The organism is Nocardia sp. NPDC050718, from assembly GCF_040654235.1.
Taxonomy (GTDB): Bacteria; Actinomycetota; Actinomycetes; order Mycobacteriales; family Mycobacteriaceae; genus Nocardia.
Genome location: NZ_JBFAHQ010000010.1, coordinates 78,246 through 185,794, shown reverse-complemented (window position 1 = coordinate 185,794; position 107,549 = coordinate 78,246). Strand labels below are relative to the sequence as shown.

Annotated in this window: 101 protein-coding genes and 1 pseudogene; 53 read left to right on the top strand and 49 right to left on the bottom strand. The window is 71.3% G+C overall.

Annotated features, from left to right (window positions below; all coding sequences use genetic code 11):
- Nucleotides 1–129: 129 nt before the first annotated feature.
- Complete coding sequence (locus AB0H54_RS31315; RefSeq protein WP_357350338.1) at nucleotides 130–1,077, bottom strand: iron-siderophore ABC transporter substrate-binding protein; 948 nt, start codon at nucleotides 1,075–1,077, stop codon at nucleotides 130–132.
- Between the two features lie 55 nt (nucleotides 1,078–1,132).
- On the opposite strand from AB0H54_RS31315, the gene AB0H54_RS31310 reads away from it, so the two are divergent.
- The 3 genes from AB0H54_RS31310 to AB0H54_RS31300 are packed head-to-tail and all read left to right on the top strand — an operon-like array spanning nucleotide 1,133 to nucleotide 4,090.
- Nucleotides 1,133–2,179 carry an iron chelate uptake ABC transporter family permease subunit gene (locus AB0H54_RS31310; protein ID WP_357350336.1) on the top strand — a complete coding sequence of 349 codons (1,047 nt, stop codon included), beginning with the start codon at nucleotides 1,133–1,135 and terminating at the stop codon, nucleotides 2,177–2,179.
- Nucleotides 2,176–3,261: an iron chelate uptake ABC transporter family permease subunit gene (locus tag AB0H54_RS31305; protein ID WP_357350334.1), complete on the top strand. Its 1,086-nt coding sequence runs from the start codon at nucleotides 2,176–2,178 to the stop codon at nucleotides 3,259–3,261. Before AB0H54_RS31310 ends, AB0H54_RS31305 begins: the two co-directional genes overlap by 4 nt.
- Nucleotides 3,254–4,090 carry an ABC transporter ATP-binding protein gene (locus tag AB0H54_RS31300; protein ID WP_357350333.1) on the top strand — a complete coding sequence of 279 codons (837 nt, stop codon included), beginning with the start codon at nucleotides 3,254–3,256 and terminating at the stop codon, nucleotides 4,088–4,090. The genes AB0H54_RS31305 and AB0H54_RS31300 overlap by 8 nt, the downstream gene beginning before the upstream one ends.
- Here AB0H54_RS31300 and AB0H54_RS31295 read toward each other — a convergent pair.
- Nucleotides 4,087–5,055, bottom strand: coding sequence for an alpha/beta hydrolase (locus AB0H54_RS31295; protein ID WP_357350331.1), 969 nt, complete (start codon nucleotides 5,053–5,055; stop codon nucleotides 4,087–4,089). The two genes, AB0H54_RS31300 and AB0H54_RS31295, sit on opposite strands and share 4 nt — an antisense overlap.
- A 149-nt stretch (nucleotides 5,056–5,204) precedes the next feature.
- On the opposite strand from AB0H54_RS31295, the gene AB0H54_RS31290 reads away from it, so the two are divergent.
- Together AB0H54_RS31290 and AB0H54_RS31285 are read left to right on the top strand one after the other, a co-directional pair.
- The gene (locus tag AB0H54_RS31290) at nucleotides 5,205–5,552 is read left to right on the top strand and encodes a hypothetical protein (RefSeq protein WP_357350329.1); all 348 of its coding nucleotides are present in this window, start codon (nucleotides 5,205–5,207) and stop codon (nucleotides 5,550–5,552) included.
- The gene (locus AB0H54_RS31285) at nucleotides 5,545–6,174 is read left to right on the top strand and encodes a Dabb family protein (protein WP_357350327.1); all 630 of its coding nucleotides are present in this window, start codon (nucleotides 5,545–5,547) and stop codon (nucleotides 6,172–6,174) included. Before AB0H54_RS31290 ends, AB0H54_RS31285 begins: the two co-directional genes overlap by 8 nt.
- A 42-nt stretch (nucleotides 6,175–6,216) precedes the next feature.
- Here AB0H54_RS31285 and AB0H54_RS31280 read toward each other — a convergent pair whose 3' ends face one another.
- The 4 genes from AB0H54_RS31280 to AB0H54_RS31265 form a co-directional block, all read right to left on the bottom strand.
- The gene (locus tag AB0H54_RS31280; RefSeq protein WP_355280210.1) at nucleotides 6,217–7,074 is read right to left on the bottom strand and encodes an IclR family transcriptional regulator; all 858 of its coding nucleotides are present in this window, start codon (nucleotides 7,072–7,074) and stop codon (nucleotides 6,217–6,219) included.
- Nucleotides 7,075–7,254: 180 nt separating this feature from the next.
- Nucleotides 7,255–8,160, bottom strand: coding sequence for a biphenyl-2,3-diol 1,2-dioxygenase (gene bphC, locus AB0H54_RS31275; RefSeq protein WP_357350325.1), 906 nt, complete (start codon nucleotides 8,158–8,160; stop codon nucleotides 7,255–7,257).
- Between the two features lie 28 nt (nucleotides 8,161–8,188).
- Complete coding sequence (locus AB0H54_RS31270) at nucleotides 8,189–9,367, bottom strand: acyl-CoA dehydrogenase family protein (RefSeq protein ID WP_357350323.1); 1,179 nt, start codon at nucleotides 9,365–9,367, stop codon at nucleotides 8,189–8,191.
- A 34-nt stretch (nucleotides 9,368–9,401) separates the two neighbouring features.
- Nucleotides 9,402–10,583: a Rieske 2Fe-2S domain-containing protein gene (locus tag AB0H54_RS31265; protein WP_355280215.1), complete on the bottom strand. Its 1,182-nt coding sequence runs from the start codon at nucleotides 10,581–10,583 to the stop codon at nucleotides 9,402–9,404.
- Nucleotides 10,584–10,772: 189 nt separating this feature from the next.
- Here AB0H54_RS31265 and AB0H54_RS31260 point away from each other — a divergent pair, with 189 nt between their 5' ends.
- The 4 genes from AB0H54_RS31260 (at nucleotide 10,773) to map (ending at nucleotide 13,585) form a co-directional block, all read left to right on the top strand.
- Entirely contained in the window at nucleotides 10,773–11,357 is a 585-nt protein-coding gene (locus AB0H54_RS31260) for a hypothetical protein (protein ID WP_357350321.1), read from the top strand.
- A gap of 20 nt (nucleotides 11,358–11,377) precedes the next feature.
- Nucleotides 11,378–11,869 carry a nuclear transport factor 2 family protein gene (locus AB0H54_RS31255; RefSeq protein ID WP_357350319.1) on the top strand — a complete coding sequence of 164 codons (492 nt, stop codon included), beginning with the start codon at nucleotides 11,378–11,380 and terminating at the stop codon, nucleotides 11,867–11,869.
- Nucleotides 11,870–11,937: 68 nt separating this feature from the next.
- Entirely contained in the window at nucleotides 11,938–12,747 is an 810-nt protein-coding gene (locus tag AB0H54_RS31250) for a mycofactocin-coupled SDR family oxidoreductase (protein WP_357350317.1), read from the top strand.
- Nucleotides 12,748–12,817: 70 nt separating this feature from the next.
- On the top strand, nucleotides 12,818–13,585 hold the full coding sequence (map, locus tag AB0H54_RS31245; protein WP_357350315.1) for a type I methionyl aminopeptidase: 768 nt from the start codon (nucleotides 12,818–12,820) through the stop codon (nucleotides 13,583–13,585).
- A gap of 64 nt (nucleotides 13,586–13,649) precedes the next feature.
- Here map and AB0H54_RS31240 read toward each other — a convergent pair whose 3' ends face one another.
- The 3 genes from AB0H54_RS31240 to AB0H54_RS31230 all read right to left on the bottom strand — a co-directional run bounded on the left by AB0H54_RS31240 (nucleotide 13,650) and on the right by AB0H54_RS31230 (nucleotide 16,374).
- Nucleotides 13,650–13,913 (bottom strand): helix-turn-helix transcriptional regulator, encoded by a 264-nt coding sequence (locus tag AB0H54_RS31240; protein WP_357350313.1) that lies wholly within the window; start codon nucleotides 13,911–13,913, stop codon nucleotides 13,650–13,652.
- 90 nt (nucleotides 13,914–14,003) lie between these two features.
- Entirely contained in the window at nucleotides 14,004–15,635 is a 1,632-nt protein-coding gene (locus tag AB0H54_RS31235) for an MFS transporter (protein WP_357350311.1), read from the bottom strand.
- A gap of 136 nt (nucleotides 15,636–15,771) precedes the next feature.
- A complete protein-coding gene (locus tag AB0H54_RS31230; RefSeq protein ID WP_357350309.1) occupies nucleotides 15,772–16,374 on the bottom strand; it encodes a TetR/AcrR family transcriptional regulator in 603 nt (200 codons plus the stop codon).
- 213 nt (nucleotides 16,375–16,587) lie between these two features.
- Between AB0H54_RS31230 and AB0H54_RS31225 the strand changes: the two genes are divergently transcribed.
- The gene (locus AB0H54_RS31225; protein ID WP_357350307.1) at nucleotides 16,588–17,112 is read left to right on the top strand and encodes a hypothetical protein; all 525 of its coding nucleotides are present in this window, start codon (nucleotides 16,588–16,590) and stop codon (nucleotides 17,110–17,112) included.
- Between the two features lie 174 nt (nucleotides 17,113–17,286).
- Here AB0H54_RS31225 and AB0H54_RS31220 read toward each other — a convergent pair whose 3' ends face one another.
- Complete coding sequence (locus AB0H54_RS31220) at nucleotides 17,287–17,946, bottom strand: 2-phosphosulfolactate phosphatase (RefSeq protein WP_357350305.1); 660 nt, start codon at nucleotides 17,944–17,946, stop codon at nucleotides 17,287–17,289.
- On the opposite strand from AB0H54_RS31220, the gene AB0H54_RS31215 reads away from it, so the two are divergent.
- Nucleotides 17,933–18,232: a hypothetical protein gene (locus AB0H54_RS31215; RefSeq protein WP_357350303.1), complete on the top strand. Its 300-nt coding sequence runs from the start codon at nucleotides 17,933–17,935 to the stop codon at nucleotides 18,230–18,232. The two genes, AB0H54_RS31220 and AB0H54_RS31215, sit on opposite strands and share 14 nt — an antisense overlap.
- Before the next feature lie 225 nt (nucleotides 18,233–18,457).
- Here the strand turns inward: AB0H54_RS31215 and AB0H54_RS31210 are convergent, their stop codons facing one another.
- Genes AB0H54_RS31210 through AB0H54_RS31200 form a run of 3 tightly spaced genes read right to left on the bottom strand, consistent with a single transcriptional unit; the run spans nucleotide 18,458 to nucleotide 21,441 of the window.
- A complete protein-coding gene (locus tag AB0H54_RS31210) occupies nucleotides 18,458–19,435 on the bottom strand; it encodes a hypothetical protein (protein ID WP_357350301.1) in 978 nt (325 codons plus the stop codon).
- Between the two features lie 40 nt (nucleotides 19,436–19,475).
- Nucleotides 19,476–20,201 carry a glyoxalase gene (locus AB0H54_RS31205; protein ID WP_357350299.1) on the bottom strand — a complete coding sequence of 242 codons (726 nt, stop codon included), beginning with the start codon at nucleotides 20,199–20,201 and terminating at the stop codon, nucleotides 19,476–19,478.
- A gap of 40 nt (nucleotides 20,202–20,241) precedes the next feature.
- A complete protein-coding gene (locus AB0H54_RS31200; protein WP_357350297.1) occupies nucleotides 20,242–21,441 on the bottom strand; it encodes a glycosyltransferase in 1,200 nt (399 codons plus the stop codon).
- A gap of 157 nt (nucleotides 21,442–21,598) precedes the next feature.
- Between AB0H54_RS31200 and AB0H54_RS31195 the strand changes: the two genes are divergently transcribed.
- Nucleotides 21,599–21,979 carry a PPOX class F420-dependent oxidoreductase gene (locus tag AB0H54_RS31195; protein ID WP_357350295.1) on the top strand — a complete coding sequence of 127 codons (381 nt, stop codon included), beginning with the start codon at nucleotides 21,599–21,601 and terminating at the stop codon, nucleotides 21,977–21,979.
- A gap of 76 nt (nucleotides 21,980–22,055) precedes the next feature.
- Nucleotides 22,056–23,345, top strand: coding sequence for an acetyl-CoA C-acyltransferase (locus tag AB0H54_RS31190; RefSeq protein WP_357350293.1), 1,290 nt, complete (start codon nucleotides 22,056–22,058; stop codon nucleotides 23,343–23,345).
- A 44-nt stretch (nucleotides 23,346–23,389) separates the two neighbouring features.
- Here AB0H54_RS31190 and AB0H54_RS31185 read toward each other — a convergent pair whose 3' ends face one another.
- Together AB0H54_RS31185 and AB0H54_RS31180 are read right to left on the bottom strand one after the other, a co-directional pair.
- Nucleotides 23,390–24,769 carry a TldD/PmbA family protein gene (locus AB0H54_RS31185; protein WP_355280434.1) on the bottom strand — a complete coding sequence of 460 codons (1,380 nt, stop codon included), beginning with the start codon at nucleotides 24,767–24,769 and terminating at the stop codon, nucleotides 23,390–23,392.
- Between the two features lie 11 nt (nucleotides 24,770–24,780).
- The gene (locus AB0H54_RS31180; RefSeq protein ID WP_355280240.1) at nucleotides 24,781–26,310 is read right to left on the bottom strand and encodes a TldD/PmbA family protein; all 1,530 of its coding nucleotides are present in this window, start codon (nucleotides 26,308–26,310) and stop codon (nucleotides 24,781–24,783) included.
- Nucleotides 26,311–26,509: 199 nt separating this feature from the next.
- Here AB0H54_RS31180 and AB0H54_RS31175 point away from each other — a divergent pair, with 199 nt between their 5' ends.
- Nucleotides 26,510–27,103, top strand: a complete 594-nt coding sequence (locus AB0H54_RS31175; RefSeq protein WP_355280242.1) for a helix-turn-helix domain-containing protein — start codon at nucleotides 26,510–26,512, stop codon at nucleotides 27,101–27,103.
- On the opposite strand, the gene AB0H54_RS31170 is transcribed toward AB0H54_RS31175, so the two are convergent.
- On the bottom strand, nucleotides 27,100–27,867 hold the full coding sequence (locus AB0H54_RS31170; protein ID WP_357350290.1) for a TSUP family transporter: 768 nt from the start codon (nucleotides 27,865–27,867) through the stop codon (nucleotides 27,100–27,102). The genes AB0H54_RS31175 and AB0H54_RS31170 overlap by 4 nt on opposite strands.
- Nucleotides 27,868–27,939: 72 nt before the next feature.
- On the opposite strand from AB0H54_RS31170, the gene AB0H54_RS31165 reads away from it, so the two are divergent.
- The 9 genes from AB0H54_RS31165 to AB0H54_RS31125 all read left to right on the top strand — a co-directional run bounded on the left by AB0H54_RS31165 (nucleotide 27,940) and on the right by AB0H54_RS31125 (nucleotide 49,685).
- Entirely contained in the window at nucleotides 27,940–29,112 is a 1,173-nt protein-coding gene (locus AB0H54_RS31165; RefSeq protein ID WP_357350288.1) for a histidine kinase, read from the top strand.
- 21 nt (nucleotides 29,113–29,133) lie between these two features.
- Nucleotides 29,134–29,793, top strand: a complete 660-nt coding sequence (locus tag AB0H54_RS31160; protein ID WP_357350286.1) for a response regulator transcription factor — start codon at nucleotides 29,134–29,136, stop codon at nucleotides 29,791–29,793.
- 63 nt (nucleotides 29,794–29,856) lie between these two features.
- Nucleotides 29,857–30,351, top strand: a complete 495-nt coding sequence (locus tag AB0H54_RS31155) for an FxsA family protein (RefSeq protein WP_357350284.1) — start codon at nucleotides 29,857–29,859, stop codon at nucleotides 30,349–30,351.
- 43 nt (nucleotides 30,352–30,394) lie between these two features.
- A complete protein-coding gene (locus tag AB0H54_RS31150) occupies nucleotides 30,395–30,598 on the top strand; it encodes a hypothetical protein (RefSeq protein WP_355280249.1) in 204 nt (67 codons plus the stop codon).
- Between the two features lie 30 nt (nucleotides 30,599–30,628).
- On the top strand, nucleotides 30,629–32,221 hold the full coding sequence (locus AB0H54_RS31145) for an amidohydrolase family protein (protein WP_357350282.1): 1,593 nt from the start codon (nucleotides 30,629–30,631) through the stop codon (nucleotides 32,219–32,221).
- Between the two features lie 40 nt (nucleotides 32,222–32,261).
- Nucleotides 32,262–33,944, top strand: a complete 1,683-nt coding sequence (lnt, locus tag AB0H54_RS31140; protein WP_357350280.1) for an apolipoprotein N-acyltransferase — start codon at nucleotides 32,262–32,264, stop codon at nucleotides 33,942–33,944.
- A 203-nt stretch (nucleotides 33,945–34,147) separates the two neighbouring features.
- On the top strand, nucleotides 34,148–47,815 hold the full coding sequence (locus AB0H54_RS31135; protein WP_357350278.1) for an amino acid adenylation domain-containing protein: 13,668 nt from the start codon (nucleotides 34,148–34,150) through the stop codon (nucleotides 47,813–47,815).
- Nucleotides 47,812–48,801, top strand: a complete 990-nt coding sequence (locus AB0H54_RS31130) for an ATP-binding cassette domain-containing protein (protein WP_355280254.1) — start codon at nucleotides 47,812–47,814, stop codon at nucleotides 48,799–48,801. The genes AB0H54_RS31135 and AB0H54_RS31130 overlap by 4 nt, the downstream gene beginning before the upstream one ends.
- A gap of 104 nt (nucleotides 48,802–48,905) precedes the next feature.
- Nucleotides 48,906–49,685: an ABC transporter permease gene (locus tag AB0H54_RS31125; RefSeq protein WP_355280438.1), complete on the top strand. Its 780-nt coding sequence runs from the start codon at nucleotides 48,906–48,908 to the stop codon at nucleotides 49,683–49,685.
- A gap of 72 nt (nucleotides 49,686–49,757) precedes the next feature.
- Here the strand turns inward: AB0H54_RS31125 and AB0H54_RS31120 are convergent, their stop codons facing one another.
- Nucleotides 49,758–50,093, bottom strand: coding sequence for an RNA polymerase-binding protein RbpA (locus AB0H54_RS31120; RefSeq protein WP_110040609.1), 336 nt, complete (start codon nucleotides 50,091–50,093; stop codon nucleotides 49,758–49,760).
- 192 nt (nucleotides 50,094–50,285) lie between these two features.
- On the opposite strand from AB0H54_RS31120, the gene AB0H54_RS31115 reads away from it, so the two are divergent.
- Nucleotides 50,286–50,612, top strand: coding sequence for a hypothetical protein (locus AB0H54_RS31115; RefSeq protein ID WP_355280256.1), 327 nt, complete (start codon nucleotides 50,286–50,288; stop codon nucleotides 50,610–50,612).
- A 55-nt stretch (nucleotides 50,613–50,667) separates the two neighbouring features.
- Here AB0H54_RS31115 and AB0H54_RS31110 read toward each other — a convergent pair whose 3' ends face one another.
- Nucleotides 50,668–51,702, bottom strand: coding sequence for a hypothetical protein (locus AB0H54_RS31110; RefSeq protein WP_357350275.1), 1,035 nt, complete (start codon nucleotides 51,700–51,702; stop codon nucleotides 50,668–50,670).
- A 112-nt stretch (nucleotides 51,703–51,814) separates the two neighbouring features.
- On the bottom strand, nucleotides 51,815–52,666 hold the full coding sequence (locus AB0H54_RS31105) for an SDR family oxidoreductase (protein WP_357350273.1): 852 nt from the start codon (nucleotides 52,664–52,666) through the stop codon (nucleotides 51,815–51,817).
- A 104-nt stretch (nucleotides 52,667–52,770) separates the two neighbouring features.
- On the opposite strand from AB0H54_RS31105, the gene AB0H54_RS31100 reads away from it, so the two are divergent.
- Nucleotides 52,771–53,373 (top strand): TetR/AcrR family transcriptional regulator, encoded by a 603-nt coding sequence (locus AB0H54_RS31100; protein WP_357350271.1) that lies wholly within the window; start codon nucleotides 52,771–52,773, stop codon nucleotides 53,371–53,373.
- Here the strand turns inward: AB0H54_RS31100 and mqo are convergent.
- Nucleotides 53,357–54,799 carry a malate dehydrogenase (quinone) gene (mqo, locus tag AB0H54_RS31095; protein ID WP_357350269.1) on the bottom strand — a complete coding sequence of 481 codons (1,443 nt, stop codon included), beginning with the start codon at nucleotides 54,797–54,799 and terminating at the stop codon, nucleotides 53,357–53,359. The two genes, AB0H54_RS31100 and mqo, sit on opposite strands and share 17 nt — an antisense overlap.
- A gap of 91 nt (nucleotides 54,800–54,890) precedes the next feature.
- On the opposite strand from mqo, the gene AB0H54_RS31090 reads away from it, so the two are divergent.
- A complete protein-coding gene (locus AB0H54_RS31090) occupies nucleotides 54,891–55,793 on the top strand; it encodes a LysR family transcriptional regulator (protein WP_357350267.1) in 903 nt (300 codons plus the stop codon).
- Nucleotides 55,794–55,799: 6 nt separating this feature from the next.
- Here the strand turns inward: AB0H54_RS31090 and AB0H54_RS31085 are convergent, their stop codons facing one another.
- Nucleotides 55,800–56,477, bottom strand: coding sequence for a M23 family metallopeptidase (locus AB0H54_RS31085; protein ID WP_355280267.1), 678 nt, complete (start codon nucleotides 56,475–56,477; stop codon nucleotides 55,800–55,802).
- A gap of 268 nt (nucleotides 56,478–56,745) precedes the next feature.
- Between AB0H54_RS31085 and AB0H54_RS31080 the strand changes: the two genes are divergently transcribed.
- Nucleotides 56,746–57,078 (top strand): metalloregulator ArsR/SmtB family transcription factor, encoded by a 333-nt coding sequence (locus tag AB0H54_RS31080; RefSeq protein WP_357350265.1) that lies wholly within the window; start codon nucleotides 56,746–56,748, stop codon nucleotides 57,076–57,078.
- Here AB0H54_RS31080 and AB0H54_RS31075 read toward each other — a convergent pair.
- Nucleotides 57,060–58,034, bottom strand: coding sequence for a glycosyltransferase family 9 protein (locus AB0H54_RS31075; RefSeq protein ID WP_355280270.1), 975 nt, complete (start codon nucleotides 58,032–58,034; stop codon nucleotides 57,060–57,062). The two genes, AB0H54_RS31080 and AB0H54_RS31075, sit on opposite strands and share 19 nt — an antisense overlap.
- Nucleotides 58,035–58,206: 172 nt before the next feature.
- Here AB0H54_RS31075 and AB0H54_RS31070 point away from each other — a divergent pair, with 172 nt between their 5' ends.
- The 3 genes from AB0H54_RS31070 (at nucleotide 58,207) to AB0H54_RS31060 (ending at nucleotide 59,611) form a co-directional block, all read left to right on the top strand.
- On the top strand, nucleotides 58,207–58,791 hold the full coding sequence (locus AB0H54_RS31070; RefSeq protein WP_357350263.1) for an HdeD family acid-resistance protein: 585 nt from the start codon (nucleotides 58,207–58,209) through the stop codon (nucleotides 58,789–58,791).
- A gap of 80 nt (nucleotides 58,792–58,871) precedes the next feature.
- Nucleotides 58,872–59,222, top strand: a complete 351-nt coding sequence (locus tag AB0H54_RS31065) for a hypothetical protein (protein WP_357350261.1) — start codon at nucleotides 58,872–58,874, stop codon at nucleotides 59,220–59,222.
- 2 nt (nucleotides 59,223–59,224) lie between these two features.
- On the top strand, nucleotides 59,225–59,611 hold the full coding sequence (locus tag AB0H54_RS31060) for a VOC family protein (RefSeq protein WP_357350259.1): 387 nt from the start codon (nucleotides 59,225–59,227) through the stop codon (nucleotides 59,609–59,611).
- On the opposite strand, the gene AB0H54_RS31055 is transcribed toward AB0H54_RS31060, so the two are convergent.
- From AB0H54_RS31055 to AB0H54_RS31045, 3 genes are all read right to left on the bottom strand, one after another.
- A complete protein-coding gene (locus AB0H54_RS31055) occupies nucleotides 59,608–60,408 on the bottom strand; it encodes a DUF2470 domain-containing protein (RefSeq protein WP_357350257.1) in 801 nt (266 codons plus the stop codon). The genes AB0H54_RS31060 and AB0H54_RS31055 overlap by 4 nt on opposite strands.
- A complete protein-coding gene (locus AB0H54_RS31050) occupies nucleotides 60,405–61,661 on the bottom strand; it encodes an alpha/beta hydrolase (RefSeq protein WP_357350255.1) in 1,257 nt (418 codons plus the stop codon). The genes AB0H54_RS31055 and AB0H54_RS31050 overlap by 4 nt, the downstream gene beginning before the upstream one ends.
- Before the next feature lie 212 nt (nucleotides 61,662–61,873).
- Entirely contained in the window at nucleotides 61,874–62,590 is a 717-nt protein-coding gene (locus AB0H54_RS31045; RefSeq protein WP_355280280.1) for a metal-dependent hydrolase, read from the bottom strand.
- A gap of 111 nt (nucleotides 62,591–62,701) precedes the next feature.
- On the opposite strand from AB0H54_RS31045, the gene AB0H54_RS31040 reads away from it, so the two are divergent.
- On the top strand, nucleotides 62,702–63,112 hold the full coding sequence (locus AB0H54_RS31040) for a nitroreductase family deazaflavin-dependent oxidoreductase (RefSeq protein ID WP_355280281.1): 411 nt from the start codon (nucleotides 62,702–62,704) through the stop codon (nucleotides 63,110–63,112).
- Nucleotides 63,113–63,170: 58 nt separating this feature from the next.
- Nucleotides 63,171–63,629, top strand: coding sequence for an SRPBCC family protein (locus AB0H54_RS31035; RefSeq protein WP_355280283.1), 459 nt, complete (start codon nucleotides 63,171–63,173; stop codon nucleotides 63,627–63,629).
- Nucleotides 63,630–63,687: 58 nt separating this feature from the next.
- On the opposite strand, the gene katG is transcribed toward AB0H54_RS31035, so the two are convergent.
- From katG to AB0H54_RS30970, 13 genes are all read right to left on the bottom strand, one after another.
- Nucleotides 63,688–65,916 carry a catalase/peroxidase HPI gene (gene katG, locus AB0H54_RS31030; RefSeq protein WP_355280284.1) on the bottom strand — a complete coding sequence of 743 codons (2,229 nt, stop codon included), beginning with the start codon at nucleotides 65,914–65,916 and terminating at the stop codon, nucleotides 63,688–63,690.
- Between the two features lie 11 nt (nucleotides 65,917–65,927).
- Nucleotides 65,928–66,362, bottom strand: a complete 435-nt coding sequence (locus AB0H54_RS31025; RefSeq protein WP_355280285.1) for a Fur family transcriptional regulator — start codon at nucleotides 66,360–66,362, stop codon at nucleotides 65,928–65,930.
- Nucleotides 66,363–66,539: 177 nt separating this feature from the next.
- The gene (locus tag AB0H54_RS31020) at nucleotides 66,540–67,145 is read right to left on the bottom strand and encodes an ATP/GTP-binding protein (RefSeq protein WP_218722350.1); all 606 of its coding nucleotides are present in this window, start codon (nucleotides 67,143–67,145) and stop codon (nucleotides 66,540–66,542) included.
- Nucleotides 67,126–67,500, bottom strand: coding sequence for a DUF742 domain-containing protein (locus AB0H54_RS31015; RefSeq protein ID WP_357350251.1), 375 nt, complete (start codon nucleotides 67,498–67,500; stop codon nucleotides 67,126–67,128). Before AB0H54_RS31015 ends, AB0H54_RS31020 begins: the two co-directional genes overlap by 20 nt.
- Nucleotides 67,501–67,511: 11 nt before the next feature.
- A complete protein-coding gene (locus AB0H54_RS31010) occupies nucleotides 67,512–67,919 on the bottom strand; it encodes a roadblock/LC7 domain-containing protein (RefSeq protein WP_019047390.1) in 408 nt (135 codons plus the stop codon).
- A gap of 1 nt (nucleotide 67,920) precedes the next feature.
- Nucleotides 67,921–70,263: a nitrate- and nitrite sensing domain-containing protein gene (locus AB0H54_RS31005; protein WP_357350249.1), complete on the bottom strand. Its 2,343-nt coding sequence runs from the start codon at nucleotides 70,261–70,263 to the stop codon at nucleotides 67,921–67,923.
- A 217-nt stretch (nucleotides 70,264–70,480) separates the two neighbouring features.
- Entirely contained in the window at nucleotides 70,481–70,888 is a 408-nt protein-coding gene (locus tag AB0H54_RS31000) for a DUF779 domain-containing protein (RefSeq protein WP_355280293.1), read from the bottom strand.
- Nucleotides 70,888–72,405 (bottom strand): aldehyde dehydrogenase family protein, encoded by a 1,518-nt coding sequence (locus tag AB0H54_RS30995; RefSeq protein ID WP_357350247.1) that lies wholly within the window; start codon nucleotides 72,403–72,405, stop codon nucleotides 70,888–70,890. The genes AB0H54_RS31000 and AB0H54_RS30995 overlap by 1 nt, the downstream gene beginning before the upstream one ends.
- Nucleotides 72,406–72,492: 87 nt before the next feature.
- Nucleotides 72,493–73,740 carry a transcriptional regulator gene (locus AB0H54_RS30990; RefSeq protein ID WP_355280295.1) on the bottom strand — a complete coding sequence of 416 codons (1,248 nt, stop codon included), beginning with the start codon at nucleotides 73,738–73,740 and terminating at the stop codon, nucleotides 72,493–72,495.
- A gap of 131 nt (nucleotides 73,741–73,871) precedes the next feature.
- Nucleotides 73,872–74,186, bottom strand: a complete 315-nt coding sequence (locus tag AB0H54_RS30985; protein WP_355280297.1) for a hypothetical protein — start codon at nucleotides 74,184–74,186, stop codon at nucleotides 73,872–73,874.
- A gap of 65 nt (nucleotides 74,187–74,251) precedes the next feature.
- A complete protein-coding gene (locus tag AB0H54_RS30980) occupies nucleotides 74,252–75,406 on the bottom strand; it encodes an alkaline phosphatase family protein (RefSeq protein WP_357350244.1) in 1,155 nt (384 codons plus the stop codon).
- Entirely contained in the window at nucleotides 75,403–75,720 is a 318-nt protein-coding gene (locus tag AB0H54_RS30975; protein ID WP_357350242.1) for a nuclear transport factor 2 family protein, read from the bottom strand. Before AB0H54_RS30975 ends, AB0H54_RS30980 begins: the two co-directional genes overlap by 4 nt.
- A gap of 93 nt (nucleotides 75,721–75,813) precedes the next feature.
- Nucleotides 75,814–76,437, bottom strand: a complete 624-nt coding sequence (locus AB0H54_RS30970; protein ID WP_357350240.1) for a TetR/AcrR family transcriptional regulator — start codon at nucleotides 76,435–76,437, stop codon at nucleotides 75,814–75,816.
- Nucleotides 76,438–76,561: 124 nt separating this feature from the next.
- On the opposite strand from AB0H54_RS30970, the gene AB0H54_RS30965 reads away from it, so the two are divergent.
- Together AB0H54_RS30965 and AB0H54_RS30960 are read left to right on the top strand one after the other, a co-directional pair.
- Nucleotides 76,562–77,623, top strand: coding sequence for an NAD-dependent epimerase/dehydratase family protein (locus AB0H54_RS30965; RefSeq protein WP_357350238.1), 1,062 nt, complete (start codon nucleotides 76,562–76,564; stop codon nucleotides 77,621–77,623).
- Nucleotides 77,624–77,639: 16 nt separating this feature from the next.
- On the top strand, nucleotides 77,640–77,888 hold the full coding sequence (locus AB0H54_RS30960; protein ID WP_357350236.1) for a hypothetical protein: 249 nt from the start codon (nucleotides 77,640–77,642) through the stop codon (nucleotides 77,886–77,888).
- A 3-nt stretch (nucleotides 77,889–77,891) separates the two neighbouring features.
- On the opposite strand, the gene AB0H54_RS30955 is transcribed toward AB0H54_RS30960, so the two are convergent.
- The 4 genes from AB0H54_RS30955 to AB0H54_RS30940 form a co-directional block, all read right to left on the bottom strand.
- Nucleotides 77,892–79,421: a polyamine aminopropyltransferase gene (locus tag AB0H54_RS30955; RefSeq protein WP_357350234.1), complete on the bottom strand. Its 1,530-nt coding sequence runs from the start codon at nucleotides 79,419–79,421 to the stop codon at nucleotides 77,892–77,894.
- The gene (locus AB0H54_RS30950; protein WP_355280310.1) at nucleotides 79,421–79,846 is read right to left on the bottom strand and encodes a DUF350 domain-containing protein; all 426 of its coding nucleotides are present in this window, start codon (nucleotides 79,844–79,846) and stop codon (nucleotides 79,421–79,423) included. Before AB0H54_RS30950 ends, AB0H54_RS30955 begins: the two co-directional genes overlap by 1 nt.
- 30 nt (nucleotides 79,847–79,876) lie before the next feature.
- A complete protein-coding gene (locus tag AB0H54_RS30945; protein ID WP_357350232.1) occupies nucleotides 79,877–80,314 on the bottom strand; it encodes a DUF4247 domain-containing protein in 438 nt (145 codons plus the stop codon).
- A 96-nt stretch (nucleotides 80,315–80,410) separates the two neighbouring features.
- Nucleotides 80,411–81,334, bottom strand: coding sequence for a LysR family transcriptional regulator (locus tag AB0H54_RS30940; RefSeq protein ID WP_357350230.1), 924 nt, complete (start codon nucleotides 81,332–81,334; stop codon nucleotides 80,411–80,413).
- A gap of 111 nt (nucleotides 81,335–81,445) precedes the next feature.
- On the opposite strand from AB0H54_RS30940, the gene AB0H54_RS30935 reads away from it, so the two are divergent.
- From AB0H54_RS30935 to AB0H54_RS30925, 3 genes are read left to right on the top strand one after another with little or no spacing between them, the layout of a single operon-like run.
- Nucleotides 81,446–82,369, top strand: coding sequence for a zinc-binding dehydrogenase (locus tag AB0H54_RS30935; RefSeq protein WP_357350228.1), 924 nt, complete (start codon nucleotides 81,446–81,448; stop codon nucleotides 82,367–82,369).
- Complete coding sequence (locus tag AB0H54_RS30930; RefSeq protein ID WP_357350227.1) at nucleotides 82,366–83,331, top strand: alpha/beta fold hydrolase; 966 nt, start codon at nucleotides 82,366–82,368, stop codon at nucleotides 83,329–83,331. The genes AB0H54_RS30935 and AB0H54_RS30930 overlap by 4 nt, the downstream gene beginning before the upstream one ends.
- The gene (locus tag AB0H54_RS30925; RefSeq protein ID WP_357350225.1) at nucleotides 83,328–84,071 is read left to right on the top strand and encodes an SDR family oxidoreductase; all 744 of its coding nucleotides are present in this window, start codon (nucleotides 83,328–83,330) and stop codon (nucleotides 84,069–84,071) included. Before AB0H54_RS30930 ends, AB0H54_RS30925 begins: the two co-directional genes overlap by 4 nt.
- Here the strand turns inward: AB0H54_RS30925 and AB0H54_RS30920 are convergent.
- A complete protein-coding gene (locus AB0H54_RS30920; RefSeq protein WP_357350223.1) occupies nucleotides 84,059–84,649 on the bottom strand; it encodes a class I SAM-dependent methyltransferase in 591 nt (196 codons plus the stop codon). The genes AB0H54_RS30925 and AB0H54_RS30920 overlap by 13 nt on opposite strands.
- A gap of 73 nt (nucleotides 84,650–84,722) precedes the next feature.
- Nucleotides 84,723–85,337 (bottom strand): HAD hydrolase-like protein, encoded by a 615-nt coding sequence (locus AB0H54_RS30915; protein ID WP_357350221.1) that lies wholly within the window; start codon nucleotides 85,335–85,337, stop codon nucleotides 84,723–84,725.
- Between the two features lie 471 nt (nucleotides 85,338–85,808).
- Between AB0H54_RS30915 and rox the strand changes: the two genes are divergently transcribed.
- Nucleotides 85,809–87,233, top strand: coding sequence for a rifampin monooxygenase (rox, locus tag AB0H54_RS30910; protein ID WP_357350344.1), 1,425 nt, complete (start codon nucleotides 85,809–85,811; stop codon nucleotides 87,231–87,233).
- 10 nt (nucleotides 87,234–87,243) lie between these two features.
- Here rox and AB0H54_RS30905 read toward each other — a convergent pair whose 3' ends face one another.
- Nucleotides 87,244–88,398: an LLM class flavin-dependent oxidoreductase gene (locus tag AB0H54_RS30905; protein WP_357350219.1), complete on the bottom strand. Its 1,155-nt coding sequence runs from the start codon at nucleotides 88,396–88,398 to the stop codon at nucleotides 87,244–87,246.
- Nucleotides 88,399–88,611: 213 nt separating this feature from the next.
- On the opposite strand from AB0H54_RS30905, the gene AB0H54_RS30900 reads away from it, so the two are divergent.
- From AB0H54_RS30900 to AB0H54_RS30885, 4 genes are all read left to right on the top strand, one after another.
- Nucleotides 88,612–90,111 carry an NAD(P)/FAD-dependent oxidoreductase gene (locus tag AB0H54_RS30900; protein WP_355280326.1) on the top strand — a complete coding sequence of 500 codons (1,500 nt, stop codon included), beginning with the start codon at nucleotides 88,612–88,614 and terminating at the stop codon, nucleotides 90,109–90,111.
- 185 nt (nucleotides 90,112–90,296) lie between these two features.
- Entirely contained in the window at nucleotides 90,297–91,568 is a 1,272-nt protein-coding gene (locus tag AB0H54_RS30895; protein WP_357350217.1) for a hypothetical protein, read from the top strand.
- Nucleotides 91,565–92,539, top strand: coding sequence for a glutamate ABC transporter substrate-binding protein (locus AB0H54_RS30890; protein WP_357350215.1), 975 nt, complete (start codon nucleotides 91,565–91,567; stop codon nucleotides 92,537–92,539). Before AB0H54_RS30895 ends, AB0H54_RS30890 begins: the two co-directional genes overlap by 4 nt.
- A complete protein-coding gene (locus AB0H54_RS30885; protein WP_357350213.1) occupies nucleotides 92,536–93,708 on the top strand; it encodes a hypothetical protein in 1,173 nt (390 codons plus the stop codon). The genes AB0H54_RS30890 and AB0H54_RS30885 overlap by 4 nt, the downstream gene beginning before the upstream one ends.
- A 40-nt stretch (nucleotides 93,709–93,748) precedes the next feature.
- Here AB0H54_RS30885 and AB0H54_RS30880 read toward each other — a convergent pair whose 3' ends face one another.
- Nucleotides 93,749–94,033 (bottom strand): hypothetical protein, encoded by a 285-nt coding sequence (locus AB0H54_RS30880; protein WP_357350211.1) that lies wholly within the window; start codon nucleotides 94,031–94,033, stop codon nucleotides 93,749–93,751.
- On the opposite strand from AB0H54_RS30880, the gene AB0H54_RS30875 reads away from it, so the two are divergent.
- Genes AB0H54_RS30875 through AB0H54_RS30855 form a run of 5 tightly spaced genes read left to right on the top strand, consistent with a single transcriptional unit; the run spans nucleotide 94,026 to nucleotide 99,971 of the window.
- Entirely contained in the window at nucleotides 94,026–96,113 is a 2,088-nt protein-coding gene (locus AB0H54_RS30875; protein ID WP_357350209.1) for a tetratricopeptide repeat protein, read from the top strand. The two genes, AB0H54_RS30880 and AB0H54_RS30875, sit on opposite strands and share 8 nt — an antisense overlap.
- Entirely contained in the window at nucleotides 96,110–97,126 is a 1,017-nt protein-coding gene (locus tag AB0H54_RS30870; RefSeq protein WP_355280334.1) for a phosphatase, read from the top strand. Before AB0H54_RS30875 ends, AB0H54_RS30870 begins: the two co-directional genes overlap by 4 nt.
- A complete protein-coding gene (locus AB0H54_RS30865) occupies nucleotides 97,123–98,412 on the top strand; it encodes a VWA domain-containing protein (protein WP_357350207.1) in 1,290 nt (429 codons plus the stop codon). Before AB0H54_RS30870 ends, AB0H54_RS30865 begins: the two co-directional genes overlap by 4 nt.
- A 1-nt stretch (nucleotide 98,413) precedes the next feature.
- Nucleotides 98,414–99,082 (top strand): FHA domain-containing protein, encoded by a 669-nt coding sequence (locus AB0H54_RS30860; RefSeq protein WP_357350205.1) that lies wholly within the window; start codon nucleotides 98,414–98,416, stop codon nucleotides 99,080–99,082.
- A 34-nt stretch (nucleotides 99,083–99,116) separates the two neighbouring features.
- Nucleotides 99,117–99,971 (top strand): SDR family oxidoreductase, encoded by an 855-nt coding sequence (locus AB0H54_RS30855; protein WP_355280338.1) that lies wholly within the window; start codon nucleotides 99,117–99,119, stop codon nucleotides 99,969–99,971.
- Between the two features lie 43 nt (nucleotides 99,972–100,014).
- On the opposite strand, the gene AB0H54_RS30850 is transcribed toward AB0H54_RS30855, so the two are convergent.
- A complete protein-coding gene (locus AB0H54_RS30850) occupies nucleotides 100,015–100,500 on the bottom strand; it encodes a carboxymuconolactone decarboxylase family protein (RefSeq protein WP_357350203.1) in 486 nt (161 codons plus the stop codon).
- Nucleotides 100,501–100,632: 132 nt separating this feature from the next.
- On the opposite strand from AB0H54_RS30850, the gene AB0H54_RS30845 reads away from it, so the two are divergent.
- Nucleotides 100,633–101,541, top strand: coding sequence for an RNA polymerase sigma-70 factor (locus AB0H54_RS30845; RefSeq protein WP_357350201.1), 909 nt, complete (start codon nucleotides 100,633–100,635; stop codon nucleotides 101,539–101,541).
- Between the two features lie 6 nt (nucleotides 101,542–101,547).
- Here AB0H54_RS30845 and AB0H54_RS30840 read toward each other — a convergent pair whose 3' ends face one another.
- Nucleotides 101,548–102,495: a threonine/serine dehydratase gene (locus AB0H54_RS30840; RefSeq protein ID WP_357350199.1), complete on the bottom strand. Its 948-nt coding sequence runs from the start codon at nucleotides 102,493–102,495 to the stop codon at nucleotides 101,548–101,550.
- Between the two features lie 291 nt (nucleotides 102,496–102,786).
- Here AB0H54_RS30840 and AB0H54_RS30835 point away from each other — a divergent pair, with 291 nt between their 5' ends.
- The 5 genes from AB0H54_RS30835 to thpD all read left to right on the top strand — a co-directional run bounded on the left by AB0H54_RS30835 (nucleotide 102,787) and on the right by thpD (nucleotide 106,696).
- Nucleotides 102,787–103,497 (top strand): response regulator transcription factor, encoded by a 711-nt coding sequence (locus AB0H54_RS30835; protein ID WP_355280342.1) that lies wholly within the window; start codon nucleotides 102,787–102,789, stop codon nucleotides 103,495–103,497.
- A gap of 71 nt (nucleotides 103,498–103,568) precedes the next feature.
- Nucleotides 103,569–104,120, top strand: a complete 552-nt coding sequence (gene ectA, locus AB0H54_RS30830; protein WP_355280344.1) for a diaminobutyrate acetyltransferase — start codon at nucleotides 103,569–103,571, stop codon at nucleotides 104,118–104,120.
- The gene (ectB, locus tag AB0H54_RS30825; RefSeq protein ID WP_357350342.1) at nucleotides 104,120–105,388 is read left to right on the top strand and encodes a diaminobutyrate--2-oxoglutarate transaminase; all 1,269 of its coding nucleotides are present in this window, start codon (nucleotides 104,120–104,122) and stop codon (nucleotides 105,386–105,388) included. Before ectA ends, ectB begins: the two co-directional genes overlap by 1 nt.
- Nucleotides 105,385–105,786, top strand: a complete 402-nt coding sequence (locus AB0H54_RS30820; protein ID WP_357350196.1) for an ectoine synthase — start codon at nucleotides 105,385–105,387, stop codon at nucleotides 105,784–105,786. The genes ectB and AB0H54_RS30820 overlap by 4 nt, the downstream gene beginning before the upstream one ends.
- The gene (gene thpD / locus AB0H54_RS30815) at nucleotides 105,773–106,696 is read left to right on the top strand and encodes an ectoine hydroxylase (protein ID WP_355280350.1); all 924 of its coding nucleotides are present in this window, start codon (nucleotides 105,773–105,775) and stop codon (nucleotides 106,694–106,696) included. The genes AB0H54_RS30820 and thpD overlap by 14 nt, the downstream gene beginning before the upstream one ends.
- On the opposite strand, the pseudogene AB0H54_RS30810 reads toward thpD, so the two are convergent.
- Nucleotides 106,693–107,549 (bottom strand): annotated as a pseudogene (locus tag AB0H54_RS30810) (hypothetical protein); the annotation flags it as partial. The gene thpD and the pseudogene AB0H54_RS30810 overlap by 4 nt on opposite strands.

Here is a 107,549-nt window from a genome sequence, read left to right as displayed (position 1 = left end):
TCGCGGCCTCCCTCCCCCCCCCCGCCGGGGCGCGGGTGGCGCTTTACGACTGGGGGGGGGGGGCTGATCGTCCCCCCCCCGGGGGGGGGGGGGGGGGGGGGGGCCCCCCCCCCCCCCCCCCACGACCGGTCACTTCGCGCTCAGCCGCGCGATGTCGTCGATGATCTTGTTGGCGCCGATCACGCCGATGCCGAGCATCCAGGTGTCGTCGGCGACCTCGTAGGCGTGGTTGCCCGCGACCGCGGGCAGCGCGCCCCACAGCGCGGTGACCCGGCTCTTGGTCGTGCCCTTCGAGCCACCGGTGTAGTCGGCGTGGAACACCACGTCACCGTTGATCTGCTCGTACTGCTCGGGATCGAGCTCGGCCATCGAGTAGGTGTTCCATGTGCGGGCCGGGTGGGTGAAACCGACCTGGGCCAGGATGAAACCGGAGAAGGTCTCGGGCCCGTAGAGCCGGAAGCGGTCCTCGGTGAAGCGCACCATCGACACGGTCTTGCCCGCGGCGCCGATCTCCTTGCCGACCGCCTTGGCGCGGCCGTCGAGCTGGGTGAGCAGCTGTTCCATCTCGGCCGACTTGCCGACGGCCGACGCGGTCAGCCGCGCCTGCTCGTGCCAGTTGGTCCCCGAACTGGTCGAGAACACGGTCGGGGCGATGCCGCTGAGCTGGGTGTAGAGCGCCTCGTGGCGCACCTTGGTGCCGATGATCAGATCGGGCTCCAGGGTGGCGATCGCGTCGAGGTCGGGCTCCTGGATGGTGCCGACGGTCTTCACCCCGGTGAGCTTGTCCGCCAGGTACTTCGGCGCGCCGTAGCCCATCGCCCGCTCGGTGATCGCGGCGGGCGTGATGCCCAGCGACACGAGCGCGTCGAGGTGCGGGGAATCGAGGACGACGATGCGCTGCGGCTGCGCGGGCACGGTCGTCTCACCCATCGCGTGGGCGATGACGCGGCCGTTCTCGACCTCGGCATCGGTCGAACTGCACCCGGTCAGGACCAGGCCCACGGTGGCGACCAGCGCGCCGAAGGCGGTGGTCAGCCGGTGTCTACTACTTCTCACGGTCTGCACGAGCAGCGACATTAGCCTAACCTAACCAAGGTTGTCCTACCCTAATTAGTCCGGGTAAGGTTCGCCGGTGCCTTCGAGTCGTGACGCCGTGACCGCACGCCACGGCTCTGCCCCGCTCGCCCGCGGCGGCGTGGTCCTGCTGCTCGCCGCGGTCGTGCTGTTCGGTGTGTGCGTGGCCAGTCTGGCCATCGGCGCCAAGTCGATTCCGATGGGTGACGTGGTGGCCGCGCTGTTCGGGCGGGGCGAGGACAGCGTGCGGGTGATCATCGGTGACTGGCGGCTGAGCCGGACCGTGGTCGGGCTGGTCTGCGGGGTCGCGCTGGGCGCGGCGGGCGTGGTCATCGGCGCGCTGACCCGCAATCCGATCGCCGATCCGGGACTGCTGGGGGTGAACGCGGGTGCGGCGCTCGGCGTCGTCGTCGGGCTCACCGTCACCGGCGGGATGGGCGTCACGGGCTACACCTGGTTCGCCTTCGCCGGCGCGGGCATCGCCGCGGTGGTCGTGTACCTGCTCTCGATGGTCGGCCGGGCGACCGCGTCGCCGCTGCGGCTGGCGCTGTCGGGGGTGGCGCTGGCCGCGGTGCTGTCCGGGGTCACCCAGCTGCTGGTGTTCCTGGACGAGGACGTGCTCGATTCCTATCGCTTCTGGCGGATCGGCTCCCTGGCCACCCGCGACCTGCACGACACCCTGCTGCTGGTGCCGTACGTGCTCGGCGCCGCCGTCCTGGCGCTGGCGCTGTGCCGGTCGCTGAACGCACTGAGCCTGGGTGACCGGACGGCCACGGCGCTCGGGGTGAACCTGGGTCGGGTCCGGCTGCTCGGCTTCGTCGTCGTCACGGTCCTGTGCGGGGCGGCCACCGCGCTCGCGGGGCCGATCGCCTTCGTCGGGCTGCTGGTCTACCACATCGCGCAGTACCTGGTCGGCTCCGATTTCCGGGTGCTCGTTCCGGTGTCGATGGTGCTCGCGCCGGTGCTGCTGCTGGCCGCCGACGTGCTGGGCCGGGTGATCGCCGGTGGCGAACCGGTGCCGGTCGGGGTGCTCACCGCGTTCCTCGGCGGGCCCGCGCTGATCGCGCTCATCGTGTGGAGTCCCCGGATGGGGGCGGAGTCGTGAGCATCCTGTCGGGGCCGGGCGCCGGACTCGTCACGCGCACCGGGATCACGCCGGGCGACGTGGTGGTGCGCGCGGGCCGGTCCACCCTGCGGTTCGACCGCCGCGCCGTCGTGACCACCGCGATCCTGGTGGTCCTGGTGCTGGCGATGATCGCGGTCTCGCTCATGGTCGGCGAATACCGGGTCGGTCCCGGTGCGCTGTGGGACACGCTCACGGGGCATCCGCGGCGCAGGCTCGACCGGTTCTTCGTCCTGGACCGGCGGCTGCCCCGGGTCCTGGTGGCCGTCGGGGTCGGCGCGGGCCTGGCCGCCGCGGGCGCGATCTTCCAGCGGCTCTACCACAATCCGCTGGCCAGCCCGGATGTCATCGGCTTCACCAACGGCGCCTCGCTGGGCGCGGTCTTCGTGTTGCTCACCCTCGGCGGCACCCTGTCGACGGCCGCGCTCGGCGCCGCGGTGGGCGCGCTCGGCACCTTCGCGATCATCGGCGTGCTCACGGTGCTGGGCGGGCTGCGGGGTGCGCGGCTGGTGCTGGTCGGGATCGCCCTGGAGGCGATCTTCACCGCGGCGACCTACTACGTGCTCAGCCAGGCGTACCTGCCGTCGGCGGCGGTCGCCAACGCGTGGCTGATCGGTTCGCTCAGCGGGCGCGGGTGGGGTCAGGTGGCGATCGTCGCCGTCGGGCTCGCGCTCGTCGGCCCGCTGATCGCGGTGCTGAATCGGTCGTTCCACGCCCTCGATCTCGGGGACACCGTGGCGACGACGCTGGGCGTGCGCAGCGGGCGGGCCCGGCTGGGGCTGATGCTCGGCGCGACGATCCTCGTCGGCCTGTCGGTGTCGGCGGCGGGCCCGATCGCGTTCATCGCCCTCGCCGCGCCGCACCTCGCCCGTGGCATCACCCGAGCGCCCGGCGCCGGGATCTTCGCGGCCGCGTGCACCGGCGCGCTCCTGCTCGGCGTCAGCGACCTGGTGGCCGAACACGCCTTTCCCGCACCGGTTCCCGTCGGCGTCGTCACGGTGAGCATCGGTGGGGTCTTCCTGCTCTGGCTGCTGGTACGAGAGGGTCTGCGTCACCGTGTCTGAAACATCCACCGGGACCGCCGCATCCACCGAAGGGGAGCATCCCGGCTCCCGGCTGCGGGGTGAGTCGGTCCGCGTGGCCTACGGCGAGCGGGCCGTGCTGCACGGCGTCGACCTCGCGGTGCCCGACGGCCGGTTCACCGTCATCATCGGGCCCAATGCCTGCGGGAAATCGACCCTGCTCGCCGCGCTCGGCCGGATCCTGCGCCCGGCCGACGGCTCGGTGGTGCTGGACGGCAAGGCGATTCACCGCTACTCCACCAAGGAGACCGCGCGCAGGCTGAGCCTGCTGCCGCAGACGCCGGGCACCCCCGACGGCATCGTCGTCGGCGATCTCGTCGCCCGCGGCCGCTACCCGCACCAGGGCCTGCTGCGGCAGTGGTCCGACGACGACGCCGCGGCCGTCACCGAGGCACTCGCGGCCACCGGCACCACCGACCTGCGGCACCGGCGCGTCGACGAACTGTCCGGCGGTCAGCGCCAACGGGTCTGGATCGCCATGGTGCTCGCCCAGGCCACCTCCATCGTGCTGCTCGACGAGCCGACCACCTATCTCGACATCAGCCACCAGCTCGATGTCCTCGACCTGTGCGAGCGCCTGTACCGCGAGCACGGCCGCACCGTCGTCGCCGTCCTGCACGATCTGAACCTGGCCTGCCGCTACGCCACCGACCTTGTCGCCATGCGCGACGGCCGGATCATCGGGCAGGGGAGTCCGGGGGAGCTGATCACCCCGGATCTCGTCCGGGCGGTGTTCGATCTGGACTGCGTGGTCATCGACGACCCGCTGACCGGGTCGCCGATGATCGTGCCGCAGCGGCACCGGTCCTAGCGATCGGGCGTGCCGAGCACCGCGCGCACCATGGCCCAGATCTCGGTGCGCGCCGCGGTGGTCGCCGCCAGCGACGGAATGGTGAGGAAGCCGTGGAACAGTCCGTCGTAGCGGCGGTGCCGTACGGCGACGCCGTCGTCGGCGAGGCGGCGCGCGTAGGCGTCGCCCGCCGCGCACGGCGGATCGAGCTCGGCGGTGATCACCACCGCGGGCGGCAGCCCGGCCAGCGACTCGGCCCTGGTCGGCACCAGGCGGACGTCGTCGGTGCCGTGCGGGGCGTACTGCTGCCAGTACCAGCGCATGGCGCTGGTCGTGTTGTAGTGGCCGGTGCCGAACCGCCGGTAGGACTCGGTCTCGAAGTCGTCGTCGATCACCGGATAGAACAGGATCTGCGCCGCGACCTCGGGGCCGCCGCCGTCGCGGACCGCGATGGCCACGGTGGCGGCGAGATTGCCGCCCGCGCTGTCGCCGGCCAGCGCGATCCGCGCCGGATCGCCGCCGAACTCACCCGCGTGCTCGGCGGCCCAGCGCAGCGCGGTGAGCACATCCTCGTGCGCGGCGGGCGCCCGGTGCTCGGGCGCGAGCCGGTAGTCGACGGCGACCACGACCGCGCCGACCCCCTCGGCCATCGACCGGCAGAACTCGTCGTGACTGTCGAGATCGCAGAACACGAAGCCGCCGCCGTGCGCGAACACGATCACCGGCAGCGTCGCCCCGTCGCGGTGCGGCCGGTAGACGCGCAGGGTCAGGTCACCGCCCGGCCCCGCGACGACGACATCGCGCGCCTCGCGCATCTCGGGCAGATACTTCAGTGGCGCCCGCCTGCCGAGGATCGCGGCCCGCACGTCGGCCGCGCGCATCGTGGCGATATCGGGGAACCCGGCGTCGAGCGTGGCGAGCATCGCCGCGACCTCGGGGTCCGGCACCGCACCCGGTCCGGTGGTGGGATAGACGCGGACAGTCACTGACCCTCCTGGAATTCTCGCGACGGGGTTCGACGGTCGAACCGGTCGTCGGCCCACCGTAGGGCCGGTCCGGTACGGTTCGGACCCCGTTCTCCCGCTGGGCGGAAACCCCTGGTCGACGCGACGCGCGCGGTGCCTACCGTCGGCACATGAACACCGCGAAGGTCTACGTGACCGACACCGTTGTGACTAAACCCGGGCGGGCCAGGGACTTCGTCGACGCGTATCTGCGTGAGTACGCGCCGGGGGCCCGCGAGCGGGGGATGACGCTGGAGCGGATCGTGGTGAGTCCGCCGATCTGGTTTCCCGACGAGTCCAACACCGTCACCGCGACCTGGGTGCTCGACGGGGCCGAGGGGTGGTGGGCGATGACCTGGCAGGGCCGCTCCGATCCGGCGGTGCGGCGCTGGTGGGCCGCCGTCGACGACCTGGTCGCCGAGCGCACGCGCTCGACCGGGGCCGAGGCGTCCGAGATCGAGAGGCTCGCCGATGTTTGATGTCGTTCGGCTGGTGCATCTGTCGGCGGCGGGCGGTCCGGCCGCCGACCAGCTCATGACCGACCTGACCGCGGCGGTGACCGGGGTGGCGCGCCGGGTGCTGGTCCAGCCCACGCTGCCGGGGGTGCGCAACGGCGGCGACGTGCTCGCGCACCTGCGCTTCGCCGAGGCCGCCGACTGGCACGCCTGCGCGGCCGCGGTCGGCGCGGTGCTCGCCGGCCCGGGCGTGACGCATGTCGACGGTGCCGAATACGACGGCGGCACCGGTGGTTTCGCGGAACCCCGGGCGCCCGGTTCGGTGTACCGGGTGCTGCTGCTGCGAGTCGCGCCGCAGACGCCGGACGCGACCGTGGACCGCTTCGAGGCAGACCTGCTGCGCATGCCGCGCTACATCCCGACCATGCTGTCCTGGCGGCTGAGCCGGGTGCGCCGCGGCATCGGATCCGTGCCGTGGACGCACGTCTGGGAGCAGGAGTTCACCGATCTCGACGGGCTCGACGGCCCGTACCTGATGCACCCGGTGCACTGGGCGCACGTCGACCGGTGGTTCGATCCGGAATGCCCGGACGTGATCGTGCACGATCGCATCTGCCACAGCTTCTGCGAGAACGATCCCGTCTGATCCCGGCCGCCGCCCGCTCCCGCCGGGCGGCGCACCGCCGGATCACGCGTAGCGGGGCGCGCGGTGTTCGGTGGCGACCCGGGACGCGGGGCCGACGCCCAGCGGCCGCGGATGCTGCTGCAGGGTGGGGCGCACCCGCACCCGGCCGTCGTCGACGTGACGCCAGATGTTGAGCGCCGTCGTGCGCACCGGCGCGCTGAGCCGGTGGTCGAAGACCATCCGGTCGACCGGCCCGCACACCGACACCGCGGCCACGGCGGACTCGCCGAGATCGCCGATCGGCGCGGCGATGCAGCCGAAGCCGGCCAGCGACTCCTCGCGCTCGACCGCGATGCCGTGCGCGCGCACCTTGTGCAGTTCGTTGTCGAGCTGGGCCCGGGTGGTCAGCGAGTACTTGGTGCGGGCGGTGGCCTGCCCGGTGACGACCTCGGCGAGGCGGCGCTCGTCGGAGTAGGCCAGGATCGCCTTGCCGACCGCCGTACAGTGCGCGGGCCGCCTGCCGCCGACCCGGGTCGGGACCGCGGCGGCCAGATCGCCGCCCACCTTGTCCAGGTACACGACGTCGGGACCGTCGAGGACGGCCAGGTGCACGACGAACCCGGTGACCCGGTGCAGCTCGTGCAGGAACGGCATCGCGGCGCGATGCAGGCGGTCCTGGTGCACGGCTAGCGAGCCGAGCTCCATCAACCGGATCCCGAGCTCGTAGTCGCGCCCTTCGCGGCGCAGCCAGCGCAATTGCACCAGCCGTTCCAGCATGCGGTGCGCCGAGGACCGGGGTAGCCCGGTGCGCCGGACGATCTGGGCGAGCGTGAGCCTGCCCGGACCGTCGAAGGCGTCGAGCAGCAGGGACGCGCGATCGAGGATCGCACTGGGGGTGGTGGCCTCGGCTTGGATGACCATGGAGCGCTCCATTTCGGATCTACGTGCTGATGCCCAGTCGCATATTTCGATTAGGCATATACCTATTCATACCATCCTCTGTGGCCGTTGTCACATGAATCCCCGAATCGCGTGCGACGACGACGGCCCCCGTACCGAGCGGAGTGCTCGGTACGGGGGCCGTCGAAGGGCTGTGCGCGGTTACATGGCCGCCAGCGGCTCGCTGCCGGACCAGTCGTGGCCCCAGTAGCTGTCGGCGGTGATTTCCTCAGCGGTGTAATAGGTCTCGTCGACCCGCATGCCCTCGGTGCCGAACTCGACATCCCAGCCGCCGGGCGCGCGCACGTAGAACGACACCATCTTGTCGTTGGTGTGCCTGCCCAGCGTCGAGGACACCGAGAAACCGTCCTTGGTGACACGGTCCAGCGCCTGGCCGACGGCGTCGAGCGAGTCGACCTCCACCATGATGTGCACCAGGCCCGGCGCGCCACCGTGCGGCGCGGGGCACAGCGCGAGGCTGTGGTGCCGCTCGTTGACACCCATGAAACGCACCCGCATCGGCCCGAACTCCGGCGGCGCCGGGATCCGGAACGCGCCGCGCGGCAGGAAGCCGAGCACCTCGGTGTAGAAGTCGAACGCCCCGTTCGGGTCCATCGTCGGCAGCACGACGTGGCCCAGGCCCTGGGCGCCGGTGACGAACTTCGCGCCGAACGGCGTCACGACGGGGCTGTGGTCGAGCACCGCGCCGTGGAAGATCTCCAGCGTCGCGCCGGTCGGATCCTGGAAGGTGATGACCTCCTCGACCCGGCGCGCGTCGGCCTCCTCGACCGAGAGCGGCTTGACGGCGATGCCGGCCGCGGTGACGGCTTCCTGCACCCGGACCAGGGCCGCGTGGTCACGGACCTCCCAGCCGATGGTCACGACGGCGTCGCTGTCGCCCGGCACGACGGTGATGCGCGCCGCGCGCTCGTCCATCCGCAGGTACAGCGCGTTCTCGTCCGGGCCGCTGCCCTGAGCGAAGCCGAGCACGTCGAACGCGAAGGTGCGCCAGCGGTCCATGTCGGCCGTCTGGATCTTGACGTAGCCGAGGCCTTTGATGTCGGTCATGTTCTCGTTGTCCTTCGTGGTTTTCGGGTCAGATCATCGAGCGGAGGTTGTCCGCGGGCTCGAGACCGAGCGAGCTGACGGCCGAGGCGTGGTACACCGTGCTCGGCACGTGGATGGCGTGGGCGAGGCCGACGTGCGCGTCGCGCCAGTAGCGCTGCAGCGGCTTGTCGGTCCGCATGGCGTTGCCGCCGGACCGGGCGAAGATCTGGTCCACGGCCGAGACCGCGCGCCAGGCCGCGCGGACCTGGGTGCGCCGCACGGCGGCCCGCTCGGCGAAGCTGATCTCCCTGCCCGCGTCGACCGCGTCGAAGATCTTGTCGGCGTTGGCCAGCAGTTCCTGGCGGGCGGCGTTGATGTCGGCGGCGGCCTCGCCGATGGCGAACAGCACGTACGGATCGTCCTTGACCGCGGTGCCCTGCGCGCCGACCCGGTCGCGCTGGTAGTCCAGGTGCGCGGCCAGCGCGCCCTCGGCGATGCCGACCACCGCGGAGCTGATGCCCAGCGGGAACATCGTCGACCACGGCATCTTGTAGAGGGTCTCGGTGACCCCGTACTCCTTCTGCGCGGTGCCGTCGATGACGTGGTCGCCGTTCATCACCCGGTAGTCGGGCACGAACGCGTCCTTGACGATGATGTCCTTGGAACCGGTGCCCTTGAGGCCGACCACATTCCAGGAATCCTCGACGATGGTGTAGTCCTCGCGGGGCAGGATCATGTGCAGCATCGTCGGCGGCAGCGCCATCGAGCCGTCGGGGTTGCCGAGCATGGCGCCCAGGAAGATCCAGTCACAGTGGTCGGTGCCGGAGCTGAACTGCCAGCGGCCGTTGAAGATGTAGCCGCCGTCGACCGGGCGGGCGATGCCGGTGGGCGCGTACGGCGAGGCCATCCAGGTGTCGTGGTCGTCGGCCCACACCTCGTCCTGGACCTTCGGATCGGCGAAGGCCAGCTGCCACGGGTGCACGCCGACGATGCCGGTGATCCAGCCGCTGGCCGGATCGAGCGCGGCGGTGGCCATCACCGTCTCGGCGAACTCGCGCGGATGCGCCTCGAAGCCGCTGTACTTCTTGGGCTGCAGCAGGCGGATCGGGCCCGCCGTCTTGAGCAGCTGGGCCGTGGCATCGGGCAGCTGCCCGAGCCGCTCCGCCTCCGGGGCCTGATCGCGCAGCTGGTCGGCGATCGCGGCGATGTTGTCGAGAACCTTGGTCATCGCAGGTGGTGCTTTCTGTTCGGGGTGGGAGAGGTCAGGACATGGTGTCGACGATGGCGCCGCGGGCGATGTTGTCGGCCACCTCGGCTTCCCAGCTCGTCACCGCGCGGTCGGTATCGATCTCGAATTCGAAGCGTTTGGTCATGTCTTCGGTGACGTCCTCGACGTCGACGTAGAACTGCTTGTACCAGCGGCGCAGCTGGTAGACCGGCCCGTCTTCCTCCGAGAGCAGCGGGTTGTCGATCGGCGCCTTGTTCTTCCAGATCGCCACGTCCTGCTCGAAGCCGACCTGCACGCCCGCGGCGAACTGCTCGGCCATCGCGGTGGCGTCGGCGTCGGACATGCCCTCGGGCTTCTTCACCATCGCGCCGTACTGCAGTACGAAGGAGTTCTCGTCGACCGGGTAGTGGCAGTTGATCAGGACGGTCTCGATCGTCATGCCCTGCGCCTCGCTCCAGAGCCAGTCGATCATGTAGGACGGGCCGAAGTACGAGGCGTCCGAACGCAGGGTGGAGTTCGGATCGTCGTAGCTGGTGCCGACGGAGATGTCGTGGCGCGGGGTCGAGCGCATGTACTGGGTCGCGACGTGGCCGTCGAAGACGTTCTTGAAGTAGCGCGGGAACGAGTAGTGCACGTAGAAGAAGTGCGCCATATCGACGACGTTGTCGACGATCTCCCGGCAGTGCGAGCCCTCGATGAGGATCGAGTTCCAGGTGAAGTCGGTCCACTCCGGGGTGCCGTAGCCCTCGATCTCGGGGATGGTCACCTCGTCGGTGGGCTTGCTGCCCTGCGGATCGTTCCAGACGAACAGCTGGCCGTTGCGCTCGAGGGTCGGCCACGAGCGGGTCTTGGCCAGCGGGGGCACCCGGCGCGCGTAGGGGATCGCCGTGCACTTGCCGTTGCCGCCCCAGCGCCAGTCGTGGAACGGGCAGGCGATCGAGTCGCCCTTGACGGTGCCGTGCGCCAGGTTGCCGCCCATGTGGCGGCAGAATCCGTCGAGCACGTGCAGCGCGCCGTCGGATTCCGACTGGAACACCACCAGCGTGGTGCCGAACGCCTTCACCTCGTGCGGCTTGCCGTCGCGGAACGACGAGAGCAGGCCGAGGCAGTGCCAGCCGCGCGCGAAGCGGGTCGGCGCGGCGGCGGCCTCGATCTGACGGTAGTCGGCGTCCTGTGATCGGCCGTTCGGCGAGTTCTCCGGCATCGAAACCTCCATGTATCGGACGGAGTGGGATGAGCTGTGTCGATGGTCACGCTGCCGGTGGTGGTCCGGGCGGGTCGGTTCCCGGTCAGCGGACATGTTTTCGCCGTGCCGCGTCGGCGTCCCGATCAGCGGGAGAGGAACCGATCACAAGCGCGCGGGCCGCCCTACCGTGACCGCATCCGCCGGACGAGAGGAATGACCATGGGTACCGTCGCGATGGTTCTGGAGACCGCCGCCATCCGGATGTTCGCCGAGGCGGCGCACTCGCACAATCCGGCCTATCGCCTCGCCGACCGGCCCGTGGTCCCGCCGACCTTCCTGCCCGCCGACGGTTTCGGCGCCGCGGGCGGCCGGGCGGAGACCGATCACCGGTTCTTCGGCCCGCCGCCGCGCGCGGGCGACCAGCTGACCGCGATCCGGGCCGGCAGTCCCGGCGCGCCGGCGGTGAGTGCCGCCGAGTCGCTGACCCGCTACTTCGACCGCACCGGCGGACTCGTCGCCGAGTCCTGGGCCGCCGCCGAACCCGCACTGGGCGAACCGGTCTCACCACAGGCCACCGCGCTGCTGGCCACCTACGCCACCGATTGGCTGGGCGCGGAGAACATCCGGCGCTTCCGCACCAGGGTCGTGCGCGCGTTGCCGTCGGGCGAAGTCATGACCTGCGCGGGCCACATCACGCAGAGTTACACGCAGGACGGCGAAGCGCGCGTCGACGTCACCCTGTCCGGGACCGACGCCGCGGGCGAGGTCGTCGTCCGCGCGTGGGCGACCTTCGCCCGCGACTGACCCCGCCGAGCAGGAGCACCATGACCGACACCGCCCCCGACCTCGCCGCCCGGATCGCCCGGCTGGAGACGATCGAGGCGATCATCGCCCTCAAACACCGCTACTTCCGCGCCTGTGACGCCAAGGACGCGGTCGGCTTCCGCGAGTGCTTCCTCGCGGCGGGGGCCGAGCTCGACTACGGCAGCCTGGGCACCCACGACGCCGACGGGATGGCCGCGGTGTTCACCTCGATCGCGCTGCGCCGGGTCGACGGCAAGCCGGTCGTGCTCGACATGCACCACGGCGTGCATCCCGACATCACCGTGCACGACGACACCACCGCGAGCGGCCGGTGGACGCTGCGCTTCCGGCAGCTGAACCTGCTGGCGCGCACCGAGACCGTGGCGACCGGCGAATACGCCGACGAGTACCGGGTCGAGGACGGCCGCTGGAAGATCGCGCGCTGCACGTTCACCCAGCTGTGGTCGCTGACCCGTCCACTGGGTGCGGACGCTCAGGTGGAAAACCTCTGATTCCGCACCGCGCGGGGGCGCGCGATGGTGAGGTGTTCATAGTGCACATCGACGTTCGGAGGTAGGACATGGCGCGACGATACGAGGGCAAGGTCGTCTTCATCACCGGGGCGGCCCGCGGTCAGGGCCGGGCCGAGGCGGTTCGCTTCGCCGAGGAGGGCGCCGACATCATCGCGATCGACGCGTGCGTGGATTTCGCCAGCACCAGCTATCCGGGTGCCACCGAGGACGACCTGGCCGAGACCGTCCGGCTGGTCGAGGCAGCGGGCGGCAAGATCGCCGCGAGCAAGGCCGACGTCCGCGATTTCGCGGGCCTGTCGGCGGCGCTGGCGGCGGGGATCGAGCAGTTCGGCCGGCTCGACGTCGTCGTCGCCAATGCCGGAATCTGTTCGGCGGCGATGTCCTGGGAGATCACCGCCGAGCAGTGGCAGGAGACGGTCGATGTGAATCTGACCGGCGTCTTCCATACCGCCAAGGCCGCGATTCCGTACCTGATCGAGCAGGGTGAGGGTGGCGCGATGGTGTTCACCAGCTCGGTCGCCGGTCTCAAGGGCATCCCGTTCACGGCCCACTACGTGGCCACCAAGCACGCCATCACCGGATTGGCCAAGACGATGGCCAACGAGCTGGGCCAGCACAAGATCCGGGTCAACACCGTGCATCCGGCGGGGGTGGCGACCGGCATGCAGATGGCGGAGATGGGCCCGCTGTTCGAACAGCACGCGGCCACGCTCGCGCCCATCTTCATGAACGCCCTGCCGACCTACATCACCGAGGCCTCCGATATCGCCGCCGCCGTCGCGTGGCTGTGCTCGGACGAGGCGGGCCAGGTCACCGGCGCGCAGATCCCGGTGGACATGGGCAACCTCAACCGCTGAGCGGACCGCCGAATTGGTATTTTTATACCGACGCCGCTAGGGTCGGTATGAAAATACCAATGGAGGCGTGATGGTGGAGTTGAAGACGCCCGCGGAGATCGAGCGGATGCGGGTGACCGGTGCGTTCGTCGCCGACGTGCTGGCCGGTGTCCACGCGAAGGCTGCCGTCGGGGTGAACCTGCTCGAGCTCGAAGAGTATGTGCGGGAACGGATTCGCGAGCGGGGCGCGGTGTCGTGCTACTGGGACTACGCGCCCTCGTTCGGTCGCGGGCCGTTCCGCAACACCGTCTGCCTGGCGGTCAACGACGCTGTGCTGCACGGGCTTCCACACGACTACGTGCTGTGTGACGGTGACGTGCTCACCGCCGATCTGGCCGTCACCATCGACGGCTGGGCCGCCGACTCCGCGGTGACCACCATCGTCGGCACCCCGGCCCCGGCCGACCAGCGCCTGGTGCGGGCCACCGAGGAGGCCCTCGCGGCCGGTATCGCCGCCGCGCAGCCGGGCAACCACATCGGCGACATCTCCGCGGCCATCGCGACGGTCGCCCGCGCGTACAGCTACCCGGTCAACACCGAGTTCGGTGGACACGGCATCGGCCGGACCATGCACGAGGACCCGCACGTGTCCAATACCGGCCGCGCCGGGCGGGGGTTCCGGCTGCGTCCCGGGCTCACGATCGCCATCGAACCCTGGTTCGCCGCGAGCACCGCGACAGTGGTCACCGACGCCGACGGGTGGACGATCCGCTCCGCCGACGGCTCCCGGTGCGCGCACAGTGAGCACACGGTCGCGGTCACGGCCGACGGGCCGAGTGTCCTCACGCTGCGCGGCTGAGCATCGTCATACTGCGTCACCGGGCAGGCTCATGGTGCGCGGTGGAGTGGAGATCCCGTGCCGGTCAGGCGGATTCGGCGATCTGCTCGGTGCGGTAGACCTCGGCGAGGTCGGTCAGCGGGATCGCCAGCGCCTCGGCCAGGCCGACGACGGTGCCGAAGGCTGGGGAGGGCAGGCGGCCGGATTCGATCTTGCGCAAGGTCTCGGGGGAGATGCCCGCCGCGCGCGCCACCTCGGCCAGATCCCGGTCGCCGCGCGCCGTGCGCAGGCAGCGGCCGAGGCGACGACCTGCTTCGACTTGGGCCGGGCTGAGGGGGAGGCGCACCATGGCTCCGAGGGTAGGTGGGGTATTTAAATACCGCAAGCCGCGGACGGGCCGGTGATCGTCCGACGATCACCGGCCCGTCCGCGGCGGGGCTCAGTGCGCGGTGCCGCCGGTGGCGGGCGTGCGCCCGTGCCGCATGATCACGGCCAGCACCAGGGCCACGGCCGCCGCGGCGCCGCAGACCCAGAAGCCCAGCTCGTATCCGCGATCACCGAACACATCCGGGATCGGGGCCGGGGGCTGCGCCTGGCCACCCACGCTGACCAGCGCGGTCATCCCGTTGGCGTGCAGGAAGGCCGTGACGATGGCCAGGCCGACGGCGACACCCATCGACTGCATGACGCCGAGCATGCCCAGGCTGATGCCCTGCTGCTCCTGCGGCACCGCCTCCACCATGAGAATCGGCATGGCCGCGTAGTAGAACCCGAAGCCGACGCTGAACACCGCGTTCACCAGCAGGAACACCGTGCTGGTATGCGGCAGGACGGCGAAGGCCGCGGCCGAGCAGACGAAGATCGCCAGCGCGATGACCAGCGGGATCCGGGCGCCCATCCGTCGCGCGATGACGCCGGCGAGCGCACCGCAGACCATGGTGACCACCGCGCCGAGCAGGGCGATCCGCACCGCGAACTCCAGCAGGGTGTACCCGCTGCCGTAGGTGTAGCCCGGATCGAGCGTCACCTGGACGGCCTCGGGCGGCAGCGGCTGACCCGTCATGGCCTGCACCTTGGCGAGAATGCCCTGCTGTGCGCCCGCGGTGACGGTCGCCTCGTCGGGCGTCTGGGACATGTAGGCGATCGCGTAGGAGACGACGCCGATCTGCAGCGAGGCGAACAGCGCCCCGGCCAGCACCAGCGCGACGCGCGGGTGGAACAGCAGCTTCATGTCCATGATCGGCTGTGCGACCCGGGTTTCCACCAGGACGAACAGCAGCAGCAACACGACGCCGGTGATCACCCAGGCCAGCGTGGTCGGCTTCGCCCAGCCCCAGTCGTGGCCCTTGTCGAGGTAGATCAGGATCAGCGCGGCACCACCGGCGAGCAGCAGCGCGCCGACATAGTCGATCCGTTCCCGCACGCGCAGCTTGGATTCCGGGACGACGAAGTACACCAGCGGCAGCATCACCAGGGTGAACGCGGCCAGGCACCAGAAGATCGCGCGCCAGCTGTAGTTGTCGACCAGGAAGCCGCCGAGCAGCGGTCCGGCGATGGCGGAGACGCCGAGGCCGGTCGCGGTGACGCCGAGGCCGAGCGGAACGTACTTGCGCGGCATCAGGTCCCGGATCAGGCCGTAGGCGATGACCGCCGTCGCGATGGCGGTGGCCTGCAGGCATCGGCCGAGCAGGAAGATGCCCCAGTTCGACGTGGTCGCGTCGAGCACGCAGCCGATCATGAACAGCACGCCGCAGATGAGGAACATCCGCTTCTTGCCCCAGACGTCGCTCATCTTGCCGATGAGCGGCGAGGCGGCGGCGCCGATCAGGCCGAAGACGATGATGGCCCAGTTGATGTTCGCGCCGACGCCGGGGAAGGTCGGCGCGATCTTCTGCAGCGCCGCCGACACGATCGTGTACTGCATCGGCGCGATCTCGGTGAACAGCACGATCACCGCGAGCACGGTGAAGATGCGGGCCCGTGACGCGCCGTCCAGCCGGCCGGTGTCGTTGGTGTCCGGGTCGGTCGTGACAGGACTCGACAGCTTCGGATCTTCAGGAATGGTGGACATGCCACGCTCCGTTTGTTCGGGAATTACTTCGAGAGGGAGTGGAGCGCCGCGCGATCGAGTGTGACGTAGATCGCACGACTTCCGCCTCGGAGTATGTGACCCTACCGAGCGCTAGGTTGGTGAAGTTATGTAAACGTTATGTTTGCTCCCGCTGAGTGGGTGAAAGCAGCGAAACGAAGTCCCGATAGGCGGCCGTCAGGTCGATATCGTCCCTGGCCAGCAGCCATTGGACCTGCAATCCGTCCATGACCGCGAGCAGTAGCGGCGCCGCCTGTTCGGGGGTGAGTCCACCGGGCAGCTGATCGCCGAATTCGGTGCTCAGCAGGGCGGCGAAGTCGGCGCGGGCCTTGGCGTAGCGCTCGGTGAAGAACTCCCGCGCCGGGTGCGCCTCGGTGATGGACTCCCCGGCCAGGACGGTGAACGCCTGGACCAGATCCGGGCGTTCGGCGTTGTACTCGACGATCTGCTCGAGGTGCGACAGTCGCGCGTCGGCCAGGCGGGCGACGAACGCCGCGAAATCCCAGCGGTCGCGCGCTTCGAGCACGCCGGTCAGCAGGGCGTCCTTGCTGGGGAAATAATGCAGAACGCCGGCCTGGGTGAGGCCGACGCGGTCGGCGACGGCGGCCAGGGAGGTGCCCTGGTATCCGCGCTCGGCGATGAGGGTGGTCGCGGCGTCGATGATGGCCGCACGCCGTGCTTGTGCCTGGGCCGCCCGGCCGCCTTGCTGTCCCCGAGTCACTCCGCGAGCGTATCGGTCCGGTGCGGGTCGGCGTGTCGGCGGGCGTGCCGGGGGCGACCGGTCGGTACGTCCAGATGGTGTGAATTCCGCTGGGGGACACCACTATCCGGATCTCTCGGAAGTGGTGTTATGCACTATAGCCATGGCGCATCATGAGTGGGTATCGCGCCGGGACCGGGGTTGGACGGGCTCGGCAAGTCGGAGGGAAAACCCATGAAGTTCAAGCAGTTGCTGGCTGCCGGTGTCCTCACCGTGGCGGCGACCGGTGTCGCCGCGGCCACCGCGTACGGCGCGCCGGTCACCGGCCCCTCGGTCGCCGGGGTCGACGGCGCCGTCGCGTACACCGCGGCGGTGGCGAAGGACGGTTCCGCGGCGACGGTGGAACTGGCGGCGGGCAGGTTCGAGCTCACGCCCGACGCCTCGGTCGCCGTATTCGCCCCGGACGGCAGCCGGATCGGCCTCATCCCGACGACGGTGCAGCCGGTCGCCGGGCCCGCGGTGCGGGTGATCCCCGAGGTCGACGCGGCGGCCACCACGCTGACGCTCACCCCGGTCGGCGCGCCCGCGCTGAACCCGGTGGCGCTGCAGCAGATCGATCAGACCGGCAATATCGTCGCCGGTATCGCGATCGGCTGTGTGGTGGGGGCGCTGATCGGGCTGATCTTCCTGGTCGTCTCCGCCATCCCTGGCTGTGTGATCGGGGCGGTGATCGGCGGCATCATCGGCGCGAACCAGTAGGGGAGGCGCGTGGCGGGTGGTCGGTCTGCCACCCGCCGCTGTGCTGTGTGGAGCATCGCTGCCCGGGCTCGGCGCGTGCCGCGATTCCGCGGGACGCGACCGCCCAGAGGCGGGCGCCGGGCCGCCCGGCGTCGCTGAGGTGCCGGAGGGGAGGCGGGCGCCCGCATCCGGCGCTCAGCTGCCGGAGCGGTCGGTGAACGCGCCGTCGGTGAGGACCGGCGCGGTGGTGTCGGCGTCGAGGTCGATCGCGATCGCGACGTCGTCGGCGAAGCCGATCGCAGCGAGTTCCCGGCCGGACGCGCTGGATGCGATCAGCGCGGGCACGTCGGGCGTGGCGGCGAAAGTGGTTGCCGCCGACTGTGCCTCGGGTGAGGCGGCGGTGGCGCCCCGGTCCAGGAGGGCGGCGGCGAGCGCGCCCGCGCCGAACCAGTCCTCCAGCGCGGGCCGGAGGGCTTCGCTGCCCGGCCACTGTTCGCCCGCGGCGACGATCGCGATCGGCTGTTCGGGCGTGCCCCACCCCTGGGCGATCAGCCAGTCGGCGACGGCACCGTAGTTGCGAAGACACCCGGCGGCGACCGTGCCGCCGTCGACGGTGGCCGCGATGGCGGACCCGTTCGGCGACGGCAGCACCAACCGCTCGGTGAACGGCGCCCGCCGGATCGCGGCGGGCGAGAGCGACCACGGACGCGCCGCCTCCGCTTCCCGCCGCCCGACCGCCAGTGCCGCCCCGTTGGCCTCGGCGAACTCGCGCGCCGACGCGTCCCGCCACCGATACGGGAACACGGCCGTCCCCGCAACGGTCGCGACCGATACCGAGGTCGTGAACGACAACACGTCCACCACCACGACGGCCGCGGCCCCCGGCCCGATCGCCGCCGCGCCCGACCTACCCCAGTCCACCCTGATCCCGAACCCGCGCTGCCGCGACCACTCCGGCGCCGAATGCACCCTGCCCCTCCTCGACTCGACCGGCGAATCCACCAGTGCACCATACGGATCCACGCGGCTCCAGTCTTCCGCTCCCGCCGCGCGCAATCGCTCGGGGACCCATGACCAGGCCGTCGCGGATGGTCAGCTGCTCGATCGGGCGGGTCCTGCTGCCGAAATACTCACCGGCTGATCACCACCGGACGAGGACGAACCGGACGGACCCTTCGGGTGGCTCGACGAATCGACCGACCACGATCGGATGTGCTCGGCGTGGAGCGCGATTCAGCTCGCATGACGGCGGTGGGGCGGCACGGCGTCACTCAGGCTGTGAGGAGAGCCGGGAGGGAGCATCATCGTGGTCCGGAGCATCGGAGCATCGGAGCGAACTGCGCGGCGGTGCGGGACCCGGGCTGAGTCAGCGGAGGAATGCCGGGGTCAGGTCGAGGTCGGTGGGTGGGCGCAGGCGGCGGAGGGTGCCGTCGATGCTGGTGACGTAGAGGGACCAGGCGGGACCGTCGGGGGCGAGGCGGGCGGAGGTGGGGCCGATCGGGGGTCGGGCGGGCAGTGGTCCGGTGGGCGGGGTGGTCCAGCCGGTGGCGAGGGTGCACCAGCGGCCGGTCGCGGTGTCGACCTGGTAGACGCTGCCGGAGTAGTCGCCCGCGACGAAGGCCAGTCCGCTCGCGGTGGTGTCGAGATCGTCCAGTCCGGGGAACAGGCCGTCGGGGATCGCGGCGACCGGGGTGGGGTGGTCGGGGGCGTCGAGGGGGACGCGCAGGATCTGGGAGGTGGCCACGTCCTCGGTGAGGACGGCCCGGTGGTCGGGGGTGAGGGCGAGGCCGTTGGGGCGGGGCACCGGCGACCAGCCGAGCGTGAATTCGCCGGTGGCGGGACGGTAGCGGCTGATGCCGACCGGCGGCCACGGAATCGACAGCTGGGTCAGCAGCAGGTCGCCGTCGGGGAGCAGGAGCAGGCCGTTGGGCTGCACCAGATCGGGTAGCAGCACGGTGACCTCGCCGGTCGGCAGGTGCAGCCGCCGGAGCGTGCCACCACCGTCGGGGGTGGTGCCGTCGCCGGTGAGGAAGTAGAGGTCGGCGCCCCAGCGGCGCAGCCCGGCGGGATTGTCGAGCCCGGTGAGCAGCGTGGTGACCCGGCCGTCGGCGGCGACGTGCCGCAACTCGCCGCGCACGATGCCGGAGACGTAGAAGCCTCCCGCGCCGTCGTATTCCAGGTTCTCCAGGCCACCGAGGTCGGCGGCCAGCACCTCGGCCTGCCACCCGCCGCCGCATCCCGCCTCGGCCCGCGCCGCCGCCACCGGCCCGAGCCCGGTGATCACCACCGCCGCGAGTGTCGTTGCGAGACAGCGGATATAGCGCGTGCCGGAGCGTCGATCCATGGCCGAAGCCTAGACCGCCGCCCGGCCGCGCCGCACCGCGTCAGCCGGGTGCGGTGGTGGTCAGCCAGGTGGCCAGCAGGTCGGAGGCGGCGGTGTCGGCGGCCAGAGCGGCGTGCTCCGCGGCGGTCAGTTCGACGGCGTCGAGCTCGGCCCGCCAGCGGGCGAGCCGTTCGGAATCCTCGGTCGCGACCGCGATCTCGGCCAGCGCGGCGTAGGCGCGGGCCCGGTCGGGGGCCGACGCGGCCGTGGCGAATCGTCGCAGCCCGGTTTCCAGGACGCGGGCCGCCGCCTTGTCGTCGTTCTTGAAATCGCGCAGGATGCGGGCATTGTCGAGGACCTTGGCCAGCCCGGTCAGCGCACGGGAGCCGCCGTATTCGAGCTCCATCGGCTCGTCGCGCTGGATCACCAGCAGGGTGTTGCCGACCGGATCCACGAGGGAGAACCGGGACTGTCCCGGCCGGAACCGGGTGATCCGCGGCAATCCCTTGGCGGGGACCCGGCCGTACGCCGCGCGCAGGGCCGCGGTGAATTCGGCGTGGCGGGCGGCGACGTCGTCGACCATCACCAGCGCGCCCACATGCTCGGTGGGCAGCGTGACCCCGGGCGGCGCGGCCGCGAAATGCAGTGCGCACCCGTGCCCTTCGACCGCGCCGTAGACATAGGGCCTGGTTTGCTCGTAGGTGACGGTGTAGCCGAGTGCCCGGTAGAAGGCCAGCGTGGTCGGCAGCTCGCCACTCCACAGCAGCGGCACGGCGGTATCGGTCATCGGTGTCCTTCCGGAGAACGGGGGTCGGTCGGATCCGAGGTTAGGAAGACTTTCGCGAAACCGCCCATAACTCGTCGGGCGAGCTCAGCAGCCGGTCGGCGGCGACCGCGGCACCGTCGCGGACGATCTGCTCGCCGACCGTGCGGGCCGTGGTCACGGCGTCGAGCGCGCCCTCCAGTGCCGCGTACGGGTCGTCGGTGGCGGTCAACGCGGTGCCGATGCCCAGCTCGGCGACCCGCCCGGCGTAATAGAACTGGTCGAACATCTGCGGCACGACCACCTGCGGCACCCCGGCCCGCGCCGCCGCGTGGGTCGTGCCCGCGCCACCGTGGTGGACCACCGCGGCGACACGAGGGAACAGCGCCTGATGCGCGACCTCGCCGACGGTGTGGCAATCCGGGCCGTCGTCGCGGGGCCGCAGATCCGCCCAGCCCCGGCCGACGACGACGCGACGGCCGAGCGTCCGTGCGGCCTCGATCATCCTGTGCGCCACCTCTTCCGGAGCACGGACGCTGCCGAACCCGAGGTAGACCGGGGGATCGCCGGCCTCGAGGAAGTCCGCCAGCGCGGGATCGAGCGGGCGGGTGTCGTCGAGCATCCACGCGCCCGTCTGGACGACGTCCAGATCCGGTGCCCCGGGCCAGGGCGCCAGGAGTGGGTCGGCGGCCAGCCACGGTCGCTCGGTGAACAGGTGCGCGCGCACGTCCTCGACCTCGGGCAATCCGAGCCGGGCGCGGGCGGCGTTCAACGGCGCCCGCCAGACGCCGTTCCACAGCTGCCGATCCTGTTTCCAGCGGGCGGCGATGTCGCCGGTGGGGGCCGTGCCGAAGACCGGCGGCGCCAGCCGCGGTGACGGCAGTGTCATCGGGGCGAACGCCGCGTACACGTACGGCACCGCCAGCGACTCCGCGATCGAACGCGCGGCGATCGCCAACCCGCCCCCGCCGACCACCGCGCCGCAGCCCGCCGACGCCGCACCGACCGCCGCGAACTGGGCCGCCACCGTGTCCTCGACCATCCGCTGCCGCTGCTCCGGCGTCGGCACGCCGTTCGGCTTCACCGTGCCGCGCACCTCCGGCCCCACCGGGACGTATTCGACACCCAATTCCCGCGCCCGGCCGGCGAAATCGGGCGGCGCGCACAACACCGCCGCGTGCCCCAGCGCGCGCAGCCGCACCGCGAGCGCGAACATCGGCTGCGCCTCCCCGCGTGACCCGATCGTCGACAAGAGAACCCGCATGTCACACCCCGTCCTGCGCCCGGATCTCGGCGCGCGAACAGCGATTCTGCACCCCCGCCCCGCCCTTGCGGCAAGCCCCGTTCGCCGGTAGACAATGAAAGGGGAAGCGCGATCGGCGGCCGCTGCCGCACGCGCCGGAGGGCATTAGGCTGCGAGCATGACCAACCGTCTCGGTGAGCTGCAGACCGCGAACTTCGTCCTCCTCACCACCTTCCGTAAAGACGGCACCCCGGTGGGTACCGCCGTGTGGGCTGTCGCCCGCGACGACAAGCTGTTCGTGTGGACCGTGACCGACAGCTGGAAGGTGAAGCGGATCCGCCGCAATCCCGAGGTGACGTTGCAGCCCTGTGACGCGCGCGGGAAGGCGCACGGTGCCGTCGTCACCGGCACCGCCCGACTCCTCGACGCTACCGAGACCGAACAGGTCCGCTCCTGGCTGCGGCGCAAGTACTGGCTGACCGGCCCGCTGGTGATCCTCGGCAGCAACCTGCGCCGGGGCAAGGCGGGCACCATCGGCATCGAGATCACCCCCGCCTGACGGATCACCCGAAGCAGTACCCAGTACCCGGGGTATCGGATAACGTGGGCTCAGCGGAACCTCCGAAGGGACTCACATGGCCGAGAAACGCACCCGCGCCGTCGTCGTCGCGGGCGCGCGCACGCCGTTCGTGCGCGCGTTCACCGATTTCACCCGCCTCGACAGCATCGCCCTGGCCGGCGCCGCCGTCCGCGGGCTGATCGAACGCACCGGGATAGCGCCGGGCGAGATCCAGTCGATCGTGTGGGGTGGCGTCATCCTGCCGAGTCACGCGCCGAACATCGCCCGCGAAGTGGCCCTCGATCTGAAGCTGGATTTCGGGTGTGAGGGCTACACCGTGACCAGGGCGTGCGCGTCCGGTCTGCAGGCGGTCACCTCGGCGGCCGCGGCCATCGAACGCGGTGAGTACGACATCATGATCGCCGGTGGCAGCGACTCCACCAGCAATGCCGAGATCAAGCTCCCGCAGAAGGTCGTGCACGCCGTCGCGCCGGTGGCGCTGGGCAAGCCGAAGCCGAAGGACTACCTCGACGTGGTCCGTCAGCTCGCGCCGTTCACCGATGTCCTGCCGCGGCAGCCCAAGATCTCCGAGCGCACCACCGGCGAGGTGATGGGCGAGTCCGCCGAGAAGATGGCCAGGATCAACGGCATTTCCCGCGCCGACCAAGACGAGTTCGCCGCCCGCTCGCACCATCGCGCCGCGGCCGCCATCGCCTCGGGTCGCTTCGACGACGAAGTGGTTCCGGTGACCACCCCGTCGGGCAAGCGGGTCGACACCGACGGCCTGGTCCGGGCGAACACCAGCGTCGACAAACTCGCCACCCTGCGGCCGGTGTTCGCCGAGGGCGGCACGGTCACCGCCGGCAATGCCAGCCCGCTCACCGACGGCGCGTCGGCCGTGCTGCTGATGAGCGAGGAGAAGGCCCGCGCCCTCGGCTTCACCCCGCTCGCGGCCGTGCGCTCGTGGAGTTTCGTGAGCGTCGACCCCGCCGATCAGGTCCTCATCGGCCCGGCCGTCTCCATGCCGCGCGCCCTCGACAAGGCGGGCATGACGCTGGCCGACATCGACCTCGTCGACATCCACGAGGCTTTCGCCGCCCAGACCCTCTCGGTCCTGCGCATGCTGGAAAGCCCCGACTGGGCCAAGTCGCGCCTGGACCGCGACGAGCCGGTCGGCACCGTGGACATCGACAAGCTCAATGTCCACGGCGGCTCGATCTCGCTGGGCCACCCCTTCGGCGCCACCGGCGCCCGGATGGTCACCACCATGGCCAACGAACTGGCCCGCACCGGCAAACAGACCGCCTTGCTCGGCATCTGCGCCGCCGGCGGCATCGGCGCCTCCGCCGTCCTCGAAGCCGTGTGAGCACGACGGGCAGGTGATCCAGACCGGACCACCTGCCCGGGCGGCTACGTCGCCTGGCTCACCGAGGACATGTGGAAGTCGGGGATGCGCAGCGGTGGCATGGCGGTGCGGGTGAACCAGTCCTTCCATTCGCGGGGCAGGGTGATCTCGGTGGCGCCGGCTTCGCTGATGCGGCGCAGGAGATCGAGGGGGCTCTCGTTGAAGCGGAAGTTGTTGACCGCGGCGGTGACCCGGCCGTCCTCGACGAGGTAGACGCCGTCGCGGGTGAGGCCGGTGAGCAACAGGGTGGCCGGGTCGACCTCGCGGATGTACCAGAGGCAGGTCAGCAGCAGACCGCGTTCGGTGCGGGCGATCATGTCGTCCAGTGACGCGTCGGAGCCGCCGGTGAGCAGCAGGTTCTCGCCGGGAACCGTGGCGGGAGCGGAGAATTCGGCGGCGGTGGCGCGCGGGTAGACCAGCGATTCGATGACGCCGGCGCCGATCCAGTCGACGCGCTGGGCGGGCAGGCCGTTGTCGAACACCGACAGCGATTCCGAGGACGACGGCGTCGCCACGAACGGCCGGTACTCCAGACCGCTCGCGTTCGGGTCGGAGTAGAGGGTCAGCGGAATGTCGCTGAGCCGCTCACCGATCCGGGTGCCGCCAGCGCGGGAGAAGGCGGTGTGGCCCTCGTGCGCGCCACGGCCCTCCATGGTCCAGGCCAGGTAGATCATCAGGTCGGCCACCGCCGAGGGCGGCAGCAGCGTCTCGTAGCGGCCCGCGGGCAGGTCGACGCGGGTGGCCGACCAGTCCAGCCGCCGGGACAGCTCGGCCAGCAGGCCCGGGGTGTCGACGTCGGTGAAGTCGGCGGTGCCGACACCCACCCAGGCGCTGGCGAGATCGGCGCCCTCGCCCCGCTTTCCGTTGATCTCGACCGACCCGGTGGGCTGGCTGAACCGGCGCCGGATCCCGGTGGAGGTGCCCAGCCAGGTGGTGTGCAGCTGGTGGTGGGCGAAACCGTAGAGCCGGTCGGTGCCGTCGAAACCGGTCGACAGATCGCGGGCCAGGCCTGCGAACACGTCGATCTCGGTGGCACCGGGCGCGTGGTCCCAGGTGGCGGTGTCGTCGACGGTGGGTTCGAGCAGCGGCATCGCGTCGCGCGCCGGGGTCGCCGTGCGGGCGGCCTCCTCGCTGGCGCGCACCACGGCCTCGATCTCGGCCGGGTCCACGCTGGTGGAGCTGATGCTGCCGACGCGGGCGGCGTTGGGGCCGTCCCGGAACACCGAGATCACCGCCCAGTCCCGCGACACCGACGACCCGTTGGTGGTCATCGAATTGCCCGCCCAGCGCAGCGACGCCTCGTGCGCGTCGGTGACGATCACGATCGCCTCGTCGGCCTTCGACGCCGCCAGCGCGCGCTCGACCACCGCACCCGCGGGGAACACACCCGATGCGCTCACTGGCCGCCCTCCGTCCGGGTATTGAGAATGTTGACCCCGCGCACCAGCACCGACGGGCAGCCGTGGCTCACCGCCGCCACCTGACCGGGCTGGGCCTTGCCGCAGTTGAACGCGCCGCCGAGCTGCCAGGTGCTCGGCCCGCCGACCGCTTCCATCGCACCCCAGAAGTCGGTGGTGGTGGCCTGGTAGGCCACATCGCGCAGTTGTCCGGCCAGTTCTCCGTTGCGGATCCGGAAGAACCGCTGACCGGTGAACTGGAAGTTGTAGCGCTGCATGTCGATCGACCACGACTTGTCGCCCACGATGTAGATGCCGTCGGAGACCCGCGAGATCAGCTCGGCGGTCGTGGTGTCGCGCTCCGGGTCCGGCTGCAGCGACACGTTCGCCATTCGCTGGATCGGCACGTGATGCGGTGAATCGGCGTAGGAGCAGCCGTTGGACCGCGCCAGCCCGAGGCGCGGGGCGAACACCCGGTCGAGCTGGTAGCCGACCAGCACGCCGTCGCGCACCAGATCCCACCGCTGGCCCGCCACGCCCTCGTCGTCGTAGCCGACCGTGGCCAGCCCGTTGACCTGGGTCCGGTCCCCGGTGACGTGCATGATCGGCGTGCCGTAGCGCAGCGTGCCCAGCTTGTCGGGGGTGGCGAACGAGGTACCCGCGTACGCGGATTCGTAGCCGATCGCCCGGTCGTACTCGGTGGCGTGGCCGATGGACTCGTGGATGGTCAGCCACAGATTGGTCGGGTCGATCACCAGGTCGGTCGGGCCGGCGACGACGCTGGGCGCCTTCACCTTCTCGGCCAGCCACTCCGGGATCCGCGCGAGTTCGCCCGCCCAGTCCCAGGTTCCGTCGGCGCCGGTGACGTACTCCCAGCCGCGGCCCGCGGGCGCGGCCAGGGTGCGCATGGTCTCGAAGACCCCGGAGGCCGCGTCGACGGTGATCGCCTCGAGCTGCGGATGCAGCCGCACCCGCTGCTGGGTGATCGCCGACCCGGCCGTGTCGGCGTAGAACACCTGCTCCTTGACCTGCAGCACCGACGCGGTCACGTGGTCGACGCCGTCGGCGGCGGAGAGCCGTTCCGAATAGTCCTGCAGCAGCGCCACTTTGTCGGCGGTCGGCACCGCGAACGGGTCGAGGTCGTAGGCCGACACCCAGGACACGTCCGCGTAGCGCGGCTCGTCGGCCAGCTCCACGCGCTCCCGATTGAGCGAGCGCAGGGCGGTCGCGACGGTGACCGCGCGCCGGGCCACCTCGGCGGCGGTGTCGGGGGTGAGCGCGGCGTGCGAGGCGAAACCCCAGGTGCCGTCGACGATCACGCGCACGGCCAGACCGAGCTCGGTCGAGTCGGTGACGGCCTCGACCCGCCCGTCGCGCAAGCGGATCGACTGGGTCACCAGCCGCTGCACCCGCAGATCGGCGTGCTCGGCCCCGGCCGCCCGCGCCGCCGACAGGGCGGCCTCGGCCAGCGCGCGCAAGCCGAGTGCGCGGAACTCCTCGTCCACTTCTCCGGAAGTCGCGGTAGTCACCCGGCCTACGCTAGCCGGTGGGACCGACACGCGGGAGCCGTGCCCGCGATTCCACGAAAACCCGGTTCCGGCAGTCACAACCGTGACGCGCTGACCCCGGTCCTCCCGCGGCGGTGGGCCCCGATGCCGTAGGGTGCCCGCCGTGCCGCCATCCGCCCTCCGCGATCGAAAAAGGGAACGAACCCGTCGTGCGATCCTCGTGGCCGCCGTCGGATTGTTCGAGGCCAGAGGCTATGAGGAAACGACCGTGGCCGAGATCGCGGCCGAGGCCGAGGTCGGCACGCGGACCTTCTTCAACTATTTCGCGAGCAAGGAAGAACTGCTCTTCCCCGAACCCGACGAACGGGTGCGCGCCGCCGTCGCGGCCATCGCCACCCGGCGGCCGGGGGAGCGTCCGGTGGAGGTGCTGCTGCGCGCGCTGCGCGCGGCGGGCGACAACCCCGGTGAGCATCTCGTCGACGATCTGAACTCCCGGGTGGCGGCGCTGCGCGCGCGGGTCTCGCGGACGGTGCCCGCGGTGAGCGGCCGGGCCGCGCACGCCCAGCTCGTCGCCCAGCGTGAGATCGCCCGGCAGCTGCACAGCGCGTTCCCGCACGAACTCGACGAGGTCGGCGCTGCCGCGCTGGTCGGCGCGGTCGTCGGCGCCGTCTCGGGCGCGCTGACGGTGCTGTTCCAGCAGCCCCAGCACGGCATCGACGACGGCGAGCGACTACACCGCAAGATCCACGAGACCACCTCGCGGGTGCTGCAGCCGTGGCTGGCCGCCTCGGCCCCGGTCGAACCGGCGCGCTAGCCGAACTGCTGCCAGCCCAGCCGGATCACCATCACCACGACCACCACCAGCAGCACGATCCGCACGAACCCCGCGCCCTTGGCCAGCGCCATCCGCGAACCGACCAGTGCGCCCGCCACATTCGCGACCGCCATGCCTGCGCCCAAACCCCACAGGATGTGGCCGGTCGCGCCGAGGTACAGCAGCGCGCCCAGATTCGAGCCGCAGTTGATCACCTTCGCCATGGCCGCGGCCCGCACGAACTCGGTGCCGAGCAGCGTCGCGAAGGTGATGATCAAGAACGTGCCGGTGCCCGGCCCGAGCAGGCCGTCGTAGAGGCCGATCAGACCGGCGGCCAGCTCCACCACCAGGATCACCTTGCGCCGGGTCGGCGGATGGGTGGCCATGGTCATGCCGATCGATGGCCGCAGCGTGACGAACAGCGCGACGCCGACCAGCACCACCATGACCAGCGGAATGAACAGGTCGCGGTCGATCAGCGAGACCGCCGCCGCGCCACAGGCCGCGGTGATCGCGGCGATCACGGCGCCCGGAATCAGCACCTTCCACTGCATCGGCACCCGGCGCGCGAAGGTGATCACCGCGGTCGAGGTGCCCGCGAACGCGGCCAGCTTGTTGGTGCCAAGCGCCGTCTGCGGGGCGATGCCCGGGGCGACCAGGAACAGCGTCGGCAGGATGATCAGGCCGCCGCCGCCGACCACCGCGTCGACCCACCCCGCCGCGGCCGCGGCCACCAGTAGGACCGTCCAGTCTCCTAGTTGCACCGGACCAGGCAATCAAGATCGCGCCCGGAAAGCCAACCTGGTCCGGCCGCGCCCGGCGACTAGGCTGGGCCGGTGCGCCGGTTCAGCTTGTGGCTCCGCGGCCGACCCGTCGTCGCCGATTCCGTCCTCGCGCTGTTCCTGATGGTGCTCGACGCGCTCGGCGTCGGCGACGAACACCACAAGGCCTCCTACCTGGTCTTCTCCCTGATCCTGCCGCTGCCGCTGATCCTGCGCCGGATCTATCCGCGGGCGATGGCCGCGGTGATGTTCGTGCTCTCGGTGCTGTGCACGCTGGTCGGGTATCTGGCGGGCGACGACACCTCGGGACACGTCGCGCTGATCGGGCTCGGCGTGATGCTCTACACCCTCGTCGCCTATGTCGGCAGGCGGGACGGGCTGATCTACCTGGGCTGCCTGGCGATCGATCTGACGCTGTCGATGCTGGTGCTGCGCGAACCCGCGGGCGGCGATCTGGCGCTGGTCGGCGTGATCTACGCGCTGTGCTGGACACTGGCCGAGTTCAACGGCGCCCGCCACGCCTACGACGCCGAGGTCGCGGCGCGGCTCGCGGTCGCCGACTACGACAAGGAACGCCGGGCCCACGAGGCCGTGGCCGCCGAACGCACCCGCATCGCCCGCGAACTGCACGATGTGGTCGCGCACGCGGTCAGCGTCATCATCGTGCAGGCCGACGGCGCCAAGTACGCCCTGCGCCACGACCCCGACACCGCCGAACGCGCGCTCGCGACCATCGCGGGCACCGGCCGGGAGGCGCTGCGCGAACTGCGCCGCACCGTGGCACTGCTGCGCACCGAGCACGCGCCGGAACTGCTGCCCCAGCACGGCAGCGCGGGCATCGCGACCGTGGCCGAGCTGATGCGCGACGCCGGTGTGGCCGTCGACCTCGAACTGACCGGGGAACTCGACGACATCACGCCCGAGGTCAGCCTCGGGGTGCACCGCATCGTCCAGGAATCGCTGACCAACACCCTGCGCCACGCCGGCGCGAGCCCGAAGGCGACCGTGCGCGTGCACCGCCGCGAGGACGACGTCCTGGTCGAGGTGACCGACAGCGGCGGGCTGCCCGAGCGGCCGCCTGCCACCGAGATCCCCGGCGCGGGCATGGGCCTGGTCGGTATGCGCGAACGGGTCGCTGTCCTCGGTGGCACCCTGTCCGCGGGCCGGACCGCCGACGGTCGCTGGCGGGTCCTTGCCACCCTCCCGCTGCGCGCCGAAGGCGACTGATCCGCCCGCTAAGGTTGGGAAATGCCGATCAGCGTGCTCGTGGTGGACGATCAGGAACTCATGCGGATGGGCTTGAAGATGGTCCTCGGGGCGCACCCGGACATCGAGGTCGTCGGCGAGGCGGGCAACGGGGACGAGGCCGTGCGGCGCGCCGGGGAGCTGCGGCCCGACGTGGTCCTGATGGACGTGCGGATGCCGGTCGTCGACGGGGTCACCGCCACCGGCCGGATCGTCGCGGCGGGCGACGGCGTCCGCGTGCTCGTGATGACCACCTTCGATCTCGACGAACACGCCCTCGGCGCGCTGCGCGCGGGCGCCAGCGGATTCCTGCTCAAGGACACCCCGCCCGAAGACCTCGTCTCCGCCATCCGCAGTGTCGCCGCGGGCGACGCGGTGGTCTCCCCGAAGGTCACCAAGCGCCTGCTCGACCGGCTCGTCGCCGAGGACCCGGCGGGCCTGCGCGACCCGGGCGTGCTCGACGTGCTCACCGCCCGCGAACGCGAGGTGCTCGAACAGATCGCCGCGGGCCGCTCCAACGCCGAGATCGCCGGGGCGCTGTTCCTGTCGGAGGCCACGGTGAAGACCCATGTCGGCCGCGTGCTCACCAAACTCGGGCTGCGCGACCGGGTGCAGGCGGTGGTGCTGGCCTATGAGACCGGTCTCGTCCGGCCGGGTGGCTGAGGCGGCCGGGAGAAAAATCGGGCTCCCGTGCGTTGACTCGGTAGATCGTCCGAAAGGATCGCCATGACCGCCGTGCTGTTCGTGCTCTACCTCGTCGTCGAGATCGCCGCGTTCATCGGCCTCGCCCAGCTGATCGGCGCGGGCTGGGCCCTGCTGACGCTGATCGCGGTGTCCGGGGTCGGCTTGCTGCTGCTGGGCGCCCAGGGCAGGCGCGTGTTCGACCGGTTCCGCCGGGCCGCGCGCGGCGAGGTCACCGCCGAGAGCGCGGTCGCCGACGGGCTGCTGGTGGCCACCGGCTCGGTGCTGCTGTTCGTGCCCGGCCTGGTCACCGGACTCGTCGGCCTGCTCGCGCTGTTCCCGCCCACCAGGGCGCTGATCCGGCCGGTGCTCGAGAAGCTCGGCACCCGGCGGTTCGGTCCGCTGCCCTCCTTCGCGCCGTCGCCGTACCGCGGCGTGGTGGTCGACGCCGACAGCGGTGACGTGGTCGACGGCGTCGTCGTCGGGCAGTGGTACGACGACGGGCACACCGCCGGGCCGCGTGCGCTCGGCTCCGCCTGAACCGAGGATTCCGCCCGGCGGCCGGAAGGTCTACAGTGTGCCGATGGCCACCGAGCAGATCACCGTCACGGTGAGCGCGGAACTGGCCGACGCGGTGCGTAGGGCGAGTGCCGCTGCCGGACAGTCCATGTCGGATTTCACGGTCGCCGCGTGGCGACTCGAACTCATCGCCGTCGAGGCGGGCGGACACACTCCAGCGGGGCTGTGCGACGCCGACGTCCGCGCGGTCCTGTCCCTGCCGACCTGACGATTCGCCGATACGGCAGACTGGGGGACCGTGAGTACCCAGTTGCTGATCGGCGGTCGTTTCTACAGTTCCAGCTCCCCGGACGCGACCGCGATGGCGGTCACCGACGGCACGGTGGTGTGGCTGGGGGCCGAAGCGCCCGGCCGGGCGATGCATCCCGACGCGGAGATCGTCGAACTCGACGGCGCCTTCGTCGCGCCCGCCTTCGTCGACCCGCACGTGCACGTCACCGCGCTGGGCCTGCAGCTGACCGGGCTCGACGTCAGCGGCACCGGGTCGCTGGCCGAGCTGCTCGCCGCCCTGCGCGCGTACGCGAGCGCGCAGCCCGACGGTGTGATCATCGGCGAGGGCTGGGACGACACCGCCTGGCCCGAGCAGCGCCCGCCCACGGTCGCCGAACTCGACGAGGCCGCCGGCGCGGGCAGGCTCGTATACCTGGCCCGGGTCGACGCGCACTCCGCCGTCGCCTCCTCGGCGCTGCTCGACGCGGCGGGCGAGCTCGGCGAGGGCTACCGTCGCGGGGAGCCGGTGCGCGCCGACGCCCATCACCGGGTGCGTGCCGTCGCCCTCGCGGAACTCGGTCGCGCGCACCGTGATCGGGCCCGCACCGCCGCCCTGGACGCCGCCGCCGCGCACGGCATCGTCGCCGTGCACGAGTGCGCCGGCCCCGATATCTCCAGCCGCGAGGACGTCCGCGAGCTGCTCGCCTTCGAGCACGGCGTCGAGGTGCGCGCCTACTGGGGCGAGGCCGTGCGCACCGCGGCCGAGGCGCGTGCCCTGATCGACGAGCTGGGTGTCGCCGCGCTCGGCGGCGATCTGTTCGTCGACGGTTCGCTCGGCTCGCACACCGCGTTGCTGCGCGCGCCCTACGCCGACGCGAGCGGCTGCGGCAAGAACTTCCTCGACGCCGAGACGGTCACCGCGCACATCCGCGCCTGCACCGAAGCCGGTGTGCAGGCCGGGTTCCACGCCATCGGCGACGCCGCCATGGATCTCGTGGTCGCCGGATTCGCCACGGTCGCCGCCGAACTCGGCGGTCCGGCGGTCGCCGCGCGCGGCCACCGGGTCGAGCACGCCGAGATGACCGACGCCGCCGCGATCGAGCAGCTCGCGGCGCTGGGCGTGATCCTGTCCGTGCAGCCGGGTTTCGACGCCGCGTGGGGTGGACCGGACCGCATGTACGCCACCCGCCTCGGCGCCGAGCGCGCCGCGACCCTGAACCCCTTCGCGGCGATGGCCGCGGCGGGCATCTCCCTGGCGATCGGCTCGGACGCGCCGGTGACCACGCTGAATCCGTGGGAGCAGGTGCGCGCGGCGGTCCAGCACCGCACGCCCGGTCACGGCCTGTCCCCGCGCGCCGCGTTCGCGGCCGCGACGCGGGGTGCCTGGCGGGCGGGCGGCGTGCGCGACGGCATGGCCGGCACCCTGGTGCCGGGTGCCCCGGCCTCCTACGCCGTGTGGGACGCGGGCGAGCTCGTCGTCGCCGCGGCCGCCGACACCGTGCAGCGCTGGTCGACCGACCCGCGCTCGCGCGTCCCCGGTCTGCCCCGGCTCGATCCCGGCGCCGACCTGCCGACCTGCCTGCGCACGGTGCACTACGGCACCACCATCTACCGCGCCTGACCACGACCGCGCCGGCACACGAATCACGGAGCAGGACACCATGATCCACCCCGCCACCGAACCAGGGCCCGACGCCACGACCGCCGACGCGGCCGGGGCGGGCCCGACCGACCCCGCGACACCGGCAGGCGCGGCGGGCGGTGACCGGTTCGGGGTCCTGGCCCGGCTGGCCACGGCCGTCGCGGGTGGCCTGCTGCTGTTCGGCAGCTTCCCGCCCCGGCCGTGGTGGTTCCTCGCCCCGATCGCGCTGGCCCTGCTCACCGTCGCGGTGCGCGGGCCGGGCAGGCTGCGCGGTGGTTTCGGCCTCGGATTCCTCGGCGGGCTCGCGTTCTTCGTCCCGCTGCTGCCGTGGACGGGCATCTACGTCGGACCGGTGCCCTGGCTCGCGCTGTCGACCGCGTGCGCGGTGTTCTTCGGCCTGTGGGGCGTGCTCGCCCGGTGGCTCGGCAGCCTGCCCGGCTGGCCGGTCTGGCTCGCCCTCGCCTGGACGGCCACCGAATGGGCGCGGTCGAGTTTCCCGTTCGGTGGATTCCCGTGGGGGCGGGTCGCTTTCGGCCAGGCCGACGGCTGGTACTTGCCGCTGGCCGCCTACGGCGGCGCGCCGCTGATCGGGTTCGCCGTCGCCCTGACCGGCACCGGCCTTGCCGCGCTCGAGCTGCGCGTGCTGGCCTGGGTGCGACAGCCTGCGCCGCGCGCGACCGGCAGGGCCACCCGGCTGGGATTTGCCACGGCCGCGGTCACCGTGGCTGTCATGCCCCTCGCCGGAGTGATCCTCCGGCCGACGCTGCCCGCCCCGGACGACGGTGACCGGACGATCACGGTCGCCGCGATCCAGGGCAGCGTGCCGCGGTTGGGCCTGGAGTTCAACGCCCAGCGGCGGGCCGTGCTGGACAACCACGTCCGGCGCACCGAGGAGCTCGCCGACGCCGTCGACCGCGGGCAGTCGCCCCGGCCCGACATCGTGATCTGGCCGGAGAACTCCTCCGATATCGACCCGCTGCGCAACGCCGACGCCGCCGCGGAGATCAGTAGGGCCGCCCAGCGGATCGGCGCGCCGATCCTGGTCGGCGCGGTCCTGGTGAACGGCGACCGCACGACCACCAACTCGGTGATGGTGTGGAACGGCGCGGACGGCCCGTCCGATCGGCACGACAAGAAAATCATCCAGCCGTTCGGTGAATACCTGCCGATGCGGAGTTTCTTCCGATTGTTCTCGTCGTATGCCGACCAAGCCGGACATTTCGTGCCGGGTGACGGTGACGGAACGGTCACGGCGGCCGGGGTGCGGGTCGGTGTCGCCACCTGTTACGAGGTGGCGTTCGACCGGGCCTTCCGGGAGTCGCTGGCCGCGGGTGCCGAACTGCTGACGGTGCCGACCAACAACGCGACCTTCGGCACGAGCGAGATGACCTACCAGCAGATGGCCATGTCGCGGGTGCGGGCGGTCGAGCACGGCCGGGCCCTGGTGATCGCAGCAACCACCGGGGTCAGCGCTATCATCACCGCGAACGGCGAGATCGCACAGCAGTCCGAACAAGTCGTCCCCGCCGCGCTGGTCGCCCAGCTACCATTGCGCGACACGACGACGATCGCGACACGGATCGGCGCGGCGCCGGAAGTGGCGTCCGTTATTCTGACCGCGATCGGCGTGGCGCTGGTATTTTTCCGGCGCCGGCGGGCAAATCAGACGCAGGTTTCGCGGAGCTCGCAGAATTCCGAATAAGCGGTTTGTTTCAACCCGGGGGAAGCAGCAGTAAGTAGCTGCTACAGGGGCGTAATACATAGAGCTCGAAACAAATCCACATCGGTAGCCATCCGGCTGCCGGAGTACTCCGAATCAATGGGCGTGGATAGCCACGCCCTGGGCCGTCGTGTGCCCGGGCGCTGCTCGGGGAGTTGTGACACAAAGGCAGAACGGAGTGCTTGATGAGTTCATTGGCCACCGACCGCGTCAGCTCATGCGTCACCGACGACGATCCGGGCCAACCGTTCGCTCTCTCGCCCGGTCAGACGGCCCTGTGGTACGCGCAACGGATCCGGCCCGATATCCCCCTCACCATCGCCCACTACGTCGAACTCCACGGTGATCTCGACGTCGGCAGGCTGCTGTACGCGGTCGAGCGCTTCGGCGCCGAATCCCAGGTGGGCCATGTCCGCCTACTCGAGGTCGACGGCGTGCCGCATCAGCGGGTCGACCTGGCCTGGCGGCCGGGCTGGGCCCGGATCGACCTGCGCGGCGAGCCCGACCCGCGCGCGGCCGCGCTGCGCTGGATGAACGACCACGCCAGCACCCCGATCGACATGGAGCGCGAGCCGCTCACCATCAATGTCGTGTTGCGAATCGGTGACCAGGACTGGTTCTGGTACGAACGCGGACACCACATCGTGATCGACGGTTACGGTGCGATGAACGCGCTGACCCGCACGGCCGAGATCTACACCGCCGTCGGCGAACAGCGCGAACCGTCGGTCTCGCGCGCCGCCGCGCTGATCGACCTCTACGCCGACGAGTCCCGCTACCGCGAGTCCAGCCGCTGCACCGCCGACCGCGAGTACTGGACCGCGCAGCTCTCCGGCGTCGGCGAGCCGATGACCCTGTCCGCGGTGACCGCCACCGGCGACACCCACGATCCGGGCCGTCATCGCGCCACCGCGGTCCTCGACCCCGATCTCGACGGCCTGCTCACCGACGCGATCACCACGCACGGCTCGGCCAACTCGGCGCTCATCGTCGCGGCGCTGGCCGCCTACGTGCGCTCGGTCACCGGCGACTCCGATGTCGTACTGAGCCTTCCGGTCTCGGCCCGCACCACCGTCGCGCTGCGCCGGTCGGCGGGCGTGGTGTCGAACGTGGTGCCGCTGCGGGTGCGCTTCGACGAGCACACCACCGTCGCCGACGTCGTGCGCCAGACCGAGCTGCAGATCACCGGCGCGCTGCGGCACCAGCGCTACCGCTCCGACGACATCCGCCGCGACTGCGGCTACTCCCGCGACGCCCGTGGCTTCTTCGGGCCGATGGTCAACATCATGCTGTTCCACGACGAGCTGAAGTTCGGCGACATCGCGGGCCAGCTGCACGTGCTCGCGACCGGCCCGGTCGAAGACCTCTCGATCAACATCTACAACGGTGACGGCGGCCGCATCCAGCTCGACTTCGAAGCCAACCCCAAGCTCTACGGTGAGGCCGAGGTGGCCGCCCACCACGGTCGCTACCTGGACTTCCTCGCCCGCTTCCTGGCCGCCGAGCCCGGCACCCCCACCCGCGCGCTGACCGCGATCACCGCCGACGAGCAGGCGAAGGTGCTGCGGGAGTGGAACGCCACCGAGATGCCGGTGCCGACCGCCACGTTGGTGTCGCTGTTCACCGACCAGGCGCAGCGCAGCCCGCACGCCGTCGCCCTCGAATTCGGTGACCGCGCCGTCGGTTACGCCGAACTCGGCGACCGGGTGAACCAGCTGGCCCGTGAGCTCATCGCGCGCGGGGCGGGGCCGGAGACCACGGTCGGGGTGTGCCTGCACCGCAGCATCGAGATGGTCGTCGGCATGTACGCGGTGCTCGCCACCGGCGCCGCCTATCTGCCGCTGGACCCGGAGCACCCGGCCGACCGCATCGACGCCGTGGTGACGCAGGCCAGGCCGGTGTGTGTGCTCACCGCCGCGCGCGACATGGTGCGGCTGCCCGAGGGCACGGCGCGGGTGGATCTGGACACCCTCGACGTCACCGGGCACCCGGTCGCGCCGATCACCGACGCCGATCGGCGCGCACCGCTGCGCCCCGAGCACCTCGCCTACGTCATCTTCACCTCCGGCTCGACCGGCAAGCCCAAGGGCGTCGGGGTGACGCACGCGGCGATCGTCAACCGGCTGCGCTGGATGCAGGCCGAATACCCGCTCGACCACACCGACGCCGTCCTGCAGAAGACGCCGGCCACCTTCGACGTGTCGGTGTGGGAGTTCTTCTGGCCGTTGCAGGTCGGTGCCCGCCTGGTGGTCGCCGCGCCGGACGGTCACCGGGATCCGGCCTACCTGGCCCGGATCATCACCGAGAAATCCATCACCACAGCGCATTTCGTGCCCTCGATGCTGTCGCTGTTCGTCACCGACCCGCGCGTGGCCGGCGGTGCCGGGCTGCGCCGGGTGTTCTGCAGTGGGGAGGCGCTGCCGGGCGCCACCGTCGCCGACTTCCACGCCGCGCTGCACGGCCCCACCGGCGGTCCCGAGCTGCACAACCTGTACGGGCCCACCGAGGCCGCGGTCGACGTCACCTACTGGCCGTGCCCGGCCGAGGCGACGACGGTGCCGATCGGCTCGCCGGTCTGGAACACCCAGACCTACGTGCTCGACCCGCAGCTGCGGCCGGTCCCGCCCGGGGTCGTCGGCGAACTGTATCTGGCGGGGACGCAGCTGGCGCGCGGCTACCTCGGCCGCCCCGATCTGTCCGCCGACCGGTTCGTCGCCAATCCGTTCACCCCCGGTCAGCGCATGTACCGCACCGGTGACCTGGCCCGCTGGCAGCTCGACCGGCCGGTCCTGGAATACCTGGGGCGCACCGACTTCCAGGTCAAGATCCGCGGCCTGCGCATCGAACTCGGCGAGATCGAATCGGCACTGCTCGCCCAGGACCACATCGCGCGCGCGGTCTGCGTGGCGCGGGCCGGGCGAACCGGCGACGACGAACTGGTCGCCTACGTGGTGGCCACACCGGGCAGCGCGGCGCCCGAGCCCGCCGTGCTGCTGTCGGGGCTGCGCCGCGGCCTGCCCTCCTACATGGTGCCCTCGGCGCTGGTCGTGCTCGACGAACTGCCGTTGAGCGCCAACGGCAAGGTCGACCGCAAGGCGCTGCCCGAGCCGACCGTCGGCGTGCGGGTCACCACCGGCGCCGCCGCACCGCAGACCGAGCTGGAATGCGCCCTCGCCGAGATCTTCACCGAGGTGCTCGCCCTCGACGGCACCGCGATCGGTGTCGAGGACAGCTTCTTCGACCTCGGCGGCAATTCGCTGGTCGCCGCCCGCGCGGTCGCCCGGATCAACACCACCCTCGACGCGAACCTCACCATCCGGGAACTGTTCGAGGCGTCGACCATCGCGGCCCTGGCCGGGTACATCAGCACCCACAAGCCCGAAACCTCCACGCCCAAGCTGGTTCCCGCGGTCCGGCCCGAGCGGGTGCCGCTCTCGCTGGCTCAGCAGCGACTGTGGATCCTCAACCGGTTCGCCGAGCACGCCGCCGCCTACAACATGCCGCTCGCGCTGCGGCTCACCGGGCACCTCGACCTCGACGCGCTGCGGGCGGGCCTGCGGGACGTGCTCGATCGGCACGAGAGCCTGCGGACCAGTTTCCCGGAGGGGCCGGACGGCGCCTACCAGCTGATCCATCCCGCGGCCGCGGTGGAACCGGACCTGGCGCCGGTCGACGTCATCGCCGCCGACCTCACCGCCCTCGTCGCCGAGGAGACCGCGCGCGGCTTCGATCTGCGCACCGAGACGCCGCTGCGGGTCGCGCTGTACCGGGTCGGCGCCGACGACCACGTCCTGCTGGTCGTGCTGCACCACATCAGCGGTGACGGCTGGTCGATCGCCCCGCTGGCCAGGGACCTGATGTCGGCCGTGGCCGCGCGGGCCGAGGGCCTCGCGCCGCAGTGGACCCCACTGCCCGTGCAGTACGCCGACTTCGCGCTGTGGCAGCGCGAACTGCTCGGCGACGAGACCGATCCCGAGGCGCCGCTGGGCAAGCAGCTCGGCCACTGGCGCGACGCGCTGGCGGGCCTGCCCGATCAGCTCGATCTGCCGCTGGACCGGCCGCGTCCGCTGCGCCGGGGCACCGGCGGCGACACGGTGGGCTTCACCATCGACGCCGCGATGCGCCGGGCGGTCGCCGAACTCGCGCACAGCCACGGCGTCAGCATGTTCATGGTGCTGCACGCGGTCCTGGCGACCCTGCTGGCCCGGATCTGCGCGAGCAACGACATCACCATCGGCACGCCCATCGCGGGCCGCTCCGATCCGGCGCTCGACGAGCTGGTCGGCATGTTCGTCAACACGCTGGTGCTGCGCACCGAGGTCGACCTGGGCGCCGGTTTCGACCGGATGCTCGACCAGGTCCGCGAGACCGACCTCGACGCCTTCGCCAACCCCGACGTGCCCTTCGAGCGGCTGGTCGACCTCGTCAATCCGGAACGCTCGACCGCCCGGCACCCGCTGTTCCAGGTCATGCTGTCCTATGACCGCACGCCGGAACTGCGCGTCGAACTGCCCGGCGTCAGTGCCGAACTCGTGCCGGTGGAGGCCGGGGTCGCCAAGTTCGATCTGCAGCTCGAGGTACGCGACAACCACGACGACGGTCCGCTGGACGCCGAATTCGGTTTCGCCACCGATGTCTTCGATCGCGCGACGGTCGAGGCCATCGCCCGCCGGTTCACCACCCTGCTGGCGACCGTGGTGGCCGACCCGACGCGCCCGATCGGCGATCTCGATCTGCTGGAACGTCGCGAGATCGCGCGGCTGGTGCCGGTGGCGGGCGCGCCGGCCGAGCCCGCGGGCACCCTGGCCCGGCTGCTCGGCGAGACCGCGCAGCGGCTGGCCGACGCCGTCGCCGTGCGCTACCTCGGCTTCGACACCACCTACCGCGAACTCGACGAGCGCTCGAACCGGTTGGCGCGCAGCCTGATCGCGCACGGTGCGGGGCCGGAGTCGGTGGTCGCGGTCGCGCTGCCGCGCAGCCTGGAATCGATCGTCGCCATCTGGGCGGTGGCCAAGTCCGGCGCCGCGTACGTGCCCGTCGATCCGGCCTACCCGGCCGAGCGGATCGCGCACATGATCGGCGACTCCGGCGCCGTGCTCGGGCTCACCCTGCCCGAGCATCTCGCCGGGCTGCCCACCACCACGGGCAAGCACCGGAAGGCGCCGGAGTGGCTGGTCTTCGGCACGGCCGACTTCGAGGCCGACTGCGCGCGCCGCTCGGCCACCCCGCTCACCGACGCCGACCGCAGGCATCCGATGCGCGCCGGTCAGCCCGCGTACCTGATCTACACCTCCGGGTCGACGGGCACGCCCAAGGCCGTCGTCGTCACCCACGCCGGTATCGCCTCGCTCGCCAGCGAGCAGACGCAGCTGTTCAAGGTGACCGACGCGGCGCGGACCATGCACTTCTCCTCGCCCAGCTTCGACGCCTCGGTGCTCGAGCTGCTGCTCGGCTTCGCCGCGGGGGCGACCATCGTCGTCGCGCCCGCCGACCTGTACGGCGGCGCGGAACTGGCGGGTTTCCTGCGCTCGGAGCGGATCACCCACGCGTTCATCACCCCCGCCGCGCTGGCCACGGTGCCCGCGGGCGACTTCCCCGACCTGGGCACGGTCATCGTCGGTGGCGAGGCCTGCTCGGACGAGCTGGTGCAGCGCTGGGCGAGCGACTACCGGATGCACAACATGTACGGCCCCTCGGAGGCGACCGTGGCGGTCACCGCGAGCGCGGCGATGGTGGCGGGGGAGCCGGTGCCGCTGGGCGCGCCGGTGCGCGGCATGCGGTTGTTCGTCCTCGACGGCCGCCTGCACCCGGTCCCGCCGGGGACGCCCGGTGAGCTCTACGTGTCCGGACCCGGTGTCGCGCGCGGCTATCTGGGCAAGCTCGGGCTGACCGCGCAGCGGTTCGTCGCCAACCCGCACGGCCGGGTCGGCGAACGCATGTACCGCACCGGCGATCTCGTCGTCTCCGACGCCGCCGGGCGGTTGCGCTTCCTCGGCCGCGCCGACGATCAGATCAAGATCCGCGGCTTCCGCATCGAACTGCGCGAGATCGACCACGTCCTGCGGGAACACCCGGGGGTGCGCTCGGCGCTGACCGTCGTGCACGTCGACGAGCAGGGCCAGCAGCGGCTCGCGTCCTACGTCACCGCCGACCGCCCGGTCGACCCGGCCGCGGTGCTCGACACCGCGCGCGGCAGACTGCCCGGCTACATGGTGCCCGCGGCACTGGCCGTGCTGGACCGGATGCCGGTGACCCCGGCGGGCAAACTCGACCGAAAGGCGCTGCCCGCACCGGAGTTCGCCGTCGCCACCGGGTCGCGCGCCCCGCGCACGCACCTGGAGATGCGGGTCGCCGCGGTGTTCACCGAGATCCTCGGCCGGCCGGTGCCGGGCGCCGAGGACAGCTTCTTCGAGATCGGCGGCAACTCGCTGCTGGCCACCCGGCTCGCGGCGGCCGTGCACGCGGATTTCAGTGTGGACCTGCCGGTCCGGCAGATCTTCGAGGCGCCGACCGTGGCGGGCATCGCCCGGCTGATCACGGAAGCGCCCCGGACGCAGCGGGTGGCGCTGGCGGTACACACCCCACGTCCGGGACGCATACCACTGTCGCTGCCGCAGCAGCGGCTGTGGTTCCTCAACAGATTGTCCCCCGAATCCAGCGCCTACAACATCGCATTCGTCTTGCGAATCGGCGGAGATCTGAACATCGGCGCTTTGCGATCCGCACTCACCGATCTGGTGGAGCGCCACGAGGTGCTGCGCACGATCTTCCCGGAGGACCTGTCCGGCGCCCAGCAGATCGTGCTGCCGGTCGTCGCGGCGGCGCCCGCGATCGAGGCCGTCGACACCGCTGCCGACCGGGCGCTCGAGGAGCTGACCGCGCTGGCGCGCCAGGGATTCGACCTGACGAGCCAGCCGCCGCTGCGCGCGCGGCTGCTGCGGGTCGGGCCGCAGGAGCACCTGCTCGGCGTCGTCGTGCACCACATCGCCGCCGACGGCTGGTCGCTCGGCCCGCTCACCCGGGACCTGGCGCTGTCGTATGTGGCCCGTGCGGGAGGCACCGAGGCGGTGCGCGCGCCGCTTCCGGTGCAGTACGCCGACTTCAGCCTGTGGCAGCGCGCGGTGCTCGGCGCCGAGGACGACCCGGACAGCATCGCCGCCACCCAGCTCGCGCACTGGCGGACGGTACTGGCCGAGCTGCCCGACGAACTGCCGCTGCCATTCGACCGGCCGCGTCCGGCCGAACCCACCGGGGTGGCGGGCAGCGTGCGGTGCGAGATCTCGCCGCCGCTGCAGCAGGCCATGCGGGAGCTGGCGGCCGAGGCGGGCGTCAGCCTGTTCATGGTGGTCCGCTCCGCGCTGGCGGTGCTGCTGCGCAGCGTCACCGGTGGCCGCGACATCCCGATCGGCACCCCGGTGGCGGGCCGCACCGACGTCCAGCTCGACGAGCTGGTCGGCATGTTCGTCAACACCCTGGTCCTGCGCTCCGACGTGGACCCGGGCCGCAGCTTCGTCGACCTGCTGCACGCCGACCGCGACGACGAACTGGCCGCGATCGCCAACTCCGACCTGCCGTTCGAACGCGTCGTCGACGCGCTCGGCCGCGACAGCAGGGCGAGCAACCGGCACCCGCTGTTCCAGGTCGCGCTGAGCATGCAGGACGACCGCACGCCCGAACTGGACCTGCCCGGCCTGCGGCTGGCCGCCGAGGAACTCGACATCGCCCGCGCCAAGTTCGATCTGGAACTGCGGGTGACGCCCGGCGACGGCGAGACCCGCTGGTACGACTTCGTCTACGCCGCCGAGATGTTCGACGCCGCGACGGTGGAGACCATGGCGACCCGGTTCGTCGAGATCCTCACCCAGGTGACGGCCGATCCGCGACAGCTGGTCTGCGAGGTCGACGCCCTCACGGTGCCCGAACGCCGCGCCCTGGTGCCTGCGCAGGGGCCGGCCCCGGTGACCCCGGTCGTGCTGGCCGACATCATCGAACGCGCGGCCACCACCTTCGCGCATCGCCCGGCGCTGCGCTGGTTCGCCGACGGCAGTGTCGCGGGCGCGGTGGGGGAGCTGGACTACGACGAGGTCGGTTTCCGGGCGCACCGGCTCGGGCGCGCGTTGATCGCCCGCGGGATCGGCACCGGTGACCGCGTCGCGGTCGGCCTGACCCGCGGATTGGACTGCGCGCTGGCCATTTTCGGCGTCGCGGCCAGCGGCGCGGCGTTCGTTCCGGTCGACCCGCGTTACCCGGCCGACCGGGTGCGGCACATGCTCACCGACTCCGGCGCGAGCGCGGTCATCACCACCACCGCCGACGCCGAGTCCCTGCGCGAGGCGGCCGGATCGCTCGACACCCAGTGGCTGCTGGTGGACGACGAGGAACTGCAGGCCGAACTGGCGGGCTACGACAGCGTGCCGATCACCGACCCCGAGCGGGTCCGCCCGGTGCGCCCGGCCGACCTGGCCTACCAGATCTACACCTCGGGCTCGACGGGCCTGCCCAAGGGCGTGACCGTCACCCACAGCGGTCTGGTGAGCCTGGCGGTGGACCTGCAGGAACGGATGGGCCTGGACCGGTTCGCCCGCACGTTCTTCTTCTCCACGCCGAGTTTCGACGTCTCCGTGCTCGACATGCTGCTGGCGGTCTGGTCCGGCGCCGAGATGGTGATCGGCCCGATCGACATCTACGGTGGCGACGAGCTCGGCGCGCTGCTCGAGCGCGAGGACATCACGCACACCTTCCTCACGCCCGCGGTGCTCGCCTCGATCGACGCGACCCGCTGGCCGCTGCCGCGGCTGCGCGGGCTCATGGCCGGTGGCGAGGCGGTGCCGCCGGACCTGGTGGAGAACTGGGCGCCGGGGCGGCGGTTCGTGAACGCCTACGGGCCCACCGAATTCACCGTCATCGCGGCGATGTCGCACCTGCGCGTCGGCGTTCCGGTGACCATCGGCACGCCGGTGCGTGGCGCGCAGGTCCTGGTGCTGGACGAGCGGTTGCGCCCGGTCGCCACCGGCGTGCCCGGCGAGCTGTACCTCGGCGGCGCGGGCATCGCGCGGGGGTATCACGAGCGATTCGGCCTCACCGCCGGGCGCTTCGTCGCGGACCCGGCCGGGCCCGCGGGCAGCCGGATGTACCGCACCGGTGACGTCGTGCGCTGGACCGCCGACGGCGAACTGGACTACCTCGGCCGCAGCGACCACCAGGTCAAGGTGCGTGGCTTCCGGATCGAGCTCGGCGAGATCAGCGCCGTGCTCGGCAGCCACCCCGAGGTCCGCTTCGCGCACACCGAGGTCAGGCGGATCGCCGGCGACGACCGCATCGTCGCCTGGGTGCAGCTCGCCGAGGGCACCGACCCGGCCGAGCTGGCTCGCGTCCGCAACCACGCGGCGGCCCGGCTGGCCGGGCACATGGTGCCCGCGTCGCTGACCCTGCTCGACCGCGTGCCGCTCACCCCGGTCGGCAAGCTGGACCGGGGCGCGCTGCCGGAACCGGAGTTCACCGCCACCGCGGGCCGCGCGCCGCAGACCGCGTCCGAGCGGCTCGTCGCGCGGGTCTTCCACGAGCTGGTCGGCGGCACCGAGGTCTCCGCCACCGACAGCTTCTTCGACATCGGCGGCAACTCGCTGCTGGCCACCCAGCTGGTGGCGCGGCTGGCCGCGGCCAGCAATGTGCGGCTGGAGGTGCGGACCGTGTTCGCCGCGCCGACCGTCGAGGAGCTGGCCGCGCTCATCGAGTCCGGGCCGTCCGGCGACGAAGGCCGCCCCGACCTGGTGAAACAGGAACGCCCGGAGCGGATTCCGCTGTCCGCTGCCCAGCGCAGGCTGTGGTTCCTGAACCGGTTCAACGCGGGTACCGAGGGCGAGAGCCAGTCGGCGGGCGCCTACAACATCCCGGTCGTGCTGCGCCTGCACGGCCCGATCGACCTGGACGCGCTGATCGCGTCCTTGCACACGGTGCAACGTCGGCACGAGACGCTGCGCACGGTGTTCCCGGAGAGCGCGGGCGAGCCCGAGCAGCTCGTGCTCGATCCGGAGGTCGCCGCCGTCACCCTGTTCCACGCGACGGCGACTCCCGACGAGGTGGGCGCCGCGGTGACCCGCTTCGTCACGCCGGGCTTCGACCTGTCGTCCTCGGTGCCGATGCGGGCCGCGCTGATCACCGTCGACCACTCCGGTCTGCCGGTACCCACCCAGGCCAAGCTGGCCGTCGCGGGGTCGAAGGAGCATGTGCTGGTGCTCGTCGTGCACCACATCGCGATGGACGGCTGGTCGCTGGAACCGCTGGCCGGGGAGGTGGCCGCCGCCTACCGCGGCATCCGCGAGGGCGCGCCGTTCGGTGACCTGATCCCGGAGATCCAGTACACCGACTACACGCTGTGGCAGCAGGAACTCCTCGGCACCGAGGACGACCCCGACTCGCTGATCAGCAAGCAGCTCGCCCACTGGCGCGGCGCGCTCGACGGCCTGCCCGAACTGCTCACCGTCCCGGCCGACCGGTCCCGCCCGCCGGTGCCCTCCTACCGGGGCGGCACCGTCGACTGCGAGGTCGACGCGGCCACCCACCGGGCGCTGCGCAGCATCGCCACCGCCAACAACGTCAGCATGTTCATGGTGCTGCACGCGGCGCTGGCCGTGCTGCTGCACCGGGTCACCGGCGACGACGACATCGCCGTCGGCACCGCGACGGCGGGCCGCGGGCACCCGGCCCTGGACGCGATGATCGGCATGTTCGTCAACACCCTGGTGCTGCGCACCGAGGTGACCGACGATCGGGCGTTCGTCGACCTGCTGCGTTCGGTGCGCGACCGGGACCTCGACGCGTTCGCCAACGCCGACATGCCGTTCGAGCGGCTCGTCGAGGTGCTCAATCCGGCCCGCTCGCAGGCCCATCACCCGCTGTTCCAGGTGATGCTGTCGGTGCGCAACACCCCGGTGCGGATGCTGGAACTGCCCGGACTGCGGATCGAGGCGGTCGACGCCGACGCCGGCATCGCCAAGTTCGACCTGCAGTTCACCTTCACTGAGACCGAGACCGCCGAGCGCGTCGGCGACGGTGTCACGCTGGCGGTGAACTACGCGGCGGATCTGTTCGACGAGGTCACCGCGCGCAGGCTGGGCGACCGGCTGGTGCGGCTGCTCACCGCCGTCGCCGCCGACCCGCACACGGCCGTGGGCGATCTCGCGCTGCTCGACGCCGTGGAGTGGACCGCGCTCGCGCCGGTGCACGGCACCCGCGCGGACACCCCGGTCAGCTTCGCCGCGGTGTTCGGTGCCGCCGTCGCCCGGTCCAGGGACGCGGTGGCGCTGTGCGCGGGCGACACCGTCGTCACCTACGACGCGCTCGACCGCTGGACCAACCGGCTCGCCCGGGTCCTCATCGGTCAGGGCATCGGCCCGGAAAGCCTGGTGGCCCTGGGCATCCCGCGCTCGGTGGAGTCGGTGGCGACGATGCTCGCGGTCGCCAAGGCCGGTGCGGCGTTCGTGCCGGTCGACCCGAACTATCCGGCGCAGCGGATCAGCCACATGCTCACCGACTCCGGTGCGGCCGTCGGCCTGACCCTGCTGGCGCATCGGGACCGGCTGCCCGGCGACTGCCGCTGGCTGGTGCTCGACGCTCCGCACACCCGCGCGACCGTGCTCGGCACCGACGACGCGCCGGTCACCGACGCCGACCGGATCCGGCCGCTGCGCGTGGCCAACCCGGCGTACGTGGTCTACACCTCCGGCTCCACCGGTACGCCGAAGGGCGTGGTGGTGACCCACGGCGGCATCTCGAACTTCGCCGCCGAGTGCGCCGACCGGTACGACGTGCGGCCCGGCAGCCGGGTCCTGCACTTCGCCACGCCGAGCTTCGACGGGTCGATGCTCGACATCCTGTTCGCGCTCGGCGGGGCGGCGACCCTGGTGATCGCCCCGCCCGGGATCGTCGGTGGCGAGGATCTGCGCCAGCTGTTCATCCGGGAGCGGATCACCCACGCGTTCATCACCACCGCCGCGATCGGCACCGTCGACCCGGCGGGCGTGCACTCGCTGGCACACGTGCTCGTCGGTGGCGAGGCGCTGCCGCCGGACCTGCTGGCCCGGTGGTCGCCGGGCCGCAACTTCTACAACGTGTACGGCCCGACGGAGACGACGATCGTCACCCTGATGCCGCAGCCGATGAGCCCGCGGGGGCCGATCACCATCGGCGGCCCGATCCGCGGCGTCAGCGCCACCGTGCTGGACCGGCGGCTGCATCCGACCCCGATCGGCGTCACCGGCGAACTGCAGCTGGCCGGCTCGGCGCTGGCCCGCGGCTACCACAACCGGCCGGGCCTGACCGCCCAGCGGTTCGTCGCCAATCCCTATGGCGCGCCGGGCGAACGGATGTACCGCACCGGCGACCTGGTGCGCTGGCGCGACGGCGCGAAGTCGGCGCTCGACGTCGAGTACGTCGGCCGCACCGACCACCAGGTGAAGGTGCGTGGTTTCCGGATCGAACTCGGCGAGATCGACGTCGCGTTCGGCAGGCACCCCGAGGTCGAGTTCGCGCTCACCATCGGGCACACCACCCCGGCGGGCGTCACCGCGCTCGTGTCGTACGTGAAGGCCAGGACCGGGACCGCGCCGACCGTGCGGGAACTGCTCGACCATGTCGGCGGGCACGTGCCGAACTACATGGTCCCGCAGTCGGTGATGCTGCTCGACGAGGTGCCGCTCAGCCCGGTCGGCAAGCTGGACCGGGCGCGGCTGCCCGAGCCGGTGTTCCTGGCGTCCGAGGGCTACCGCGCGCCGGTGACCCCGGCCGAGGTGGCGCTGTGCGCGGTGTTCGCCGAGGTCCTCGGGGTGGAGCGGGTCGGCGCCGACGACGGGTTCTTCGAACTCGGCGGCAACTCGCTGCTGGCCACCAAAGTCGTGGCGGCACTGCGTGAGCAGGGCTACGAGATGCCGGTGCAGCTGATGTTCGGCGACGCCACCCCGTCCGGCATCGCGGCCCGGCTCGACGGCGCCGACCCGGGCGCGGCGATGGCGGCGGCGGCCGGTCCGGTGCTGGCCATCCGGCCGTCCACCGGCCCGCACGACACCCCGCTGTTCTGCGTGCACCCCGCGATCGGCCTGGCCTGGTGCTACGCCGGACTGCTCGCCCACCTCGCGCCCCAGCGCCCGATGTACGGCCTGCAGGCGCCGCATGTGTCCGGCGAGGACCGGTTCACCTCGATCCCCGAGGCGGCCGGACACTATGTGGCACACATCAAGTCGATCCAGCCGCACGGTCCGTACCACCTGCTCGGCTGGTCGCTCGGCGGGCTGATCGCGCAGGAAGTGGCGGTGCAGCTGCAGGACGCGGGGGAGGACGTCGCGCTGCTGGCCATGATGGACAGCTACCAGCTCGGCGACCGCTGGCTCGACACCGCGATGCCGAGCGTGGCCGACGTCCTCGGCGAGTTCGGCGCCGACATCCTCGGTGGGGCAACGCTGCCCGCCGACATCGACCTGCACGACGCGGCGGAACTGCTGCGGGCACAGCCGGGCCCGTTCGCCGCGCTCTCGGTCGAGAATCTCGAACGGCTCTACACCGGGTACGCCGACGGCACGGTGATGGCGAACCGGTTCCGGCCCCGCACCTTCGACGGTGACCTGGTGTTCTTCACGGCGGCGGCGGACGAGATCAACGCCGCCGATCCGGCCAGGCGCGCCGAGGCGTGGCAGCCGTTCGTCACCGGCAACATCCACAACCACGACCTGCCCTGCAGGCATGCGGCGATGACCACGCCGGAATCGCTGGCGGCGATCGGCCCCGTGCTGCATCGCCACCTCGACGCGGTCCCGGAGATCACCGTGTGCGGCGGCGGCCAGAAGGAGATGCGTCCGTGAGTTTGGCGGTAGAAGTACGTGGCCTGGCCAAGAGTTACGGCAAGGTGCGCGTGCTGAAGGAGATCGATCTGGAGATCCCGGCGGGCACGGTCCTCGGCCTGCTGGGTCCCAACGGCGCGGGCAAGACGACCACCGTGCGGGTCGTCACCACGCTGTTGCGGCCCGACGCGGGCTCGATCCGGGTCGCCGGTGTCGACGTGCTGGCCGACCCGGCCACCGCGCGCACCAGGATCGGCCTGTCCGGGCAGTACGCGGCGGTCGACGCGAACCTGACCGGCTACGAGAACCTGCGGATGGTGGCGCGGCTGTACGGCATGTCGCGCAAGCAGGCCGTCGCGCGCGCCGAACAACTGCTCGCCGCGCTCGGCCTCGAATACGCCGCGGGCAGGCGGGCAGGCACCTATTCCGGTGGTATGGCGCGGCGGCTCGACCTGGCCGGCGCGCTCGTGGCCCGGCCGCCCGTTGTGGTGCTCGACGAACCCACCACCGGCCTTGACCCGCGCGGGCGCCTGGACATGTGGCAGGTGATCGGCGACCTCGTCGACGACGGCACCACCGTGCTGCTCACCACCCAGTACCTCGAGGAAGCCGACCTGCTCGCCGACCGGATCACGGTCATCGACAAGGGCACGGTCATCGCGCGTGGTTCGGCCGACGAACTGAAGACCTCCATCGGCGGTGACCGGCTCACTGTCACTCTGGCGCCGGGACAGAACCCGAGCCCCGCGGTCCAGGTGCTGCACCAGGTCGGGGTCGGCGAACCGATCCACGAGCCCGGCAGCGACGAGGTGTCGGTGGTGGTGGGCAACGGCTCGCGCACCATGGTCGAAGCGCTGCGCCGCCTCGACGACGCGGGCGTGTGCGTCGTCGACGCCGTCGTCGTGCGCCCGACCCTCGACGACGTGTTCCTCTCCCTCACCGGCACCCCGGCCGAGCCGGCCGCCGACATCGAAAACGACGACGTGCAAGAGGAGATTCTCTCGTGAGTGTGGCACCGGAGGTCGACGAGTACGAGACCCGCGACCTGCCGATTCAGACGAGTCCACCGCGTCCCGCCGCCCCCGGCGAGGCGCCGCCGCGGGCCCGGTTCATCCGGGACAGCGCGATCGTGGCGCACCGCAACCTGCTGACCATCCTGCGGGTGCCGACCCTGCTGGTCACCGCGACGATCCAGCCGCTGATGTTCGTGTTCCTGTTCGCCTACATCTTCGGCGCCTCGCTGGGCGGTGACCAGTATCGCGAGTTCCTGCTGGCGGGCATCTTCACCCAGACGGTCGCGTTCAACGCCGCGTTCACCACGGTCGGCCTGGCGGGCGACCTGCAGAAGGGCATCATCGACCGGATGCGGACGCTGCCGATGTCGCGGCTGGCGGTGCTGATGGGCCGCACGCTGTCCGACCTTGTGGTCAATGTGCTCAGCCTGGGCGTGATGGTGATCTGCGGCTACATCGTCGGCTGGCGCATCCACGGCAGTGTCGCCGACGCGGCGCTGGCCTTCGCCATCATCTTGCTGTTCGCGTTCGCGATGTCGTGGGTGGGCGCCCTGACCGGTCTGATCTCGCCGACCGTCGAGGTCGCGCAGAGCGCGGGCCTGATCTGGATGTTCCCGCTGTCGTTCATCTCCTCGGCGTTCATCTCCGCCGAGACCCTGCCGGGCCCGCTGCGCACCATCGCCGAGTGGAACCCGATCACCGCGGTCTCGGCGGCGGGCCGCGAGCTGTTCGACAACGACGCGCCGCCGTCGTTCGCTCCGGCCACCGGCTGGGCCGCCGACAACTGCATCCTCTACGCGATCATCTGCTCGGTGGTCATCCTGGCGATCGCGATGCCCGCGGCGCTACTCCAGTACCGCAAGGTGGCCAGTCACTGACCGGCCAGGGCAGAAGAACGGCGAAGGCCGCCTCCCGACGGGGAGGCGGCCTTCGCCGTATCGCACTGAGCGCTATCCGCGCCGGCGCGTCTTGAGCAGTTCGAGGCGCTCCTTGAGCAGCTCCTCGAGCTCCTCCTTGCTGCGACGCTCCAGCAGCATGTCCCAGTGGGTGCGCGGCGGCTTGACCTTCTTGGTCTCCACCGTGGTGCCCTCCATGAGCTGACCTTCCTGGCCGTTACGGCACAGCCAGGTCGGCGGGATCTCCGCGTCATCGGCGAACGGGACGTCGAATTCCTCACCGTTGTCGGTGCGGTAGCGGGCGATCCGGCGGGGGGCCAGGTCGTGGTCGCGGTCGGTCTCGTAGCTCACCGCTCCGAGCCGACTGCCTCGGAGTACGCGATCTGCCATGTGTGCTCCCTGTCTTTGGCGGCTGGCGCCGATCGTGGTCCTACCGTTAACGCACGGGACCTCTGAACTGTTCCATTGTAGTCGCAACGGTGAATCGGCCGGGTGGCCCCTGAGCGGGGACGGCGGGGTCCGTGCCCGCTGAGCGAGACCTGAGCCGCCCGATCGGGCCCCGGACCGATAGGGTTTCGCAGCATGTCGCGCAGTCGCCTGCTGTCCTGCCTGTGGTGCGGGCGGGAGATCGTGGATTCCGAGTCGGGGCGCCGTCGCCGCTATTGCCGCCAGTCGTGCCGTCAACGGGCGTACGAGCACCGCACCAGTCTCAAGGGAACCGGTATTCCGGAGGACGCCGTGGTGTTGTCCGCCCAGGAAGCCGCGGATCTGGCCGATCGCTGGTTCGCGGCCCGATGCGCCGCCGAGGACGTGGCGACGGCGGTGGCCGAGGGGGCCGAGCACGCGGAGCTGGCACAGCTCAGCGCCACCCTGTTGCAGCTGTCGCGGGAAGCCGAGCGGCTGCGCTGAAACCTCGTGCGGCCCACCGCACCTCGGGTGCGATGGGCCGGCCGGGCGAGCGCGGTCAGCGGGTTTCGACAGCGTCGCGGGCCCGCAGGTACACCGCCGTCACCCCGCCCGCGACGAGCAGCGCGAGTGCCGTCGCCGCGCCCGTGGTGGCGAGGTCGGGGCTGGTCAGCGGCTGACCGCGCAGTGCCTGCCAGAGCACGAGGGTGAGCAACCCGAAGTAGCCGAGCACCGCGACGCCGAGCAGTGCCGCGCGGACGGTCTCCTCGCGCAGCCACCGGTACCGAGGTGCCAGCGCGACCAGCACGACGGCCAACAGCAGTAGCACCTGGATGCCGTGCAGCCCGACGAAGTGCGGAATCCGCAGGTCACCGCCGGTGGTGCTCCAGTGGGTGAGGGGCATGGCGCCGACCCCGTCGCGGACCGCGTCACCGTGCGGGCCACCCGCGCGCACGGTGTGCCCGGCCATCAGCCCGACGACGGTGCCGTCGGACTGCCGCACCAGCTGCGGGCCGGTGAAGCCCATCAGATACCCGAGCATCATGCCCGCCACCGCCAGCCACAGTCCGGCCTTCAGCGCGATCCGGGTCGGCCGATCGGCCAGCTTCTGCCACGAGATGATCACGGCCAGGACGAGATTGGCGAGGAACAGGCCGGGCACCCCGGAGGCGAAGACCTGCTGGCCGATCTGGTTGACGGAATCCTCGGCGGTATTGAAATGGCTGAACGTGCCGCGCGCGGCCTGTAGCGCGATAAACCCCACGTCGGCGATCCCGGTGACGGCGAAGACGGTGCCCAGCCACCAGGTGGCCCGCCTGCCCCGATGTGGCAGCCGCAGGATCCAGGCCAGCGTCACGCCGTAGAGGGCGAAGGCGAGCCCGAACTTGGCGGGTTTGAGCCAGACCGACTCGCCGAGCAGCATCCGGTCGTCGACCAGCATGCCGACGACCGAGACCAGCACGAGCGCGCTCATCAGCGCGGAGTTCACCAGCAGCGGGCCGTGCCAGGGCGCGCGGTCGGTGCCGACCCCGCGTGCGGGCGCGGCGTGGAACCGGATGCGGGACAGGGTGTGGGAGAGATCGATCGTCGCCATGTCTCGACGGTAGAAATCCGGTGCGCCGCAACACCTCCCGCTGCGGAACGGTTCGCTACCCGTACCGGGGTAGGGGGAAGGCCCTACTCCGGTGCGGTCACCTGGGCGCCGATCAGATCCCCAGGCGCCAGATGACGGCGTCGACCGCGCGGGGGGAGACGGTCGCGACGGCCTGCAGGATCCGGGTGTAGCGGGGGTACAGCTCGATCGGCCGGGTGCGGATGGCGGTGCGGATCCAGTCCGCGGCCTGCTCGGCGGTCAGCGCCGCCGACTCGTCGTAGGCGCCGGTCGGGGCGATCATCTCGGTCCGCACCAGCGGGAAGCCGACGGTGGTGACGTGCACGCCGCGCGCCCTGGTCTCGGCGCCCAGGCTGCGCCCGAACGCGCCGAGCGCGGCCTTGGACGCGTGGTAGGCGGTGAACATCGGCATCGTGCCCGCGGCGACGCCCCAGGTGGCGACATTGACGACGTGCCCGTCGCCGGTCTCGAGCATCGAGGGCAGCAGGCCCATGGTGAGCCGGGCCGCGCCGAAGTAGTTCAGCGCCATGGTGCGTTCGTAGTCGTGGAACCGGTCGGTGGCGTCGCTCGCGCGGCGGCGGATCGAGCGGCCCGCGTTGTTCACCAGCACGTCGATCGTCCCGTAGTGCTCGAGCACGGTCTTGACCAGGTCGTCGGTGTCGCCGGGGTCGGACAGATCGCAGGTGATGCTGTCGGCCCGGCCACCGGCCGCGCGCACCGCGTCGCGGACCTCGAGCAGCGGTTCGGCGGTCCGGGCGACCAGGACGAGCCGCGCGCCGTCGCGGCCGAGCGCGAGCGCGGTGGCCCGGCCGACGCCGGAGGACGCGCCGGTCAGCAGGACGGTCTTGCCGGCGATCTCGTGCCGTTCGCCGAGCACGAGCCGCGCCAGGGTGCGCGGCAACGCGGGCGGGTTGAGCAGCAGTGACTGCGCGAGGCGGTCGAGCACGGTGACTCCTGGCGTCGAGGGGACGAATGAATTTACTATCTAGTAAATTACAAATCAGTCAATTGAGTGTCAACAGGAGTCGCCGCGATGGTTGGATGGGCCGGGTGAGCACAGCCGGAACCAAGGGTGTCCCGCGCCCCGAGCGTGAGCAGCAGATCCTCGACGCCGCCGTCGCCGAGATCGGGCGGGTCGGCTACGCGGGGCTCTCGCCCGCCGAGGTCGCGCAGCGGGCCGGGGTGTCCAAGCCGCTGGTCTACACCTATTTCCAGTCCAAGGACGGGCTCTACATCGCCTGTGTCGAGCGCGCGGCCACCGTCATCTACGACGCGATCGAAACCGCCATCACCGGGGCGAGTGGCCTGACCAAGGCCGAGCGGACCCTCGACGCGCTCTTCGTCGCACTCGCGCCGCGTCCGCACGACTGGACCGTCGTCTTCGACCGCTCGCACCCGGACGCGGGCCCGGCCGCCGACGCGGTGCGCGCGGCCCGCCGCCGGATCGCCGCCCAGGCCGCGCGCGGTGTCGCCGACGCGTTGAGCACGCTCGCGCTCACCGACCCCGACGACCTGTCGGCGTTCACCGACGTCTGGATGGGGTCGGTGACCTCGCTGGTGCTGTGGTGGTTGCGCCACCCCGAGCAGACGGCGGGCGAGATGAGTGCCCGCAGCCACCGCCTGATCGGGGCCCTGGTCAACGCGCCGCGCTGATCGCCCTCGGGTCCTCGGGCAGCAGCTCGGCCAGCAGCGGTGACCACTCGTAGCGCCGTTCTGGGAAGCAGCGGTCGAGCAGGTCCCGCATGATCGACGGCGCGATCGAGGCGCCGGGGGACGCGCCGAGCAGCCCGGCGACGGTGCCGTCGGCGCCGGTCACCAGTTCGGTGCCGAACTCCAGCACGCCGCCGCGCTCGGGGTCGGGCTTGACCAGTTGGGCGCGCTGCCCGGCCGACACGAGCTCCCAGTCGGCCGGGTCGGCGGTCGGATAGAAGCGCTGCAGCTGCCGGAACTTGCGGCGCGGCGACGCGAGGAGCTCGGTGACCAGGTACCGCACCAGATCCAGGTTCCGCAGGCCCGCGGCCACCAGCGGCACGATGTTGTGCGGCCGCAGCGTGGTGAACAGATCGGTAAGCCTGCCGTGCCGCAGCAAGCGGGTGCTGAAGGTGGCGTACGGGCCGAACAGCAGCGCGGCCGACCCGTCGACCTCGCGACGGTCCAGGTGGGGCACCGACATGGGCGGCGCGCCGAGCGCGGCCTGGCTGTAGACCTTCGCGGTGTGCTCGGCGACGACGTCGGGGTTCGTCGTCCGCAGGAACTGCGCCCCCAGCGGGAACACGCCGTATCCGCGCACCTCGGGCAGTCCCGCCCGTTGCAGCAGCCGCAGGGCGTAGCCGCCCGCGCCGACGAACACGAAGCGCGTGCGCACCCGAAAACGCCTGCCGCTGTCCAGGTCCCGGCCGCGCACGGTCCACAGGCCGTCCTTGTCGCGGGTGAGTCCGGTGATCTCGCGGTGCAGCCGGACCGCGTTGCCCGCCGCGGTCATCGTCGACAGCAGCGACCTGGTCAGCGCGCCGAAGTCGACATCGGTGCCCGCGCGGTGCCTGGTGGCGGCCATGGCCTCGCCGTCGGCCCGGCCGCGCACCAGCAGCGGTGCCCACTCGGCGATGACGGCGCGGTCCTCGGTGTACTCCATCGCGGCGAAGGCGGGCCACTCGCGCAGCGTCGCGTAGCGCTGCCGCAGGTAGCTGATGTCACGGTCGCCGAACACCACGGTGACGTGCGGTGTCGGGGTGGCGAAGGTCGCCGGGTCGAGTTCGCCACGGGCGGCCAGCGCCGCCCAGAACCGCAGGGTGAGCTGGAACTGCTCGGCGATCCCGGCCGCGCGATCGCCGTCGCGGGGATCGGGCATGTAGTTGAGTTCGCACAGGCCGGAGTGCCCGGTGCCCGCGTTGTTCCAGGGATGGCTGCTCTCGGCGGCCGGCTCGCCGAGCCGCTCGAACAGCGCGATCGACCAGTCCGGCGCGAGCGTGCTGAGCAGGGCGCCGAGCGTGGCCGACATGATGCCGCCGCCGATCAGTACCGCGTCGAGAATGTCGTCGCCGCCACCGGATTCGGGTCGGCGGGGTGTCGTCTCGGTCATCGTCGAAACCTCCCGTGAGCTGTGTACGGCTATCGTCACGCCGCGGGGAGTGATCCGTCCAATACGGAATCAATGGAGATACGATCCGGATATGGATGATTCAGGGGACGGGGGAGCGCAGGCGCTCGCGCCGCTGTTGGCCGCGTTCGACGCGGCGGCGAGCGACGGCCACATCACCAAGGCCGCGCAGCGTCTCGGCGTGCCGCAGTCCTCGGTGAGCCGCCGGATCAAGACGCTCGAGCAGACGCTCGGGGTGGCGCTGTTCCAGCCGGCCGGCCGCGGCGTGACGCTCACCCCGCAGGGCCGTGAGCTGTACGAACGCACGCGCGGCCTGGTGCGCTCGCTCGACGACGCGGTGCGCCGGGTGCGCGCCGACGCCGACCCCGACAGCGGGCTGGTCCGGTTCGGGTTCCCGCTCACCCTGGGCCCGGTGAGCATTCCCTCGCTGCTGGCCCAGTTCCACACCAGGGCGCCGCGAGTCCGGCTGCACCTGGTGCAGGCACACGGCGAGGCACTGGCCGATCAGGTGCGCGCGGGCGCGCTCGACCTGGCGGTGATGATCCCGCCGCCCGCCGACCTGCCGACGGTACCGCTGGGCAGGCAGCGCATCGTCCTGCACGTGGCCCGCACCCATCCGCTGGCCGGGCGCGCCCGCATCGATCTCACCGAGCTGGCCGACGCGGCGTTCATCGCCAATCCGCCCAGTTACCAGCTGCGCGCACTGCTCGACAGCTGGTGCGCCGCAGCGGGTTTCCTGCCGCGGGTGCTGTTCGAGATCACCGAGTTCGAGACGCTGCGAGAACTGGTCGCGCTCGGGCTCGGGGTGGCCTTGCTGCCCGCGGCCGAGATTCCGCACCCCGATCTGGCGGTCGTGCCGATCGATGGCGAACGCGACCGCGAGATCGGCCTGGTCTCGGGAGACCATGATCCGACACTCGCGGTCGCGCGGCTGCGGGATTTCCTGATCGCGCGCACGGCGCGACTCGGGTGGTAGAGCGGGTCAGTCCTGGGCGACACCGGCGTCGACGCCACGGGCGGCGAGCCACGGGTGCGGGTCGATCGGGGCGCCGTAGAGCGAGCCGTCCTGGACGTGCACCTCGTAGTGCAGGTGGGGGCCGGTCGACTGGCCACGGTTGCCGACGGTGGCGATGACGTCACCGGCGTTCACGTGCTGACCGGTCTGCACGAGGATCTCGTTGACGTGACCGTAGACGCCGATGGTGCCGTCGTCCTGCAGGACGCGGACCCACAGGCCGAAGCCGGAGGCGGGGCCGGTCTCGATGACGGTACCGTCGGTGACCGAGAAGACCGGCGCGCCGATCGGGTCACCGAAGTCGATGCCGTTGTGCGCGGCACCCCAGCGGGCGCCGAAGTACGAGGTCAGCCGGCCGTTGACCGGGCGCACGGTGTGCGGGCGCGGCGGCGGGGGCGGGGCGAGGGTCGGCAGCGGAGGCAGCGCGAGCGCGACGGCCTCGCGGTGCTCCTCCCACGGGATCGGGGCGGACGCGGGGGTCTCGCCCTGCGGGCCCTGGGCCTCGGCGGGGGTGTAGGCGGTGAAGCGGTACGGCGACTGGCCCGCGTGCACGCCTTCGGTGGCGCTGGCGGTGATACTGGTGTCGGAAACCGGGGTCTCGGGTCCGCCGAAGGCGGCGGCCGAGGTTCCCACGAGTGCGGACAAAGCCACCGCACCCGCGACAACGCCTCCCCAGCGGCCGGCGAGGGCGTCGGAGACTCGAGCGGATAACGGGTTGGTCACGAACATGTTTCGAACGTAGCGAAACCGTGATCTCGACGGCGACTGATGTGGCTGCGATCACGATGCGCTATAACGCCAGTTGATCTATAACGACACCATAACGAATGCGGAAATTCCGAGGGTCGACCGGGGGGAATCCCCAGGACGCAAGATCATTGCCGAACCACGGCTTCCCAGGGACACTGATTCAGTGGACGCTAACGGAGTTCGGGCTATCACCGCGCTCGCGGACCCCACCCGGCGCGTGATCTTCGAGGCGTTGCCGTCGGGGCCACGGTCGGTCGCCGACCTCGCCGCGGCCGCCGGAATCACCAGCTCGGCGGCCTCCCAGCACCTGCGCGTCCTGCGTGAAGCGCACCTGGTGAGCATGCGCCGCGATGGCAACCGGCACCTCTACTCCCTGGACCCGCGGGGTCTCAGCGACGCCCGCGACTACCTCGAGCAGTTCTGGCCCAGCGCGCTGGCCGCGCACGCCGCCGCCCTGCGTGCGGCTGCGGAGCCCGGTCAGCCCACCCGGCGGTAACGCAACCGGGTCGATTCCGCCCAGTCCTGCTTGTCTAGCTGCGCGTCGACCGCGGCGACCACCTCGGGCACGCCGATCCGCAGCAGCCCCGGGTCGGGGACCCGGCCCTCGGGGTCGCCCACCTGGCCCGCCCACAGCACCGCGTGCCTGCCGAGCAGGTGGGCGGGCGGTCCACCGCGACGCGGCGGGGTCGGGCCGAACAGCAGCACCGTGCGGGTGCCGAACGCGGTCGCCAGGTGCGCGACACCGGTGTCGCCGCTGATCACGAGGGCGGCCTCGGCGACCGTGGCCGCCAGATCGGTGAGGTTCTGCCTGCCCGCCAGCACGCGATCGTCGGGCAGCCCGGCCTGGACGGCGACCTGGACCGCGATCTCGCGTTCGAACGGGTCGCCGGTCAGGACGACGTCGCGGCCGAGCACCAGCAGATGCCGGACCACCGCCGCGAACCGTTCCGGCGGCCAGCGGCGCGCGGGCGCGCCGGCGCCGACATGCACGACGACACAGTCGCGGCGGCTGATCGAGGCCACCGGCGGCACCAGCCCGAGATTGCGGCGATCGGCCGCGATGCCCTCGGCTTCCAGCAGCAGGCACCACCGATCCACGACGTGGGCCTCCGGGTCCCAGCGGGGACCGGCGGGCTTTGGCGAGGCCGGGGACCGGTGACCGATGATCCGCGCGGCGCCGGTGTCGGCGAGCGCCCGCGCGCTGGCGCCGTCGGCGCCGTGCAGGTTCACCGCCAGCTCGGGCGCCGGCCCGTCCCAGATCAAGGCGGCCGGATCGGCGGTGGGCACCAGTTCGTCGACCGAGGAGATCAGGTCGACGATCCGCTCCAATCGATGCGGCGCCGCCAGCACGATCTTGCTGCGAGGTTCGGCCCGACGCAGAGCACGCAGAGCCGGGACCGCGGCGAGCACATCACCGAGGCCCCGAGCTTGCAGCACGAGTACAACCGACACCTTCTTGACCTACCCGGGTCCTGTGTGGACCAAACGTTCGCGCATGCAACGACGTGTCGGTCGTCACGCGGGGTGGTCTCGGTCCAGGTCGCCGCACGGCGGGTGATCGCGACACGATCACGGCTCCAGCTAATGTCGGGAAAACGAGAGCGACCGGGCATAACATCTCGTCATGACGACAAATACCGTGCTGGAGAGTCCCTTTGCGGCTCTTGCCAAGAAAACCTGGCAAACAATTCTGGTCACCGGCCTCCTCGCGGTGGTCCTCGGCATCATCGTGCTGGTGTGGCCCGGTCCGTCACTGCTCGTGGCGGGCATTCTGTTCGGTATCTACATGGTTGTCAGCGGCATCTTCCAGTTGATCGCCGCCTTCACCCATCTGCCCAGCACCAGTTTCCGGGTGCTCTCCTTCATCAGTGGCGTGCTGTCGCTGATCATCGGCATCTTCTGCTTCCGCGACGATCTGACCTCGATCTTCCTGCTGGGGTTGTGGATCGGCATCAGCTGGCTGTTCCGTGGCGTCGCGGTGCTGTTCGCCGCGATGTCGGACAAGGGCGTGCCGGGGCGCGGCTGGCAGATCTTCTACGGCATCGTCAGCGCGATCGCCGGCATCATCCTGATCGTGTGGCCGATCGAGTCGCTGGCGACGCTCACCCTGGTGGTCGGCATCTTCCTGATCGTCATCGGCATCATGGAGATCATCACCGCCTTCGGCGTCCGCAAGGACTCGAAGGTGCTGGAGGAACAGGGGCTGTAATACCCACGGGAAAAGTTCGTCGGGAAACGGCCGGTGCCTTCGGGCACCGGCCGCTTTCGTGTGAACTACGCTCGCCGTTCATGGAATTCGTTTACAACCTGGTGGTTGTCACCCATCTGCTCGGCATGGCGGCCGTGGTCGGCGGCTTCGCGGCGTCCCGGCCGGTCGTCTCGGAGCTGATGGTGTGGGGCGCGCGTGCCCAGCTCATCACCGGCCTGGTCCTGGCGGGTCTGGCCTCGGCCGTCGACTCGCTGGGCAAGGACCCGGACACGACCAAGCTGGCCGTGAAGCTGGCGATCTCGGTCGCCGTCGTCGCGCTCGCCGAGATCGGCCGCGCCGACGCCAAGCGCGACAAGCAGGTCGACTGGATGACCGATGCCGCCGGCGGCCTCGCCATCGTCAACGTGCTCGTCGCCGCCCTCTGGACCTGAGGATGGAATTTCTCGGGATCCATCATGTCGCGATCATCGCGACCGACTACCACCGCTCGAAGCGCTTCTACACCGAAATCCTCGGCGGGACGGTGCTCGCCGAGCACTACCGGGCCGACCGGGACTCCTGGAAGTTCGATGTCGCGCTGCCGGGCGGCTGCCGGATCGAGCTGTTCTCGTTTCCCGATCCGCCCGCGCGCCCGAGCAGGCCCGAGGCGGCGGGGCTGCGTCATCTCGCCTTCGTGGTCGCCGATGTGCCCGCCGCGCTCGACGCCCTGCGTGAACGCGGCGTCCGCACCGAGGAATTGCGCACCGACGAATACACCGGCAAGCACATGGCCTTCTTCTTCGATCCCGACGATCTGCCGCTCGAACTGTACGAGGCCTAGTCGGCGGCGCGCGCCCGCCGCGTCAATTCGACCGTCGCCGAGCGCAGTTCGCCGATCTCCGACAGCGGCGCGGCGTACCCGACCCGGGTGCGCGCGACGCCGCGCGGCGTCTCGACCCGCAGGTCCAAGCCGTAGCGATCCGCGCGCTCGCAGGCGGCGGCGGTCGCGTCGGGGAAGCCGCCGAGCCGGGTGGCCATGGCCAGCAGGGCATCGGCGTGGTCGGCGTTGAGGTGGGCGATGCCGGGGGCGGCCAGCGGCACGATCGGATCGGCCTGTGCGGCCAGGTACTCCTGCGCCGACGCGGAGTCCATCCGGCCGTATCCGCCGACCCAGCGCACCCGCTGCACGCGCAGCACCCAGAGGGTGAAATCGCTGTAGTCGATGTAGTACTTCGCGGCCGGGATGGCGGCCAGGTGGGCGGCGCGGGCGGCCTCGGCCTCGGCGCCCTCCGGTCGTTCCACCACGCCGGCCAGGGTGATCCGGGTGCCCGCCAGCGGATCGGCCGGGATGTCCGGGGTCACGATGGCGATGCTGGCGCGCGGGTCGGCGGCCAGGTTGCGGCCGTGTTCGGCCAGTCGCGAGACGCTCAGGACGGGCGCGCCGTCGAGCAGTCCGTAGGTGATGAACGACGCCCACGGCGCGCCGTCGGCGGTGAGACTGGCCAGGGTGCCGGTATTGGTGGCCGCCGCGATGGTTCTGGCCTCCTCGGCCGCCGAGGGGCGGGCCTCGTTGGCCAGGGGAGCGGTCGGCAGCGGGATGGAGGGTGCGTCGCCGGGGTCGCCGTGGTCGAGAGTCATGGCCACAGCGTATCCACCCGCGCCGCTCTGCGGGGCGTGCTCGTCAGCCAGCTGTGCAGCGCCTCGTACACCGCGTCATGGTTGAGCAGGCTGAAGTGGTTGGCCGCGGGCACATGCAGGCCGTTGACCCCGTCGAAGCCGATCCGGCGGGTCCGGCCGCGGCCCGACCCGCTGCCGGTGAGCACGAGCCCGTCGCCGATGACCCGTCCCAGCGGGTGCTGGGGGCTGCGGGTGACGGTCGCGGTGACGAAGTAGTGCTCGACGCCCGCGATCAACGGCACCTCGCGGACCGCCCGCGCGCGCAGCGCGTCGGTGTCGAGGTCGCGCCAGTCCTCGTCGACGAGCGAACCCTGGCGCAGGTCGCGGATTCCCGCACTGCGCCTGCGCAGGAGCTTGCCCAGCGGACGGGTCTCCGGCAGCAGGTCGAACGCCGCCGCGGCATAGTGCGCGAGCTGCTCCAGCGGGGCGCCCAGATGCGGGGAACCGAGGCAGACCACCTGCCGGACCGCGCGCACCCAGGCTTCGTCCGCCTCGTCGGCCAGATGGCAGGCCCCGCGCGCGACCAGACCGCCCATCGAATGACCGAGCAGGCAGATCTCGTGCACCGGCAGCGGCCAGGCCGCGACCAGCCGGGCCAGCAGCGCGCTGAGCTGGGCGGCGTTCTCGGAGATGTGCAGGCCGGTGTTGTAGCGCACCAGGATCGGGGTATAGCCGAGGTCGTCCTCGAGCCGGTCGCCATAGGTGGGGCGGCCGCCGAGCCGCCAGGCGTGCTCGGTCTCCACGAGTCCGTGCAGCTGCACGACGAGCCGGGTCGTCGGTACCGCGACGTGGGCGGCCAGCTGTTCCGGCGGGACGGGCGCGCCGTCGACGCGGAAGGTCATGGGGGAGGCCAGGATCGGCGCCTCGTCCTCGAGGGTGTCCCCGATCAGGCCCTGGAGGGCGGCCAGGACGCCCGCGCCCCAGACGGTCCGCGAGGGTGCGGTGACGCCGGGCACCTGGACCGCGCTCGCCACCTCGCCGACCACGAATCCTGTCCCGCCGACCACCGCGTAGACGCCGTCGGTGATCGCGTCGTGCACCACCTTCACCGGATCCGCGGCGGGACCGACCCCGAGCCGCACCGCCGCGAACACGCGGTCGGAGATGGCGCGGTGGATGGCCGCGATGCCGTCGACGGCACCGACGAATTCGTCGCCGGCCAGACGCGTGAGCGCCTGTACCTCGGCCTGGGGTTGGGGGAGCTGCTCGGTCACGGGATTGAGAGTACAACTGTGCACTGAAATGTGCCGCGCGTGGGGCCGATTCGGGAGGAACGCCAGTAGCCGGAGCTCGCCGTGCTCACTTGTCACAATCGGCATGCTGATACGTCGATATGCGCATCGAAACATGTATCTGGGAAAGCGATACCGCTGAAAGAAGAGCGAGGACGGCGGGAGGGGTCCCGCCGTCCTCGCGACGGATCAGCTCACGGTCGATGCATGATCGCGTACCAGAGCGCGCCCATCGTGCCGAGTACGAAAAGCGGTGAGATGACCCAGGTCTCGACCCGGTTCCCGGTCCGCTCGATCAGCGGCACCCGGGTCCGCAGCGGGAACGGCCACAGCAGGCGGCAGCCCCGGTCGGTGAGGCAGTCGCCGAGCAGATGCGCGAGGCAGCCGAGGCCGACGCAGATCGGCAGCCAGGCCGGCCGGTCGACGATCCAGTGGTCCACCGCGAAGGTGCCCGCCGTGGCCAGCACGATCACGGTGCCGTAGGTCCGCACGCTCTTCCCCGGTGGACACAGGTGCAGCGATCGCACCGCCAGCGCGAGCAGGAAGAACACCAGGCCCAGCGTGAACGGCCTGCCGAGATAGTGCTCGCCCGCCCAGGTGGCGGCGACCGCGACGACGACGAACAGCAGCGAGTGGGTACCGTGTCGGTGCCCACCGGAGAGCCAGGAGATCAAGCGGCACAGGTGATGTGACACCGGGCCGAGCACATGCGAGATGGTTCCGCTCGGATGATCCGCGTCCGGCAGCAGCGCGGCACCCGCGGTCAGCAGGGTGCCCATGATCAGTTCGGCGATCCCGAATCGTGTTGTGTCGCTGTCGAACAGGGGGAAAGCGGCGACCGTGAGCGGGAGCGCCGCGGCGGTTCCCGCCCAGGCCAGCGCCCCACTGGTCGCGTGTGAATGTCCAAGCACTCCGCAACGTTAGTCGAGGTCACCATCTCGGCGCATATGCCGAGGACGGGCGGGAATGCGGGGCGCGCCAGGATGGTTGGGGCAGGGGACCGCAGCGACGAAAGGACGACGATGAGCGCATTCAACGACCAGGTGATCGCCGAATTCCGGGCGAACGGCGGCCGGGTCGGTGGCATGTTCGAGGGCCGCGACAACATGGTGATCATCACCACCACCGGCGCGAAGTCGGGCCGCGCGATCACCAATCCGCTGGTGTTCCTGCCCGACGGCGACCGCGTCGTGCTGATCGCCTCCAACGGCGGCGCCGACAAGCACCCCGCCTGGTACCACAACCTGGTCGCGAATCCGGAGCTGACCGTCGAGCTGCCCACCGAAACCTTCACGGGTAAGGCCGAACTCGTCGACGACCCGGAGCGCACCGCGCTGTTCGACCGGATGGTCGAGATCATGCCGGGGTTCGCCGAGTACCGCGAGCAGACCAGCCGGGTGATCCCGGTGTTCACGGTGTCGCGCGTGAGTTAGGCGCGGGCTCGAGCCGAATCCTTGCCCGGGCGGGTGAGCTGCTGGTTTCATCGGCTCCGTGACCGAAACCACCGACGCGCCCCGCATCGTCCACGCCTCCCGCGAGATCGCGGCGAGCGCCGCCGCCCTCTTCGAACTGATCGCCGACCCCGCCCAGCAACCGCGCTGGGACGGCAACGACAATCTCGCCGAAGCCGCGGCGGGACAGCGGGTCACGGCCGTCGGCGACGTGTTCACCACGACGCTGACCAACGGCGCCGACCGCGACAACCACATCGTCGAGTTCGAAGAGGGCCGCCGCATCGCGTGGAACCCCTCCGAGCGCGGTAAGACCCCGCCCGGGCACCTGTGGCGCTGGGAGCTGGAGCCGATCGATGAGACCACCACCCGGGTGACCCACACCTACGACTGGACGCGGCTGCACGACGAACTGCGTGAGGTCAGGGCCAAGGCCACCACCTCGGACAAGCTGCTGGCGTCGGTGGACCGGCTGGCGGAGGTCGCCGAGACGGCCTGATCCCGTAACAGAACACCCCGCGACCCGAGCGGGTCGCGGGGTGTTCTGCCGGAAGCGATCAGGCCAGGTCGAACCGGTCCAGGTTGCTCACCTTGGTCCACGCGGCGACGAAGTCGCGCACGAACTTCTCCTTCGCGTCGTCGGTCGCGTAGGCCTCGGCCACGGCGCGCAGCTGCGAGTTCGAGCCGAACACCAGGTCGACGCGGCTACCGGTCCAGCGGACCGCGCCGGTCGCGCTGTCCTTGCCCTCGTAGACGTTGTCGTCGGACGCCGACGGCGCCCACTCGGTGCCCATGTCGAGCAGGTTGACGAAGTAGTCGTTGGTCAACGTGCCCGGCGCCGCGGTCAGCACGCCGACCGGGGACTGCTGGTAGTTCGCGCCGATCACGCGCAGACCACCGATCAGCACCGTCATCTCCGGCGCGCTCAGGGTGAGCAGGTTCGCCTTGTCGACGAGCAGGTACTCGGCCGGGATGCGGGCATCCTTGGCCAGGTAGTTGCGGAAACCGTCGGCCTTGGGCTCGAGCGCCGAGAAGGACTCGACGTCGGTCTGCTCCTGGGTGGCATCGGTGCGGCCCGGCGTGAACGGCACCGTCACGTCGTAGCCCGCGGCCTGCGCGGCCTGTTCGACGCCGACCGCGCCGCCGAGAACGACCAGATCCGCGAACGACACCTGGGCGCCGCCCGTGGCGTTGAACGTCTCCCGGATGCCCTCGAGGGTCCGCACGACCTGCGCGAGCTCGTCGGGCTGGTTGACCTCCCAGCCCGCCTGCGGCTGCAGCCGCAGGCGACCGCCGTTGGCGCCACCGCGCTTGTCGCTGCCACGGAACGACGAGGCCGCCGCCCAGGTGGTCGACACCAGCTGCGCGACCGTGAGCCCCGAGGCCTGGATCTGGCTCTTGAGGGTCGCGATCTCGGTGTCACCGATCAGCGCGCCCGTGTGCTCGGGCACCGGGTCCTGCCACAGCAGTTCCTCGGACGGGACGAGCGGGCCGAGGTAGCGCACGACCGGACCCATGTCGCGGTGGGTGAGCTTGTACCAGGCGCGCGCGAACGCGTCGGTGAGCTCGGCCGGGTTCGCCAGCCAGCGGCGGGTGATCTGCTCGTAGATCGGGTCGAACCGCAGCGACAGGTCGGTGGTCAGCATGACCGGGGTGCGCTTCTTGGTGGCGTCGAACGGGTCGGGCACGGTACCGGCGCCGGCGCCGTCCTTCGGGATCCACTGGTGGGCACCCGCCGGGCTCTTGCTGAGCTCCCACTCGTAGCCGTAGAGGGTCTCCAGGAAGTTGTTGTCCCAGGTGATCGGCGTGCTGTTCCAGATGCCTTCCAGGCCACTGGTGATCGCGTCGGCGCCGACACCGGTGCCGAAGCTGCTCTTCCAGCCCAGGCCCTGCTGTTCGAGCGGGGCGGCCTCGGGCTCCGGTCCGACCAGGTCGGCGTCGCCGGCGCCGTGGGTCTTGCCGAAGGTGTGCCCGCCGACGATCAGCGCGGCGGTCTCCTCGTCGTTCATCGCCATCCGGGCGAAGGTCTCGCGGATGTCGATCGCGGCCTTGATCGGGTCCGGATTGCCGTTGGGGCCTTCCGGATTCACGTAGATCAGGCCCATCTGGACCGCGGCGAGCGGGCGCTCCAGGTTGCGCTCGCCGGTGTAGCGCTCGTCGCCGAGCCAGGTGCTCTCCGGACCCCAGTAGACGTCCTCCTCCGGCTCCCACGCGTCGACGCGACCGCCGCCGAAACCGAAGGTGGGGAAGCCCATCGACTCGAGCGCGACATTGCCCGCGTAGACGATGAGGTCGGCCCAGGACAGCTTCTTGCCGTACTTCTTCTTGACCGGCCACAGCAGGCGGCGGGCCTTGTCCAGGCTGGCGTTGTCGGGCCAGCTGTTGAGCGGGGCGAAGCGCTGCATGCCCGAACCGGCGCCGCCGCGGCCGTCGCCGACGCGGTAGGTGCCCGCCGAGTGCCACGCCATCCGGATGAAGAACGGGCCGTAGTGGCCGAAGTCGGCGGGCCACCAGGGCTGCGAGGTCGTCATGACCTGCTCGATGTCCTGCTTCACCGCGGCCAGGTCGAGGGTGGCGAACTCGGCCGCGTAGTCGAAGTCGGCGTCCATCGGGTTCGCCACCGGCGGATTCTTCTGCAGGATCGTGAGATTGAGCTGGTGCGGCCACCAGTCACGGTTGCTGCCACGGGCGTCGGCGGAGGCGAACGGTCGGGCCGATGTCACGGGGCAGCCATTGTCACCGGGTTCCGTGTTGGCTTCCGCGATAGGTGGATGTTCCTCGGGCACGGTGAATCCTTTCAGGAGAGTGATGGTGATGTCGTGCAGTCGGGGCAGCGGCCCCAGTAGATGACCTCGGCTTCGTCGACGACGAAACCGGTGTCATCGATAGCGGTCAGACAGGGCGCATCGCCGACTGCGCAGTCGACATCGACAATCACGCCACAGGATCGGCACACCAGGTGATGATGGTTGTCGCCGACCCGGGTCTCGTACCGGGCGACGGTGCCCATGGGCTGGATCCGCCGGAGCAGACCCGCGGTGGTCAAGGCGCGCAGGACGTCGTAGACGGCCTGGTGACTCACCGCGCCGAGGGTGTCCCTGACCCGGCTCAGAATGGTGTCGGTATCGGCGTGCGGATGCTGGTGCACGGCGGTGAGCACCGCCAGACGCGGTGCCGTGACGCGCAGGGAAGCCGCGCGGAGCATGCGCTCGAAGTCCGATGTGGTGGACACATTCCAGATTATTACTCGTTCCAGATGGCAGCGGAAGCATTTCCGGCCAAGTGGCCCGGACCACATCTGTGCGCCGCGGGATCGGGCGCGCGCGGCGCTGGAGGCCGTCGTCGGTGGCTACCGGCTGCGGCGGTCCCGGGAGCGCGGCCGGGACCGCCCCCCCGGTGGACCTGTTTGCTAGGTGGTCACCGGGGTGCGGGTGGCGCGTTCGATGAGGTACTCGACCAGGTGGGTCAGCACCGCCTTGGCCGAGGGCCGGTCACGGGCGTCGCAGAGCACCACGGGGGTGTTCGGATCGAGGTCGAGGGCGTCGCGCACCTCGTCGACGGTGTAGCGCGGGGCGCCCTCGAAGCAGTTCACCGCGATCAGGAACGGCAGGCCACGCCGCTCGAAGAAGTCGACGGCCGCGAACGAATTGCTCAGCCTGCGGGTGTCGGCGAGCACGATCGCGCCGAGCGCGCCGCGACACAGCTCGTCCCAGAGGAACCAGAACCGGTCCTGGCCGGGGGTGCCGAACAGGTACAGCACGAGGTCGCGGTCGATGGTGATGCGGCCGAAGTCCAGCGCGACCGTGGTCGTCGACTTCTGCTCCACCCCCGACAGGTCGTCGACGCCGGTGCTGACCTCGGTGATCAGCTCCTCGGTGCGCAACGGCGCGATCTCGCTGATCGAGGAGACCATCGTGGTCTTGCCGACGCCGAAGCCGCCGGCGATGAGGATCTTCACCGAGGCGGCCAGATGCTGCCCGCCCGGTGCCGTGGGGTCAAAGTTTTCGGATGCCATCCAGAACCGCTCGCAATACGTTGAGGTCTCCGGCGCCGGCCTCGGCCGCCACCGGAGCCCGGAAGATGAGGTGGCCCTCGCCGATGAGATCACCGACGAGGATCTTGGTCACCGCCAGAGGAAGTTTCAGCACGGCCGAGACCTCGGCCACCGTCTGCGCGCGCTTGCACAACCGTGCGATCGTCGCGTATTCGGGTTCCGGGCGCCGCAGGGTGGGGGCGGGATGCACCGCCACCACCACCGTGAGCATGTCCAGGTCGTGCGCCGCACCCATGGTGCGGCCGCGGGTCACCGCGTACGGGCGGACCAGGGGTCCGGCCGCGTCGTCGAACCACGGATCGCCGAGTCGAGTCATGGTGCTGCTTCCTATAGCTCCGCCAGTCCGTGCCGCGGTTCGGTCGACAGGTAACTGCCGACCCGCTGCACGGTGAGGTTCATTTCGTAGGCGACCATGCCGAGGTTCGCCGATTCGTTCGCCTGTAGCGCCAGGCACGCGTTGTCGCCCGCGGAGGTGACGAACAGGACGGCGCGGTCGAGCTCGATCACCGCTTGGCGCACGCCACCGCCGTCGAATCGGCTGCCCGCGCTGCGCGCGAGCCCGTAGAGGGTCGACGACATCGCGGCGAAGTGTTCGGCGTCCTCGCGCTTCATCTGCGAGGAGCGACCGAGCAGCAGCCCGTCGGTGGACAGCACGACCGCGTAGCGGACCCCCGCCAGCCGGTCGACGAGATCGTCGAGCAGCCAGTTGAGATCACCTGGGTGGGAAGAGTTCACCTCAGCCTTCCTGTTCGTCCTTGTTCGAAGGGGACAGTGGTTTGCGACCCTGCCGGGTGCCGTTCTCGATCGCGGACATGATGTCGCGCGCCTGTTCGGCCGAGCGGGGCCGCTCCGGCGCGCGCGGCGGCTCGGTCGCCGCCGGCTCCTCGGTGAGCTCGGGCGCCAGGTTGGTCTGGCGCTGGCGCCGCGGCAGCGCCGGTCGCGCGTCGGCGTCGTGCGTCTCCACCGGCGGCAGCTCCGGCTCGGTCGCCACCGGGCGCGGCGGCGCGGGCGGTTCGGCGACCAGCGTGGCCACCGCACTCGGCGCCGGAGCCGACTCGATCGCGGCGATCGGGGTGGGCTCGGGGGCGGGCGCGGGCAGCCCGCGACGCAGCGGACCGGTGGTGACGGGCGGCATCATCGAGGTGTCGGTGTCGCCGGCCAGCAGCGACAGCGGGATGAGCACGATCGCGCGGATGCCGCCGTAGTCGGACTCGCTGAGCCGCACCGAGACCCCGTGCGAGGTCGACAGCCGGGCGACCACGAACAGACCCAGCCGCGAATCCGAGGACAGCGTGCCGACACCGAAGTCCGGCGGATCGGCCAGCATGTCGTTGTAGCGGGCCAGGTCCTTGGGGCTCATGCCCATGCCCTGGTCGGTGATCTCGATGACCACGCCCTTGCCGACGATGTTGCCGCCCGCCTCGACCCGCGACTGCGGCGGGGAGAACGCGGTCGCGTTGTCGACGAGCTCGGCGAGCAGGTGCACGAGGTCGGCCACGACGGTGCCGACGACCTCGACCTCGGGCAGCTTGGTGACGCGCACCCGCGCGTAGTCGAGCGTCTCGCCGATGGCGCTGCGCACGACATCCATCACCGGAACCGGCTTGCGCCACTGACGTCCGGGCCTGCCACCGCCCAGGATGATCAGGTTCTCGGCGTTGCGGCGCTCGCGGGTGGCCAGGTGGTCGAGCCGGAACAGGGTCTCCAGCAGCGCCGGATCCTCCTGGCGGCGTTCGGCTTCGTCGAGGATCTCGAGCTGGCGGTGGACCACGATCTGGCTGCGGTGGGCGATGTTGAGGAACACCGCGCGCACGCCCTCCCTGGTGCGAGCCTCGTCGACGGCGGCGCGCAGCGCGGCCGAGGCGGCGTGCTCGAAGGCCTGGGCGACCTCACCGATCTCGTCCTTGCCGAAGTCCAGGGTGGGGGAGGTCTGCACGGCGTCGATGTCGCCGCCCTCGCGCAGGGCGCGCATGGTGGCGGGCAGCTGCTCGTCGGCGAGTGCGAGGGTTTCGGTGCGCAGCCTGCGCAGGCGGCGGATGATCCGGTTGGCCAGGATCACCGCGATCAGGAACACCAGCACACTGAGCGCGACCACGCCGCCGCCGGCGATGGCCGCGGTGACCTCGGCGCGTTGCGCGGTGTCCTCGGCGAGCTTCTGGACGTACCGGTTGTGCGTGCCGTACGTATCGAGCAGCGCCCGGTTCACGTCGGCCGCCGCGGTCTGCCATTCGGTCATGTTCACCTGCGGCGCCGTGGTGGAGACCGGCTTGGCCGAGGTGCCGGTGCCGCTCGGCGTCGTGAACCGCTGGGTGAGCGCGGATTCCAGCGCGGTGAGCTGCAGCCACTGCGGCGAGGCCATCAGCGCGGTGATCGGGGCGCCCCTGGTGTCGTCGAGTTCGGCGGCGAGATTGGCGACTTCGACGTGGTAGAAGCCGCTGAGGCGGATGAAGTCCTCGACCGGGATGGTGGTCGGGCCGCCCGCGGTGGCGATGTGCATGGCCAGTGCGGTACTGCGCGACATCGCCTCGGCGGCGTTGAGCATGCGGAAGCCCTCGGCGACGCCGGAGGCGACGGTGGCGTCCGGAGCGGCGCGCTCGGCGACCTTGGTGCCCTCGGTGAAGACGTCGAGCAGGCGGTTGTAGAACATGAACGCGTCGGAGGCGGGCAGCACGCCCGCGTCGGCGCCACCGCGCACACCGGCCAGATGCGTACCGAGCGTGGTGAATCCGCCCTTGTCGTCGCCGATGTTGGAATCGTCGACCGCGCGGATGCCCGCCGAGACCTCGATCAGGCCGCGGAAGGCGGCGTCGAGCCGGGCGCGAGCGGGCGCGAGCGCGAGCTGGGCGGTCTCGTCACCGGCCAGGTGGGCCAGGGTGAGCTGGCGTTCGGACTGCACGGCCTCGATCAGTTCGCGGGTGTAGGGAACCGCCGCCTGCATCTCGGAGGCCCAGGTCTCGGCCTTGTTGCTCTCGTCGACCAGGTAGCCCGCCGTTCCGACGCCGACCACCACCAGCGTGAGACTGGGGATGAGAGCGATCGCCAGAATCCGGGTTCGAACACCGAGTCTCGCTAAGAACATCGCTATAACGTAACGGAATCGTTGCAGTCTTGACCTGCATGTCTCGCTGAGCGAGACGTGATTTGGTTTGCGCCGGAACGTGTTTGCTATGTGCGGACCGGCACGGGAGACGGCGAGCTCACCCCGCCGGCTGAGCCGCGATGGCCCAGTCGGCGGGGGCTCGCCGTGACCTGGCAGCGCCGGGAAGGTCCTACCAGGTCAGGTCGATGGGCGCCCGCTACAGCGTGCGGTCGGCGCCGGTTCGCGGGGGCGGTGCGGCCGCCAGGGCCGCGTTCTCCGCCGCGGTGAGCTGGCGGGCGCGCAGCACGAACCGCATGCCCTGGCCCGCTTCCAGCGATTCGGCGCTGGCCTGCCCGCGCACCGCGTCGACGGTGAGGTGGGTGTCCTTCCAGCATTCGAACTGCTCGGGGCTGATCCAGAACTCGGTGTGCCAGCTGAGCCTGCCCAGCAGCACGTCGGCCTTCTCGATCGGGAACTGCTTGGCGGACAGGCACACCGGCGCGACGTCGTCGTCACCGCACTCGCCCGCCTGGCGGAACAACACCGGGCCGTTGTCCTCGATCAACCGGCGCAACAGGGTCTGGGCGCGTTCGGTGATCTCCACACGGTGGATCCGGTTCTGCATCAGAACATCCCGAGTTTCGTGGTCGAATAACTGACCAGCAGGTTCTTGGTCTGCTGGTAGTGCCCGAGCATCATGGCGTGGTTCTCCCTGCCGAACCCCGACTTCTTGTAGCCGCCGAACGCGGCGTGCGCGGGATAGGCGTGGTAGCAGTTGGTCCAGACCCGGCCCGCCTTGATGCCGCGGCCCAGTCGATGAGCGGTGTTGATGTCGCGGGTCCACACGCCCGCGCCGAGGCCGTAGAGGGTGTCGTTGGCGATGCGGACGGCCTCGTCGACGGTGTCGAAACGGGTCACCGCGACCACCGGTCCGAAGATCTCCTCCTGGAAGATCCGCATCGTGTTCTCACCCTCGAAGATGGTGGGTTCGATGTAGTACCCACCCGGCAGTCCGTCGACCTTGCGTGCTTCCCCTCCAGTCAGCACGCGGGCGCCTTCGGCTCTGCCGATGTCCAGGTAGGACAGGATCTTCTCGTACTGGTCGTTGCCGGCCTGCGCGCCGATCATCGTCTCGGTGTCGAGTGGATGACCTGACACGACGGCCTCGGTGCGGGCGATGCAGCGGGCGAGGAATTCGTCGTAGATCGACGAGTGGATCAGCGCGCGTGACGGGCACGTGCACACCTCGCCCTGGTTCAGGGCGAACATCACGAAGCCCTCGACGGCCTTGTCGAGGTAGTCGTCGTCGGCCGCCATCACGTCGGGCAGGAAGATGTTCGGGCTCTTGCCACCCAGTTCGAGGGTGACCGGAATGAGGTTCTCGCTCGCGTACTGCATGACCAGCCGGCCGGTGGTGGTCTCGCCGGTGAAGGCGATCTTGGCCACCCGCGGGCTCTGCGCCAGCGGTTTGCCCGCCTCCACGCCGAAGCCGTTGACCACGTTGAGGACTCCGGGCGGTAGCAGGTCCGCGATCAGCTCGACGACCAGCAGCAGCGACGCGGGTGTCTGCTCGGCGGGTTTGATCACCACGCAGTTGCCCGCGGCCAGCGCCGGCGCCAGCTTCCAGGCGGCCATCAGGATCGGGAAGTTCCACGGGATGATCTGACCGACGACGCCGAGCGGCTCGTGGAAGTGGTAGGCGACGGTGTCGGGGTCGATCTGGGAGATCGTTCCCTCCTGCGCGCGCAGGACGCCGGCGAAGTAGCGGAAGTGATCGACGGCCAGGGGTAGGTCGGCGGCCAGGGTCTCGCGGACCGGCTTGCCGTTGTCCCAGGTCTCGGCGACCGCCAGCGGCTCGATGCTGTTCTCGATCCGGTCGGCGATCTTGGTGAGGATGTCGGCGCGCTCGGCGGCCGGCGTCGCGGCCCAGCGATCGGTGGCGCGGTGCGCGGCCTCGAGGGCCATGTCGATATCGGCGGCCGTCGACCTGGCCACCGCGCAGAAGATCTCCCCGTCGACCGGCGAGGTGTTGTCGAAGTAGCGGCCTTCGATGGGGGCGGCCCAGTCACCTCCGATGAAGTTGTCGTATCGGGCGGCATAGCTGACGATGCCGGTATCCGATCCGGGTTTGCCGTAGATCATGCGTCTCGCTCCTCGCGACCTCTGCGTGGTGGAACACACTATGGTCGGCGAAGGTTGGTACGAGGTTGGTGAGCGAGTTCGCCCAGGTCAGCCCTGGCGTGCGGTGTACAGGCGGGCCGTGACGACGGCCCTGCGGACGTCGTCGCGGGGGAGCAGCAGCAGCGCGTGCTCGTGGATCGCGATGTCGCCGGGGCAGCGCTGGCCGAAGGCGACGGCGTGCTCGGCCCGGTCGCTGTTGAGCACCGCGTTGCGGATGCCCACGTCGAGGTGCGCGCGCCACTGTTCGACACCGGGCAGGTCGGACCCGGGCAGCAGCGGCCCGCGGTAGAGCCACAGCGCGGAGGTGAGGTCGCCGCCCTCGATCGCGGCGAGCAGGTCGACCGCGTCGCAGGACACCGGACCGGTGAGCATGTAGCGCCGGTTGGCGATCTCGCCGCGGGTGGCCCGGCGCAGGTGCGAGACATCGGCTTTGAGCGTGTTGAGCGATACCGCGCGGTCGCCGTAGACCGCGGCGTGCAGTTGTTCGGGCGTGTAGCCCTCGGGTTCGAGCGCCAGCAGGGCCAGGATCTCCAGCTGGCGCGGCGGTAGTGGCACCGGCCTGCCGTCGCGCAACAGCCGTGCTGCGCCGAGACATTCGAGCCGGACGCCGGGGGCGGGCGCCGGCGCCTCGGCGCGCAGCATCGTCTCGACCGCGGTGACCAGGGCCCGCACCGAGGTCATCACCATCGGATGGGAGCGTTCCCAGGTGGAGGACAGATCGAGGACACCCACCTGTCGGCCGTCGGGGCCGTGGATGGGCGCGGAGTAGCAGACCCAGCCGTGCAGCGCGGCGACCAGGTGTTCGGCGGAGAAGACGGTGACGGCCTTGTCGTCGTGCAGCGCCAGCGACAGGCCGTTGGTGCCCATGTGGCTCTCGTCCCACACCCCGCCGGGCGCGAAGTTCACCGCCTCACCCTGGCGGCGCAGGGTCCGATCGCCCGCGGTCCACAGGATGGTGCCCGATTCGTCGCTGACGACGGCCAGATAGCCGGATTCCTCGGCCATGCCGCGCAGTTGCCCGGCGAGTTCGGTGACCGGCCTGCGCAGCGGCGACTCCGACCAGCGGTCGCTGATGTCGTTGAAACCGGGGGCGACGGTCTGCGCCGGGTCGACGGTGTGCAGCGACCGCTGCCACGACTTGGCGACCTCCTCGCGCACCGGCCCGGTGTCGCGGGGCAAGTGCAGCGGGCGCGAGGGCGCGGCCAGCTTGTTCCACTGCTTCTCGAGCGCGCCGCGATAGTCCGAGAGCCGGTCCGGCCTGGGCGAGCCGGCGATCGGGTCGTCGTGTGCGCCCACGTTCACTCCCTGCTCGTCGGTGGCGCCTACCTGTCTATCAGCTGGGCCACCGCGGTGTGCACCGTTTCCCGGAGGACGACCGGGTCGCCGGTGCATGCCCTGTCGTGGCGGCTTGACGCCGCCGTGGCCGGCTATTTGTTCAGGAACAGCCCGGGGATGTCGGCGTTCTTGATCGGGGTGTCGATATTGCGCTGGCCCGCGCACAGCAGGTCGACCTGCACGATCATCGAGTCGACCTGGGCGCCCGACGGTGCGGAGCCGTTGCGCTCCTCCATCGCCTTGGCGATGGTGATCCGCTTGGTGTCGGACTCCTGGTTGATGTAGTCGCGGCAGGTGGTGTCGCCGCCCTGGTTGAGCACCTTCTCGACCTCGGCGCAGCCGCTCGCCAGTGCCGCCAGCACCGCGACGCCGACGGCGACGGCACCGGTTCGGGTGGTGGCGTGCATGGTTCCTCCTGAGGGTCGCGCCGCGCGGGTGCGCGTCGAGTGGGCTCCAGCCTAGGCGGTCGGTCTCAGCCGCGGTGGATCCGCAGCGGAACGAGCAGTTCGGCGGCGGTGAGCGAGCCGTGATGGCCCACCATCATCGACTGGAGCGGTTCGGCGCCGGACCGGATCACCCCGGCGTCCCCGCGCGCCGCCACGACCAGATCGCCGATCCGGTAGGCGGATTCGGCGGTGACCGTCGGCCCGAACCAGCCCGCCTCGATCGCCGCGGCGCGGGTGTGGATCAGGAAGTCGGCGCCGAGCACGTCCGCCCAGGTGTCGGCCACATCGGCGGTCGCGCCGTCGGCGGTGTAGACGTGCCGGGCACGGGGTTCGCCGGCGAGCTCGGCGACGCCCGCGGACAGGTGCGGGTGGGTGTCGAAGTCGATCCGCTCGGTGAGTTCGACCATGCCGTGGTCGGCGGTGACGATCAGCGCCGAGCGGGCGGGCAGGCGCGCGGCCAGTTCGGCGGCGATCCGGTCGACGTGGGCGAGCTCGAAGCGCCAGGCCCGCGAGGCGGGACCCCGCGCGTGCCCGGTCGTGTCGAGTTCCGAATGGTAGGTGTAGACCAGGGTTTTCGGGGCCGAGCCGAGCGCGTCGAGCACGCCGTCGATCAGGTCGCCGACGGAGAAGGTCGCCCGGAATCCGCCGCCGCGCCACCCGGCCCTGGTCAGGCCCGAGCCGTCCTGGTAGCCGGGCGCGACCTGGATCGCGGCGACGCCCGCGGCGGCGGCGCGCTGGAAGACGGTGGGGTGCGGCTGGATTCGTTCCGGCGGGAAGGTGGCGAGGGCGTCGATCTTGGGGCCCGCGCCGTTGAGCTGCCAGCGCAGGCTGTTGAACAGCCGCTGCTCCTCGGGCAGGCGCAGCAGATAGCCGACGATGCCGTGCTCGCCCGGCGGCAGGCCGGTGCCCAGGGTGGTGAGGCTGGTGGCCGTGGTGCTCGGGAAGCCCGCGGTCATGGTGGCGGGCGGCAGGCTCGACAGGAACGGCGCGATGTCGGCGTGCTCGGCCAGCGCCTGCGCGCCGAGCCCGTCGACGAGCAGCACGCACACGTGGTCGACGTCGAGATCGAGGCCGAGCCGGTCGGTCTCGCCGTCGACGCCGAGGCAGGCCAGGGCCGAGGGAAGGAGGTCGGCGAGGGAGGACTCGCCGTAGCGCGGGGTCAGCAAGAGTTGGTCGTTCACGCCTGTCCGGTTTCGAATCGGCTGATCAGTCCGTCGCGCAGGACGAACCGCCAGGTGGTCCGCATCGAGCCCCAGCGGCTGTTGGTGTAGTCGGCGGTGAGCTCGAGGCCGTCACCGTCGACCGACTCGACCGCCAGTCGGCCGTTGCTGCTGAAGATCTCGGCCTCGGTCCACTGCGCGAGGTCGCGTTCGACCCCGTCGTCGGACATGGTCGCGTCCTCGGTCAGCACGCCGTAGAAGCGGTCGGCGTCCTGGGCGTTGAGCGCGTCGACGAACGCTTCGACCACGGGATCGAGTTTCGCGGTGGCAGACATCGGCTCTCCTGCTCGGGTGACACACGACGGATGACGGTGCACCCCACTGTAGGTGAGCGCGCGGGCTCGGCCGGGGGAATACGCGATGGCGCGTCAGGCGCCGGTGGAGTGGGCGGCGACGAGGTCGGCGAAGGCCCGCATGATGGTGTCGACGAGGACGGGCGCGGTGGTGCCCATCTGCTCGCTGCGCTTGACCAGGTGCCCGTCCAGCCACAGCGAGGCCAGGCCGTGGGCCAGGCCCCACCAGGCGACGGTGAGGGTCTCGGCGCGGTCGGCGGGCAGCACGCCCGCCGCGACGGCCTCGTCGATCGTGTCGGCCAGGACGTGGAAGGCGGTGTCGCCCGCGTCGCCCGCGTCGGGGTGTTTCTCGGGCTGGGACAGCTCGGGCCGGAACATCAGCCGGAACTGCGCCGGGTGGTCGCGGGAGAACCGCACGTAGGCCTCGGCGAGCGCGGTGAGCGCGTCGAGCGGGGAGCCCGCCGCGGCCTTGGTCGCGGTGAGGTCGGCGGCGAGCCGCTCGAAGCCGTCCACCGACAGGGCCGACAGCAGCGCGGCGCGGTCGGCGAAGTGGTGGTACGGCGCACCGCTGCTGACCCCGGCCTCGCGGGCGACGCGACGCAGGCTGACCGCGGCCAGGCCCTCGCTCTCGATCAGGCGCAGGCAGGCGTCCATCAGCGTGGCCCGCAGGTCGCCGTGGTGGTAACGGGTGCGCTTCACCCTCCGAGCGTAAGCGAGACGCTCACGGGAATCGGCACTGGACAGGAAATCTATGCAGTGTTTAGATTATTTGAGCACCGCTCAGATGGGCGGGTGCCCCCCCGAAGGACGAAGGGTGAACACCATGACCACTCGGGTATTGGTCACCGGCGCGACAGGTTTCGTGGCCGGCCACTGCATCGCCGAATTGCTCGAGCACGGCTACGCCGTCCGCGGCACCGTGCGTGACCTCGACGCGCACGCCCGACGTGCGCACCTGACCGAGCTCGCCCGCCGCACCGGCGGTGAGCTCGAGTTCGTCGCCGCCACCCTGGACGACGACGCGGGCTGGGCCGAGGCGGTGGCGGACTGCGACACCGTGCTGCACGTCGCCTCGCCGTTCCCGTCCGCGCCGCCGGACGACGAACAGGCGCTGATCGGCCCCGCCGTCGACGGCACCCTGCGGGTGCTGCGCGCCGCCGCGGCCGCGGGCGTGCGGCGCGTGGTCCTCACCTCGTCGGTCGCCGCGGTGGCCTACGGGCACGACACCGATGCCGTCCGGACCGAGGCCGACTGGTCGGTGGTCGAGCGGGTTCCGGCGTATCAGAAGAGCAAGACCCTCGCCGAGCGCGCCGCCTGGGACTATGTCGCATCACTCGACGGCGGACTCGAACTCGTCTCCGTGAATCCCGGCATGGTGCTCGGCCCGCTGCTCGACGCGACGACCAGCACCTCGCACGAACCGATCCGCCGGCTGCTCACCCGCGATGTGCCGGGCTCGGTGCGCACCGGCTGGACCCCGGTCGACGTGCGCGACCTGGCCGTCGCGCACCGGCTGGCGATGGAAGTGCCCGCCGCGGTGGGCAACCGGTACATCTGCGCGGACGAGCCGCTGTGGATGGGCGAGCTGGCCGCGATTCTCGACCGGCAATTCGCCCCGCAGGGCTTCCGGGTGCCGACCCGGGTGCTGCCGAACTGGCTGGTGCGGCTGGTCGCGGTGTTCGACAAGAGCGTCGCGCTGACCATCCCGGTGCTCGGCCGCACCGAGAACGTCAGCGCCGACAAAGCCCGGCGCGAACTGGGCTGGACCATGCGCCCGATCGAGGACACCATCCGCGACACCGCCGACAGCCTGATCGCCTTCGGCATCGTCACCGCGCCCGGTGCGCGCCGGGCGGCAACCGCCGCACCGGCCGGAACCCGGTGAGCGGGAGGAGAAGACGATGCTGATCACCGCCCTCGTCCTCACCCTCGTCGGTGTCCTCCGCCGGAGCCTGCGTGGTCGCGCGCCAGGTGACGCACGGTCCACCGAGCGGATGCCGGTGCGACATCGCGTCGAGCGCGTGACCGCCGCGGCACGGCGCACGGCGACGCGCATGGTGCGGGAACCCCTGCCCGCGCTGTCGGCGGCGGTGGCCGGCCTGGGACTCGCCGTGGTCGGCACCCACCTGGCCTGTTCCGGAACGGCCTGAGAGTCAGCGCCATTCCTGGCGCTGGAGATCCAGGATCACCGGGCGCATGAGGGTCGATACCTGCGGGTCGACCGCCCGGCGGTCCGGCGGGAACACGGTAGCGGCGGTGAGGGTGCGGTCGTCGAGGGAGCGCAGCGGGCCGGGGGAGCGCAGGGCCGGGGCCGGGGCTGCGCCGACGGCGGCGAGGACGAAGCCCCAATCGCCGAAGCTCGGGACGTCCACGTGGTACGGCGTGGTGCGCAGCCCGGCCGCGCGGAGGGTGGCGTCGATGGTCCAGAACGAGCGCGGGGCGAAGAACGGCGACCCGGACTGCACCACCAGCCGGGCGCCGGGCGCCAGCACGTTCGCGGTCATCGCGTAGAACTCCTGCGAGTACAGCTTCGCGACCGAGGTCTGATCCGGGTCGGGCAGGTCGACGATCACCGCGTCGAAAAGACCGGGGGCACCGCGTAACCAGGTGAACGCGTCGGCGGTGACCACCCGCACCCTGGGGTCGTCGAAGGAACGCTGGTTGAGCGTGGTGAGGCGCTCGTCGGCGCGGGCGAGCTCGATCATCGCCGGATCGAGCTCGACCAGCGTCACCTCGGCGACATCGGGGTACCGCAGGATCTCCCGCAGCGCCAGGCCGTCACCACCGCCGAGCACCAGCACCGAGCGGTGCGCGCCCGCCAGCACCGGATGCACCAGCGCCTCGTGGTACCGGTACTCGTCGACCGAGGAGAACTGCAGTCCGCCGTTGAGATAGAGCCGGGTGTCGGTAGTGCCGAACGGCGAGAACGACTCGGTGAGCACGATCTGCTGATACGGCGTGCGGGTCTGCCACACGATCGGATGCGCGAACAGCGCCTGCTGGGCGGTGGCCTCGAACCGGTCGGCGTAGAGATAGGTGCTCGTGAGCCCGCTCGCGACGACGACCGTCGCGACCACCAGCACGCGGCGGGCGGTGCGGGTCATCTGCGCGCGAAAGAAGAAGAACGCCAACGCCAGTCCGGCGGCGGCGTTCACCACGCCGACCACGAGACTGCCGCGGATCTGCCCGAACACCGGCAGCAGCAGGAACGGGAAGGCCAGCCCGCCCAGCAGCGCGCCGACGTAATCCGCGGCGAACAGGTCCGCGACCGCGCCGCTGGCCTCCTGCCTGCGGATCTGCTGGAGCAACTCCATCAGCAGCGGGATCTCGGCGCCGATCAGCATGCCGATCACCGCCGCCGCCAGCACCAGGGTCCCGGTGTAGACATTGAGCCAGGCGTAGCTGGCGTACAGCGCCGCCACCGACAGCCCGCCGATCACGGCCAGCGCCAGTTCGACCGCAACGAACGCGGCCGCGGCCTGGCGGCGCAGCGGTTTCGCGGCCAGCGCGCCCACACCCATCGCGCACACCATCACGCTCAACGTGATCGAGGCTTGTGCCGCGGTGTCACCGATCAGATAACTGCCGAGGGTGACCAGCGACAGCTCGTACACCAGACCGCAGGCCGCGCAGACGAACACGGTCGCCAGCAGCGCCGCCCTGGCCAGGCGGTGCACCGGCATCAGGTCAGGCCCGCGGCCACCACCAGCGCGACCGCGACATGCGCCGACGCCGTGACCCACACCGCCGGATGCGGTTCCGGATCGGCGACGACGGCCCGGAAGTCGCCCGGGGTGAGCGCGTCGAGCAGGACGAACGCCAGGGCCATCGCGGCCAGGCCGATCACCCCGTAGATCGCGCTCGCCAGCAGTGCCTGCAGGATCTTGCCCTCGGAGGTCCAGATGGCGGTGGCCACGATGATCCCCACGCCGAACAGGTTCGACGCGAGCAGCGTCGCGGCGTTGCGGTTGCGCTCGAGCCAGATCTGGGCGCGCAGATCACCGGGGGTGAGCAGGTCGACGACGCCGAAACCGACGGCCATCAACACGATTCCCACCGCGGAGTAGGCGAGCGCGGCACCCGCGTCCGCCGCCAGGTCGGCGAGCATGTGTGTCCTCCTGTGCTGTGTGACGATGTACTACTTGCCGCCCTGGTCGCTGCCGCCGCCGCGGAAGTCGCCCGCCGCGGAACCGCTGTTCCAGCCGTAGGTGCTGGTGTGCGTGTGATGGCGGCGGGTGCCGTTGGCGAGGCTGTCGACCAGCACCAGCGAACCGCCCGCGTGCGGCGACACCGCGACGAGGTCCTTGTCGAAGCGCAGGTAGTGGTTGTCGCCGGTATTGCGGCGATCGCGGGGGTCGGTGGCCTTGGCGATGGCCGCGGCAACGGCGGCGGGCGCGGCGGCCGCGGTGAAGGCGATGCCGTCGTTGACCTGATCGAGCTGGCGGGCCCGCTGATAGCGCTCGGCCACGAACTCGCGCGGATTCTCGTCCCTGGTCACCACGACCACCACGATCACGGCGACGATGGCGACGACCACGGCGCAGACCCCCGCCACGATCCATCTGGTGCGATTCATCGTCACGCTGTGCGAAACCCTCCCCGTACAAAAACTGGGCGGACTGTATCACCCGGCACGGGCGCATCGAAAACCGTTGCGCCCGTCGCGCGCTGGTCAGTCGGCGGCGGGAAGCCAGTCGCGGGCCGGATCGTATTCCAGCCAGCGGCGTTCGCCCGCCGTCCGCACCAGGGCGGCGAGCAGGGCGTCCACCTGCGGCGATGAGGGGCCGGTGCGCCAGATCAGCGACCACGCGTAGAGCGGTGTCGGATCGACCAGCGGGATCGCGCGAACACCGGGGACCTCGGGCGTCTCGACGTCGGCGGGCAGCAGCACGAAGCCGCGGGGATCGGCGGCGAGCGCGGACAGCAGCGGGGCCAGGCCGAGATTCGGGGTGGCGCGGTGTTCGCCGATCTGAAAACGCTCGGCGAAGCGGGCCAGGAAATCGAGGCGGTCCAGGGCCGCCGGCATGTGCAGGACGCTGTCGCGCAGCTGGTCTGGACGCAGTTCGGGCGCGGCGGCCAGCGGATGGTCCGCGCCGAGCAAGACGTCGACCGGTTCGAGGCGGATCAGCCGATGGGTCAGGCCGGGCGGCAGCGGGGGATGGACCCGGCCGAATCCCGCGTCGATATCGCCGTGCGCGAGCGCGGCGGCGACGGCGGGTAGGTCACGACCGTGCCCGGGTTCCAGCGGTGGCGAGCCCGGTGCGGTGGCGAGCCCGGCGAGCGTGCGCAGCGGTGCGTAGAGGTGGCCCCACACGTCCACGCGCACGGGACGCTGTTCGTCGAGCAGCGCGGCGACGGCCCGATCGTTGGCGTCGAGGGTGTCCTGCGCGCCCGGCAGGAAGCGGGCGCCGTCCTCGGTGAGCCGCACGCCCTGATGGTCGCGGTCCAGCAGTCGCACGCCGAGGGTCGATTCCAGCCGCGCCACCCGTTTGGACAGCGCCTGCTGACTCAGCCCGAGCGCCGCCGCGGCGTGCCCGAAATGCCGTTCCTCGGCGACGAACACGAACGCGCGCACCGTCGCGAGATCCAGATCCACAGTCGTCCACCCTAGCCGGAGAGCCGTACTGCCAGCGGCGACAACCGATCGTTGTCGAGAGCGTCACCGGGTTGTTGGCCGGTCGGTGCGGGGCGGCGGTTCGCTGGGGTCATGCAGCGTTTGATTCCGACAGGCGACCCGCAGCGGCCGGTCGCGTTCACCGAGGCGGCCGAACCCGTGCCGCGGCCCGACGAGGCGCTGGTGCGCGTCGCGGCCTTCGCCCCGAACCGGGGTGAGACGTTCCTGTTGGAGGATCCGCGCCCGGAGCTGTTGCCGGGCAAGGACATCGCGGGACTGGTCGTGCAGGCGGCGGCCGACGGCTCGGGTCCGTCGATGGGGACCCGGGTGGTCGGCCATCCGGCGCTCGGCGGCTGGGCCGACTACGTGGCGGTGCCCACCGACGCGCTCGCCGTGCTGCCCGACGCGCTCGACGTGGTGACGGCGGCCGCCCTGCCGCTGGCCGGGATCACCGCCCTGCGGTTGCTACGGGCGGCGGGCCCGGTGGCGGGTGCGCGCATCCTGCTGACCGGGGCCTCCGGCGGGGTGGGCCACTACGTCACCGAGCTGGCCGCCGCCGCGGGCGCCGACGTCACCGTCCTCACCGCGACGCCCGAACGGGGCGAGCGCCTGTCCACGCTCGGCGCGACCCGGGTGGTGCACGAGATCGCCGCCGCGGCAGGCCCGTTCGACCTCGTGCTCGAGTCGATCGGCGGTGCCGCGACGGCCGCGAGCCTGGCGCTGCTACGGCCCGGTGGCACCCTGATCTGGTTCGGTCAGGCCAGTCGGACCCCGGTCACGCTGAACTTCTTCGACTTCTTCGCCGGGCCGGAGAACGCGACGATCCGCCACTTCCATTACGCGGGCGGACCCTACGGACGCGATCTCGCCACCCTGGTGCGGCTGGTCGCCGAGGGGCGGTTGCACCCCGAGATCGGCGTGGTCGCCGACTGGTCGGAGACCGCGCGCGTGCTCGTCGACCTGCGGGAGCGCCGGGTGCGCGGCAAGGCCGTCCTGACCACGAGCGCGGGCCGATGAGCGCCGAACTGGTCGACACCCTGTTCAGCCGGGCCACCGCGGCGGGCATCGATCCGCACGACTACCGGCGGGTCTGCGCCGATATCGGCACGCCCGCCGACTGGGCGCCCACCTGCGTGGCGGCCGCCGACCGTCACCGGAACACCCCCGGCTCGGCGATCACGCGCGGCCACCACCTGCTCCTGGCGGCCCGCTGGTCGCATCTGGCGACCCTGGTGCCCGACGACGGACACGCGGCCGCCGCGGCGGCGGCGGATGCGGCTGCCGAACAGGGCTACTCCCTGCTGGATCCGACCACCCGGCGGTGTAGCGGCCCCGGTTTCACGGGCATCCTGCGCGGGCCCGCCGCCGCCGGCACGGTGATCGTGGTGCCCGGCCTCGACTCCAGCAAGGACGAATTCCATGTCCTCGCCGACGCGCTCGTGGCCCGCGGCCTCCGGGTTCTCGCCCTGGACGGTCCCGCGCAGGGGGCCGCTGTCGCCACCTCGACGCTGGACCTGGACTACCCGGCGGTCGTCGCCGCGGCGATCGACACGCTGGGTGTCGCACGGGTCGGCGTCGTCGGTCTCAGCCTCGGCGGCTTCTATGTCGCGGCGGCCGCGGCCCGCGACCCACGCATCGTCGTGGCCGCCACCGTGAGCGGACCCTACCGACTGGACTGGCGGCACCTGCCCGACCCCGTCCGCGACCTGATGACCCGCCGGGCCGGATCGCGAACCGCCGCCGAGGCTTTCGCCGCGACCGTCGACCTCACCGACCTGGCACCGCGCGTGCGCTGCCCGCTGCTGGTGGTCGACGGCGGCGACGACGTGATCCCCGGCGTCACCGACGGCGCCGCCCTGGCCAACGCCGCACCGCAGGGCCGCTACCTCCGTATTCCCGGCGGTGACCACCTCGTCGGCAACCACCGGTCGGCCTGGCTGCACACCGTCGCCGACCATCTCACCGAAGGACTCGCATGAACCGCTACACCGACCGCGTCGCCCTCGTCACCGGCGGCACCAGCGGCATGGGCCTGGCCACCGCGCGCAGGCTGATCGCCGAAGGCGCCCAGGTGATCGTCACCGGCCGCACCGAGGACCGGGTACGCGCCGCAGCCGCCGACCTGGGACCGCGGGCCACCGGAATCGCCGCCGACACGGCCGATCTCGACGCACTGGACGCGCTGACCGACACGCTCACGGCCCGCTTCGGGCGGCTCGATCTGGTCTTCGCCAACGCGGGCGCAGGCACCTTCGCGCCGTTTCCCGAGATCACCGAGGAGGTGTTCGACCACGCGGTCGCGGTGAACCTCAAAGGCGTCTTCTTCACCATCCAGAAGACGCTGCCGCTGCTGGCCGCGGGCGGGTCGGTCGTACTCAACGCGTCGTGGACCCTGCACCGTGCCGACAGCGCGCTCACCCTCTACGCCGCGACCAAGGCCGCCGTGCACAACCTGGCCCGCACCCTGGCCACCGAACTCGGTCCGCGCGGGATCCGGGTGAATTCGATCAGCCCCGGCTATATCGATACCCCCATGTCCGCGGCCGCGATGACCGAGGACTTCGCGGCCGTGGCGGCGGGCCGGGTGGTGGCGGGCCGGTTCGGCACGGCCGAGGAGGTCGCCGCCCTGGTCGCCTTCCTCGGATCGGCCGAGGCATCCTATGTCACCGGGCAGGACATCATCGTCGACGGCGGCCTGGTGGCGGCCTATCCGGGCTGACCGGGCTTGCGCCAGACCAGGGTGTAGCGCCACATCAGGCGCCGGCGGATCTGCGCGCCCGGCAGCAGTTCACCGGTCACCGAACGGATCTCGGCCAGCGTTTCCCTCGGGTCGCGGACCGTGGCGTTCGGGCCGCCCAGCGAGCCACGGCGCCACCAGTCCAGGCCGCGGATCGCGGGCAGCAGCGGGAGGTAGTGGATGTCGGTGAGGGGGTGCATCTTCCAGAGGCCGACCACCGCGAGGGTGCCGCCCGGGGCGACGAGGTGACGCAGGGCGGCGACGCCGTCGCGGACGGGAACATGGTGCAGGGTGGCGACGGCGGTGACCATGTCGAAGGTGTCGTCGAGATCGCGGAAGTCGGCCTGTTCGAGGTGCACGTTGGGGGCGGCGGGCGCGGTGGCGATGACCTCGTCGTCGATGTCGACGCCGAGGACGGCGTCGCAGCGGGTGGCGAGTTTGCGGGCGAGCAGGCCGTCGCCGCACCCGATGTCGAGCGCGGTGCGGGCGTGGGCCGGGACCTGATCGAGGATCCAGGGGTGGTACTGCGTGTTGTGATTCCAGTAGGGGTCGGTCGACATGTCACGACAACGGCCGGGATCACGCGGGGGTTCCGGCCGGGAAACCCCGCCGCGCGCAGGCAGTTTCGGTGACCTAGCCGCGACCGGCCGCGAAACCGGCCAGCCAGCCGGGGAACTGGGTGAGGTCGTCGAGGACGACGTCGGCGCCGGCGGCCCGCAAGCCGTCGGCGTCGTACGGGCCGGTCGTCACGCCGACGGCCAGGACGTCGGCCGCTTTCGCGCCACGCATGTCACCGGCGTGGTCGCCGACGAAGACCGCCGCGGACTCGGCCCGCAGGACCTCGGCCTTGGCGGTGGACCAGAGATCACCGGCGAGGCGGTCGACCTCCCAGCCGAGGTGGTCCAGGTGCAGCCGCGCGTTCGGCTCGTACTTACCGGTGACGACCAGCGTCCGGCCGCCACCGGCGCGCACGGCGTCGAGCGCGGCCGTCGCGCCGGGCAGGGCGGGGATGTGCGGGACGACGTCGGGGTAGAGCGCGCGGAACCGGGTGACCAGGTGGGGGATCAGATCGTCGGGCGCGCCCGCGTCGGCGAGCAAGGTGGCCAGCGGCGGTCCGAGGTGGTCGGCGAAGTGGCTGCCCACCATCGGCAGGTCGAATTCCCGCGCCAGGGTGTCGATCGCGACGGCGACGCCGGGACGCGAATCGATGAGGGTCATGTCCAGATCGAAACCGACGGTGAGGGTCACGAGCCGAGCGTATCGGGATCCGGTCGAATCCCGCGCTGACGGGCTGATTCACGTGGAACGGCGCGTGCACTCACTGCCGAAAATGCTTGGGGGAGTGCGATTGTGCGATGCGCTGCGTGTATCACCGCAGGCAGTGCAAGAAGTATGGCGGTTTCGTAGTGAACGAGAGCCGGTGCGGTCCCGGGCATATTCGGCGGTGTCGGCGGGAGGAATCGTCGGTCACCAGCAGTGGGCGCAAAGATGCATCGACTGCCATCGCGAAGGCGCGACCGTGCCGTGGCCGATGGTGGCTGGGGGCGATGCACACGGCTCCGGGGAGACATCCGGGGTGCGGACAAACCAATGGCAAGGAGGGAAAACCACCCCTTGCCACACTCAATTTATAACCCACCCCGGGGCTTGCGGCAAGACCCCCGTCCTCCTGCACAATCGCCTGCCGAAGCCATGACCAGCGAAAACAAGGGGGCATTGATGATCGACGTGATCGTCGCGGGCGGCGGACCGACCGGGGTGATGCTGGCGGGCGAGCTGCGGTTGCACGGCGTCCGGACGCTGGTGCTGGACCGGGATCCGGCGCCGACCCCGGTGGTGCGGGCGATGGGCTTGCACGCGCGCAGTCTCGAGATTCTGGGGCAGCGCGGCCTGCTGGACCGATTCCTCGCCGTCGGGACGACGCACCCGCTCGGCGGCTTCTTCGCCGGGATCGTGAAACCCCAGCCCACCGGCCTCGACACCACCCACCCGTACGTGCTCGGCATCCCGCAGCCGGTCACCGAGCGCCTGCTGACCGAGCACGCGCTGGCCCTCGGTGCGGAGATCCGGCGCGGTGCCGAGGTCGTCGGGCTGACGCAGGACGAGGACGGCGTCGATGTCGAGCTGGCCGACGGCACGCGGCTGCGCTCGCGCTACCTCGTCGGCTGCGACGGGGGCCGCAGCACCGTGCGCAAGCTGCTCGGCGTCGCCTTTCCCGGCGAACCCAGCCGGGTCGACACCCTACTGGGCGAGCTGCGGCTGACCGCGTCCCCGGAGACGCTGGCCGCGGTGAACGCCGAGGTGCGCAAGACACAGCTGCGCTTCGGCGCCATGCCGCTCGGTGCCGGCGTGTACCGCGTCGTCGTGCCCGCGGCCGGTGTCGCCGCGGACCGGACCGTCCCGCCGTCGTTCGAGGAGCTGCGACAGCAGCTGGTGGCCACCGCGGGCACCGACCTCGGCGCGCACGCGCCGCGCTGGCTGTCGCGCTTCGGTGACGCCACCCGGCTGGCCGAGAGCTATCGCGTCGGCCGGGTCCTGCTGGCGGGCGACGCCGCGCACATCCATCCACCGCTGGGTGGTCAGGGCCTGAATCTGGGTCTGCAGGACGCGGTCAACCTGGGCTGGAAACTGGCCGCGGCGGTCGCGGGCTGGGCGCCGACGGGCCTGCTCGAGAGCTACCAGGCCGAACGGCGTCCGGTGGCCGCCGACGTCCTGGACAACACCCGTGCGCAGATGGCGCTGGTCTCGCTCGACCCGGGCGCGCAGGCCGTGCGCAGGCTGCTGGCGGAGCTGATGGAGTTCGAGGAGGTGAACCGGTACCTGATCGAGAAGGTCGTCGCGATCGGGATCCGCTACGACGTCGGCGACGGGCACGAGCTCCTCGGCAGGCGGCTGCGCGACATCGCGCTGACGGACGGGCGCCTCTACGACCGCATGCATCCCGGGCGCGGGGTGCTGCTCGATCAGACCGGTCGGCTGTCGGTGGCGGGCTGGGCCGATCGGGTCGACCATGTGGTGGAGGTCAGCGCGGAACTAGATGTCCCCGCGGTGCTGCTGCGCCCCGACGGCCACGTCGCCTGGGCGGGGGTGGACCAGCACGACCTGCTGGTCCACCTGCCCCGCTGGTTCGGCGCGGCGCGCTGACCGTGCCGTCTCAGCTGCCGGCCGCCGCGGTGAACGGTGCCACCACCGGCACCGCGGCGGGCCGCGACGGATGCCGCCAGACGCCCTTGCGCTCCAGGATCGGCAGCACACCCTCGCCGAACCAGTACGCCTCCTCCAGGTGCGGATACCCGGACAGGATGAAATGGTCGATCCCGAGCGCGGCGTACTCGAGCAGCCGCTCGGCCACCTCCGCGTGCGACCCGACCAGGGCCGTGCCCGCGCCGCCGCGGACCAGCCCGACCCCGGCCCACAGATTGGGGGCGATCTCCAGGCCATCGGTACGCCCGTTGTGCAGCTGCGCCATCAGGCGCTGGCCCTCGGACTCGCTGTTGGCCAGGCTCGCCTGCACCCGCTCGATCTCACCCGGCGCGATGCCCGCCAGCAGCCGGTCGGCCTCGGCCCACGCCTCGGCGGCGGTGTCGCGGCTGATCACGTGGATGCGCAGACCGAAGTCGACGGTGCGGCCCTCGATCGCGGCCAGCCCACGGATCCAGTCCAGCTTCTTCGCCACCGCGTCCAGCGGTTCACCCCAGGTCAGGTAGGTGTCGGCATAGCGCGCCGCGATCGGGCCCGCCGGGCCGGAGGAGCCGCCGAAGAAGACCGGCGGAATCGGGTCGGGCCTGGCGCTGAGCAGCGCGTCGCGCACCCGCAGATGCTCACCGGTGAAGCTGATCGGCTCGGTCGACTCCCACAGCTCGCGCACGATGTGCAGGAACTCGCCGGTGCGGGCATAGCGCTGGGCCTTGTCCAGGAAGTCGCCGTAGGCCTGCTGTTCGCGCGGCTCGCCACCGGTGACGACATTGAGCAGCAGCCTGCCGCCGGAGTGGCGCTGGAAGGTCGCCGACATCTGCGCCGCCAGCGTGGGGCTGATCAGGCCGGGGCGCAACGCCACCAGGAACTTGAGCGTCTCGCTGGTCTGCACCAGCATGGCGGTGGTCAGCCAGGCGTCCTCGCACCAGGCGCCGGTGGGGGTCAGCACGCCCTCGAAACCGTTGTCCTCGGCCGCCGCGGTGAGCTGGTTGAGGTAGCGCAGGGTGGCCGGGCGATCACCGGACATGAAGCTGCCGTGTCCGCCGGCGACCAGCCCGCGCGAATCGCCGTATGTGGGCAGGAACCAGTGGAACGACAGTCCGCGCTCGGTCATGTCCGCCTTTTCGTCGTAGGGAGGGGAATCCGTCCTCGACTCTGACCGGCGAAGGCGACGGCGTCACGGATTCGGATCACCGTGCGCGCAACCCCCGACACGCCATGACGTGGCCCGACCGAACTAGACGTAACCATGCGAAACACGTAACCTCGGCGGAGGCTCGGGCGACGGTGCCCGGGCGGCGACGACCCTACGAAACGAGTTTCCTCAATGACGCGGCATGTCGACGTACTGATCATCGGCGCGGGCCTGTCCGGAATCGGCACGGCTTGTCACCTCACCCGCGAGCAGACCGGACGCAGCTACGCGATCCTGGAGCGCCGCGAGAACATCGGCGGCACCTGGGACCTGTTCAAGTACCCCGGCATCCGCTCCGACTCGGACATGCTGACCTTCGGTTTCGGTTTCCGCCCGTGGATCGGCACCAAGGTGCTCGCCGACGGCGCCAGCATCCGCCAGTACGTCGAGGACACCGCGAAGGAATACGGCGTCACCGACCACATCACCTTCGGTCGCAAGGTCGTCACCGCCGACTTCGACCGCGCCGCCGCGCTGTGGACCGTCACCGCCCTGATCGAGGCCACCGGCGAGACCGAGACCTGGACCGCCAACTTCCTCGTCGGCGCCAGCGGCTACTACAACTACGACGAGGGCTACCAGCCCACCTTCCCCGGCCAGGACGACTTCCAGGGCCGGATCGTGCACCCGCAGCACTGGCCCGAGGACCTGGACTACACCGGCAAGAAGGTCGTCGTCATCGGTTCCGGTGCCACCGCGATCACGCTGATCCCGTCGATGGCCGACAAGGCCGCGCACGTCACCATGCTGCAGCGCTCGCCCACCTGGATCCAGGCGCTGCCCTCGGACGACCCGGTCGCCATCGGCCTCAAGAAGTCCCGGGTGCCCGACCAGATCGCCTACAAGATCGGCCGCGCCCGCAACATCGCCCTGCAGCGGGCCAGCTTCCAGCTCTCCCGCACCAACCCCGAGCTGGCCAAGAAGCTGATGCTGGCCCAGGTGCGCCTGCAGGTCGGCAAGAACGTGGACCTGCGCCACTTCACCCCGAGCTACAACCCGTGGGACCAGCGCCTGTGCGTGGTGCCCAACGGTGACCTGTTCAAGGTGCTCAAGAGCGGCAAGGCCGACATCGTCACCGACCGCATCGCCACGTTCACCGAGAAGGGCATCCGGACCGAGTCGGGTCAGGAGCTCGAGGCCGACATCATCGTCACCGCCACCGGCCTGAACGTGCAGATGCTCGGCGGCATCACGATGTCCATCGACAGCGTGCCGGTGAAGTTCAACGAGACGGTCGCCTACAAGAGCGTGCTGTACTCCGACATCCCGAACTTCCTGATGATCATCGGCTACACCAACGCGTCCTGGACACTCAAGGCCGACCTCGCCGCTGCCTACCTGTGCCGCGTGCTGAACATCATGCGCGACCGCGGCTACACCACCTACGAGGTGCACGCCAACCCCGAGGACATCGCCGACGAGTCGCTGATGGGTGGCGCCCTGACCTCGGGCTACATCCAGCGCGGCAACGACGCGATGCCGCGGCAGGGTGCCCGGGGCGCCTGGAAGCTGGTCAACAACTACTACCGGGACCGCACGCTGATGCACAAGGCGCCGATCGAGGACGGTGTCCTGCGGTTCAGCAAGACCGGCACGACCGTCGCGCCGGGCGAGCAGGCCGTCGGCGCCTGAGTCCCGGCACCACCCGAACCCGAACGGGGTCCGTCACTTCACGGTGACGGACCCCGTTCTTTCGTCACGGTGATCGATGCCCGATCCGCTCGCGCGCAGCGGGTTTCGGTCGCCCGGGCGAACTTCCAGCGCCTCCCGTACTATCGCGATCGAAGACACCGCCCGGGGAGACGAAGGAGGACGGTGTGGGATCTCGCCTACCGGCGACCATCCGAGACGCGGGGATGTGGGTGCGGCGTTTCGCCGCGACGACACCGGGTGTGATCGGCGCGGTCCTCGTGGTGACCACGGTGGCCTGCCTGATCGCCGGATCGACAGTGGGACAGCAGCTCGACGCCAAGATCGGCCGCACCGAGCAGGTGCTCGACCGCACCGAGCCGCTGGCCTTCGCGGCGCAGAGCCTCTACGTCTCGCTCTCGGCCGCCGATGCCGGTGCGGCGACGGCGTTCCTGTCCGGCGGCGTCGAATCGCCCCAGGTGCGCGACACCTACGAGCAGGCGCTCGCCGAAGCCGCTGCCGCACTGGCGGAAGCGACCTCGGGCGCCACCGACGCCCAGACCAGGGCGATCGTGGCCCGCATCGCCGCCGACCTGCCGACCTACACCGGCCTGGTGGAGACCGCGCGGGCCAACAACCGCCAGGGTTTCCCGGTCGGCTCGGCGTATCTGCGGCAGGCCTCCGACCTCATGCAGACCTCGTTGCTGCCCAACGCCGAACAGCTCAACCAGGCCCGCTTCGCCGCCGTCCGCGAGGACCAGCACCGCATCGGCGCGCTGCCGCTGACCTCGATCGTGCTCCTGCTGCTGGTGCTCGCCGCCTGCGGCGCCGGTTCGGTGCTGTTGCTGCGCCGCACCAACCGGCTGGTGAACCCCGGGGTGGCCCTGGCCGCCGCGGCCGCGCTGCTGGCGCTGGTGTGGTCGGCCGGGGCCACCCTGACCGCCGCGCACCTGCTCGAGACCGGCGACTCCGGGGCGGGCGCGCGGGTGGAGAACCTGGCGAGCGCGCGCATCCTGGCCCAGCAGGCCCGGACCGACGAGACACTCGCCCTGATCACCCGGGGCGACATCACCGCGCCGGAGAACGCCTTCCACACCCACACCCGCGACCTCGAACAGCGGCTCACCGCGGCCGGTGCGGGCGACTCGGAAGCCGCTCGGGCACTGACCAATTGGAACGCAGGCCACAACGCCCAGCGCACCGCCTACGAGAAGGCCGACTACGCGGGCGCCGTCACCCAGGCCGTCGGCACCGGTCCCGACAGCTCGGCCACCAGCTTCGCCCGGCTCGACCGCGAACTGCGCGACGCGCTGGCCCAGGCCCGCACCGACCTGCGCGACGGCGTCGACGCCGCGGGAACCGCCTTCACGCTCAGCCCGTTCGGCACGCTGCTCCTGCTGCTGGCCGCGGCGGGCGCGGTGGTCACCGGCCTGTGGCCCCGACTGAAGGAGTTCCTGTGAGCACCCGGCGTCCCCTCCTAGCCGTGGTCCTGGCCGCGGTGGCCGTCCTGGTCGCCGGCTGCGGCGACGCCCCGGCACCGTCGACCATTCCGGCCACCGCCGTCGCCCCGCCGATCCCCGGCGCGGAGGCCATCACCGCGGCCCCCGCCGCGGAGGGCACCGGATCCTGTGACACCGAGGCGACTTTGGCGCCGACGGCGCAACCGCGTCCCGGCGCGATGCCCGCCGGTTCGTCGATGGCCGCGATCGTCGCCAACGGCAGGCTGCGCGTCGGCGTCGACCAGAACACCTACATGTTCGGCTTCCGCAACCCGTCCACCGGACGGCTGGAAGGCTTCGACATCGATCTGGCCAGGGAGATCGCCCGCGATCTGTTCGGTGACCCGGACAAGATCGAACTGCGCTCCGTCGCCGCGGCCGACCGGATCCCGCTGCTGCAGGAGAAGAAGGTCGACATGATCGTGCGCACCTTCTCCGCCACCTGCGAACGGCGCCGCGACGTCGACTTCTCCAGCGTGTACTACCGTGCGGCGCAACGCATCGCGGCCCCGAAGGGCTCGGGCATCACCACCGCGTCCGGGCTCGCGGGCAAGCGGGTGTGCGTCACCAAGGGCACCACCGCGGCCGCGCCGCTGTTCGCGCTGCCCACGCCGCCCGCCGTGCTCGGCGTGACCAACTGGACCGACTGCCTGGTCGCCCTGCAGCAGGGCACCGTCGACGCGATCAGCGGCGACGAGCCGATCCTGGCCGGACTGGTCGCCCAGGATCGCAACCTGGAAATGGTCGGCGACGAGATCGGCACCGGCGCCTACGCGGTCGGCGTGCCCAAGGGCAGCGGCGATCTGGTCCGGTTCGTCAACGGCGTGCTCGACCGGGCCCGCGCCGACGGCACCTGGCAGCGGATCTACCAGCAGCATCTGGGGGTGCTCGGGCCGTCGCCGGGCCCGCCGGTACCCCGGTACGTCGGATGACCTGGCCGCTGCTCGGTCTCGCCGAGATCGATCGGGAACTGGCCGCGCGCACCGCGGAATTGGCCAAGGTGACCACGACCCTGCTGGAACTGGACCGGCATCCCGGCCTGACCCTGGTGCGCCGGTATCCGCCGACGGGGGAGACCGCGCGCCGCTGGGCGCCGGTGGAGGAGGCGCTCGGCCGGCTCTGGGAGGACCTGGGCCGGGTGCGCGCGATCCTGGCCGAGGCCGAGACGGTCCGTGGCGGTCGCGGCCGGATCGACGACCGCGCCCGCGGCCGCCTCACCGAACTGCTGCGCGGCCGTCCGCACGAGGTCGCCCGGATCCCGATCCCGTTGGCGCAGCGCGGACTCACCGGTCCCGCCGAGACCCTGGTGACGGTCGGCATCGCCGATTCGCTGGACCGGATGCGCGCCGCCTTCGCGTTCGTCGCGCCCTTCGCCGAGGAAGTGGCGGCCGTCGACCGGCAGGTACTCGGCGCGCTCGCTCCGCTCCAGCAGCGGGTCGAGCAGGCGCACGGCGCGCTCGACGCCGCCGCCGAACCCCTGGCGCGGATGCTGAGCCGCGCGGGCACCGACCCACTGGGGTTCCGGCCGGGCGAGATCACCGCCGCGCTCGCCTCGCTGACCGCGCTGATCGAGACCGAATCCGCCCGGCACGCCGAGTATCTCGCGGTCGCCGCCGACCTGCCCGGCGCGGTCGCGCACCTGCGGGCCCAGCTCGCCGATCTCGACGCGCTGCAACGCGCGGCCGACGACACCGCCGCCGACGCCGCGCGCAAGGTCGCGACCGGCGAACTCCCCGGCGGCGGGGAACCGGCCGCGCGACTGCTCGCCGCGCTCGACGGCCTCGGCGCGCCGCCGACCAGACCGACGGTCGAGCATCTGCTCGCGCTGCGGGCGCGCACCACCGAGGCCGTCGACACCGCGACGCGGCGACAGGAATTGGCGCGCGGACTGCTGGACCGGCGCGCCGAACTACGCGGCCGGTTGACGGCGTACCGGGCCAAGGCGTCCCGGCTCGGGGTGAGCGAGGACCGCGACGTCCTCGCCGCCGATCGCATCGCCGCCGGCCTGCTCGGCCGCACGCCCTGCGATCTGGCCGCGGTCACCCGGGCGGTCGCCGACTATCGTTCGATCATCGGGGAGAAAGCGGGGCGGACAGCATGACATGTAGTGAACCGGGGTGCGGCGGCGCCGTCGAGGACGGCTATTGCGTCCTCTGCGGCACCGCCCCGGTGGCGAGCGCGCCACCGCCGAGCGCGGTGCCGCCGTCCGGTGCGGGCCGGTCCTCGCGGACCACGGCCCAGCCGCGCAACGGCGCGACGCCCCCGCCCGTCACCCCGGGCGCGTGCGCCGAACCCGAGTGCGGCGGAACGATCGTCGACGGGTACTGCGACACCTGCGGAACCGCGCCCACCGCGGCCCCCGTGTACAGCCCGTCCGCGCCGACGGTGAGCGCCAGTGGTCGCACCTCGAGCCGCTCGGTGCGCACCCACCGGTCCGGGTCGGCCCGCTCGGCCGCGCGCGGCAGGCTCGGCGCCGGTCTGGTCGAGGTGCCGCCGATTCCGCGCGTCGACCCGGCCACCGCGGTGCTCGCCGACCCGCAGGTCCCCGAATCCGACCGGTACTGCGGCACCTGCGACAAGCCGGTCGGCCGCAGCCACGACGGTGTGGCAGGCCGGACCGCCGGGTTCTGCCCGCACTGCGGCACCCGCTACTCCTTCGTGCCCCGCCTGCGCGCCGGCGACCTCGTCGGCGGTCAGTACGAGGTGGCGGGCGCACTCGCGCACGGTGGTCTGGGCTGGATCTATCTGGCCGTCGACCATCGCGTCAACCGGCGCTGGGTGGTGCTCAAGGGCCTGATCGACACCGGCGACCCGGACGCGCTCGCGGCGGCCGTGGCCGAGCGGCGCTTCCTGGCCGAGGTCGACCACCCGAACATCGTCAAGATCCACAACTTCACCGAACACGCCGACGCCGACGGTGATCCGGTCGGCTACATCGTGATGGCCTATGTCGGTGGCACCTCGCTCAAGCAGATCCTGCGCGCCTACCGCGCCGAGCACGACCGCTACCTGCCGCCCGCGCAGGCCATCGCGTACGTGCTGGAGATGCTGCCCGCGCTGGGCTATCTGCACGCCCGCGGCTGGGCCTACTGCGATTTCAAGCCGGACAACGTGATGCAGACCGAGGAACGGCTCGAGCTGATCGACCTCGGCGCCGTCATCTCGATGGACGACCGCACCAGCCCGATCTACGGCACCATCGGCTACCAGGCGCCCGAGATCGCCGAGACCGGTCCCACCGTGGCCACCGAGGTCTACACCGCGGGCCGCACGCTGGCCGTGCTGATGATGCGGATCGCCTCCGTCGACGGCAAACTCGGCCCGCTGCCCTCGCCCGAGGCCGAACCCCTGCTCGCCCGCCACGATTCCCTGCACCGATTCCTGCTGCGCGCCACCGACGACGACCCGCTGGCCCGCTTCGGATCGATGGCGGAGATGGCCGATCAGCTCACCAGCGTCCTGCGGGAGGTACTGGCCACCGGCGACGGGGTCCCGCGGCCCGGCATGTCGAGTTCGTTCGGTCCCGCCCGCGCGGTCTTCGGTATCGACAGCGCCACCCCGGAGCCTGCCGCGCTGATCGCCGGCCTGCCCGCGCCGCTGGTCGATCCCGCCGACAGCGGCGCCGCCCTGCTGGCCACCACCGACGCCGCCACGCCCGCCGAACTCGAGGCCGCGCTGACGGCCGGGCTGCGCGCGGTGGTCACCGGATCGGGTGAGTCGGTGGAGATTCCGCTGCGCCTGGTCCGCGCCGAACTCGAGGCAGGCGACGCCGAGGCCGCGCTGACCCGCCTGGCCGCGCTGGACACCGACCTGGAATACGACTGGCGCCGGGTCTGGTACCGCGCCCAGGCGGCGCTGCTGACCGATGAGTACGCCACGGCCGCCGCCGACTTCGAGGCGGTCTACGCCGCGCTGCCCGGCGAGCCCGCACCGAAACTGGCGCTGGCGGCGGCGCTGGAACTCGGTGCCGCGCAGACCGAAGCTGGTGCGGCACAGCATGATCGCGCGCTGGCACTCTACGAGCTGGTGTGGCGTACCGACCACACGTATCTGTCCGGCGCCTTCGGCGCGGCCCGGCTGCGGCGCGCGAGGGCGGACCGGACGGGCGCCGTCGCGGTGCTCGACCAGGTCGACCGCAGCTCGTCGATGTTCACCGAGGCCAGGGTCTCCGCCGTCGAGACCCTGCTGGCCGACCGCGCGCCCGCCGAGCTGGACGAGGCGCTGCTGCGCGAGGCGGGCGAGCGGGTCGAACGACTCAGCCTGGACTCGCGGACGCGGACCGCGCGGGTGCGCATGCGGGTCCTGGAGGCGGCGCTGAACTGGATCCGGTCGGGACAGCGGCCGAGTGCGCCAGGCAAGCTGTTGGACGTGGAATTCACCGAGCAGGGAGTGCGGACGGGGTTGGAACGATGCTTGCGGACATTGGCTCGGGAAGCCGACGACATGTGGACCCGGTTCGTGCTGGTGGATCAGGCCAACGCGGTGCGGCCGAGGACCACGCTGTGAGCGCGCCGGGGTGTCCGGACTGCGCGGGGTCGGCCAGGGCGGGGCACCGCTTCTGCGAAGGGTGCGGGCGGGAACTCGGCGTGCGCAAGGTCGCGCTGCCGGTGCACGATCCGGCCGCGGTGCCGCAGTGCTCGACCTGCGGTGAGCGCCGCTACGAGGGCGGCTTCTGCGTGCAGTGCGGCAGCCCGAAGCCGGTGCCCGACCGGTTCGAGGACGATCTGGGCGCGGTGTATCTGCTCACCGACCGCGGAATCAGCCACGCGCGCAACGAGGACGCCGTCGCCGCGGCCGTCCGCGACGGCGACGGGACCCGGGTGATCGTGGTCAGCGACGGCGTCTCCACCTCGCAGGACCCGCAGGCCGCCTCCGGTACCGCGGCCCGCTCCGGCGTCGACGCCGCGCTGGCCGCCCTCGCCGACGGCCGGTCCGCCCGCGACAGCGTGATGGCGGGCCTGGCGACCGCGACCGCGGCGGTGCGCGGGATGTCGCGCAGCAGCGAGTACGCGCCCTCGTGCACCTACGTCTCGGCGATCGTGCGCACGACCGCCGAGGGCACCGAGATCACCGTCGCCAATGTCGGTGACAGCCGGGCGTTCTGGCTGGCCGCGGGTGACCCGACCGCCTCGCGCAGGCTCAGCGTCGACGACTCCTGGGCCCAGGCCCTCGTCGACGCGGGCGCCCTCGACGAGGACGCCGCCATGCACGACCCCCGCGCGCACACGCTGCTGCGCTGGCTCGGTGCCGACGGCGGCGAAGCGCCCTGGTCGGCGCACTGCCTGCAGAGCATGGTCGTCACCGAACCGGGCACCCTGCTGCTGTGCAGCGACGGCCTGTGGAACTACCTACCGGATGCCGTCGCCCTGGCCGGATTCACCGTCGAGACCTCGCCGCAGGCCGCGGCCCGCGCGCTGGCCGACTTCGCGCTGAACAGTGGCGGCAGCGACAACATCACGGTCGCGCTGGCCCCGGTGCCCGCGCCCGCTGCCGTACCGCACGATCCAGGAGTGTCATGAGCTCAGCCGAGACCACAGGTATCTCGATCGCCGTCGACCAGAACGAGTTCCTCGCCGAGGGCACGCGGGTGGTCGACGCGGTGCTCACGGTGGCCACCGGCCCCGAACTGGCCGCCGTCGCCACCCCGCCGCCCCGGCTGGAGATCCTGATCATCGACTGTTCGGGGTCGATGGGTAACAAGCGCAAGTTCGAGAACGCGCGCACCGCCACCAGGACCGCGCTCGACGAGATCCCCGACGGCACCGCGTTCGCCATCATCGAGGGCACCGAGGCCGCCCGGATGATCTACCCGACCGGCACCATGTCGGCGCCCGCGGATCGCACCCATCGCAGCGCCGCCCGGCGTGCACTGGACAAGCTGCGGCCCGACGGCGGCACCGCCATGGGGTCCTGGCTCGCGCTGGCTCGCCAGGTCGCCGCCGCGCATCCCGGCGCGCAGGCGCACGCCATCCTGCTGACCGACGGCAAGAACGAGCACGAGACGCCGGAGCAGCTGGCCACCGAACTCGACCGTGCCGAAGGCCTTTTCGTCTGCGACTGCCGCGGTGTCGGCGACGACTGGATGGCCGCCGATCTGCACAAGATCTCCTCGAAACTGTCCGGCGACGCCGACATGGTGGCCGATCCGAAGGACCTGTCCGCCGACTTCGCGAAGATGATGCGGTCCTCGGTGGCGCGGGTCATCCCGGAGCTCACCCTGCGGGTGTGGACCCCGGCGGGCGCGCGGGTGCGGATGGTCAAGCAGGTCGCGCCGGTGCTCGAGGACCTCACTCCCCGCCGCACCGACACCGGCCCGCAGGTGGGGGAGTACCCGCTCTCGTCCTGGGCCGCCGAAGAGCGCGAGTACCACGTGCAGATCGAGCTGGAACCGGCCGCGCCCGGCCGCGAGAAGCTGGCCGCGCGGCTGAGTGTGCTGGCCGGTGACGAGGTGCTCGGCCAGGGGCTGGTGCGCGCGGTCTGGACCACCGACACCACCCTGTCCACCCGGATCAGCACGCGCGTCGCCCACTACACCGGGCAGGTCGAACTGGCCCAGGCCGTCCAGGAGGGCCTGGCCGCCCGCCGCAACGGCGACCTCACCACCGCGACAGCGAAACTGCGGCGCGCGGTGGAACTGGCCGCCGCCTCCGGGCACGAGTCCACCGCCAAGCTGCTGCGCGGCGTGGTGGAGGTCGACGACCGCGACGGCACCGTCAAGCTGCGCGGCCAGGTCGCCGCCGCCGACGAACTCGCGCTCGACATCCGCTCGACCAAGACCGCGCGGGTCCGTCCGGAGGGTGCCTGACATGCCGATCTGCGCGGACGGGCACCAGTCGCGCTCGCTGGACTACTGCGACGTGTGCGGTTCGGCGCTGGCGGGTGCCGGCGCGCCGGATCCGGCCGACCTGCGCCTGTGCCCGTCCTGCGCGACGCCGACCAGCGGCCGGTTCTGCGAGGTCTGCGGCTACGACTCAGCCCTGCCCCCGGCGCCGCGTCCGGAGCCCGATCCGCGCCGCGCCGAACCGACCCTCGTCCGCGCGGACGGGCCGCGCGGGGACCGGGTCGCTCCGGCCTGGGAGGCCCGTGTGTTCGCCGACCGCGAGTTCTACACCAGGGTCCAGGCCGACAAGGGGCCCGATGCCGAGCGCGTCGCCTTCCCCGACTTCTATCCGGAGCGGCGGATCCCGTTGCACGGGAGCCAGTTCCTGATCGGCAAACGCTCGGAATCGCAGGGCATCGTGCCCGAGATCGACCTCGGCATCGCCCCGGCCGACATCGGGGTGTCCCGCGCGCACGCGCTGATCCGGGTGGACCCGGCGGGCGGTCTCACCGTGACCGACCTCGGCTCCACCAACGGGACCAGCCTGGACGGCGCCGCGCAGCCGATCCGGCCCCAGGTCGCCGTCGAACTGCGCGCGGGCAGCCGGATCCACGTCGGCGGGTGGACCACCATAGAGATCGCCACGCGACCATAGACGAATCCGTTCACCGAACCGTAGGGTCGGGGCCATGACGAAGTTCGACGGGAAGACCTGCCTGATCACCGGTGCCGCCAGCGGGCTCGGCCGCGCCACCGCGTTCGCGGCCGCCGCCAAAGGCGCTGCCCTCGTGCTCACCGACATCAGCGCCGACGCGCTCGCCGACACCGCGGCCGAACTGCGTGCCACCGGTGCCACCGTGCATCTCGCGCACGCCGCCGACGTCAGCGACCATGCCGCCGTCGTCGGCCTGGCCGCGCACACCTTCGAGGCGGTCAGCCGGGTCGACATCGTCATGAACGTCGCGGGCATCGCTACCTGGGGCACCGTCGACAAGCTCACCCACCAGCAGTGGCGGCGCACCGTCGACATCAACCTGATGGGGCCGATCCACATCATCGAGGAGTTCGTGCCGCCGATGATCGCGGCGGGCCGCGGCGGCCACATCGTCAACGTCTCCTCGGCGGCCGGGCTGTTCGGTCTGCCCTGGCACGCGCCCTACAGCGCCACCAAGTTCGGCCTGCGCGGGGTGTCGGAGGTGCTGCGGTTCGACCTGCGCAGGCACAAGATCGGCGTCAGCCTGGTGCTGCCGGGCGCGATGGCCACCCCGATGGTGGACAGCGTCGACATCGCCGGTGTCGATCGCGACAACGCGGCACTGCAGAAGGCGATGCGCTTGTTCCTGCGCCACGCGGTGACTCCCGAGCAGGCCGCGACCGCCGTGGTGAAGGGCGTGGAGCGCAACCGCTACTGGGTCTACACCTCGCGCGACATCCAGCTCGCGCACTGGGGCCAGCGCTACGTGCCCTACGGCTACACCCTGGCCATGCGCGGTCTCAACTCGGCCATGTCCGGCTACGCCGCCAAGAACGCCCTGGTCCGCTGACCGGACGGGCCCCGGATCGCCGGATCCGGGGCCCGATCCGGGGTCAGGACGCGACGATGTCGTACGCGCCCGGCACGTACGATCCGCCCTGCTGGCGCACGATCACGCCGAGCCGGTTGGCCGCGTTGATCTGGGCGACCAGCGCGACCAGCGCCGCGATCTGATCGTCGTCGTAGTGCTCACGCACTCGCGCCCAGGTCTCGTCGGTGACCCCGCGCGCGGCGTCGGCGATCCGGGTGCCCTCCTCGGCCAGCGCCAGCGCGGCCCGCTCGGCCGCCGTGAACACCGCCGCTTCGTGCCAGGCCGCGACCAGGTTGATCCGCGTCGCGGGTTCTCCCGCGTGTGCCAGGTCTTTGCTGTGCACGTCGGTGCACCATCCGCACCCGTTGATCTGGCTGACGCGCAGCATCACCAGATCCTGGGTGGTCTTGGGCAGTGTCGACTGCAGGATGGCCAGGCTGGCGTTGCCGAACCGCTTGGCGAATTTCGCGCCGATCTCGTTGTCCACCAGGGTGAAACGGGGTTCCATGAGTTCGTCCTCACGTCGTGGGTCTTGCGAACGACCATGGAGATGCCGCGGGCCCGCTCGGTGTGACATCCCCGGCGCCGTGACGTGGACCACACCCGGCAGCTGTCACAGAATTCCCGGCGGCGGCATCTGATGGGCGTGTATGCCACCTCGCCGAGCACGCCGGGCCCCGCCACCGAGGCCTTCGTCGCCCACCGCAATCTGCTCTTCACCGTCGCCTACGAGATGCTCGGCTCGGCCGCCGACGCCGAGGACGTCCTGCAGGAGACCTGGCTGCGCTGGGTCGGTGTCGATCTCGGCGTGGTGCTCGACCACCGCGCCTACCTGGTACGGATCACCACCCGCGAGGCCCTGATGCGGTTGCGGACCCTCGGCCGCCGCAAGGAGTCCTACGTCGGTCCGTGGCTGCCCGAGCCGCTGCTCACCACGCCCGATGTCGCCGCCGATGTCGAACTGGCGGAGAGCGTCTCGATGGCGATGCTGCTCGTCCTGGAGACCCTGGCCCCGACCGAGCGCGCGGTGTTCGTACTGCGTGAAGTCTTCGACCTGCCCTACGACGAGATCGCCGAGGCCGTCGACAAGACGCCCGCCGCGGTCCGCCAGATCGCGCACCGGGCCCGCGCTCACGTCGCCGCGCGGCGTCCGCGCGGGATCGTCACGCCCGCGCAGTCACGGGCCGCGATCGACGCGTTCCAGCGGGCGGTGGAAACCGGCGACCTGCAGTCCCTGCTCGACATCCTCGCCCCCGATGTCGTGTTCCTCGGTGACGGCGGCGGCGTCGTACAGGCCGCGCTCGCGCCCGTCGTCGGCGCCGACCGCGTCGCGGCGCTGCTGGCGGGCAGCATGCCCCGGATCGGTGCCACGATGACCGTCACCCCGGTGCCGGTCAACGGCCACCCCGCGCTGATCCTGCGCCTCGACGGCACGATCGACACGGTCATCGCCGTCCGGGTCGACGACGGGCTGGTGACCGGCCTCTACGCGATGCGCAACCCCGACAAGCTCGCCCGGATCGGACAGCCGACCGCCCTGCGCCGCTGACCGCGCTCAGCGCACCAGATCGCTGGGATCGGTATTGGCCCCGCACAGGATCACGCAGACCCGCTCGCCGGGCTCGGGCCGATACGCCGCGCCCGTACCGCCGTCGAGCAGCGCGGCGAGCGCCGTCGCGGCACCCCATTCCACCGCGATCCGGTGCTCGTCCCAGAGCTGCCTGCGGGCCCGCCGGATCAGGTCGTCGTCGACCAGTACCGAGCGCACGCTCTCGTGCTGCGCCGCGGCCAGCGCCATGGCCGAGACATTCGGCGCGCCCAGGGAATCGGCGGCCACCGAATCGACGGTGACGTCCACCGGCCTGCCCGCCGCGAGCGCCGCGTTGAGCGACCGGCTGCCCACCGGCTCGACCGCGACCGTGCGGACCCCGACATGCTGTGCGGCGACGGCGGTTCCGGTGAACAGCCCGCCCCCACCGACGGCGACGAGCACGGTGTCCAGATCGGGGACCCGCGCATGGATCTCGCGCATCAGCGTGCCCGCGCCCGCCGCGATGAGGGGATGGTCGTAGGCGTGCGAGGACAGCGCCCCGCTGGTCGCGGCGAACTCCTGGCACGCGGCGAGGGCCTGCTTGTACTCCGGACCGATCAGGCGCACCTCGGCGCCGTAGTCACGCAATCGACGGATCTTCACCGGGGGAGCGGTGTCGGGCAGGAACACCGTCGCCGGCACCCCGGCCTCGCGCGCGGCCCACGCGCACGCGAGCCCCGCGTTGCCGCCCGAGGCGATCGTCACACCGGCCGCGGGCAGCGTCCCCGCCGCCGCGTGCGCGCGCACGAAGTTCTGCGCGCCACGCGCCTTGAAAGTGCCCGTGAACTGCAGGAACTCCAGCGCGAAGGTCAGCGGTGCCGGGCCGGGAGCGGCCGGTGCGACGGTGATCGGGCGGACCAGCCCGTCGATCCTGGCGGCGGCGGCCTCGATGTCGTCATAGGTCGGTGTCACGCCTCGACTATGCCACCGGACCAGCGCTCCCGAGGGTCGTCCGGATCGCCCGCTGACCGGGCGAATTGTTACGGCGGGTTTACGCGACCTCGGGTCTGGGTACATAACGGATCGGTAACGAGCTCGAAGACGGGATGTCGTGTCGGTCTGGGGACGCGAACTCCCCGCAGTGATCCGGCGCACGCCCGGCGTGTCAGCAAAGGATGTGCACATGAGCGAGCGAAGCGAACGGTGGACGAACGCGGCCACCGGCGCGGTCATGGTCGGATCTCGCGAGAGCGAGGTACGGGCATGAGCGCGAACCTGATGATCGTGGACGACGACGTCCAGATGCGCGGCGATCTGCGCCGCGCGATGGAAGACGAGGGATACGCCGTCGCCGAGGCGGGTGTCCCCGAGGACGCGCTCGACCAGCTCCGCAGCGACGGACCGCCCGACCTGATGATCGTCGACCTCATGCGTGGGGAGACCGACGGCTTCGACTGCATCAGGGAGATCCGCCGCGACCACGACGTGCCGATCATCGTGATCAGCACCCGCTACGACACCCACGATGTCGTGGCGGCCCTCGAGGCGGGCGCCGACGATTTCGTCAGCAAGCCGTTCGAGATCAAGGAGATCACCGCGCGGATGCGCGCGCTGCGCCGTCGCGCGCGGATCACCGCCGATCGTGACGTCACGCCCGAAGCGGTGCTCGACGCCGACCCGGTCGCACCACTGGTGCTGGCCACCGACGCGGGCGCGGTCCGCCGCGGCGACACCGAGATCCACCTCACGGTCACCGAGTTCCGCTTGCTCTGTGAGCTCGCCGAGACTCCCGGCCGGGTGCTCAGTCGCGCCGTCCTGCTCGAAAGAGTGTGGGACCAGGGATTTTTCGGTGACGAGCGGATCGTCGACGTCCACGTGCGCCGGTTGCGCACCAAGATCGAACGCGATCCGTCCGACCCGCGCATCGTGGTCACGGTGCGCGGTCTGGGCTATCGGCTCGACCCGCAAGCGTAGTAAAAGACTCGTCATACAACTGCAAAGAGCTCGACACAGAGACCGCAAAGTCGGTTCGACACTGTAGATGTATGCCTTCGTCCACCGTGTCCATCGAATCCGCTTCCGCCCCTGCGGTTCTCGGTTCCGAACCGATACTGCGCCCACCCCGGCTGGGTGACGGAGCCCAGCTGTGGCGGATCGCCCGCGACTCGCAGGTACTCGACGTCAACTCCAGCTACGCCTACCTGCTGTGGTGTCGCGATTTCGCCGCCACCTCGCTGGTCGCCGACAGCGACGGCCGCGCGGTGGGATTCGTCATCGGGTACGTCCGCCCCGAAGCGCCGGACACCGTGTTCGTCTGGCAGATCGCCGTCGACGCCGAATTCCGTGGCCGCGGCCTGGCCGGCCGCATCCTGCACACGCTGCTGGATGCGGTGGCCCCCGCGGGCATCACCACGCTGGAAACCACGATCTCACCCGGCAACACCGCCTCCCAGGCGCTGTTCGCCGCGGTGGCCCGCGAGCGCGGTGCGGGTTTGCGCACCGTCTCGCTGTTCGAAACGCACGATTTCCCCGATTCACACGAGGCCGAGCTGCTGTATGTCATCGCACCCGCTCAGCGCCAGGAGGAACGACGATGATCACGACCACCGACACCAGCATCTTCGAGGCCATGGAATCGAATGTGCGGGGCTACTGCCGTGACTGGCCGACGGTCTTCACCACCGCCGAGGGCGCCTGGCTGCGCGACGAGCAGGGTCGGGAATACCTCGACTTCTTCGCCGGCGCCGGCGCGCTGAACTACGGCCACAACAACCCCGTGCTCAAACGCGCGCTGCTCGACTACATCGCGGGCAACGGCATCACCCACGGCCTCGACATGTCGACCGTCGCCAAACGCGAACTGCTGGAGACCATCCGGGACACCGTGCTGTCCCCGCGCGGCCTCGACTACAAGGTGCAGTTCCCCGGCCCGACCGGCGCCAACGCCGTCGAGGCCGCGCTGAAGCTGGCCCGCAAGGTGACCGGCCGCAAGACGGTGCTCAGCTTCACCAACGCCTTCCACGGCATGACCCTGGGCGCGCTGTCGGTCACCGGCAACGCCGCCAAGCGGGCCGGTGCCGGCGTGCCGCTCGAGCACGCCACCCCGATGCCCTACGACGGGTATTTCGACAACACCATCGAGGACTTCGGCTGGATGCAGCGCGTCCTCGACGACAGCTCGTCCGGTTTCGACCGCCCCGCCGCGGTGATCGTGGAGACCGTGCAGGGCGAGGGCGGCGTCAACCTGGCCCGCGCGGAATGGCTGCGGCACCTGGCCGGCCTGTGCGCCGCGCGCGACATCCTGCTCATCGTCGACGATGTCCAGATGGGGTGCGGCCGGACCGGTCCGTTCTTCTCCTTCGAGATCGCCGGCATCACCCCCGACATCGTCACGCTGTCCAAGTCGATCGGTGGCTACGGCCTGCCGATGGCGCTGGTGCTGCTCAAGCCCGAGCACGACCAGTGGGCGCCGGGTGAGCACAACGGCACCTTCCGCGGCAACAACCCCGCCTTCGTCACCGCGACGGCCGCGTTGCGCGAGTACTGGAGCGACGACACCCTGGCCCAGCGCACCGCCGCCAACGGCGAGTACGTCGGGCGCACCCTGTCCGCGGTCGCCGACCGCTACGACGGGGTCTCGACGCGGGGCCGCGGCATGGTCCACGGCATCGTCTTCGACGATCCGTCGCAGGCGGGCAAGGTCTGCCGGACCGCCTTCGAGGACGGGCTGCTGGTGGAGACCTCCGGGTCGATGGACGAGGTGGTGAAACTGTTGCCGCCGTTGACACTCGGCAGCGACGAACTCGCCCGTGGCCTGTCGGTCCTGTCGGCCTCGATCGACGCCGTGTGCGGAGGTGCCGCATGATCGTGCGCACCACCGCCGAGATCACCGGCACCGAACGCGACGTGGCGGGTCCCGGCTGGCGCAGCAAGCGCATCGTGCTGGCCGGGGACCGCGTCGGCTTCTCCTTCCACGAGACCACCATCGACGCGGGCACCATCCACGAGTTCCACTACCAGAACCACGTGGAGGCGGTCTGGCTGGTCGAGGGTGAGGGCAGTCTGCTCGACCTCGACAACGAGACCGTCCACCAGCTCGGCCCCGGCTCGATGTACCTGCTCGACGGCAACGAACGTCATCAGGTGCACGCGCGCACCCGGCTGCGGATGCTGTGTGTGTTCAACCCGCCCGTCACCGGCCGCGAAATACACGATGAGAACGGGGTGTATCCGCTCATCGTCGAGGAGGATGCCCGTGTCTGATCGGCTCGACCGCTACCCGACCCGGCTGATCGAGCCGGCCCCGCACATCGAACGCACCGATCCGACGGTGTGGGGCCGGGTCACCTCGCCCGAGCTGGCCGGCTTCGACGCCAACGGGTACGCGGTCATCCCCGACCTGCTCAGCCCCGACGAGGTCGCCGCGTTCGGCGCGGAGATCGGCCACCTCGCCGCCGATCCCGTGCTCTACGGCGACGACCGGGTGGTGGTGGAACCGGTCGCCGGACAGGTGCGTTCGGTGTTCCAGGTGCACCGGCTCAGCAAGCCGATCGCGGAGCTGCTGGCCGAATCGCGGATCGTCGGGCTGGCCGAGCAGATCCTCGGATCGGCGGTGTACCTGCACCAGACCCGGGTCAACTACATGCCCGGGTTCGGTGGCAGCGGGTTCGCCTGGCACTCCGATTTCGAGACCTGGCACGCCGAGGACGGGATGCCGGCCCCGCGGGCGGTGAGCCTGTCGATCGCGCTGACCGACAACTACCCGTTCAACGGCAGCCTGATGCTGATGCCCGGCTCGCACCGCACCTTCGTGCCGTGCCTGGGGGAGACGCCCGAGGGGCACTACCGGGAATCGTTGCGGGAGCAGCGGTTCGGGGTGCCGACCAACGACGACATCACCTTCCTCGCCGCCCGCTACGGCATCACGCAGTTCACCGGGCGGGCCGGGTCGGCCCTGCTGTTCGACTCGAACCTGATGCACGGTTCGTCGAACAACATCACGCCGTACCCGCGGTCGAACATCTTCCTGGTGTTCAACAGCGTGGACAACGCGCTGGCGGAACCGTTCGCGGCGCCGCGGCGCAGACCCGCGCACATCGCGTCCCGTGAGGTCGCTCCGGTGCGCGAGGTCGGCCCGCGCGCGGTGTCGGCGCTGGCGGATCAGACGCGCTAGCGCGGCAGTTCGGTAAGGGAGGCCGCGGCCCGCGGATCATCGTGGGCCGCGGCCTTCCACCAGTGCTCGGCACCGGCGCGATCCCCGTCGCGCAGCAGCAGCACCCCCAGGTCGTAGGCCGCGGCACTGTGCCCCGCCTCGGCGGCCTGCGTCAACAGGGTGCGCGCCGAATCATGCTCGCCCCGTTCGTTCATCGCGGTCCCCAGATCGTAGAGCGCCCGCCCGAAGCTCTGTCCCCCCGAAGCCTGCGGTGCACGAAGAGTCGGCGGTGCGATCGTCGGGGCCGTCTCGACGCGCGGGTCCGGCGTGATCGCCGGGGGCGGGGGAGCCGGGTGCCCCGCCCTGAGGTCGCGCGGTGCGGGGTGCTCGGGCGGCAGGTCTGCCGGTGAGCTGGTTCCCTGTCGCCCGGCGATGGTCGGTGGCATGAGTGCCGGTGCGGTGGCTGCTTGTTGCTCCGCGATGGTGGGTGGCGTGAGTGCCGGTGCGGCGTTTGCCTGTTGTGCCGCGATTGTCGGCGGCAGGTCCGCCGGTGGGCTGGATGCTTGTCGCCCCGCGATGATCGGCGGCATGAGTGCTGGTCCGGCGGTTGCCTGTTGCTCCGCGATCGTGGGTGGCATGATTGCCGGTGCGGTGGCTGCCTGTTGTGCCGCGATGGTGGGGGGCATGAATGCTGGTGCGGCGTTTGCCTGTTGTGCCGCGATTGTCGGCGGCAGGTCCGCCGGTGGGCTGGATGCTTGTCGCCCCGCGATGGTCGGTGGCATGAGTGCTGGTCCGGCGGTTGCCTGTTGCTCCGCGATCGTGGGTGGCATGATTGCCGGTGCGGTGGCTGCCTGTTGTGCCGCGATGGTGGGGG

Coding starts and splice junctions, on each gene's coding strand:
- AB0H54_RS31315 (WP_357350338.1), bottom strand. CDS start 1,077: ATGTCGCTGCTCGTGCAGACCGTGAGAAGTAGTAGACACCGGCTGACC.
- AB0H54_RS31290 (WP_357350329.1), top strand. CDS start 5,205: ATGAACACCGCGAAGGTCTACGTGACCGACACCGTTGTGACTAAACCC.
- AB0H54_RS31285 (WP_357350327.1), top strand. CDS start 5,545: ATGTTTGATGTCGTTCGGCTGGTGCATCTGTCGGCGGCGGGCGGTCCG.
- AB0H54_RS31280 (WP_355280210.1), bottom strand. CDS start 7,074: ATGGTCATCCAAGCCGAGGCCACCACCCCCAGTGCGATCCTCGATCGC.
- bphC (WP_357350325.1), bottom strand. CDS start 8,160: ATGACCGACATCAAAGGCCTCGGCTACGTCAAGATCCAGACGGCCGAC.
- AB0H54_RS31270 (WP_357350323.1), bottom strand. CDS start 9,367: ATGACCAAGGTTCTCGACAACATCGCCGCGATCGCCGACCAGCTGCGC.
- AB0H54_RS31265 (WP_355280215.1), bottom strand. CDS start 10,583: ATGGAGGTTTCGATGCCGGAGAACTCGCCGAACGGCCGATCACAGGAC.
- AB0H54_RS31260 (WP_357350321.1), top strand. CDS start 10,773: ATGGGTACCGTCGCGATGGTTCTGGAGACCGCCGCCATCCGGATGTTC.
- AB0H54_RS31255 (WP_357350319.1), top strand. CDS start 11,378: ATGACCGACACCGCCCCCGACCTCGCCGCCCGGATCGCCCGGCTGGAG.
- AB0H54_RS31250 (WP_357350317.1), top strand. CDS start 11,938: ATGGCGCGACGATACGAGGGCAAGGTCGTCTTCATCACCGGGGCGGCC.
- map (WP_357350315.1), top strand. CDS start 12,818: ATGGTGGAGTTGAAGACGCCCGCGGAGATCGAGCGGATGCGGGTGACC.
- AB0H54_RS31240 (WP_357350313.1), bottom strand. CDS start 13,913: ATGGTGCGCCTCCCCCTCAGCCCGGCCCAAGTCGAAGCAGGTCGTCGC.
- AB0H54_RS31235 (WP_357350311.1), bottom strand. CDS start 15,635: ATGTCCACCATTCCTGAAGATCCGAAGCTGTCGAGTCCTGTCACGACC.
- AB0H54_RS31225 (WP_357350307.1), top strand. CDS start 16,588: ATGAAGTTCAAGCAGTTGCTGGCTGCCGGTGTCCTCACCGTGGCGGCG.
- AB0H54_RS31210 (WP_357350301.1), bottom strand. CDS start 19,435: ATGGATCGACGCTCCGGCACGCGCTATATCCGCTGTCTCGCAACGACA.
- AB0H54_RS31205 (WP_357350299.1), bottom strand. CDS start 20,201: ATGACCGATACCGCCGTGCCGCTGCTGTGGAGTGGCGAGCTGCCGACC.
- AB0H54_RS31200 (WP_357350297.1), bottom strand. CDS start 21,441: ATGCGGGTTCTCTTGTCGACGATCGGGTCACGCGGGGAGGCGCAGCCG.
- AB0H54_RS31195 (WP_357350295.1), top strand. CDS start 21,599: ATGACCAACCGTCTCGGTGAGCTGCAGACCGCGAACTTCGTCCTCCTC.
- AB0H54_RS31190 (WP_357350293.1), top strand. CDS start 22,056: ATGGCCGAGAAACGCACCCGCGCCGTCGTCGTCGCGGGCGCGCGCACG.
- AB0H54_RS31160 (WP_357350286.1), top strand. CDS start 29,134: ATGCCGATCAGCGTGCTCGTGGTGGACGATCAGGAACTCATGCGGATG.
- AB0H54_RS31155 (WP_357350284.1), top strand. CDS start 29,857: ATGACCGCCGTGCTGTTCGTGCTCTACCTCGTCGTCGAGATCGCCGCG.
- AB0H54_RS31150 (WP_355280249.1), top strand. CDS start 30,395: ATGGCCACCGAGCAGATCACCGTCACGGTGAGCGCGGAACTGGCCGAC.
- lnt (WP_357350280.1), top strand. CDS start 32,262: ATGATCCACCCCGCCACCGAACCAGGGCCCGACGCCACGACCGCCGAC.
- AB0H54_RS31135 (WP_357350278.1), top strand. CDS start 34,148: ATGAGTTCATTGGCCACCGACCGCGTCAGCTCATGCGTCACCGACGAC.
- AB0H54_RS31120 (WP_110040609.1), bottom strand. CDS start 50,093: ATGGCAGATCGCGTACTCCGAGGCAGTCGGCTCGGAGCGGTGAGCTAC.
- AB0H54_RS31115 (WP_355280256.1), top strand. CDS start 50,286: ATGTCGCGCAGTCGCCTGCTGTCCTGCCTGTGGTGCGGGCGGGAGATC.
- AB0H54_RS31110 (WP_357350275.1), bottom strand. CDS start 51,702: ATGGCGACGATCGATCTCTCCCACACCCTGTCCCGCATCCGGTTCCAC.
- mqo (WP_357350269.1), bottom strand. CDS start 54,799: ATGACCGAGACGACACCCCGCCGACCCGAATCCGGTGGCGGCGACGAC.
- AB0H54_RS31090 (WP_357350267.1), top strand. CDS start 54,891: ATGGATGATTCAGGGGACGGGGGAGCGCAGGCGCTCGCGCCGCTGTTG.
- AB0H54_RS31070 (WP_357350263.1), top strand. CDS start 58,207: ATGACGACAAATACCGTGCTGGAGAGTCCCTTTGCGGCTCTTGCCAAG.
- AB0H54_RS31065 (WP_357350261.1), top strand. CDS start 58,872: ATGGAATTCGTTTACAACCTGGTGGTTGTCACCCATCTGCTCGGCATG.
- AB0H54_RS31060 (WP_357350259.1), top strand. CDS start 59,225: ATGGAATTTCTCGGGATCCATCATGTCGCGATCATCGCGACCGACTAC.
- AB0H54_RS31055 (WP_357350257.1), bottom strand. CDS start 60,408: ATGACTCTCGACCACGGCGACCCCGGCGACGCACCCTCCATCCCGCTG.
- AB0H54_RS31040 (WP_355280281.1), top strand. CDS start 62,702: ATGAGCGCATTCAACGACCAGGTGATCGCCGAATTCCGGGCGAACGGC.
- AB0H54_RS31020 (WP_218722350.1), bottom strand. CDS start 67,145: ATGGCATCCGAAAACTTTGACCCCACGGCACCGGGCGGGCAGCATCTG.
- AB0H54_RS31015 (WP_357350251.1), bottom strand. CDS start 67,500: ATGACTCGACTCGGCGATCCGTGGTTCGACGACGCGGCCGGACCCCTG.
- AB0H54_RS31005 (WP_357350249.1), bottom strand. CDS start 70,263: ATGTTCTTAGCGAGACTCGGTGTTCGAACCCGGATTCTGGCGATCGCT.
- AB0H54_RS31000 (WP_355280293.1), bottom strand. CDS start 70,888: ATGCAGAACCGGATCCACCGTGTGGAGATCACCGAACGCGCCCAGACC.
- AB0H54_RS30995 (WP_357350247.1), bottom strand. CDS start 72,405: ATGATCTACGGCAAACCCGGATCGGATACCGGCATCGTCAGCTATGCC.
- AB0H54_RS30985 (WP_355280297.1), bottom strand. CDS start 74,186: ATGCACGCCACCACCCGAACCGGTGCCGTCGCCGTCGGCGTCGCGGTG.
- AB0H54_RS30975 (WP_357350242.1), bottom strand. CDS start 75,720: ATGTCTGCCACCGCGAAACTCGATCCCGTGGTCGAAGCGTTCGTCGAC.
- AB0H54_RS30965 (WP_357350238.1), top strand. CDS start 76,562: ATGACCACTCGGGTATTGGTCACCGGCGCGACAGGTTTCGTGGCCGGC.
- AB0H54_RS30960 (WP_357350236.1), top strand. CDS start 77,640: ATGCTGATCACCGCCCTCGTCCTCACCCTCGTCGGTGTCCTCCGCCGG.
- AB0H54_RS30955 (WP_357350234.1), bottom strand. CDS start 79,421: ATGCCGGTGCACCGCCTGGCCAGGGCGGCGCTGCTGGCGACCGTGTTC.
- AB0H54_RS30950 (WP_355280310.1), bottom strand. CDS start 79,846: ATGCTCGCCGACCTGGCGGCGGACGCGGGTGCCGCGCTCGCCTACTCC.
- AB0H54_RS30945 (WP_357350232.1), bottom strand. CDS start 80,314: ATGAATCGCACCAGATGGATCGTGGCGGGGGTCTGCGCCGTGGTCGTC.
- AB0H54_RS30935 (WP_357350228.1), top strand. CDS start 81,446: ATGCAGCGTTTGATTCCGACAGGCGACCCGCAGCGGCCGGTCGCGTTC.
- AB0H54_RS30930 (WP_357350227.1), top strand. CDS start 82,366: ATGAGCGCCGAACTGGTCGACACCCTGTTCAGCCGGGCCACCGCGGCG.
- AB0H54_RS30925 (WP_357350225.1), top strand. CDS start 83,328: ATGAACCGCTACACCGACCGCGTCGCCCTCGTCACCGGCGGCACCAGC.
- AB0H54_RS30920 (WP_357350223.1), bottom strand. CDS start 84,649: ATGTCGACCGACCCCTACTGGAATCACAACACGCAGTACCACCCCTGG.
- rox (WP_357350344.1), top strand. CDS start 85,809: ATGATCGACGTGATCGTCGCGGGCGGCGGACCGACCGGGGTGATGCTG.
- AB0H54_RS30905 (WP_357350219.1), bottom strand. CDS start 88,398: ATGACCGAGCGCGGACTGTCGTTCCACTGGTTCCTGCCCACATACGGC.
- AB0H54_RS30900 (WP_355280326.1), top strand. CDS start 88,612: ATGACGCGGCATGTCGACGTACTGATCATCGGCGCGGGCCTGTCCGGA.
- AB0H54_RS30885 (WP_357350213.1), top strand. CDS start 92,536: ATGACCTGGCCGCTGCTCGGTCTCGCCGAGATCGATCGGGAACTGGCC.
- AB0H54_RS30865 (WP_357350207.1), top strand. CDS start 97,123: ATGAGCTCAGCCGAGACCACAGGTATCTCGATCGCCGTCGACCAGAAC.
- AB0H54_RS30860 (WP_357350205.1), top strand. CDS start 98,414: ATGCCGATCTGCGCGGACGGGCACCAGTCGCGCTCGCTGGACTACTGC.
- AB0H54_RS30855 (WP_355280338.1), top strand. CDS start 99,117: ATGACGAAGTTCGACGGGAAGACCTGCCTGATCACCGGTGCCGCCAGC.
- AB0H54_RS30850 (WP_357350203.1), bottom strand. CDS start 100,500: ATGGAACCCCGTTTCACCCTGGTGGACAACGAGATCGGCGCGAAATTC.
- AB0H54_RS30845 (WP_357350201.1), top strand. CDS start 100,633: ATGGGCGTGTATGCCACCTCGCCGAGCACGCCGGGCCCCGCCACCGAG.
- AB0H54_RS30835 (WP_355280342.1), top strand. CDS start 102,787: ATGAGCGCGAACCTGATGATCGTGGACGACGACGTCCAGATGCGCGGC.
- ectA (WP_355280344.1), top strand. CDS start 103,569: ATGCCTTCGTCCACCGTGTCCATCGAATCCGCTTCCGCCCCTGCGGTT.
- AB0H54_RS30820 (WP_357350196.1), top strand. CDS start 105,385: ATGATCGTGCGCACCACCGCCGAGATCACCGGCACCGAACGCGACGTG.
- thpD (WP_355280350.1), top strand. CDS start 105,773: ATGCCCGTGTCTGATCGGCTCGACCGCTACCCGACCCGGCTGATCGAG.